Annotated in this window: 91 protein-coding genes and 2 pseudogenes (1 of these 93 cut by a window edge); 42 read left to right on the top strand and 51 right to left on the bottom strand. The window is 71.5% G+C overall.

Annotated elements, in window-relative coordinates; genetic code table 11:
* Positions 1-457: 457 nt before the first annotated feature.
* Entirely contained in the window at positions 458-3958 is a 3501-nt protein-coding gene (locus ACFYMM_RS20725) for an NACHT domain-containing protein (RefSeq protein ID WP_388388532.1), read from the bottom strand.
* A gap of 18 nt (positions 3959-3976) precedes the next feature.
* On the opposite strand from ACFYMM_RS20725, the gene ACFYMM_RS20720 reads away from it, so the two are divergent.
* The 10 genes from ACFYMM_RS20720 (at position 3977) to ACFYMM_RS20675 (ending at position 14277) form a co-directional block, all read left to right on the top strand.
* The gene (locus ACFYMM_RS20720) at positions 3977-4330 is read left to right on the top strand and encodes a hypothetical protein (RefSeq protein WP_388388531.1); all 354 of its coding nucleotides are present in this window, start codon (positions 3977-3979) and stop codon (positions 4328-4330) included.
* Positions 4331-5050: 720 nt separating this feature from the next.
* Positions 5051-5587 (top strand): hypothetical protein, encoded by a 537-nt coding sequence (locus ACFYMM_RS20715; RefSeq protein ID WP_388388529.1) that lies wholly within the window; start codon positions 5051-5053, stop codon positions 5585-5587.
* Between the two features lie 717 nt (positions 5588-6304).
* Positions 6305-7279, top strand: coding sequence for an STAS domain-containing protein (locus ACFYMM_RS20710; RefSeq protein WP_388388527.1), 975 nt, complete (start codon positions 6305-6307; stop codon positions 7277-7279).
* A gap of 160 nt (positions 7280-7439) precedes the next feature.
* On the top strand, positions 7440-7952 hold the full coding sequence (locus tag ACFYMM_RS20705) for a DUF5994 family protein (protein ID WP_388388525.1): 513 nt from the start codon (positions 7440-7442) through the stop codon (positions 7950-7952).
* Positions 7953-8081: 129 nt separating this feature from the next.
* Complete coding sequence (locus ACFYMM_RS20700) at positions 8082-9275, top strand: PP2C family protein-serine/threonine phosphatase (RefSeq protein WP_388388523.1); 1194 nt, start codon at positions 8082-8084, stop codon at positions 9273-9275.
* A gap of 203 nt (positions 9276-9478) precedes the next feature.
* Positions 9479-10075, top strand: a complete 597-nt coding sequence (locus tag ACFYMM_RS20695; RefSeq protein ID WP_388388520.1) for a DUF5994 family protein — start codon at positions 9479-9481, stop codon at positions 10073-10075.
* Between the two features lie 315 nt (positions 10076-10390).
* Positions 10391-10738, top strand: coding sequence for an STAS domain-containing protein (locus ACFYMM_RS20690; protein WP_388388518.1), 348 nt, complete (start codon positions 10391-10393; stop codon positions 10736-10738).
* Between the two features lie 689 nt (positions 10739-11427).
* Entirely contained in the window at positions 11428-11655 is a 228-nt protein-coding gene (locus tag ACFYMM_RS20685; protein WP_388388516.1) for a ferredoxin, read from the top strand.
* On the top strand, positions 11652-13043 hold the full coding sequence (locus ACFYMM_RS20680; RefSeq protein WP_388388514.1) for an NAD(P)/FAD-dependent oxidoreductase: 1392 nt from the start codon (positions 11652-11654) through the stop codon (positions 13041-13043). Before ACFYMM_RS20685 ends, ACFYMM_RS20680 begins: the two co-directional genes overlap by 4 nt.
* A gap of 13 nt (positions 13044-13056) precedes the next feature.
* Positions 13057-14277, top strand: coding sequence for a cytochrome P450 (locus ACFYMM_RS20675; protein ID WP_388388512.1), 1221 nt, complete (start codon positions 13057-13059; stop codon positions 14275-14277).
* A gap of 143 nt (positions 14278-14420) precedes the next feature.
* On the opposite strand, the pseudogene ACFYMM_RS20670 reads toward ACFYMM_RS20675, so the two are convergent.
* The 12 genes and pseudogenes from ACFYMM_RS20670 to ACFYMM_RS20615 form a co-directional block, all read right to left on the bottom strand.
* A pseudogene (locus tag ACFYMM_RS20670) lies at positions 14421-14768 on the bottom strand (GAP family protein); the annotation flags it as partial.
* A gap of 19 nt (positions 14769-14787) precedes the next feature.
* Positions 14788-14958 (bottom strand): annotated as a pseudogene (locus tag ACFYMM_RS20665) (GAP family protein); the annotation flags it as partial.
* Between the two features lie 238 nt (positions 14959-15196).
* Positions 15197-15346, bottom strand: coding sequence for a hypothetical protein (locus ACFYMM_RS20660; protein WP_388388510.1), 150 nt, complete (start codon positions 15344-15346; stop codon positions 15197-15199).
* A gap of 29 nt (positions 15347-15375) precedes the next feature.
* Positions 15376-15870, bottom strand: coding sequence for a hypothetical protein (locus tag ACFYMM_RS20655; protein ID WP_388388507.1), 495 nt, complete (start codon positions 15868-15870; stop codon positions 15376-15378).
* 216 nt (positions 15871-16086) lie between these two features.
* On the bottom strand, positions 16087-16587 hold the full coding sequence (locus ACFYMM_RS20650; protein WP_388388505.1) for a hypothetical protein: 501 nt from the start codon (positions 16585-16587) through the stop codon (positions 16087-16089).
* Between the two features lie 446 nt (positions 16588-17033).
* Entirely contained in the window at positions 17034-17819 is a 786-nt protein-coding gene (locus ACFYMM_RS20645) for a calcium-binding protein (RefSeq protein WP_388388503.1), read from the bottom strand.
* Positions 17820-17919: 100 nt separating this feature from the next.
* Positions 17920-18669, bottom strand: a complete 750-nt coding sequence (locus ACFYMM_RS20640; RefSeq protein ID WP_388388501.1) for an ABC transporter ATP-binding protein — start codon at positions 18667-18669, stop codon at positions 17920-17922.
* A 3-nt stretch (positions 18670-18672) separates the two neighbouring features.
* Positions 18673-20352 (bottom strand): benzoylformate decarboxylase, encoded by a 1680-nt coding sequence (mdlC, locus tag ACFYMM_RS20635; protein WP_388388499.1) that lies wholly within the window; start codon positions 20350-20352, stop codon positions 18673-18675.
* Positions 20349-21248, bottom strand: coding sequence for an ABC transporter permease (locus ACFYMM_RS20630; protein WP_388388496.1), 900 nt, complete (start codon positions 21246-21248; stop codon positions 20349-20351). Before ACFYMM_RS20630 ends, mdlC begins: the two co-directional genes overlap by 4 nt.
* A complete protein-coding gene (locus ACFYMM_RS20625; RefSeq protein WP_388388494.1) occupies positions 21245-22045 on the bottom strand; it encodes an ABC transporter permease in 801 nt (266 codons plus the stop codon). Before ACFYMM_RS20625 ends, ACFYMM_RS20630 begins: the two co-directional genes overlap by 4 nt.
* Entirely contained in the window at positions 22042-23007 is a 966-nt protein-coding gene (locus ACFYMM_RS20620) for an ABC transporter substrate-binding protein (protein WP_388388492.1), read from the bottom strand. The genes ACFYMM_RS20625 and ACFYMM_RS20620 overlap by 4 nt, the downstream gene beginning before the upstream one ends.
* A 58-nt stretch (positions 23008-23065) precedes the next feature.
* The gene (locus tag ACFYMM_RS20615) at positions 23066-25615 is read right to left on the bottom strand and encodes a GH32 C-terminal domain-containing protein (RefSeq protein WP_388388489.1); all 2550 of its coding nucleotides are present in this window, start codon (positions 25613-25615) and stop codon (positions 23066-23068) included.
* A 210-nt stretch (positions 25616-25825) separates the two neighbouring features.
* On the opposite strand from ACFYMM_RS20615, the gene ACFYMM_RS20610 reads away from it, so the two are divergent.
* The 4 genes from ACFYMM_RS20610 to ACFYMM_RS20595 all read left to right on the top strand — a co-directional run bounded on the left by ACFYMM_RS20610 (position 25826) and on the right by ACFYMM_RS20595 (position 29436).
* Positions 25826-26875: a LacI family DNA-binding transcriptional regulator gene (locus ACFYMM_RS20610; RefSeq protein ID WP_388388487.1), complete on the top strand. Its 1050-nt coding sequence runs from the start codon at positions 25826-25828 to the stop codon at positions 26873-26875.
* Positions 26876-27002: 127 nt separating this feature from the next.
* Positions 27003-27740, top strand: a complete 738-nt coding sequence (locus tag ACFYMM_RS20605) for a DUF4097 domain-containing protein (protein WP_388388485.1) — start codon at positions 27003-27005, stop codon at positions 27738-27740.
* 224 nt (positions 27741-27964) lie between these two features.
* Positions 27965-28471 (top strand): glutathione peroxidase, encoded by a 507-nt coding sequence (locus tag ACFYMM_RS20600; protein WP_388388483.1) that lies wholly within the window; start codon positions 27965-27967, stop codon positions 28469-28471.
* 80 nt (positions 28472-28551) lie between these two features.
* The gene (locus ACFYMM_RS20595; RefSeq protein ID WP_388388481.1) at positions 28552-29436 is read left to right on the top strand and encodes a MerR family transcriptional regulator; all 885 of its coding nucleotides are present in this window, start codon (positions 28552-28554) and stop codon (positions 29434-29436) included.
* 131 nt (positions 29437-29567) lie between these two features.
* Here ACFYMM_RS20595 and ACFYMM_RS20590 read toward each other — a convergent pair whose 3' ends face one another.
* The 3 genes from ACFYMM_RS20590 to ACFYMM_RS20580 form a co-directional block, all read right to left on the bottom strand.
* Complete coding sequence (locus tag ACFYMM_RS20590; protein WP_388388479.1) at positions 29568-29759, bottom strand: DUF397 domain-containing protein; 192 nt, start codon at positions 29757-29759, stop codon at positions 29568-29570.
* A gap of 189 nt (positions 29760-29948) precedes the next feature.
* On the bottom strand, positions 29949-30806 hold the full coding sequence (locus tag ACFYMM_RS20585; protein ID WP_388388478.1) for a helix-turn-helix domain-containing protein: 858 nt from the start codon (positions 30804-30806) through the stop codon (positions 29949-29951).
* 291 nt (positions 30807-31097) lie between these two features.
* On the bottom strand, positions 31098-31856 hold the full coding sequence (locus ACFYMM_RS20580) for a GPP34 family phosphoprotein (RefSeq protein ID WP_388388475.1): 759 nt from the start codon (positions 31854-31856) through the stop codon (positions 31098-31100).
* A gap of 228 nt (positions 31857-32084) precedes the next feature.
* Between ACFYMM_RS20580 and ACFYMM_RS20575 the strand changes: the two genes are divergently transcribed.
* On the top strand, positions 32085-34586 hold the full coding sequence (locus ACFYMM_RS20575) for a D-alanyl-D-alanine carboxypeptidase (RefSeq protein ID WP_388388473.1): 2502 nt from the start codon (positions 32085-32087) through the stop codon (positions 34584-34586).
* A gap of 209 nt (positions 34587-34795) precedes the next feature.
* The gene (locus tag ACFYMM_RS20570; RefSeq protein WP_388388471.1) at positions 34796-36661 is read left to right on the top strand and encodes an MFS transporter; all 1866 of its coding nucleotides are present in this window, start codon (positions 34796-34798) and stop codon (positions 36659-36661) included.
* A 16-nt stretch (positions 36662-36677) separates the two neighbouring features.
* Here ACFYMM_RS20570 and ACFYMM_RS20565 read toward each other — a convergent pair whose 3' ends face one another.
* Positions 36678-37514, bottom strand: a complete 837-nt coding sequence (locus ACFYMM_RS20565; RefSeq protein ID WP_388388469.1) for a hypothetical protein — start codon at positions 37512-37514, stop codon at positions 36678-36680.
* 80 nt (positions 37515-37594) lie between these two features.
* Here ACFYMM_RS20565 and ACFYMM_RS20560 point away from each other — a divergent pair, with 80 nt between their 5' ends.
* Together ACFYMM_RS20560 and ACFYMM_RS20555 are read left to right on the top strand one after the other, a co-directional pair.
* Positions 37595-38383 carry an SDR family oxidoreductase gene (locus ACFYMM_RS20560; protein WP_388388467.1) on the top strand — a complete coding sequence of 263 codons (789 nt, stop codon included), beginning with the start codon at positions 37595-37597 and terminating at the stop codon, positions 38381-38383.
* 125 nt (positions 38384-38508) lie between these two features.
* The gene (locus tag ACFYMM_RS20555; RefSeq protein WP_388388464.1) at positions 38509-40089 is read left to right on the top strand and encodes a sodium:solute symporter family protein; all 1581 of its coding nucleotides are present in this window, start codon (positions 38509-38511) and stop codon (positions 40087-40089) included.
* 19 nt (positions 40090-40108) lie between these two features.
* On the opposite strand, the gene ACFYMM_RS20550 is transcribed toward ACFYMM_RS20555, so the two are convergent.
* Both ACFYMM_RS20550 and ACFYMM_RS20545 read right to left on the bottom strand, forming a co-directional pair.
* Entirely contained in the window at positions 40109-41224 is a 1116-nt protein-coding gene (locus ACFYMM_RS20550; protein ID WP_388388461.1) for an ADP-ribosylglycohydrolase family protein, read from the bottom strand.
* A 127-nt stretch (positions 41225-41351) separates the two neighbouring features.
* Complete coding sequence (locus tag ACFYMM_RS20545; RefSeq protein WP_388388459.1) at positions 41352-43691, bottom strand: tetratricopeptide repeat protein; 2340 nt, start codon at positions 43689-43691, stop codon at positions 41352-41354.
* 87 nt (positions 43692-43778) lie between these two features.
* On the opposite strand from ACFYMM_RS20545, the gene ACFYMM_RS20540 reads away from it, so the two are divergent.
* On the top strand, positions 43779-44288 hold the full coding sequence (locus ACFYMM_RS20540) for a DUF2165 domain-containing protein (protein WP_388388457.1): 510 nt from the start codon (positions 43779-43781) through the stop codon (positions 44286-44288).
* A 6-nt stretch (positions 44289-44294) separates the two neighbouring features.
* On the opposite strand, the gene ACFYMM_RS20535 is transcribed toward ACFYMM_RS20540, so the two are convergent.
* The 3 genes from ACFYMM_RS20535 to ACFYMM_RS20525 all read right to left on the bottom strand — a co-directional run bounded on the left by ACFYMM_RS20535 (position 44295) and on the right by ACFYMM_RS20525 (position 48539).
* Positions 44295-44870, bottom strand: coding sequence for a hypothetical protein (locus ACFYMM_RS20535; RefSeq protein WP_388388454.1), 576 nt, complete (start codon positions 44868-44870; stop codon positions 44295-44297).
* A gap of 103 nt (positions 44871-44973) precedes the next feature.
* Positions 44974-47559, bottom strand: coding sequence for a bifunctional FO biosynthesis protein CofGH (locus ACFYMM_RS20530; protein WP_388388452.1), 2586 nt, complete (start codon positions 47557-47559; stop codon positions 44974-44976).
* A gap of 134 nt (positions 47560-47693) precedes the next feature.
* A complete protein-coding gene (locus ACFYMM_RS20525; RefSeq protein WP_388388450.1) occupies positions 47694-48539 on the bottom strand; it encodes an LLM class F420-dependent oxidoreductase in 846 nt (281 codons plus the stop codon).
* Positions 48540-48567: 28 nt separating this feature from the next.
* Between ACFYMM_RS20525 and ACFYMM_RS20520 the strand changes: the two genes are divergently transcribed.
* Positions 48568-50115 (top strand): CehA/McbA family metallohydrolase, encoded by a 1548-nt coding sequence (locus tag ACFYMM_RS20520; RefSeq protein ID WP_388388448.1) that lies wholly within the window; start codon positions 48568-48570, stop codon positions 50113-50115.
* 24 nt (positions 50116-50139) lie between these two features.
* On the opposite strand, the gene ACFYMM_RS20515 is transcribed toward ACFYMM_RS20520, so the two are convergent.
* Together ACFYMM_RS20515 and ACFYMM_RS20510 are read right to left on the bottom strand one after the other, a co-directional pair.
* Positions 50140-50334 carry a hypothetical protein gene (locus tag ACFYMM_RS20515; protein ID WP_388388446.1) on the bottom strand — a complete coding sequence of 65 codons (195 nt, stop codon included), beginning with the start codon at positions 50332-50334 and terminating at the stop codon, positions 50140-50142.
* A 50-nt stretch (positions 50335-50384) separates the two neighbouring features.
* Positions 50385-50825: an ATP-binding protein gene (locus ACFYMM_RS20510; protein WP_388388444.1), complete on the bottom strand. Its 441-nt coding sequence runs from the start codon at positions 50823-50825 to the stop codon at positions 50385-50387.
* A gap of 146 nt (positions 50826-50971) precedes the next feature.
* Here ACFYMM_RS20510 and ACFYMM_RS20505 point away from each other — a divergent pair, with 146 nt between their 5' ends.
* From ACFYMM_RS20505 to ACFYMM_RS20490, 4 genes are read left to right on the top strand one after another with little or no spacing between them, the layout of a single operon-like run.
* Complete coding sequence (locus tag ACFYMM_RS20505; protein ID WP_388388442.1) at positions 50972-51151, top strand: DUF397 domain-containing protein; 180 nt, start codon at positions 50972-50974, stop codon at positions 51149-51151.
* Positions 51148-51540: a nitroreductase/quinone reductase family protein gene (locus ACFYMM_RS20500; RefSeq protein WP_388388440.1), complete on the top strand. Its 393-nt coding sequence runs from the start codon at positions 51148-51150 to the stop codon at positions 51538-51540. Before ACFYMM_RS20505 ends, ACFYMM_RS20500 begins: the two co-directional genes overlap by 4 nt.
* Positions 51541-51584: 44 nt before the next feature.
* Positions 51585-51815 carry a hypothetical protein gene (locus tag ACFYMM_RS20495; RefSeq protein WP_388388438.1) on the top strand — a complete coding sequence of 77 codons (231 nt, stop codon included), beginning with the start codon at positions 51585-51587 and terminating at the stop codon, positions 51813-51815.
* Positions 51791-52111, top strand: coding sequence for a type II toxin-antitoxin system PemK/MazF family toxin (locus tag ACFYMM_RS20490; RefSeq protein ID WP_388388436.1), 321 nt, complete (start codon positions 51791-51793; stop codon positions 52109-52111). Before ACFYMM_RS20495 ends, ACFYMM_RS20490 begins: the two co-directional genes overlap by 25 nt.
* A gap of 15 nt (positions 52112-52126) precedes the next feature.
* Here the strand turns inward: ACFYMM_RS20490 and ACFYMM_RS20485 are convergent, their stop codons facing one another.
* The 6 genes from ACFYMM_RS20485 to ACFYMM_RS20460 all read right to left on the bottom strand — a co-directional run bounded on the left by ACFYMM_RS20485 (position 52127) and on the right by ACFYMM_RS20460 (position 59502).
* Entirely contained in the window at positions 52127-53587 is a 1461-nt protein-coding gene (locus ACFYMM_RS20485; RefSeq protein ID WP_388388433.1) for an aldehyde dehydrogenase family protein, read from the bottom strand.
* The gene (locus tag ACFYMM_RS20480) at positions 53584-55314 is read right to left on the bottom strand and encodes an amidohydrolase family protein (RefSeq protein WP_388388431.1); all 1731 of its coding nucleotides are present in this window, start codon (positions 55312-55314) and stop codon (positions 53584-53586) included. Before ACFYMM_RS20480 ends, ACFYMM_RS20485 begins: the two co-directional genes overlap by 4 nt.
* Positions 55315-55349: 35 nt before the next feature.
* Positions 55350-56468 carry an LLM class flavin-dependent oxidoreductase gene (locus ACFYMM_RS20475; protein WP_388388429.1) on the bottom strand — a complete coding sequence of 373 codons (1119 nt, stop codon included), beginning with the start codon at positions 56466-56468 and terminating at the stop codon, positions 55350-55352.
* Between the two features lie 113 nt (positions 56469-56581).
* A complete protein-coding gene (locus ACFYMM_RS20470) occupies positions 56582-57352 on the bottom strand; it encodes an SDR family NAD(P)-dependent oxidoreductase (RefSeq protein ID WP_388388427.1) in 771 nt (256 codons plus the stop codon).
* Positions 57353-57361: 9 nt separating this feature from the next.
* Complete coding sequence (locus tag ACFYMM_RS20465; RefSeq protein WP_388388425.1) at positions 57362-58279, bottom strand: LLM class F420-dependent oxidoreductase; 918 nt, start codon at positions 58277-58279, stop codon at positions 57362-57364.
* Positions 58276-59502: an amidohydrolase family protein gene (locus tag ACFYMM_RS20460; RefSeq protein ID WP_388388423.1), complete on the bottom strand. Its 1227-nt coding sequence runs from the start codon at positions 59500-59502 to the stop codon at positions 58276-58278. Before ACFYMM_RS20460 ends, ACFYMM_RS20465 begins: the two co-directional genes overlap by 4 nt.
* A gap of 213 nt (positions 59503-59715) precedes the next feature.
* Between ACFYMM_RS20460 and ACFYMM_RS20455 the strand changes: the two genes are divergently transcribed.
* Complete coding sequence (locus tag ACFYMM_RS20455) at positions 59716-62673, top strand: BTAD domain-containing putative transcriptional regulator (protein WP_388388421.1); 2958 nt, start codon at positions 59716-59718, stop codon at positions 62671-62673.
* Positions 62674-62880: 207 nt separating this feature from the next.
* Positions 62881-63078: a hypothetical protein gene (locus ACFYMM_RS20450; RefSeq protein WP_388388419.1), complete on the top strand. Its 198-nt coding sequence runs from the start codon at positions 62881-62883 to the stop codon at positions 63076-63078.
* Between the two features lie 140 nt (positions 63079-63218).
* Here the strand turns inward: ACFYMM_RS20450 and ACFYMM_RS20445 are convergent, their stop codons facing one another.
* Positions 63219-63674: an ATP-binding protein gene (locus ACFYMM_RS20445; protein WP_388388416.1), complete on the bottom strand. Its 456-nt coding sequence runs from the start codon at positions 63672-63674 to the stop codon at positions 63219-63221.
* 225 nt (positions 63675-63899) lie between these two features.
* Here ACFYMM_RS20445 and ACFYMM_RS20440 point away from each other — a divergent pair, with 225 nt between their 5' ends.
* Positions 63900-64640 (top strand): class I SAM-dependent methyltransferase, encoded by a 741-nt coding sequence (locus ACFYMM_RS20440; RefSeq protein WP_388388414.1) that lies wholly within the window; start codon positions 63900-63902, stop codon positions 64638-64640.
* 120 nt (positions 64641-64760) lie between these two features.
* On the opposite strand, the gene ACFYMM_RS20435 is transcribed toward ACFYMM_RS20440, so the two are convergent.
* Entirely contained in the window at positions 64761-66362 is a 1602-nt protein-coding gene (locus ACFYMM_RS20435) for a FadD3 family acyl-CoA ligase (protein WP_388388552.1), read from the bottom strand.
* Between the two features lie 102 nt (positions 66363-66464).
* Between ACFYMM_RS20435 and ACFYMM_RS20430 the strand changes: the two genes are divergently transcribed.
* Genes ACFYMM_RS20430 through ACFYMM_RS20420 form a run of 3 tightly spaced genes read left to right on the top strand, consistent with a single transcriptional unit; the run spans position 66465 to position 68813 of the window.
* Positions 66465-67613, top strand: a complete 1149-nt coding sequence (locus ACFYMM_RS20430) for a lipid-transfer protein (protein ID WP_388388412.1) — start codon at positions 66465-66467, stop codon at positions 67611-67613.
* Between the two features lie 13 nt (positions 67614-67626).
* A complete protein-coding gene (locus ACFYMM_RS20425; protein ID WP_388388550.1) occupies positions 67627-68040 on the top strand; it encodes a Zn-ribbon domain-containing OB-fold protein in 414 nt (137 codons plus the stop codon).
* Complete coding sequence (locus ACFYMM_RS20420; protein WP_388388409.1) at positions 68037-68813, top strand: enoyl-CoA hydratase/isomerase family protein; 777 nt, start codon at positions 68037-68039, stop codon at positions 68811-68813. Before ACFYMM_RS20425 ends, ACFYMM_RS20420 begins: the two co-directional genes overlap by 4 nt.
* A 51-nt stretch (positions 68814-68864) precedes the next feature.
* On the opposite strand, the gene ACFYMM_RS20415 is transcribed toward ACFYMM_RS20420, so the two are convergent.
* Positions 68865-71213, bottom strand: a complete 2349-nt coding sequence (locus ACFYMM_RS20415; protein ID WP_388388407.1) for a PQQ-binding-like beta-propeller repeat protein — start codon at positions 71211-71213, stop codon at positions 68865-68867.
* A gap of 243 nt (positions 71214-71456) precedes the next feature.
* Positions 71457-72200, bottom strand: coding sequence for a VOC family protein (locus tag ACFYMM_RS20410; protein ID WP_388388405.1), 744 nt, complete (start codon positions 72198-72200; stop codon positions 71457-71459).
* Between the two features lie 122 nt (positions 72201-72322).
* Between ACFYMM_RS20410 and ACFYMM_RS20405 the strand changes: the two genes are divergently transcribed.
* Complete coding sequence (locus ACFYMM_RS20405; protein WP_388388403.1) at positions 72323-72970, top strand: TetR family transcriptional regulator; 648 nt, start codon at positions 72323-72325, stop codon at positions 72968-72970.
* A gap of 86 nt (positions 72971-73056) precedes the next feature.
* Here the strand turns inward: ACFYMM_RS20405 and ACFYMM_RS20400 are convergent, their stop codons facing one another.
* Positions 73057-73509, bottom strand: coding sequence for an Lrp/AsnC family transcriptional regulator (locus ACFYMM_RS20400; RefSeq protein ID WP_388388401.1), 453 nt, complete (start codon positions 73507-73509; stop codon positions 73057-73059).
* 82 nt (positions 73510-73591) lie between these two features.
* Between ACFYMM_RS20400 and ACFYMM_RS20395 the strand changes: the two genes are divergently transcribed.
* Positions 73592-74212, top strand: a complete 621-nt coding sequence (locus ACFYMM_RS20395) for a LysE family translocator (protein WP_388388399.1) — start codon at positions 73592-73594, stop codon at positions 74210-74212.
* Positions 74213-74225: 13 nt separating this feature from the next.
* On the opposite strand, the gene ACFYMM_RS20390 is transcribed toward ACFYMM_RS20395, so the two are convergent.
* Together ACFYMM_RS20390 and ACFYMM_RS20385 are read right to left on the bottom strand one after the other, a co-directional pair.
* Positions 74226-74708 (bottom strand): nitroreductase family deazaflavin-dependent oxidoreductase, encoded by a 483-nt coding sequence (locus ACFYMM_RS20390; RefSeq protein WP_388388397.1) that lies wholly within the window; start codon positions 74706-74708, stop codon positions 74226-74228.
* 85 nt (positions 74709-74793) lie between these two features.
* On the bottom strand, positions 74794-76005 hold the full coding sequence (locus tag ACFYMM_RS20385; RefSeq protein WP_388388395.1) for an acyl-CoA dehydrogenase family protein: 1212 nt from the start codon (positions 76003-76005) through the stop codon (positions 74794-74796).
* 122 nt (positions 76006-76127) lie between these two features.
* Here ACFYMM_RS20385 and ACFYMM_RS20380 point away from each other — a divergent pair, with 122 nt between their 5' ends.
* On the top strand, positions 76128-77318 hold the full coding sequence (locus ACFYMM_RS20380; RefSeq protein WP_388388393.1) for an acetyl-CoA acetyltransferase: 1191 nt from the start codon (positions 76128-76130) through the stop codon (positions 77316-77318).
* Positions 77319-77351: 33 nt separating this feature from the next.
* Complete coding sequence (locus ACFYMM_RS20375; RefSeq protein ID WP_388388391.1) at positions 77352-78017, top strand: pyridoxal 5'-phosphate synthase; 666 nt, start codon at positions 77352-77354, stop codon at positions 78015-78017.
* Positions 78018-78093: 76 nt separating this feature from the next.
* Here ACFYMM_RS20375 and ACFYMM_RS20370 read toward each other — a convergent pair whose 3' ends face one another.
* From ACFYMM_RS20370 to ACFYMM_RS20355, 4 genes are all read right to left on the bottom strand, one after another.
* On the bottom strand, positions 78094-79011 hold the full coding sequence (locus tag ACFYMM_RS20370) for a GNAT family N-acetyltransferase (RefSeq protein WP_388388388.1): 918 nt from the start codon (positions 79009-79011) through the stop codon (positions 78094-78096).
* A 71-nt stretch (positions 79012-79082) separates the two neighbouring features.
* A complete protein-coding gene (locus ACFYMM_RS20365; RefSeq protein ID WP_388388386.1) occupies positions 79083-79724 on the bottom strand; it encodes a GNAT family N-acetyltransferase in 642 nt (213 codons plus the stop codon).
* A gap of 8 nt (positions 79725-79732) precedes the next feature.
* The gene (locus ACFYMM_RS20360) at positions 79733-80143 is read right to left on the bottom strand and encodes a Zn-ribbon domain-containing OB-fold protein (protein WP_388388384.1); all 411 of its coding nucleotides are present in this window, start codon (positions 80141-80143) and stop codon (positions 79733-79735) included.
* Entirely contained in the window at positions 80143-80592 is a 450-nt protein-coding gene (locus ACFYMM_RS20355; RefSeq protein ID WP_388388382.1) for a DoxX family membrane protein, read from the bottom strand. Before ACFYMM_RS20355 ends, ACFYMM_RS20360 begins: the two co-directional genes overlap by 1 nt.
* A 258-nt stretch (positions 80593-80850) precedes the next feature.
* Here ACFYMM_RS20355 and ACFYMM_RS20350 point away from each other — a divergent pair, with 258 nt between their 5' ends.
* From ACFYMM_RS20350 to ACFYMM_RS20335, 4 genes are all read left to right on the top strand, one after another.
* Complete coding sequence (locus ACFYMM_RS20350) at positions 80851-82044, top strand: flavin-containing monooxygenase (RefSeq protein WP_388388380.1); 1194 nt, start codon at positions 80851-80853, stop codon at positions 82042-82044.
* 140 nt (positions 82045-82184) lie between these two features.
* Positions 82185-84413, top strand: a complete 2229-nt coding sequence (locus ACFYMM_RS20345) for an acetate--CoA ligase family protein (RefSeq protein ID WP_388388378.1) — start codon at positions 82185-82187, stop codon at positions 84411-84413.
* On the top strand, positions 84410-85267 hold the full coding sequence (locus tag ACFYMM_RS20340) for an enoyl-CoA hydratase/isomerase family protein (RefSeq protein ID WP_388388376.1): 858 nt from the start codon (positions 84410-84412) through the stop codon (positions 85265-85267). The genes ACFYMM_RS20345 and ACFYMM_RS20340 overlap by 4 nt, the downstream gene beginning before the upstream one ends.
* Positions 85268-85309: 42 nt before the next feature.
* On the top strand, positions 85310-85924 hold the full coding sequence (locus ACFYMM_RS20335) for a flavin reductase family protein (protein ID WP_388388548.1): 615 nt from the start codon (positions 85310-85312) through the stop codon (positions 85922-85924).
* 15 nt (positions 85925-85939) lie between these two features.
* Here the strand turns inward: ACFYMM_RS20335 and ACFYMM_RS20330 are convergent, their stop codons facing one another.
* A complete protein-coding gene (locus tag ACFYMM_RS20330; protein ID WP_388388546.1) occupies positions 85940-87244 on the bottom strand; it encodes an MFS transporter in 1305 nt (434 codons plus the stop codon).
* 80 nt (positions 87245-87324) lie between these two features.
* On the opposite strand from ACFYMM_RS20330, the gene ACFYMM_RS20325 reads away from it, so the two are divergent.
* Positions 87325-88320, top strand: coding sequence for a GlxA family transcriptional regulator (locus ACFYMM_RS20325; RefSeq protein ID WP_388388374.1), 996 nt, complete (start codon positions 87325-87327; stop codon positions 88318-88320).
* A gap of 18 nt (positions 88321-88338) precedes the next feature.
* Here the strand turns inward: ACFYMM_RS20325 and ACFYMM_RS20320 are convergent, their stop codons facing one another.
* The 3 genes from ACFYMM_RS20320 to ACFYMM_RS20310 form a co-directional block, all read right to left on the bottom strand.
* A complete protein-coding gene (locus tag ACFYMM_RS20320) occupies positions 88339-89388 on the bottom strand; it encodes a Zn-dependent alcohol dehydrogenase (protein WP_388388372.1) in 1050 nt (349 codons plus the stop codon).
* Positions 89388-90536 carry an acyl-CoA dehydrogenase family protein gene (locus ACFYMM_RS20315; RefSeq protein ID WP_388388370.1) on the bottom strand — a complete coding sequence of 383 codons (1149 nt, stop codon included), beginning with the start codon at positions 90534-90536 and terminating at the stop codon, positions 89388-89390. Before ACFYMM_RS20315 ends, ACFYMM_RS20320 begins: the two co-directional genes overlap by 1 nt.
* Positions 90537-90792: 256 nt before the next feature.
* Positions 90793-91704 carry an SDR family NAD(P)-dependent oxidoreductase gene (locus ACFYMM_RS20310; protein ID WP_388388368.1) on the bottom strand — a complete coding sequence of 304 codons (912 nt, stop codon included), beginning with the start codon at positions 91702-91704 and terminating at the stop codon, positions 90793-90795.
* Positions 91705-91790: 86 nt separating this feature from the next.
* On the opposite strand from ACFYMM_RS20310, the gene ACFYMM_RS20305 reads away from it, so the two are divergent.
* Complete coding sequence (locus ACFYMM_RS20305; RefSeq protein WP_388388366.1) at positions 91791-92726, top strand: cyclase family protein; 936 nt, start codon at positions 91791-91793, stop codon at positions 92724-92726.
* Between the two features lie 274 nt (positions 92727-93000).
* On the opposite strand, the gene ACFYMM_RS20300 is transcribed toward ACFYMM_RS20305, so the two are convergent.
* From ACFYMM_RS20300 to ACFYMM_RS20285, 4 genes are all read right to left on the bottom strand, one after another.
* Positions 93001-93465: an ATP-binding protein gene (locus tag ACFYMM_RS20300; RefSeq protein WP_388388544.1), complete on the bottom strand. Its 465-nt coding sequence runs from the start codon at positions 93463-93465 to the stop codon at positions 93001-93003.
* Positions 93466-94019: 554 nt separating this feature from the next.
* Positions 94020-94901, bottom strand: coding sequence for an acyl-CoA dehydrogenase family protein (locus ACFYMM_RS20295; protein WP_388388364.1), 882 nt, complete (start codon positions 94899-94901; stop codon positions 94020-94022).
* Position 94902: 1 nt separating this feature from the next.
* A complete protein-coding gene (locus ACFYMM_RS20290) occupies positions 94903-96036 on the bottom strand; it encodes an acyl-CoA dehydrogenase family protein (RefSeq protein WP_388388362.1) in 1134 nt (377 codons plus the stop codon).
* Complete coding sequence (locus ACFYMM_RS20285) at positions 96036-97232, bottom strand: amidohydrolase family protein (protein ID WP_388388359.1); 1197 nt, start codon at positions 97230-97232, stop codon at positions 96036-96038. The genes ACFYMM_RS20290 and ACFYMM_RS20285 overlap by 1 nt, the downstream gene beginning before the upstream one ends.
* Positions 97233-97331: 99 nt before the next feature.
* Between ACFYMM_RS20285 and ACFYMM_RS20280 the strand changes: the two genes are divergently transcribed.
* Positions 97332-98861 carry a class I adenylate-forming enzyme family protein gene (locus tag ACFYMM_RS20280; protein WP_388388357.1) on the top strand — a complete coding sequence of 510 codons (1530 nt, stop codon included), beginning with the start codon at positions 97332-97334 and terminating at the stop codon, positions 98859-98861.
* Here ACFYMM_RS20280 and ACFYMM_RS20275 read toward each other — a convergent pair.
* Positions 98840-99352 carry an EF-hand domain-containing protein gene (locus ACFYMM_RS20275; RefSeq protein ID WP_388388355.1) on the bottom strand — a complete coding sequence of 171 codons (513 nt, stop codon included), beginning with the start codon at positions 99350-99352 and terminating at the stop codon, positions 98840-98842. The two genes, ACFYMM_RS20280 and ACFYMM_RS20275, sit on opposite strands and share 22 nt — an antisense overlap.
* A 102-nt stretch (positions 99353-99454) precedes the next feature.
* Positions 99455-99835, bottom strand: a complete 381-nt coding sequence (locus ACFYMM_RS20270) for an STAS domain-containing protein (protein ID WP_388388353.1) — start codon at positions 99833-99835, stop codon at positions 99455-99457.
* Between the two features lie 368 nt (positions 99836-100203).
* On the opposite strand from ACFYMM_RS20270, the gene ACFYMM_RS20265 reads away from it, so the two are divergent.
* Positions 100204-100266: the 5' portion of a sigma-70 family RNA polymerase sigma factor gene (locus tag ACFYMM_RS20265; protein WP_388388350.1), read on the top strand. Its footprint extends 534 nt past the window's final position; the window shows 63 of its 597 coding nt (coding positions 1-63); its start codon is at positions 100204-100206; its stop codon lies beyond the right edge, outside the window.

The following is a 100266-nucleotide window of genomic DNA, read 5'->3' as shown; positions in this document are numbered from 1 at the left end:
CCACACGCCGCAACGACGTGCACAGAAAAACCGATCACGGCCACTGTCAACCATCAGCTGGGACCGAACCGTCAAGCATCTACCGGGACCGGACAAGCCCCACCCGACCGACTGAGTTACAACTTTCTCTACTGGTTCAAGGCGGCTCGCTCCGCTCCCCGCGCGCGGCCCGGCCCCCGGCCGGGCCTGCGCTCCTGTCTCCGCCCCGCTCCAGCCCGGCCGGCGACCGTGCCGCGCACACAGCATGCAGCCGCCTGACGCTAAAGAGGGGATACGTCGTGGCTGGGGCGGCTGGCTCCACGGCTTTAGGCAGCCACTTTGGCGCGAGCCTCGAAGATCATGGCCCCAACGTCGTGCTTTACCGGGCAGGTCCACAGACTGCCCGACACGCCGGAAGCTTACGGGGCCATGATCACTCGCGCCAAAGCAGCTCCAGCCCAAAGCCGCTCCGCCAGCCTTATGGTTCTTCGAACCAACCGCCTTCTTGGGCCACCCTCGAGAGAGGCACAGTTTTTTCAGCAAGATCTCTTTTAACGCTGAGCTCCGCCATGCGCACCAAAAAGATCGGATACGCAACAGGATTGCTGGCAACTTTTCGGGCAACTTCAACCGGCATATCTGCTGCCGCGCGGAAATATCCGAGATGCGGAATTGCAGAATTCGCCGCCCGATAGGCTCTTTTGATTCGCTCGTTCTCCGTGACCCAATCAACAACATCGAATTGGATCCTCTGAATCGACGCAGAAAGGATGGCCTGACTTACCACTACGTCATTTCCGATGTAGGAGGACAGATACTTATCAATGATCGCCTGCCGCGCAGAATCATGCGCCCAAACAGTGAGGATTGCTGCAAGCCGCGGGCTCATTGACTCGGGAAACAGATCGACCCGAACGTCTCGAACCTTACCCAGCCAACCTCTAATTTGGTCAACGCCTTCAAATAGCCGCGTTGCGTCGCGCGCATCGAGGCTATCAACGACGTAATCCAACTCTCCGTAGATTTTGGAAAGAGTAGCAGGCCCGCAGAGGCAAAGCGAAACAAGCGCCCAGACTTGGCGTTGATTTGCGTCCGCTGACTCGAATTGCCCCCTCCACCAGGAGGCACTCCCGGCCTGGAGGCGAGCATATCTGACGCGCTCCATGACGCTGACTGATTCATCGAACAAATTGTTGCTGCAGACTTCGGTTCGCTTACCTCTTGGGGCTGCAAGCGCAATAGCACACGCTACCGCCCAAACCGACCATCGCTCTCCGATGGATGAAACCATCGCGTCAACATACGTGTTGAATACGCCGCTTACCCCTAGCGCGTCTTCCTCTGGGGGGCTGTTCAGCAGGACCTGGAACGATCCTACAACACCATCGATTTCGGCATCCCCAACCGGGATGGGCTCACCCTTCGGCCACTTTATGCCGAAGCGCCTGGACAGGCTTTCGCCGTAAGTACGTCGGCCGTCATGATAGTTCCTAAAGAGAACATACGGATTCAGGGCCGCACAGAGGAGATCCAGGGTGGATTCATTGGGTCGCGGAACTCGGAAACCGTTAATGTATCCGTCGCAGACCCGCTCTCTGTAATCGTCCAAAAGATCAGAGTGCTGAGCGAAAAAGGAAGCCCGCCCAGCCGAAACCAAAGCCGTCACGACTTCGTCGTCTAGCGGAACGCTGTACTCGTTGATCATCCCTAGCAACTCTTGATTGCTATAGGACTTGAGGACTCCCAAAAAATGACCCGACCAAATCCATGAGGTCTTTTCTTTCACGGATGACAGGTGAGGAAATCCGGCTGCCCAAAAGGTGCGCAACTCTTGGCGCGTTCCGTTCTTCTGTGCAAGCTCGGTGATTGAGATCTGAATATCGCGTGGTGGTGCCCCTCGAAGTACACCCATGCAACGCTCGAGAAGCTCAACGCGTCCGCAACCATCCGGGAGGGTTATCGGCTCTCCACCGCTACTACTGTAGTGGTCGTCCCCGAGAAGAGAGCGGTAACCGTCTCTATCCAGGATTAGCTCTACTACCTTCTTCAGACTCCTGTGATTCTGGCTAAACACCCAGTCCGCTACGAGAGTAGCTGCTAGAGAACGGGGGTGAGACGTCAGCCCTAGCTCGCTGTCAGCGCAGAGGACCTCAAGGCGATCAACGAGTGCCGGCAACTCACCCTTGCTGAAGCAACCGGCGTAGAAACGGGTCACATTTAGCCAGTGCGTATTACGGGCCACAGCATCGAAGCGCTCGTCTTTGGTGCCACTCCAGGGATTACCCACAGGACTATACGGCGCAGTCTCATACAGGAACCTACCGGCGAAGTACTCCCGCAGAGGCTGAACCTCGAATTCGAATAGACCTTCTACTGCACCAACGAGAAAGACAATCCGCTGAGCGAGGCCCGTGAATAGCTCTGTTGCCCATGCAGGGTCCCGCCCTTCGGCGATCAGATACTCCGTGATCACTTCACGGAGCCGATTGGCATCGATCTTGCCTAGCGCCCTGCCCGTTTCTGCCTCGCTATGAAGCATCCAAGCTAGATAGCGATGCAGGTCAATCAGAACTTCTTGGCGCTTTTTAACAATTTCACTCTTTTCGGCCTCACGCGCCAAGAATTGCTCGACGTAAAAGTCATACAGCGCTGTCCTCTTATCAGGAAGAGCCTCCCCTCGAGTGTGAATCACGGTAAGCAGGATAGCCAGTTGCATCGGATTGCGCGCCAAATCGCGCATGTGTGGCTGGTCCAGTTTTTCGGCCAGCGTCCGCCGGAGGTTAGCCTTCTCTTTTTCCTTTAGTCGACGCGATTTAGCCCACCGCTCTGAGTACTGTTCGATTAGAGGACGACCCAGCCTTGTCAGAGTCCACCGCTGAAACACCCTGGAAGGGAAATCTGAAACCTCTGCTAGTGCTGATGGCCTTGTCGTAACCAACATTTGCAACGCGGCTGAGGACTCCTTCAGTCTGCGGGCTGCTGAGCTGATCTCTTTAACCATCTCGTTTCGCAGGCGGACTTCTGCTACTTCATCCAAACCATCAAGCACAATAAGAAGTGAACTGGAACGTGCAACAGCGGACAGAGCGTCAACGGTGAACGTGCGGCCACCGGTTACTTCGCTAATCAGCGCACTAATGAAAGACTCGAGAGACTTGGATGACTGTGTCGGCCTAGTGGCACCCGCCTCCTGACTGAAGGGGTTATTACCGGCCAACCAACTGGCGTACTCTCGCAGGTCTACCTTGATTGGAAAGCGTGCTGATTTGGGGCGATGCTCCTCAGGTAGAGTGTCGAATTCTTCCTTCCCCAGGACACGCATTCTATGCACTTGACACACGTACTGCGCCAAGGTGGACTTGCCCTGACCGGGACCGCCCTCTAGGACTACCAGATCGGATAGCCGTGCTACTTCATCATGCAAAAGTAGAGTTGCGGCCCCGACGGGCTCATTTCGATCATTTCCCGATTCTCCGCGGTTGGCAATCTGGTTAACTACTTCACGGATCTCAAGTGCACGCTTTTCTTCCCTACGCCTTCCTTCCGTATGTGTCAATGAGATCACGGCAGGAACATCCACAAAGAGATTCAGGATCTCGTTACTGAGTTCGACTTGTTTGAATCGGACTTCATTATCCAATTCAAACTGCTCGACGGCAAAGCTGCGCAAAACGTCAAGGCGGCTACCCAGCAAATCCGGTCCGATTGATTCTGCCAGTGCTTGCAGTAGATCACTCCCCCGCAAGATATCCGGATAAGACCATTTCACATCGGCATGACCGTCACACCTGCGATCAAGGTCGTCTCGCCACCACACACGAATAGGAACAGGGGCGTCAGAGTTTAGGAGGTGATTCAGCTTGTCAATCGAACCTGCCTCCGGGAAGGCGGTACCCGGTACATTGGAAACCAGAATATATTCAATCGCCCCCTTCTTCCTTCTCAGGATGTTGTGAATCTTGGGTACTTCATCCTCCATTGTGTCAACGAACCACTTGTGAACATCCTCAACAACGAATGGATTCCTGACAAACTTAACCTGAAAGATGCGATAATCGCCTTGCCTATTAGCGAAGAGCTGGACCGCATCTCTACCGCCATCTCTTTGACCAACGGGAAAGCACTGTGTTCCAGGGTATTCGAGCGAGATGAGGGCCTGGCAGAGGTGTTGAAACCGTTCGGGGTCCAACTGCTCGTAGAGGTACGTCAACTCAGCCACCCTCAACTACTTTGGGCGCAAAGGGCCCTGACGGTACGTGAGGACGTACTCTATCGGCGGCAGGCCGCCCAGCGTGAGCGTCTGACCGAACTTCTTCCCTCGTCGCGCTACGAGGGTCCAGATCGAGGCTGACTACGCGGCCACGGCCGTCAGCAGCCCGGCAGGGCTATCAGCTCACTGGCAGCCTCGACCCTGCTGTGGCGAACAACGGGCGTTGCGCTGGCCGGCGGACTGCTGCTGTCGCTCGCGTTCATCGTGATGCCCCTGCGACTGATCCTCCTGGCGCTCTGTGGATGATCCGGATGACATCCATCGCTGACATCAACGGCTACGAACAGCCGCAGATGTCGGCGGCTGCTCGTGGCTCCAGTGCACGCAGGAAGGCCCCACCTTGCCGGGCACGGATCGAACTCCTAAAGCGGGTGTCGCAGGTTCGAATCCTGCCGGGGGCACAGAGAAACACCAGGTCAGAGCCTGGCGCAGCGTGACGAAGGCCCTCCGTGAAGATCACGGAGGGCCTTCTTACGCCAGATGGGAACGCACTGGGAACGTGCCGTCAGGGCCCGGCTTCGGTCGGGATCAACGGGTTGCCAGGAGGCCGCGGAACCAGATGATCGCTGCGCGGCTATGGAGTCCGGCGGGGTGACTCCGGGCATCAAAGGGCTGCCCTTGCACTCGCTCCACGCAGGGCGATGTGAAAATGCGATGTATTCCCTCACACGTGTCCATCTGGGGCATTTTTTTCAACCATTCACAGCTGCCATGACATCGTTGCCAGGCGAGCAACTCCGCCCTTTTTGTGGTGAGTCGCCGTGATTGCCGCAGGTAATCGACCACCCGGAGGGATGCAACATGACCTCGCTCCTGACGCGCTTCAAGCGCGCCGTCGTCTGCGCGGCCACCGCCACGGTGGCGCTGGGGACGGCGATGGCACCCGCTGTCAGCGCCGCACCCGCCTATGCGCCGCGCGCTGCGGCGGCAGGGCCGACGACGGTGTGCGGCAGCAAGTTCCCGCTGTACTCGGACGGCCGCTGGACCTACACCGAAGCCCGGTTCTGTCTGGGGACCGACGGCTCCCAGGTCCATCCTGTCCTCGAATTCTCCGAGTGCCAGTACTACTGGGGAGCGGCCTGGTACTACGCCAACGCCAAGTACCCGTGCGGGTTCGACCTCTCCTACACCCTGACGCGTAACGGCCAGGTCTTGCTGGACAGCAGCAGTTCCGGAAGTGGCGGCCCGTCCGGCGCGGTCGAAGGCAAGTCCGCCGGCTGCGAGGGCCCCGGCACCTACACGCTCAGGGCTCGGTACGTCATGTCCGGCCCGTACTGGACCGACACCCAGATCAACTCCGGCTACCGCACCTACAACCTCGACGTGCCCTGCCGCTGACTAGCGGAACTACGCAACCGGGAGCCCTCCCGGCACCTCGGTGCCGGGAGGGCTCCCGGTTGGGTCGCCGTCATGCAGGGAACTGGACGAGGGGCCTGGTTCTAGCCCAGACACCGGTCCGGGAAGCCCCTCCAGCTGCGTGGGCCGCCAGCACGGTCGTACCCGCTGACGGACGCCTCGCAAGGGCCAAATCCTTCTGGCGTGGGACGTTTCGCTCGGATGGGTTCGGAGACCCGGTGAGCGGAGGTCGCGTCGCGTGCGGGTTCGGAAGTGAGCTGGCATTCAATTCGTCCACCCGCACTGCCGTCCGGCTTCGATCGCGGGCGGCAGCGCTGTGCTGTGTTCAGGGCACTGCGCGGCGGCCGGTGCTGGTCCAGAGCCGGCGCGCATCCTGCGGCACCTGCCGCGCCAGGGCAGGGGCGGGTGGCGCTCCTGCCCTTACCCCGCCGGCCCTCGGCTGTGAGGTGCGCGTCCTTCGACGCAGTCTCTTCCGGTTGCGGCCGACGTACGGTTGAAGTACCGAGGGCATCACGCACTCCGGCCCCCACGCCGGGTCGTCCTCGGCGAGAGACGAGTGAATCCGGGCCGCTCCCGTGGTCGGCGCGGAGACGGGTCGGCACCATGTCCGCCGCGGCCGAAACAACTCAGCGAGCTCATCACGGCAGGAGCCGCGCGGAGCGCCCGCGCAGGTTCGCAACCCCGCCGAGGAGAGACGCGGTGGCCCTTTCCCCGCTGGACATCCATCGGCGGAACCGAGGAGAGCGAACGCTCGTCACGCTTGCCGGCGACATCGGGCCGGCCACCACGCCGCTGCTACGGGCCGCGGTGGAGCAGTGTCTGCTGGACGGCGTCACCGAGATCGACCTCGACCTGACCACCGTCGGTTCCTGCGACGCCAGGGGCTTGGCCGTCCTCCTGTCGGCAGCCCGGCGCGCCGGCCGGGTCCACGCTCGCCTGCGGCTGCACCATCCGTGCGCTCAGATCGCCCGGCTCCTCGATGCCACTGGGTCGACTTCGCTGCTCCTTACCGCCCCCGTGAGTCCCGTGCCGCCCACCGCATCCAGCGACCTCATGAGTACCGCGACGCGGGCGCCCGAGGACCCCGCTCGTCGGCCGGACCAGCCGGTCCTCAGGGACGGCATCCGCCTTCGCCGGCTGACCCGCCGGCAGGCAGAAGACATGCGCGAGGACATCGCCGACCTGGCTGCGGAGTCCGTCGCGGGCACCGTCGGAGAGGCATACCACGACCGCGGAGACTTCCTGCACCGCTTGGCGGTCACCGCCCACCGCCCCGGCTTCGCCCTGCTGGTCGCCGAGACGACGGTGCTGGTCGGTTGCGCCTTCGGTTTTCCGGCGGGCTCTGACGGCTCCGACGGCCGGCAGGGCGGCGGAACGCTCCAGGAGATCATCCAGCGGCTCACTTCCCGGGCACGGTTCGTCGTCCTCACCCAGGTCGTGGCCCATCCGCACGCACAGCACCGCGACATCGCCCGCCGGCTGCAACAGCGTCTGCTCACAGACCTGCACTCCTCCCTCGGGGTCACCCTGCTGCATCCTGCCGACCAGGCAGGACAAGCCTCCTTCTCGTCCTGGGGCTGGCAGAACATGGGTGAGGTCCTGGGGCTGCACGGCGCCGTCGCCCCCTGCGTGCTGACCTTGTCCGCGGAAGGACAGCCCTTGGCACGCCGGTGACGCGGCAGTGCGATGGCTGCGCGCCACACCGCCTGCCACAGCCGGGAGTAATCTGAGACATACCGAGAACTTCCGGGCGCACAGTGACGGCGGCGCCGTTCCCGGCGAGTGACACGACACGGGCAGCCGGAAACCGCACGGCCCGGAACGGGATCGCACGATGAACGCCATCACAAAGCCCGCCGAGGCTACGGCACCAGGTGACGGACACTCCTACCGCATGCCCTTGCCCCGGCTGCGCCTCACGCCGGACGTCAGTCATGGCCCGCTGGACGGCGCATGGTGGCCGCGCTGCGACGCACTGGAACTGGAGCTGCCCGTACTGGTCGGCTCCTTGGATCCGGGCATCGGCACCATCACCCGCGTGACCGTGGGGACGGCCGCTTGGCCCGATGCCCCGCAGGAGGTGATGGCACCCGGCCACGAGATCGAGGTGGTGCTGACCGATTCCGCCGCCGAGGCGCATGCCATCACCGTGGACTGCGGCACCGTGGGGCGCTGGGAACTGCTGGTGATCCCCCCGGACGAGCCGGTCCGAGTGGCCACCCGGCTGCTGACCGCTGCTGCCGACCCCGCGAACCCACTGTCGGCTCCGCGCCTGCTGGCACTCGCCGAGAGCGGCCTCGACGGACAGGACACATGGGAGTCGGAAGGAGGAGCCGGACCCAGATGAGCAGCCCGGCCGGCTCCGCCCGACCGGCGGACTGGGCATCCACGACCGCATGATAGAGCCATGGCACCGACAGATCCCTTGTCATCCGGGCCCACCCCCGCCCCAAGCGTGACCGCGGAAGGTGAGGGGATGGCGGCAGGACGGCGCCCGGACCGGTCCGAAAGCTTCGGGGAAGCGCTCCTCGGAAAGATCCTCGACAGCGCGCACGAACTCCCGCCCCATCTCATCGGGCCCCTGGTCGCCAACGTGGTGGACCGGCTAGGTGGCCGCCGTCCGCAGGTGCTGTTGCAGGACTACGGCCAGTTGGTGCTCGTACCGCTGCCCGGTGAGGACCTCACCGGCGGGGAACCCCAGGTGATCGACGCCTCCGAGGCGGGCCGCTGCTTTCTCGACGCCGTCCCTGTCGAGGTGCCCCAGGAGGACGGCGTCCGGGTCCATCTGCCCCTGCTGGACGGCGGTGACCAGGTGGGGGTCATGGCGGTGACGCTGGACAGCGTCGATGACGACGACCGCCGCCTGCTGCTCAGAATCTCCGGCCTGGTGGCCGACCTTCTGGTGACCAAACACGGCTATTCCGACCTGTTCTTCGACGTCCGACGCGATGAGGGGATGAGCGTCGCCGCGGAGATCCAGTGGTCCCTGCTGCCACCGCTGGCCATGATCATGCCCCGGGTCGCCGTCGCCGGGATCCTGGAACCCGCCTACGACGTGGGCGGCGACAGCTTCGACTACGCGCTGAACGGCGACGTCCTCCACGTGGTCATGATCGACGCGATGGGGCACGGACTGGACGCGGCCACGATGGCCACCGTGGCCATCGGCGCCTACCGCCACGCCCGCCGCGCCGGCATCGGACTGTCGGAGATCTACGCGTTCATGGACCGCGCCGTGGCCGAGCAGTTCGGTCCCGAGCAGTTCGTCACCGCGCAGATGCTGCAGCTGGACACGACGACGGGACGGGTGCAGTGGGTCAACGCCGGACACCCGCCGCCGATCCTCGTCCGCGACCACCGCGCCGCACAGCGTCTGGTCGCCCCGACGACCCTTCCCGTCGGCCTGGGCGGTTCGGAGCCTCGGGTGAGCGAACTGGGGCTGGTGCCCGGGGACCGAGTCCTCTGCTTCACCGACGGAGTGGTCGAGGAACACAAGAGCGGCGAGGAGGAGTTCGGGGAGGACCAGCTGATCGACTGTGTGAACCAGCTGGAGAGGACCGGCCGCGGCATCCGGGCGGTGACGCGCTCCCTGTCCCACACACTCAAACGGGCGCGGGGCGGACAGACCAGCGACGACGCGACGCTTCTCATGGTGGAGTGGCGCGGCTGACCTCTCGTCCCCGCCGTCCGTCACCGTTGCACGGCGGCAGGTACCGCACATCCGTGCGACCACTGCCCCTCGCCGCCGGTGAACGCGGAGTAGTGTGGGCAGTACCGAGGGCATCTCGCACACCGGCTTCCACGCCGGGTCGTCCCCGGTGAAGGACGACACCCGGGCCGTCGCACAGGTGGCCCCGGAGACGGGTCCGCACCATGTCGACGACCCTGTACCCCACCCTGCCGCACCGCGAGCCCGTCGCAGCCCCGGCCGCGCGTCTCGCGCTGAAGACCGACGGCGCCTCCCGCGGGCTGCTGGACGGAGCCTGGTGGCCACGTTCCCGGGACCTGCTGAGTGAACTGCCGGCGCTCACCGACGTGTTGGACCCCCTGTGGGGCCGCATCACCCGTATCGCCGTCAACCCGGAGCACTGGCCGGTCATCCCCCGCGAGATCCCCGTGAGCGGGCACACCGTCAAGGTCGGCTGGTTCACGTCGGAGATCGACCCGCACAAGCTGCTGCTGCTCTCCTACGGCACCGGGCGCTTCGATCTCCTCGTCATCCCGCCCGGGACCGGGGCGGAGTCGGCGGCCCGGCTGCTGGCAGCCGCGTCCGACCACGACGGCCCACCCCTGACCGCCGGCGCGCTGATCGCCGCGGAAGCGGCCCGGCACGCCGTCTCCCCCACCGACCAGGCACCGGACCCGGACGAGGCAGGGGAGTACGAGGGCGGCGCCCCGGCGGTGTCCGCGGCCGTCACCGGGCAGACCGGTCCGCCAGGGCCGGCCAGCCGGCTGATCATCGGTATGTGAGGTGGCCGCCATGAACGCCTTCCTGACGGCCATCGCTTTCCTGGTCCTCGTCGCGGTGGCGGCGTACGTGATCCACTGGCTCGGGCTCCAGCACGCCGACAGGATCGCGGCATACCGGTACAGCACCCCCCGGCCCGGTCGCCGTGGCCGTGGCGCGCCCCAGCCGCACCCCGCACCATGGGTCGGCATTCAGGCGTCCGACAGGCCACCCGGCCGCCCCGCCCCACCACCGACCCGGCCCGCGGCGACGCGAGCCCGGGGCGTGGACGCAGGCTCTGGAGCACCCGAGGATCCGAGCATCTGAACCGAGGCGTCATGACTCTTCCGCGGCTGAACATCTACCGGCACGACCGGGGCGCGCGGGCCCTGGTCACCCTGGCCGGTGTGATCGACCCCGTCACCGCGCCCCGGGTGCGCGCCGCTCTGGAGCAGTGTCTGCGGGACGGCATCACCCTCATCGACGTCGATCTGACCACCGTCGACCGCTGTCACGACAGCGGCCTGCGCGTCTTCCTCGACGTGTCCGAGCATGCCGCCGAGGCCCAGGCGTTCCTCCTGCTGCACCACCCCTCCCCGCAGACCGAACGACTGCTCATGGACACGGGCTGCGACGGTCTGCTCTATCCGATGAGGCCGGGAGGGGCGCGCCCTCAGCGGGCCTGACGCCGGCAGAAGCGCCCCAGGGAACGGGCCGCCGGACGGAGAGCGCCGGTGCGCCGGTCGAGCCGTACGCCGGTCGCGCCCCGCGCCGCCCCCTCAGCCCACAGGACCGCGCCCGCTCCCGGTGTCGATGAGGATCTGTTCCGCGTCGCTGACGTTGTCCGCCCGGACCGCCTGGGCCGTCGCGGCACGGGCGGCATCCGGTGCCGCGTCGGGCGGGACGACCAGCAGCGGTTCATGTCGCCCAGGTGATGGAACAGGGCTGGAACGAGAAGGAGCAGGCCCTCGTCCAGCCTCATGTGAGTCCGGTCGGCTCCTGTCGACACCGAACCATCCGAGAGCCAGGGCCACACACCGGGCACGGACAGATTGCGCCGATCGGTCGAACACGGCGGGCCTCGGCATGGGCTCCGCGACAACCGGCGGCGCAGCCCTTTCCCGGGGTGCGGGCCACATGTGTGCGGGATAGGCTGAACCGCAGGAAGGTCAAGACCCTGAGCGGTTTCACCCACCGGTCGCCTTGTACGCGATAGCCCATTCTTTCTGCGGCGACCTTACGAGCGCGGTGCGCCTCCTCGCAGTCTGCCGAGGTGGGCAACGGCCAAGTCCTTCTCTCCAGCCGTCTCGCGCCTTGCGCGCAGGAACAGCGCCGGCTTCCGGGCCCGCGGCTTGCAGTCCCCGTGGAGGTCGGGATGCGAGTTGTCGTTGATCTTTCCCGATGTGAAGGGTACGCGCAGTGCGCCTTCCTGGCTCCGGACGCGTTCCGGATGCACGGCGAGGAAGCGCTGATGTACGACCCGAACCCCGACGACGCCCGGCGCGACCAGGTGCTGCGCGCCGCGGCGGCCTGCCCGGTCCAGGCCATTCTCGTCGACCGGTTGGAGGGTCTGGACGTGTCGGCCGAGGTGGCGCCGTCATGACCAGCGCGGACAATCTGCAAGCGTTCAAGCGCGAGGGCCGCATCGTGGTCGTCGGGGCGTCACTGGCGGGACTGCGGGCCGCGGAGGCGCTGCGCGAGCAGGGCTTCACCGGTTCGTTGACCATGATCGGCGACGAGTTGGGCGAGCCCTACGACCGGCCTCCCCTGTCCAAGCAGGTACTGACCGGCTGGGTGCCGGCCGACGGGACCAAGCTGCCGCGACGCCGTGAGATCGACGCGGAGTGGCTGCTGGGCGTGCCCGCCAGTGGGCTGGACCTGGCGGCCAACCACGTGCGTCTGGCCGACGGGCGCGAGGTGCCCTTCGACCGGGTGCTGATCTCCACCGGTGTCCGGGCCCGGCCCTGGTTCGTCGAGAGCGAGGCGGCCCTGGACGGGGTGTTCGTCGTGCGGACCCGCGAGCACGCCGAGGGCCTGCAGCGGGCCCTCGCCGCCGGACCCTCCCGGGTACTGGTCATCGGCGCGGGATTCACCGGCTCCGAGATCGCGTCCGTCTGCCGCGAGCGGGACATCCCGGTCACCGTCGCCGAACTCGCGCCGGCCCCGCTGGTCGGGGCGCTCGGCGCCATGATCGGTGAGGTCGCGGCGGACATGCAGCGCGCACACGGTGTGGACCTGCGCTGCGGGGTCAAGGTGACCCGGCTGGAGGGCGACGCGCAGGGGCGGCTGCGCCGCGCTCACTTCGACGACGGCAGCACGATCGACGCCGACGTGGCGGTGGTGGCACTCGGTGGCATCCGCAACACCGAGTGGCTGCGAGGCTCCGGACTGGCGGCCGGCGTCTGGGGTATCGCCTGTGACACCGGCTGCCGCGCGATGGACCTCAACGGCCTGATCACCGACGACGTCTTCGTCGCCGGGGACGTGGCACGCTGCCCGAACCCGGTCTACGAGTACCGGCTCATCTCGCTGGAGCACTGGGCCAACGCCGTGGAGCAGGCCGAGGTCGCGGCGCACAACATGGTCAGCGGCCAGGCCGACCGCTGGCCCCACCTGTCCATCCCGCTGTTCTGGTCGATCCAGTTCGGCGTCAACATCAAGTCCGTCGGAGTGCCGACGTTCGCCGACGAACTGGTCGTCACCCAGGGATCGGTACCCGACCACCGCTTTGTCGCCGCCTACGGCTACCGGGGCCGGGTCACCGCCGCGGTGAGTTTCAACAACGCGAAGTGGCTGGACCACTACCGGCGTCTCATCGAGACGGCCGCGCCGTTCCCGCCGCCCTGCCCCACGCCGGACCAGCCCGTCGACATGAAACCGGTGCCTGTCGACTTCCCCGGCCCCACCCTGCTCGCGCAGGGCGCCACGGTGGTCGTCACCGGACACGACCCCGGCGAGCGGCGGGTCACGGCCGCTCAGTACCACCGGTAGGAGGGAGCGCGAGATGACCACGACCGAGACGCCCGACACGCTGCGCCGGATCCTCGACCACTCCTCCCGGGCCGACCCGTACACGCTGTACGCCGAGCTGCGCAGGACACCGGTGGCTCTGCAGGAGGACGGCAGCTATGTCATCAGCACCTATCGCGAGATCACGGACATCCTGCACAACCCGCACCTGAGTTCGGACGCCCGGAACCTCGCGCATCCGACGGTCGGAGCCGGGGAGCAGGCCACGCCCGCGTTCATCAACCTCGACCCGCCCGAGCACGATCGCCTGCGGCGTATGGCGATGCGCCATTTCGGCCCCCCGCACACCCCGGGGCTGGTGACGGGCATGGAACCAGCTCTGACCACCGCCGTCAGCGGTCTGATCGACGACTTCGAGGGCAAGGAGCAGATCGACATCGTCGACGACTTCGCCTATCCGTTCCCCGTCGCCGTGATCTGCCATCTGCTCGGTGTGCCGCGCGAGGACGAACCGAGGTTCCACATCTGGGTGAACGACCTCATCAACTCGATCGACTACGACCCCAGGACCGACCCGGAGGAAAAGCTGGACAAGGGTCTGCAGGCCCGCAGGGACCTGCGCCAGTACCTCGGCGGACTACTGGAGCAACGCCACAGCGGGCAGGGGGACGACCTGCTGTCCCGGCTGGCCAACGACGACGGGCCCGACGGGCGCATGACCGACGAGGAGATCATCTCCACCGCCAACCTGCTGCTGATCGCCGGCCATGAGACGACCGTCAACCTCATCACCAACGGCATGCTGACGCTCCTGCGCAACCCGCCCGTGCTGCGGCGACTGCGCGACGAACCCGACCTCGTCGTACCGCTGGTCGAGGAACTGCTGCGCTACGAACCCCCCGTGCACATCATCCCCTGGCGGGCGGCGTACAGCGATATCACCGTCGATGACATCGTCATCCCCAGGGGTTCACAGATCATGCTCATGCTGGCCTCGGGCAGCCGCGACCCGAAGCGCTTCCACGACCCGGACCGCTTCGACCCCGATCGGCGGGACAACCAGCACCTGGGGTTCGGCAGTGGCATCCACCTGTGCTTCGGCGGCCCGCTGGCCCGGCGGGAGACCCAGATCGCGCTGACCGAGCTGGTACGCCGTCTCGACCGGCCCAGGCTGGTCGCCGACCCGCCGCCGTACCGGCGTAGTCCCGTTCTACGTGGTCCGATCCATCTGCACATCGAGCAGGGCGCCGGATAGCGCGAGAGCCGAGGGCCCCCGGCATACGGGCCGGCGTGCCGGCTCCCCTCCGGTCGGCACGGCCTTCGCCAGGTGGCGAGGATGCTGATGCCGTCGCCCAGGAGCTTGGGGCCGAGCACGAAGAACAGGACGGCCAGGACAGCGACGTTGTGCTGCGCGGCCCGGTCTCGCCAGTCGCCGAGGATGCCTCTGGCGCGTTCGCCCATGACCAGGTAGACGACGACGGGTGCGAGCACTCCCAGGGAAGCGATGGCCACGAAGATCGCGAGCGTTGCGATCTGCTGGGGCACGGGGAGCCCGGAAGAGCTGATCGAGGCCCCCGCGGCGATGGTCAGGGGCGCGTTCTTGAGATTGCCCGCCGAGAACAGCAGCGCCAAGCCGAGGATCTTGGTGGGCGTGAAAGTGGTCGATCGCCGCCATCCACTTCGGGAGCTGGGCCTGGGAGGCGCCTTTGGGGCGGTGGCGCCATTGACGGGCGGCGAAGACGGCAAGGAGTGCGCCCAGAGCGAGTTTGAGGGCTCCGACCCAGGTGGCCGGGTGCATGTGGGTCGAGGCTCCGCCCGTGCCGCCCACGGCCAGCATGATCGCGCCGAGCGCCGCGAGCCCCAGCACCCAGCCGAGGGCGAACAGCAGACCGTTCAGGCGCCCCTGCGGGGTGGCCAGGATGAGGATGACCGCCACGGTCGGGAGTGGGCTGACCGCGACACCCGCGGCCAGGCCCAGCACATCACCGACAGCGTGCCCCACTGCGGCCTCCGGGGAGAGAGACGGATGATCCGGGGTGGACTGCCCGTGTCGGCCGGCTCGAGGCCGGCCTGCCCGGCCCTGGTACGGGCGCAGCCCTCTTCGCCATCGTGGGGGTCGCCGGGGCCGGCATCCATCGGCCGGTGGCGAACGGGGGACCCGGCCATGCTCGGCGTCATCGGACGGAGCGCACCCCCGCCGTGGACTTCGGCGCCTCGGCGAAGAGCCGGCCGTCCTGCAACTCGGCCTGGACCGGGCGCACGGTGACGGTCAGCGCCTCGAGGTCGATGACACCTTGCCAGGTGCTGCGACCGGAAAGGTTCACCGGCTCGGCAAACCTTTCCGGTCACAGCACTAGCCAACGCCCACCCCGGCGGAGCGATTACGGCGGGACGTCCACCAACCCCAGGCCGTGTGGCCCACCAGAGCGACCGCAACGGCGACGGCCGTGAGCCCGACGGTGGTCCAGGTGCCCAGGACGACCTGACTCGGCCCGCGCGACTCCGTCTCCAGACGCATGAACGTCTCGGAAAAAGCCATCAGGGGAATGAGCAGCCGGAAGAGCAGGCCGCCGATTCCCGGCATCTTCGCGAGGTTCCCCAGGACACCGAGGGGTACTCCGAAGACAAATGCCAGTACCCCCCAGAGGGCGATTCCGGATGATCCCGCGCCTGAGGAATCCATTCCTTCCAGCGCGGCCAGGCTTGTCTTGGCCAGGTAGTAGGCCACGACACCGACAGCCAGCCCCAGAGGCGCGAGGACAATCGATTCGATTGTGGACCGGCGGAAATAGCCCACCAGAAACGCGTAACACGCCCACGGCCAACCACCGGTGAGGACGGCGCCCACGGCCACACCTGGGCGGCCGCCCCCATGCTCAGCGGCAGGCCCCAGCAGGCCGAGCAGCAAGCCGAGCCCGAGTGGCATCGCGAACGACGCGGCCCGAGCACCCCAAGATTTCACCCTCTCCCCCGTACGACCCCGATACGGCATTGCTCCGGGCGCTTACGCGCCCGGAGCAATGGCCCACCCGAGGGAGGTCAACCCTCATCGCTGCGGGCAAATTCATGCATTGTCGTAGTATGCGTAGCAGGTGTACGCCGCACCTTGCGTGTGGTTGGCGTAGGAGGTCTCCCCCTTCGCCACCCAGCCACTTGAATGGTCGATGTTGATGACCCTGACCGTGGACTTGTGAGTCACGTCCGCGCTGTAGTTCGAGTAGCAGTACTTTCCGGTTCCGGCCGACACCACCTCGTACCCATAGCACCACTTGCCATGGGTCACCGTCTGGCAGGTGTTCCCATCCGGGTGAACGGTCGACTTCTTGATTTCCAGCTTCACCACGCCCCATTCGGAGGGGTTGCCCAGCTGCGCCGGCGGTTTGACGCCGTCACCCCTCTTATGAATGACGGGCTTGCCGGCTACGAGGCCGCTGGCCTCAACCGCGATATCTCCGGTACGCGCCCCGCTCTGCGGGCTATAGGCCGCCGCCGGTGCGACAAATCCGGCAACCGCGAGCGCGGCGCCCGAAATGCCGAAGAGTATCGACTTTGCAAACCTTTTCACTTTTCCCCCTTTTTCCAGCCCCGTTACCGGGGACCGAGAAAGATCTTCTACGAGGACGCCGCAACGGTCAAGGCCTGGCCGATTCACGCCGGGATTCCCCGGGCGAATACACCGGCCGCGACGGCCGCACCGCCGGCCGAGAACCCGCGGCCCACCGTAAGCAGGCGTCAGAGCCGGAGGCCGTCAGGGAGAGGATGCGTCCGTGTCGCGCGGTTCCGGAGCCCGAACCGGTCTCGCGCCGGATGCCCGCCCCGCGCGGGCCGTCTCCTGTGCGTCGGATCCTGTGCGTCGGACGACGCGTGGGAGACGGGCCGCGTCGGGCCTGGAAGGCTCGTGTCCGCGAAGCGGTGCTCCGGGAACGGGAACGGGAGCGCCGGATGGGCCGGATGGGCAGGAGCCGCTCCCCGTGGTGCTGTCCTACTCGTACAGCACGGACTGACGTCTCGTCAGCGGACGTGGACGAAGTCGCCGGCCGTGGTGACCGGTGCGATGGTCGGCGTGCCCGCGAAGCTGTAGCGGAAGTAGCCGTCGGTGGAGGCGGTGACGGTCGTCTTGAGGTTGCCCGCCGCGTCGGACCTGATCGTCTTCAGCGTGGTGTAGGTGTTGCTGCCCTTCTTGCGGAACTGCAGCTTCACCGACTGGTTCGCGTCGCCGTGGTACTTGTGGTCGTCCCAGTTCGCCAGGGAGAGCTTGCCGGTGACCGTGATGGCCTTGCCCTTCTTCACCGGCGTCGGCGAGGCGTTGACCGTCAGCGTCGAGTTGTGCTGCACCTGGAACGTGGTGGCCGCGTCCTTGTGGATGTAGTCGAAGTCGTTGGCGGAGACCAGCGTGCCGAGGTTCCAGGTTCCCGCCGCGCTGTTGCCGACGAAGCCGGTCGCCGCCTGCGGGTCGAACGTGAGCGTGCCCGAGCAGGTGGACGTGGTGGCGCTCGCCTTGACGCAGGTGATCTGGCCCTGGTCGTACCAGACCTGGGCGAAGTTCGGGTTCGGGCCGAAGGCGCTGATGTACGTGGTCTCGGCGATGCCCGAATCGTCCGACGCGGTCACCGAGACCTTGGCGGACACCACGTTGGTGGTACCGACGACGACCGGCTTGCCGCCGTTGACGACGACCTTGTCGATCGTGATGTCGCCCGCTCCGCCGTCCGCGGCCTGGGCGGCTGTGGCACCGATGGCGGTGGCGACCAGCGCGACGCTGGTGCCGAGCAGGGCAAGGCGCGTGGTTGCGCGCATGAATGTTCCCCCACGGAGTCTTTGAATGGTCAAAGGGAGCCTACGGCTTTGGCCAATGGATCACCACGTAGTTATGACAACCTCTTCACACATCGCGCCTTCACACATCGCGCACCGCCCGTCCCACCTCCGTGCGCAGCGCCACGAAACCGGGAGAGCTGCGCGTGGTGATCTGGTCCCGCTCGCCCTGCAGATCGACCGGCAGGTCCCGGACGACACGGGAGCCGGGGCCGGGAGAGAGGACGACGACGCGATCGCCCACGTACACGCTCTCGTCGATGTCGTGGGTGACGAACAGGATGGTCGTGTCGTCGGTGCGGTGGACTTCGAGGAGGAGGTCCTCCAGGTCCTCGCGGGTGCCCGCGTCCAGGGAGCCGAACGGCTCGTCCATGAGCAGCAGCGAGGGACGGCAGACGAGGGCGCGGGCGATGGCGACACGCTGCTGCATCCCGCCGGACAGCTCCCGGGGATGGCGCCGGGCGACCCCGTGCAGCCCGACCCGTTCGAGGATCGCCTCGGCCTGGTCCCGGCGGTCGGCGCGGCTCCGGCCCCGGCGGCGCAGCGGCAGGGCCACGTTGTCGCGGACGGTGAGCCAGGGCAGCAGCGAGCGGCCGTACTCCTGGAAGACCACCGCGAGCCGCTCCGGTACGCCGGTCACCGGTGCCCCGTCGACGGTGACCGTGCCCTCCTGCGCGGGCAGCAGCCCGGCGACGGTCCGCAGCAGTGTCGACTTTCCGCAGCCGGAGGGCCCGACCACGCTGAGGAGTTGGCCGTCGGGCACGGTCAGGCTGATGTCGTCCAGGACGTGCTGGTCGCCGTAGTGCCGGCTGACGGAGTCGAGGCGCAGCATCCCTCACCCGGCCCAGGGTTCGTACAGGGTGCCCGCGCTGCCGGTCACCGCGAGATGCAGGAGGAAGGGGCCGGTGTCGTCGCCGCGGCCCAGGGCGTGGTCCAGGGCGGCCGGCAGTTCCCGCGCGTGCTCGGCGCGGGCCGCCGGGCAGCCGAGGGACTCGGCGAGGGCCGCGAAGTCGATGCCCGTGATGTCCGTGCCGGGGACGGGCGCGACGCCGATCCGGCGGCCCAGCGCGCTGACGGCCGCGTAACCGCCGTTGTCGAGGAGGACGTAGGTGACCGGTGCCGTGTGACGGGCCGCGGTCCACAGGGCCTGCACCGAGTACAGCGCCGAGCCGTCCCCGACCACGCACACCACCCGGCGCCGGTCGGCGAGGGCCCGGCCCACCGCGAGCGGCAGGCCCCAGCCGAGTGCCCCGCTGCCCGTGGTGAGGAAGCCGCCGCCGGACGCGACGGGCACGCGCGCGTGGAGCGCGTCCCGGTGGCTCGGTGCCTCCTCGACGAGGACCCGGTCACGCGGCAGCCGGTCGCGCAGCAGGTCGAAGAACAGCTCCGGGGTGATGTGTCCCGCGTGTCCGTCGGCGGGCGCCGGGGCGGGGGCCGTGCGGGGCGGCGGCGGTTCGCGGTCGGGTCCGGGTTCCCCCAGGAGCGCGGTGAGCCGTTCCAGGGCGGGCCGCAGGGTGGTGACGATGCTGGTGCCGGTGGGCAGCCAGGCGGCCTGGCCGGGGTCGCAGTCCAGGTGGAACAGCTCGGTGCCGGGCGCGAGCGGCGGACCGCCGTCCGCCACGTGGTAGGTGAACACCGGTGCGCCGAGGGCGACCACCACGTCGTACGGCGCGAGACGCGCGGACAGCCGGCGGGCGATCGGCGGCAGGAAGCCCTGGAACAGCGGATGCGTCTCCGGGAAGCCGGAACGGCCGGAGAGCGGGCTGATCCACACCCCGGCCCGGATCCGCTCGGCCAGCGCCCGCACCCGGTCCAGCGCGTCCTCGTCGTCCACGCCGGGACCGACCACGAGCGCCGGGCGACGGCAGGTCTCCAGCCGGGCGGCGAGCGCGGCCAGGGCGTCCGGGTCGGCCGTGAACGCCGACCGCACCTCGCGGGGGGCGACGGGCTCGGCGGGCCGGTCCCAGTCGTCCTCGGGCACGGACACGAAGACGGGCCCGCGCGGCGGCGCCATCGCGACCCGGTACGCCTCGGCGAGCACGGCCGGCACGTCCTCGGCCCGTTCCGGCTGGCGCGCGAACTTGACGTACGGGCGCGGGAAGCCGGCCGGTTCGTCGGCGCCGAGGAACGGCCGCAGCTGGATCAGCGAGCGCGCCTGCTGACCGGCCACGATCACCAGCGGCACCCGGTCGCGGAAGGCGTTGAAGACCGCGCCGAGCGCGTGCCCCACCCCGCCGGCCGAGTGCAGGCTGACGAACGCGGCCCGCCGGGTGCCGAGCGCGTGCCCGGCCGCCATGCCGACGGCGACGGACTCCTGCAGCCCCAGCACATAGGTGAAGTCGTCCGGCCAGTCGCGGAACATCCGCAGTTCGGTGGAGCCCGGGTTGCCGAAGACCGTGGTCATGCCGGTGTCGCGCAGGAATCGTACGACCGCCTCCCGCACGGTCGTCGGCGTCGACACCGTCCCCGTGGCCGTCGTGGCCGTCGCGGCCGTGGCCGTCCTGGGCCTCGTCATGCTGTCCTCCTTGCGGACGCGGATGCGGACGAACCCGGGCCGACGAGCCGCTTCTCGACCGCCAGCAGTCCGGTGTTGAGGAGATACCCGAGTGCGCCGAGCAGCAGCAGTGCCGACCACACCGTGAGCAGGTCGGAACGGGTCTGGGCGTCGGTGAGGGTGAATCCGATGCCGTCGTCACTGCCCGGCAGCAGCTCGGAGAACACCATCAGGATCAGGCACAGCGACAGGCTGAGCCGGAGCCCGGCGAAGATCCGGGGCAGCGCCGAGGGCAGGATCAGGAACCAGAGCCGTTCGGCTGCCGTCAGCCGCAGCACGGCCGCCACCTGGAGCCGCAGCGGATCGGTGGCCCGGGCGCCCTCGGCCGAGTTGACCAGCACCGGCCATACGGCGCCGAACACGATCGACGCCACCTGCATGGGCGTACCGACGTCGAAGACGACGACGAACACCGGTACCAGCGCGGGCGGCGGCACGGCCCGTGCGAACTGGAGCACCGGGTTGCACAGCGCGTACGCCCGGCGTGAGCGGCCCACCGCGATCCCCAGGGTGATCCCGGCGACGGCGGCCAGGGCGAACCCGGCGGCCATCCGGCCCAGGCTCGGCAGGACGGTGCCGACGGCGTCCGGGGTGAGGAACAGATGGCCTGCGGGGCCCGAGAACCACAGTGCGCGGGCGTGCCGGACGATCCGCAGCGGCGGCGGGAAGTACACGCTGTGCCGCGCGCGGGCGGCCAGCTCCCAGCACAGGACGGCGCCGAGGAACACCGCCCAGCGCAGCAGGAAGGGAACGGCGGCGGCGGTAGCGGTGGTTGCGGCGCCGGTGGTGGTGCGGGGCGGGCCGGGTGTCGATCCTGGCCGTCGGTCGCCCCGCGGCTGCGGCTGTGCACGGCTCATGTGCGGCGCCGTTCCGGCTTGTCCGGAGCCGGCCGGGGTTCCTGGGCCCAGGCGAACAACCGCCGCTCCGCGCCGACCAGTACGCCGTTGATCAGCAGCCCGAGGCCGCCCGCCCACACCACACCGGCCAGCACGTCCCGTGTGCCGTCGGTCGCGGTCTGGGCCTGGGCGATGAAGATGCCGAGGCCCTGCCCGAAGCCGGCGAGGATCTCCGTGGCGACGGCGAGGATCAGGGCGACCGCGGCCGAGATCCGCACGCCGGCGGCGATGAAGGGGGCGGTGGCCGGCAGCTCCACCCGCAGCAGCACCGCGAGCCGGCCGAACCCGAAGGCCCGCAGGGTGTCCCTGGCCAGCGGGTCGGTCTCGCCGAGGCCGTAGACGGTGTTGAACAGCACCGGCCACACCGAGGCGTACGCGATCAGCGTCACCTCGGTCCGGGTGCCCGACCCGAGCAGCAGCGACACCAGCGGGATCAGCGCGACGGACGGCAGCGGCCGCAGGAACTCGATCACGGTGCGTACGGCGGCCTCCGCCACCGGCACCGCGCCCAGCAGCAGGCCCAGCGGCACGGCGAGCGCACAGGCGAGTCCGAGGCCGATCGCCCACGCCCGCAGGGTCACCCCGATCCCGTCGAGGAAGCCCGGATCACCCGCCAGCCGTGCGGCGCGGACGAGGACGTCGGACGCGGGCGGCAGATAGCCGCGCCGGACGATCCCGGCGCGGGCCACCGCCTCGCAGATCCCGACGGCCGCCGCCGCGCCGAGCAGGCCCAGCAGGAGTTCCTGACGCCGGGTCATCTCACCAGCAGGGGTGCCGGGTCGATGTCCTTGCCGAGCAGTCCCTGGGTGCGCATGAGCCGGACGAGCCGGCGCAGGACGGCCGGATCGGCGCTCGGCGGATAGGCCGGCAGGTGGATCGACGCGGCCTGGTCCGCGGTCACCTTGGTGTACCTGGGCAGTTCGGCGCGTACGGCGGCCGGGTCCCGGGCGGCCAGCTCGGACGCCGCCTCGACGGCCCGGCGGAAGCCGGCCGCCGCCTTCGGGTCCTTCTTCACGAAGGCGGCGGTGGTGACGTACCCGCTGGCGGGCAGGCCCCGCGCCGGTCCGGAACCGCCGTCGAGCAGCACCCTCGCGCCCAGCTCGCCCTGGATGGCGGTGTCGAAGGGCTCGACCGCGTGTACGGCGTCCGCCTGGCCCCGCTGGAGGGCGGGGCCCATCTGCGGGAACAGGATCTGCCGGTAGACGGGCCGGCCGGCGTGCCGGGCGTCGAGGATCGCGTTGAGGGTCAGGGACTGGATGTTGTTGAGGACGGCGACGGCGACCTTCTTGCCGGCGAGGTCCGCGGGCGACTTCAGGGCGGAGTCCCTGGGCACGAGGACATCCATCATGTGCGGGGCGATCCGCACCCCCTCGGCGAGGATGCGCAGGTCCAGGGTGCCTTTCTCGTACGCCTGGAAGTAGGTGACGTAGTTGGCGCTGGCGATGGCGTCCACCTGGCCCTTGAGCAGTGCGGGCAGTGCCTGGATGCTCTGCTGCACGGGCACGATGCGCACGTCCAGGCCCTCTTTGGCGAACAGCCCGCGGTCCCTGGCCAGATAGAGGGCGGCGGAGTCGGTGAGCGGCAGTGCCGCCACGGTCAGCTGCCGGCGGCCGTCACCGGAGTGCGGTGTGCCGCCGCTGTCGCAGCCGGCCAGGACGAGCGCCGCGGCGGCGGCGAGCGCGGCGAGGCGGCTGGTCCGGCGTAATCGAGGTGAGGACATGTGGGCATGCCTACCCCGGATTTGTCATGATCTCTACATACCTGTTCGTGGTGAGTGGTCACTTCCAGATGGACGCCAGTTGCCACGCCCGCAGACGGTTGAGGGTTGCGGTGCCGTTGTCGGCGAAGAGGTCGACGCCGGTGGCGGCGGGATCGGGGAAGATCTGGTCGGTGAGGACGACCTGCCGGCCGGCCGCGTTCTCGGCGTAGACCTCGACCGAGGACGCGTCGACGAGGATGTGCAGGCTCAGGGGCTTGCCGTCGAGGGCGAGCCGGGCGTGCTCGGTGCTGGAGAAGGACGGGTCGAAGTCGGTCGCGCCGGAGGCGGTGCGGTCCAGGTAGACCTCGCCGGTGGTGGTGTCGTAGCCGATCCGGGTGCGCCGGCCGCCGCCGGTGCGTACGTCGAGGCCGAAGCGGTCGGCGGTGCCCGCGGTGAGCCGGGCCTGGAGTTCCAGGACGCCGCCCCGGACGGCGAGCGGCGTGGTGCCGTCGGTGACGGTCGTGGCCGGGACATCGGCGCCGGCCCCCCGGAGCGTCTTCAGTTCGCCGACCGGCTGCTGGACCAGTTGGGTCGTGCCGTCGACGGTCCGCAGGGCGAGCTGCCGGGGGAAGGTGTCGGCGCTGCGCCAGGGGCTGGTGGGGATGGTCTGCCCGTAGTTCCAGCTGTTCATCCAGGCGATCATGACGCGTCGGCCGCCGGGGGCGTCGTTGAAGGTGTTGGCCGCGTAGAAGTCCTGGCCGTGGTCGAGCCAGTGCGCGCGCTGCGGGACGGACAGGGCCGGCTTGTCGGCGGCGGTGAAGTCGTCGGCGAGGACGTGTCCCCAGCCGCCGGTGTTGGCGTCGACGATCTGGAGCTGGGCCTTCTTGCCCTTGTAGGCGGTGGTGCCGAAGGAGGCCCAGTCGAGGTTCTCGGAGTCGGAGCCCGTGGCGCTCCGCACGATCTCGCCGTCGACGAGCAGGTTGACGCCGGTCTCGGCGGAGCGCGGCTGGGCCCGGGTGTCGGAGAGGACCACCTGGTCGAGGTCGATGTGACCCCACCCGCCGGTGTTGCCGTCGACGACCTCGATCCGGGCCTGTTTGCCCCGCAGGTCGGACAGGTCCCACGAAGTCCAGTCCAGCGCCTCGGAGTTGGCGCCGGTGGCGGAGCGCACGACCTTGCCGTCGACGACGAGTTCGACGGCCGTGGGGGCGTCGGAGCTGACGCCGTGGTAGCCGCCGCCGATGAGGAAGTCGAGGTACTTCTTGTCGATCGTGAAGGCCGGTGAGGTGAGGGTGCCGGTGGCGGCGTCGCCGTGCAGGTAGCTGTTGACCAGGCCGTGGCCGAGGTAGCCGGAGACCTGCTGCTGGTCGGGCAGGGTGCCCTGGGCCGGTCCGGTGCCGAAGGCGTCGCCGGTGGCGGTCCAGTCGCCCACGGGGCTGGAGTAGGTGCCGCCCTCGAAGTCGGCGAGGGTTTCGCCGGCCGGCGTGGGCTCGTCGCCCAGGACCGAGCCGGGCCGGTACGGGTGGTTGCCGCCGCCCACCCTGAAGTTGATGTAGTCGCTGTTCACCGTGAACGGGGGTGAGGTCAGCGTGCCGGTGGTGGCGTCGCCGCCGTGGAAGCTGTCGGCGAAGCCCTGGCCGCCGTAGCCGGTCACCGCGCTCTGGCCGTCCACGGCGCCGGTCGCCGGGGCGCCGCCGAACGCGCTGCCGGAGGCCGCCCAGTTGGCGTACGAACCGGACTCGAAGTCCTGCATGACGGTGCCGCTCGGGGCGGTGTACGTCCCGCTGTCGTCGGCGGTGAATTTCGTGCCGTCGAAGTCACCGACGAAGTACTGGGCGCCCGAGCCGCCGGCGACGGCACCGGGGTTGAGGTTGACCGCCAGCACCCACTTGGTCTTCTTCGCGTCGCCGTCCACGGGCAGCGGGAACAGGTCCGGGCACTCCCAGACGCCGCCCGTCGCGCCGGCCGGGCCGAAGTCGCTCAGGTGGCTCCAGTGTCTGAGGTCGGTGGAGCGGTAGAAGGAGATCCTGTGCTGGTCGGAGAGGGCTACGGCCATCAGCCAGCTGTGGGTGGGGGCGTACCAGAACACCTTGGGGTCGCGGAAGTTGGCCGAGCCGAGGTCGAGGACCGGGTTGCCGGAGTACTTGGTCCAGGTGGTGCCGCCGTCGGTGCTGTAGGCGAGCGACTGCCGCTGGACGCCGGTGGACTTCACCAGGCTGGTGTAGACGGCGACCAGGGCCGGGTCGGCCTTGGTCCCGAAGCCCGAGGTGTTGTTCCTGTCCAGGACCACGCTGCCGGAGAAGACCATCTCCTCGTCGTCCTGCGGGATGGCCACCGGGAGTTGCTTCCAGTGCACCAGGTCGGTACTGACCGCGTGGCCCCAGGACATGTTGCCCCAGGTGTTGCCGGACGGGTTGTACTGGAAGAACAGGTGGTACCGCCCCTTGTACCAGATCAGGCCGTTGGGGTCGTTCATCCAGTTCCGGTCCGGGGTGAAGTGGAACTGGGGCCGGTACGTCTCCTGGTAGAGGGTGCCGGCCGAGGCCGGGGAAGCGACGACCAGGCCGAGTCCGGTGAGGACTGCCAGCGCGGCGAGCAGCCGACGGCGCGGACGAACCGTTGGGGACATGGTGCTCCTTACAGGCCACAGGCGAGCCCGCCCGTCAGGGGAGCGCGGCAACGAGGGGTTCGAGCCGTCTGGAAACGTTTCGCCGCAACGTACGGCCGCCGTGCCGCACTGTCCAGACTCTGTGCAGCAAATCGCTCTCGTGGGAGGATGCGTACGACGACGAGGGATGCCGTCGGGTGCGGTCGACCGGGGGTGAAAACGTTGCCGGACATGTCACCGGAGCCCGCGAACGACGCCGGCCGGCGGTCGGTGACGATGCGCGATGTCGCGACCATGGCCGGGGTGGGCATCGCCACCGTCTCCCGGGTCGTCAACGGCAAGCCGGGGGTCACTCCTGACCTGGCGGAAAAGGTGACGCGTGCCGCCGAGTTGCTCGGCTACCGGCAGGACCTGACGGCCAGCAGCCTGCGCCGGGCCGACCGCCGCACCCACACCCTCGGGCTGATCCTGGAGGACGCCGCCAACCCGTTCTCCGCCGCGCTGCACCGCGCGGTGGTGGACACCGCCGCCGAGCGCGGGGTGCTGGTCCTGGCCGGGTCGACCGACGAGGACCCGGTCAGGGAACGCGGCCTGGTGAAGACCTTCACCGCGCGCCGGGTCGACGGTCTCGTCGTCGTTCCCACCGGACTCACCGACACGGATCTCGACGCGGCCCGCCACGGCGGCACACCCGTCGTGTGTGTGGACCGCCCCACGACCGCGCGGCAGACGGACACCGTGACGGTGGACAACCGGGCCGGCGTGCGCGCGGCGGTGCGCAGGCTGTACGCGGCGGGACACCGGCGTATCGCCTTCCTCGGGGACCTCCCCGCGATCTGGACGGCCGAGGAGCGCCACGCCGGATTCGTGGAGGGACTCGCGGAGACGGGCTGCGTCCTGCATCCCTCGCTGGTACGGCGCGGAGTGCACGGCGCCGGGGCCGCCCAGCGGGCCACCCGCGAACTCCTCGCCCTCGCCCAGCCGCCCACGGCGCTCGTCTCCGCCCAGAACCTCGTGACCGTGGGCGTGCGCAAGGCGTTGCAGGAACTCCGGCTGCAGCACCGGGTGGCACTGGTCGGCTTCGACGACCTGCCCTTCGCCGACCTGCTCGAACCCGGCATCTCGGTGATCGTCCAGGACCCGGTCGCCATCGGCCGGGAGGCCGCGGCCCTGCTGTTCGACCGCCTCGGCGGCGAGGGCGGCCCGGCCCGGCACCGCGTCCTGACCACTCGCTACCTGGCCCGCGGCTCCGGCGAACTCCCCGGGCCCGAGGGCAGGTGAACTCCCGGCGGCCGACACCGCCGAAGCCGGCATTGGGGGGTTTTCCCCATCGTGGGCGTCAGGGGCGGCTGCATAAGGTCGGGGTGACCGCTCGATGACGCAACTCGCTCCACACAGGGGGATTTCCATGCGACGCCTGCAGACCCACGCCCTTGCAGTGGCGGCTTCGGCCGCTCTCGCGGTCGGCGGGCTCTCCGCGTGCTCGGCCCTCGGCCAGAAGACCTTCGAGGACGACTCCGCGTTGTCCCAGAAGGTCACCTCCATCCATCTGGACAGCAAGGACGGCGGGGTGAAGGTGGAGGCTTCGGCGAACACCTCCAAGGTCTTGGTGCACCGCAAGGTCGACTACCGCGGTGACAAGCCGAGCGGCACGTCCTTCCACGTCGAGAACGGCGTCCTGACGCTCCTCGGCTGCGGCAAGGACTGCGGCATCGAGTACGACGTCAAGGTGCCCGCCGGTCTTCCGGTGACGGGAGGAACGTCCAACGGCGATCTCACGCTGGACGACGTCGGCACGGTCAACGTGCACACGACCAACGGCGAGATCGCGGTGAACGGCGCGAGCGGCCCGGTGAAGCTGCGCACGTCCAACGGCGAAGTCCGCGTCAAGGGCGTCAAGGGCGGCGGCATCGACACCCAGACGTCGAACGGCGCGGTGACGATCGAGACGGCCACCCCGCAGAACATCAAGGGCCGCACCACCAACGGCAGCCTCACGGTCACGGCGCCGGCCGCGAAGTACCAGATCACGGCCGACACCTCCAGCGGCAGCAAGAAGGTGGCGTTCGAGAACGACCCGTCCGGCACCTACCGCCTGGACCTGTCGACCACGAACGGTGACCTGACGGTGAAGTCCGCCGGCTAGTGCCGCGGCAGGCAACGTCTGCCCGTCAAGGAGCGGCGTCCGGTGCGTGCTCTGGGGGTCCCCCCGGCCGGAGGCTGGGGAGTGAAGGGGGTCCCCCGCCCGAGGCGGCGAAGCCGGTTCGAGGGTGGGGGCGCGTGCCGGGCGTCGCGACGGGGCGAAGGTTGCCTGTTGCGGCACTGGAGGCCCGGGACCGGATCGGTACTAAGCGGAGATAGCATCCGCTTATGACGACTACTGACCAGAACAACTCCGTGCTCGACGTCGAGATCGGTGCCCTGCGGGGTGGTTCCGCGGATCTGCCGCAGTACGCGGGCCAGGCCGTGCTCATCGTGAACGTGGCCTCCAAGTGCGGACTGACCCCCCAGTACTCCGGGCTGGAGCGGCTGCAGGAACGGTACGCCGGGCAGGGCTTCACCGTGCTCGGCGTGCCCTGCAACCAGTTCCTCGGGCAGGAGCCCGGCAGCGCCGAGGAGATCGCCGAGTTCTGCTCGGCGACGTACGGCGTGACCTTCCCGCTGACCGAGAAGGTCGAGGTGAACGGGGAGGGCCGGCACGCGCTGTACGAGCGGCTGGTGGGCTTCGCCGACGGCGAGGGGCACAGCGGTGACATCCGCTGGAACTTCGAGAAGTTCCTGATCGGGCGGGACGGCGAGGTCGTCGCCCGGTTCTCCCCGCAGACCGAGCCGGAGTCGGCGGAGGTCGTGGCGGCGGTGGAGGGCGCCCTCGCCTGACGGCGGCCGCCGGCAGGTGTTGACCTTGCCCCTGGGGCAGGGATGAGTCTCCTGGTCACCGGGCGGAAAGGAACCGCCCGGTGACGGAGGATGCTGGAGTGGACGACGAACTGCTCACCATCGGCGCGTTCGCGGCGCGGGCACGGCTGTCGGCGAAGGCGCTGCGGCTCTACGACCGCCTGGGCCTGCTGGCCCCCGCGCAGGTGGACGAGGCCACCGGCTACCGCTACTACCGGGCGGGCCAGGTCGGCCGGGCCCGGCTGGTGGCACTGCTGCGCCGGCTCGACATGCCGCTCGCGCGGATCGCCGAGGTGGTCGAGGCGGACGGGCCCGAGGCGGCCGACCGGCTCGCCGCCTACTGGGGCGGCGTCGAGGCACGGGTGGCCGGTCAGCGGACGCTCGTCGAGTACCTCCGTGGACTGCTGTCGGGGAGGAGCTCCGAGATGTACGGAAAGTTCGAGATCGAGACGGTGGACGTGCCCGAACAGGTGGTGATCACCGAGACGCGGCACACCCTGGCGGACGAGCTGCCGGCCTGGATCGGGGCGTCCCTGGGGCGCCTGGAGGAGGCGGCCCGGGCGTGCGGCGGTACGGCCGGGGCGCCGTTCGTCGTCTACCACTCCGAGGTCTCCATGGAGAGCGACGGGCCCGCCGAGTCCTGTGTGCCCGTGGCGGACGAGGCGGCGGCCCGGGCGTGGGTGGCCGCGCGGGGGCGGCCCTGGCAGACGACGGTCCGGGTGGAGCCGGCCCGGCGGCTGGCCTACACCCGGATCACCAAGGCCCAGGTGGCCCATCCGCAGATCCTGGCCGCGTTCGAGGCGGTGGAGCGGTGGATGGCCGGGCAGGGACGGGAGCCCGACGGCCCGTGCCGCGAGGTGTACTTCGCGGACTGGGACGCGGCGGGCGCGGACGACCCGGTGTGCGACGTGGCCTTTCCGCTGAAGGGACTTCCCGGAGCGGAGTGACCGGGGTGAACGGGGTAAGGGGCGAGCCCCCTCGGCAAGGACGGCGGGCTAGTCGAGAGGGCTCTGTGGGTGGTGCTTGTGCAGTTGTCGTCGTCGCGGGCGTGAGCGGGCGAGGGTCAGGGAAGCGCCCCCTACGCCTTGACCGATGCGACGAAGGCGTTCCACGCGTCGGCGGGGAAGGCCAGGGTGGGGCCTTCGGTGACCTTGGAGTCGCGTACGGCGAGTTCCTCGGTCGCGGGCGACTTCACCTCGACGCACGCCCCGTTCCCTGCGGAATAGGAGGACTTCGTCCACGTCTCCGTGGCGCCCTGAAGCAGTGCCATGTCCACTCCTGTAGCGAGTTGCTGTAGTGCGAATCACGCCAACCATGTCGAACGGTTGGCGTGATCGACGCTACTCGGCAACCGCCCTTTCTGGAGCGGTCGTTCACTCGACCGGATGGCATATTCCAGGTGAGCCTTCCGCCAGAGCGTGACACCGTTGTAAGATCCGGCGCTTCACTCAGAGAAGGCTCAACGGGCGTACTCTTTGGCCACATCCGAGATGAACTGCCGGGATTGCTCCACATTCAGCGACTGCGCCCGCAGATGTTCGTACATGACGGCGTACCTCTGGACGTCGTGCGCCTTCTCCAGGTACAGGTCGCTGGTGACGCCCTCCAGGTAGACCACGCTGGAGTCGGCCGCGTCGGCGAACTCCAGGATCGCGTACTGCCCGTTGAGCCCCGGGTGCGCGCCCACCTCGAACGGCAGCACCTGCACGGTGATGTGGGGCAGCTGGGACATCTCGATGAGGTACTCCAACTGCTCCCGCATCACCAGCTTGTTGCCCACCACCCGGCGCAGCGCGGCCTCGTCCAGCACCACCCACAGCCGGAGCGGGTTGTTCTCGGCGGTGATACGTTCCTGTCGCCGCAGCCGGACCTGGACCCGCTTCTCGATGTCGCCGGTCGAGGTCTCCGGCAACGCGCCCTGCACCAGCGCCTCGGCGTACGCCCGGGTCTGCAACAGGCCGGTGACCAGCTGGGGTTCGTACACGCGCAGCGACTCGGCGTCCGTCTCCAGCCCGATGTAGACGCTGTAGGGGATGTCCCCGAAGGCGTGCCACCAGCCCTGCTGCCGGGAGTCCCGGGCCATCTCCATCAGCGACTCGACGACCCGCTGGTCCTCGACCTCGTACACTCCGCACAGGTCGCGTACGTCGCGCTGGCTGATGGATCGTCGGCCGTTCTCCAGCCGGCTGATCTTCGACTGCGACACCAGCAGTCTCTCGGCTACTTCCTCTGCCGTCATGCCCTTGAGCTCGCGGAGCCTGCGCAGCTCCTGGCCCAGCCGGCGTCGCCTGACGGTGGGATTGACATTGGACGCCACGGGACGTGCACCTCCGGCTGCCTGCCTGTACCTGACACTTTGCGTATCTGCTGCTGAGCAGACTGCCACCAAGGTGCTCGTTGCCGCTGGCAAACGGTGGATATACGGCGCGTACGCGTCAGTTGGGGCAAGCGTGACCGAGCGGGGCGGCGAGACGGACGTCTCACCACCCCGCTCGGTCCAGCGGCTCCCGTACCGGGCTTCTGGGGCCTGCGGCACATGCGGTGCGTGGGTGCTGCGGTGCTCGTGGTGCGTGGGGTACTGCGGTGCTCGCGGTACGTGCGGTACGGCTCAGTGGGCCACGGCGCGCGCCATGGTGCCCGCGCGTCGGGGCTGCATCGGAACACCGCGCGCGGGTTCCGGTGCGGGCCTGGCTCCGGGGGCGACCTGACGGCCGGCCGGGGCCGGGGCGCGGCGCGGCTGGGCCGCCGCACCGTTCTGGACGTCCATCACGGCGTGCGCCACGAGGCCGCCCATGGGGTCGTGCCGGATCAGATCCCGCAGCCGGGACCGCGAGGACCGGCCCTCGTTCCCCGGATACAGGTGCTTGCCGAGTCCGACCGCGTGGGCCAGGGCGGCGAGCGCCGCGGTCCGCGGGTCCGGCGGTACGCCGGTGCGGATCGCGGAGTCCAGTCGGGCTCTGATCTCCCGGCTGATCTCGTTGTCCGTCGCCTGGTAGCGAGTCGTCGGCAACACCCCGCACATCTGGCCCGCCACGGCGGCGACCATGCCGCACCGCTCCAGATGCGTGAGGTAGACCTGACGGAGCCCCAGTCGTGGCCCGCCGATCCAGTTCACTGCCCGCACGGGAGCGCCACGCCTTCGCAGCAACTCCAACGCGCAGTCCAAAGTCGGATCTCCAGTCGGCCGTGGTGCCACCACGGCGATACGATCCCCGTCTGGGGCTATCCGTCCGGCCAGCGCCAGCTCCACTAGCTGCGCTCCGGCCAGACCGAGGTCGAGCGACTGCGGCTGCGCAGTGGTACCCGTGGCCGGGTCCAATGCCAGCAGCAGAAGCTCCTCCGGAAGTGTTCTGCGGCTCCTGCCCATCCATGCCTCCCCGCGTGGATGAAAGACAGGGTGACCCCTCTCACATTGGTCTGTCGAGGGTGCGTGACCTGTTTGTGAGGGAACCAGTAGGTATGTCGTTCTCGTCTACCGCAGGGGTCAAGCCCGCACACAGGACACTGGTACATGGTTCGGACAGCCGGGGGGAGGCGTGTCCGGGCGGGCGCTCGGTTGGTTCGGTTCGGTAGACGCACGCGGGGCGTGCGGCGCATGGAGGAGGCATCGGTGGCGGGCGAGTCCCCCGACAGGTCGAAGCAGCGCGAGTCGTCGGCAGAACCGACGTCGGGGAGCGCGGGTACGGTTCCCGAGGCACGCGATCCGCGTCGTCCCGCGGCCGGTGCGGAGGAATCCGCCGGCGGTGTGGACACGGCGACGAAGGTCTTCTCGGTACGGGCTGCGAAGCGGCCCGCCGACACCCCCGAGGACAAGTCCGACACCCGCCTCCGGGCGGCCGTGTCGGCGTGGGTCCGCAAGGGGGACGCGGAGGCCGAGGCCGAGGCCGAGGCCGATGACAAGGCCGAGGCCGATGACAAGGCCGAGGCCGGAACGGAAGCTGAGGCGGAGTCAGAGGCTGCGGCTGGGGATGCGGCTGCGGCTGCGGCTGCGGCCGATGCGGATCCGGCTGAGACCGGTGCGGAGGACGGCGAGGCATCCGAGGCGGAGGCCGACGACGAGGACCGGACGGACGCCGAGGCGGATGACGCCCCGGAGGCCGGCGCGGAGTCCGAGACCAAGGCCGGCGGCCGGGACGACGCCGAGCCCGCCGCCGCCGAGCCGATGGCCGACGAGGCCGACGAGGCCGACGAGGCCGACGAGGCCGACGAGGCCGACGAGGCCGACGAGGCCGACGAGGCCGACAGTGACGTAAAGCCCGACAGTGACGTGAAGCCCGACAGCGCGTCGCAGACGGAGACGAAGGCGGACGAGCAGGACCCGGCGGACGAGGAAGGTCCCGCGAAGGCCGAGGCCGAGGACGCCGACGACGCTCCCGAGGCCGCCGCCGAGGCGGACAGCGACGCGCCGGAAGCCGACTCCGAGGACGACCCGAAGGCCGACGTCGCGTCCGCGAAGGAAGTCTCTGACGTCGAGTCCGACGAGTCCGACGAGTCCGACGAGTCCGACGAGTCCGACGGCGGCGACGACACCGGCACCGCCGCGGAGGCCGGTTCCGGGGTCGATCAGCCCACCACCGTCTTCAAGGCCCCGCGCCCCGCCAAGCCGCAGGTCGATCAGCCGACCACCATGCTCAAGGCGCCGCAGGCACCCGCGCCCAAGGAGTCCGCGTCCGAGCGGACCAGCAAGTTCGTCGCGCTCAAGCCGCTCGACGGTCCCGCCGACCGCAAGCCCGCCGGCCGGGCGACCCCCGCCGACGCGACCACGCCCGTCCCGCAGGTCGGCCCCGAGCGCACCACGCAGCAGCCGCTGCCGCCCAAGCCGCCGATCGATCTGCTGGCCGAGCTGACCAACACGCCCCCGCCGCCGCAGACCCCCGTCCGGACGCTGGTCCGCCGGGTGAAGATCTGGACTCCGCTGGTCCTGCTGCTGGCGATCATATTTGCGGTCGTGCAGACCCTGCGCCCGCTGCCGTCCCCGACCCTCGACCTCACCGCGAAGGACACCTACACCTTCGACGGCAGCAGCACGGCCGTCCCGTGGCCTGCCCAGGGCCAGGCGGCGCTCGACGTCCAGGGCATCGGCAGCTTCGGTTCCTCCGGCGCCCAGAAGCCCGTGCCCATCGCGAGCGTCGCGAAGGTCATGACCGCGTACATCGTCCTGCACGACCACCCGCTGAAGAGCGGCGCCGACGGCCCCAGGATCAAGATAGACCAGGCCGCCGAGGCCCAGTCGAACGCGGGCCAGGAGTCCACCGTCCACGTCACCGCGGGCGACGAGATCACCCAGCGGGAGGCCCTGCAGGGCATCCTCATCGCCTCCGCGAACAACGTGGCCCGTCTGCTGGCGCGCTGGGACGCCGGCTCGGAGAAGGCGTTCGTGGCGAAGATGAACGCCACCGCCAAGGGCCTCGGCATGACCAACACCACCTACACCGACCCCTCGGGCCTGACGAACTCCACCGTCAGCACCGCCGTGGACCAGGTGAAGCTGGCCAAGGCCGCGATGACCGAGCCGGCCTTCCGTGAGGTCGCCGCGATGATGTCGTACAACGACTACAAGGGCGTGAACCACCCCAACTGGAACCGCCTGGTCGGCCACGACAACGTCGTCGGCATCAAGACCGGCACCACCACCTCCGCCCTCGGCAACCTCGTCTTCGCGGCGAAGCAGCAGGTCGGCGGGCAGACGCGGATCATCGTCGGGGCCGTGGTGCGCCAGCCGGCCGGCGGCTCGGACGACACCATCATCAGCGGGGCCCTGTACGCGGCCGACAAGCTGATCCGGTCGGCGCAGGGTGCCCTGAAGTCCGCGACGATCATCAAGAAGGGCGCCGTCGTCGGATACGCGGACGACGGGCTCGGCGGCCGTACCCCCGTGGTGGCCACCCAGGACGTCACCGCCGTCGGCTGGTCCGGCCTCAAGGTGAAGCTGTCCTTCGTCGCCGACAAGCTGCCGCACACCGCGAAGGCCGGCACCAAGGTGGGCACGCTCACCGTGGGCGACGGCGGCACGAGCGGCGCCGTCCAGGTTCCGGTGGCCCTGAGCGGGGACCTCACCGAGCCGGGCTTCGGCAGCAAGCTGACCCGCCTCGGCTGACCGGCCCCCGCCGGCCCGCCACCCCGGTTCGTCCCCCGCGCACCCCGCCGACGGAGTCCCTCGGCGGGGTGCGTGCTAGCGTCACGAATCGGGGCAGGACGCCGGTCGAGGGAACGCGGCCGCGAACCGCACAGGAACGGCCGGGAACATTGAGGAACGCCGAGCAGTACGGCCGAGGACGGAAGACGGGACACGGGGAGTGCCTTCAGGTGGCCACAGCGGAGCCGACACGCGCCGACGACGCCCAACCGGGTCAGGAGACCGGCCCGCGAATACGCCCGCCCGCGGCCGGGGCTGACCCGGGCCCGGCCGGCGGTACCGGCCGCCGCGCCCGTCTGCTCGCCCGCGCCGAACCCCTGCGGCAGCGGATGCTCGGCCATCCGGTCCTGTCCATGACCGCGCTCGCCGGGATCCTGCACATCGTCTGGTTCTTCACGTTCGCGAACAGCGGCGGCGACCTCGCGGCGCAGGACGCGTGGGCTGAGTTCGTCGGCCGGCACCCCGACTCGGCGTACAACCTCGCGTGGTACGGCGGTATGCACCCGGTGTCGTACAGCGTGGTGTCGCCGTACCTGATGTCGGTGCTCGGGGTCCGTACCACCATGATGATCGCCGGGACGGTCTCGGCCGGCCTGCTCACGATGATCCTCATCCGCAGTCGCTCGGTGCGCAACCCCCTGTGGTGCGCGCTGGCCGGTGTGTTCGCGCTGATCTGCAACGCCATCTCCGGCCGAGTGACCTTCGGTCTGGGCACGATGTTCGCGCTCGCGGCGGTCGCCGCCGTCTTCTGCTGGCCCTACCGCTGGCGTCACAAACGCTGGGCGAAGGCCCTGGTCGCGGCCTCCATGGCGGCCCTCGCGACCATGTCCTCGCCGGTCGCCGGCCTGTTCGTGGGGCTGGTCGCGGTCGCGCTGTTCCTGCAGAAGCGGCGTCCGGGCGCCTGGGCGCTGGGGCTCGCGCCGTCGGCGGTGGTCGCCGTCTCCGCCTGGCTGTTCCCTTTCTCCGGCACCCAGCCGATGACCATCGGCTCGGTGATCCTGCCGCTGGCGTACGGGCTGCTGTGCCTCTTCCTCGTGCCCAGGCAGTGGAAGACGCTCCGGCTGACCGCCGCCGTCTACAGCCTGGGTGTCGTCCTGGTGTGGCTGGTCAGCTCGCAGATCGGGTCGAACATCTCGCGGCTGCCGATGCTGTTCGCGGGCGTGACGCTGGTCGCGGCCCTGCCCTTCACGGTGCCGCGTTCGCGCAAGTGGTACCTGACCGTGCTGGGCTGTCTCGGCCTGGTCGGCTGGATCGGCTTCAAGTCGGTCGACGACATCATCCACACGACCCCGGCCGCCTCCTGGGCGCGCGAACTGGCCCCCCTGGTCAACGAGCTGCAGCACGTCGGCGCGGAGAAGGGCCGCGTCGAGGTGGTCCCGGCCCGCTCGCACCGCGAGGCCTCCGCGCTGGCGCCGTACGTCAACCTGGCCCGGGGCTGGAACCGCCAGGCCGACATGGAGCGCAACCCGCTCTTCTACGACGACACCCTCAACTCGGCGAACTACCACGAGTGGCTGCAACGCTGGTCCGTGCACTTCGTCGTGCTGCCCAAGGGCGAGCCGGACGGTGACGGCGGCCAGCGCGAGCGGGCACTCGTGCAGCGCGGGATGCCGTACCTCACGCAGATCTGGGGTGACGCGAACTGGCAGCTGTTCAAGGTCACCGACCCGACCCCGCTCGCCGAGCCCAACGCGGTCGTCGACCGGGCCGAGCAGGGCGAGATGACCCTGGAGGTCAGCAAGGCGGGCCGCATCCTCATCCGCATCCCCTACTCCCCGTGGCTGAGCATCGTCGACGCCCACGGCAAGAGCCTGAAGCCGCCGCAGGAGACGCAGGCCTCCAAGCACCGGGCCAAGGGCACGCCGAAGACGTACGACAACGTCAACGGCTGCCTGATGGAGACCCCGCAGGACGAGAAGGGGGACAAGTGGACGATGCTGCTGGCGCCGAGGGCGGGGACGTACCGGTTGGCGGCGCCGTACCAGCTTCCGCGCGGTACGCCCTGCCCGGACGAGCTGAAGCCGTCGTCCCGCTGAGTCCCGGGCGCCCGCCTCAGCGGAGGGCGTCGACGTAGCGGTCGGTGCCCGGCACCGTCGGGATGAACGGCGCCACCAGTTCGACCCGGCCCAGCCCCGACTCCTCCACCTCCGTGTCCAGCCCGTCGAAGCGCTCCCAGCACTCCCGTGGGTCCGCCTCCAGGAACCACAGCAGGGTCAGCCGGGTGTCGACGCCCTCGACCTGTTTGACGTAGGTCATGCGATCGCCGGGCAGCGGGGTGGGCCGGAAGACGGTGACCATCGCCGCCGGGGAACCCGCCAGCCGCCGGGGCAGCCGGCGGGCCCGCAGCCACTCCAGCAGTTCGGCCCGCCGCTCGGCGGACTCGGCGTCGACGACCTCGACGACCAGCCCGGCGTAGGGGTGGTCGAGGGCGTGGAAGTCGCGCGGGCCCGCCGCTCCGTCCCGGTACACCGTCGCCTGGTGGTCCTGGAAGGCGGTGAAGACGTGGGTGCGGTCCTGGTAGACGCGGGCGTCGCGGTTGAGGCGTTTGTTGATGGCGACGGTCCACCGCATGTGGTCGTCGTAGCGGCCGTCGGTGATCCAGTACGTCGAGAGGTAGCAGCCGGCGGTGACCGGCTGGGCGACGGCCGACTTCTCCGGGTAGCGCAGCAGCCGCAGGTCCCGCGTGGCGACCCAGCGGCGGCCGGCGTACATCCAGGGCATGGCCATGGCGCCGGCGTAGTAGTGGTCGTCCTCGTACCAGCGGTTGTAGGCGTACTCGTGGCCGGGGTGCGGCTCGACCATGGTGATCAGGGCGTGGCCGGGGTGGACGCCGTACGGGCCGACGGCGGCCAGTTCCGCGTACGTGTCGCTGCGGGTCTCCTCGGACATGGCGCTCCCCTTCCGTCCTCCTGCGGTCGCCCATACTCTGACGCTCCGTCAGATAAAGCGCCAGAGCCGGGAGGTTCTCCATGTCACTGCTCGCGGGCCGGACGGTCGTGGTGTCGGGGGTCGGGGCCGGTCTCGGCCACCAGGTGGCGGCGGCGGTCGTACGGGACGGCGGGAACGCGGTGCTCGGGGCGCGCACCGAGGCGAACCTCGCCAAGAGCGCGGCCGAGATCGATCCACGGGGGGAGCGCACGGCGTACCGGGCGACGGACGTCACCGACGAGGGGCAGTGCGCGGCGCTGGCGGAGCTGGCGCGGGAGCGGTTCGGCGGGATCGACGCGGTGGTGCACGTGGCGGCCTGGGACTCCTACTTCGGCGGGGTCGAGGACGCCGACTTCGCGACCTGGCGGTCGGTCATCGACGTGAACCTGCTGGGGACCCTGCGGATGACGCGGGTCTGCCTGCCGGCGCTGCGGGCGGGCGGGGGCGGCTCGGTGGTGTTCATCGGGACGCAGTCGGCGGTGGCGGCGCCCTCGCAGGTGAGGCAGGCCGCGTACGCCGCCTCGAAGGGGGCGCTGACCAGCGCGATGTACTCGTTGGCGCGGGAGCTGGGACCGGACCGGATCCGGGTCAACACCGTGCTGCCGGGCTGGATGTGGGGGCCGCCGGTGCAGGCGTACGTGCGGTTCACCGCGCAGGGCGAGGGGGTGCCGGAGGCGGAGGTGCTGGGGCGGCTGGCCGAGCGGATGGCGCTGCCGGAGCTGGCGACGGACGGGGATGTGGCGGACGCGGCGGTGTTCCTGGCGTCGGACCGGGCGCGGGCGATCACGGGACAGTCGCTGCTGGTCAACGCGGGGGAGCTGATGCGCTGAGTTCATATGCGTGAACAAAGGCCATCACGTCGAACATCTTTGCCATCCCTTGACGCGTCGATTACTTGTCGTGTTCACGCGGCAGCGCTGACGATGAGCGCCGGGCGAACCCAGGGAGGGCGCACATGAACGGTCTCGACTGGACCGTGCTCATCGGCTATTTCGGCGTCATGGTCGCGATCGGCTTCTGGTCGCACAAGCGGGTCGACACCGTCAGCGACTTCTTCACCGCCGGCGGCAAGATGCCCTGGTGGCTGTCCGGCATCTCGCACCACATGTCGGGCTACAGCGCCGTGATGTTCACCGGGTACGCCGGCATCGCCTACACCTACGGCGTCACCTCCTTCGTCACCTGGTCCTTCCCGATCGCGCTGGGCATCGCCATCGGCTCGAAACTGTTCGCGCCGCGCGTCAACCGGCTGCGCTCCCGGCTCCATGTGGCCTCCCCGCTGGAGTACCTGAAGAACCGTTACAACCTGCCCACCCAGCAGGCGCTCGTCTGGTCCGGCATGCTGCTGAAGATCGTGGACGTGGGCGCCAAGTGGGCGGCCATCGCCACCCTGCTGTCGGTCTTCACCGGCGTCTCCCTCAACCAGGGCATCCTCATCACCGGCGCGATCACCGCCGTGTACTGCACGATCGGCGGACTGTGGGCGGACGCGCTGACCGAACTCGGCCAGTTCGTCATCCAGTTGCTGGCCGGCCTGTCGATGTTCATCGCCGTCGTCGCGAAACTGCACGACAAGGACATCGGCTTCCTCGGCGCCTGGGACCAGCCGGCCCTGCACGGCCACGGCAGACCCCTGGTCGGCCCCTACGGCACGGTCTTCCTGCTGGCCTTCCTCTTCATCAAGCTCTTCGAGTACAACGGCGGCATGCTCAACCAGGCCCAGCGCTACATGGCCACACGCGACGCCCGGGAGGCGACCCGGTCCGCGCGCCTGTCGGCGGCCCTCTGGCTGGTCTGGCCGGTGGTCCTGTTCTTCCCCATGTGGATGTCCCCGCTGCTGGTCCACGCCAAGAAGCCGGACGGCTCCGACTCCTACGCCCTGATGACCGAACAACTCCTCCCGCACGGTCTGTTGGGCCTGGTCGTCGTCGGCTTCTTCTCGCACACCATGGCCATGTGCTCCTCCGACGCCAACGCGATCGCGGCCGTCTTCACCCGGGACGTGGCCCCGGTGCTGTCGCGTCGGGCCCGGGAGTGGGGCCGGCGCCCGGCCCTGGTCGCTGCCCGGGTGACCACGGTGGTCTTCCTCGGCCTGTCCATGTCCGTGGCCACGCAGGTCAACACCCCCGCGTTCAAGGACATCATCACCGTCGTCATCAAGTGGGTCGCCGGTCTGATGGGCCCGATCGCCATCCCGATGATGCTCGGCCTGCTGCGCCGGTTCCGCCGCTCCGGCCCGACGGCCGCGCTCACCAGCTGGGCGGCGGGCCTGCTGGCCTTCTGGCTGGTCAACTACCCGATCAACTGGAACGTCCACGGCGGCGTCCCGCTGCAGTACCAGGTCTCGGTCCCGCTGGCCGTCTCCCTGGTCCTGTACATCGTCGTCGGCTACCTGAGGCCGGAGGACACCCCGGAACGCCTGGCGGTCATCGAACGGATCAACACGGACGACGACGGCACCGAGGCCCTGGCCGTCCCCGTACCCGCCGGGGCCGGGGACGACGTGGTGGGCACCGGCACGCCGGACCGGACCTGACCCGGCCCCCGACCAGGGCTCAAGCCCTCGGGTACCTCGCCAGCCACCCCGGCGAGGACCCGGCGGGCCCGTGCAGGGCGGGGCCCTGGGTCATCTCCATCGCGAAGTCGTCCGCCAGCTCCAGGATCGTGGGACGGCCCTCCAGCTCGGCCAGCCAGGCCGGCGGGAGGGCCGTCTCGCCGTGCAGGGCGCCGAGCAGGCCGCCGGTGAGGATGCCGGCCGCGCCCGAGGGGCCGCCCTGGTTCACCGCGAGGCACAGCCCGTGCCGTACGTCCTCGCCGACCAGGGCGCAGTACACGGAGCAGGCCAGCAGGCCCTCGGCCGTCCCCTCCCCCACCAGGTCCTCGACCCGGGCCGGGTTGGGCATGCCCTGCCGTACCGCGCCCAGGGCGTGCTGGAGGGCGTCGGTGACCGGCTCGTGGCCCGGCCGGGGGGCGAGCAGGGACAGCGCCCGCTGCACGGCACCGTCCAGGCTCTCGCCCCGGGCCAGCCCGTGCACGATCACGGCGTACGCGCCCGCCGACAGACAGGCGACCGGATGCCCGTGGGTCTGGGCCGCGCACTCCACGGCCAGCTGCACCACCAGCTGCGGCTCCCAGCCGACCAGCAGCCCGAAGGGAGCGGAGCGGGCGACGGCCTCCGGGCCGCTCTCCCCGGGGTTCTTCGGCGAGTCGAGCGTGCCCATGGTCTCGTCCCCGAGCCCGAGCAGCAGCGCCCGGCTCGGATCCCGCCGGGCGTACAGCCACTCCTCCCGGGCCAGCCAGCCGTCGTCCTTGCGGCGCTCGTCCGGGCCCCAGTCCCGCTGGGTGGCCGCCCAGCGCAGATACGCCCGGTGCAGATCGGTCGGCGGATGCCAGGCACCGGTGTCGCGCCGCACCTGGGCGCGTATCAGACCGTCCACGCTGAAGAGCATGAGCTGGGTGTGATGGGTGACGGCACCGCGCCGCCCGTACCCGTAGGGGAGGTCGACGAGGCCCTCCGGGCCGTACGAGGTGCGGATCTCGTCCAGTCCGAGCGTGTCGACGGGCCCGCCCAGGGCGTCGCCGACGGCGGCCCCGAGCAGGGTGCCGCGCACCCGGCTGCGGAAGTCCTGCTGTTCGGCACGGCCCCAGACGGCACCGGATGTCGCACCCACGCAGACCTCCTCACGGCACCGTCCGTCCGTACGACGCTCAGCACTGTAATCGACCAGGAACGGTCCGTTGAGCGGGGCAAACCGACCCCGACGGGTCATTACCGCCCAGCTGTGAGCGCTTCGCCCGTCAAGAATCCGGTCGGGCCCCCTCGAGCGCGGCCCGGGCCAGCGCGGCGCGTGCCTCCTCGTGGCGGCCCAGGCCGGCCAGCGCCGCGCCACGGCCGGCGTGCGCGGAGGGGTAGCCGGGGTCGATGGCGAGCGCCTGGTCGTAGTCGGCCAGGGCCTCCTCGTGCCGGCCGGCCGCCCGCAGCGCGTGGCCGCGCTCACAGTGCCCCCAGCCCCAGTCGGGCCACAGGGCCAGGGCCCGGTCCAGGTCGGCCAGCTGCCGGGCGGGGTCGGCCAGCCCGCGCCACACCCGGGCCCGGCGGCCCAGCGCCCAGGCGTAGTCCGGCCTCAGCTCCAGCGCCCGGCTCAGGTCGGCCAGCGCCGCCTCGTACTCGCCGTTGCGCTCCCGTGCCGCGCCCCGGGACGCCCACGCGAAATCGCTCGCCGCGTCGAGCCGGATCGCCTCGTCCAGGTCACGGACCGCCTCCGCGTGATGGCGCAGCATGCGGTGGTATTCGCCCCGCAGCGCGTGGCCCAGCGCGTCGTCCGGCGCGAGGGCCACGGCCCGGTCCAGGTCATGGACGGCTCCCTCCCGGTCCCCGAGGCGCCAGCGCGTCTCGGCCCGGCCGCGGTGGGCCCGGACCAGCCCGGCGTCCAGGGCGAGGGCGCGGCCGTACTCGGCCAGCGCCTCCTCGTGCGCGCCGCCGTCGCGCAGCGCGTCCGCCCGTACGGCGTGCGCCAGCGCCCGGGTCCGCTCGTCCTCCGGCACGCCCCGGCGCAGCAGCAGCCCGAGCACGGCCGCCACCCCGCCGCCGTCGAAGGCCTCCGCCAGCTCCCGGCCCCAGCCGGCCACGGCCGCCGCCTCGGCGTCCTGCCCCGCGTCGGCCAGCGCGCGCACCCACCGCCCGGCCGTGGTGTCACCGGTACGGCAGGCATCGACCAGGTCCCGCAGCACGCCGGGCAGCGCCTGGTCCGGTCCGGCGCACAGCAGGTGGTACGACTCCGCCAGCCGCAGCTCCCGCCACTGCTCGTCCGCCCAGCGCGCGGGGCCGTCCCGCCCCTCCCCGGCCTCCGCCCGCCACCGCTCGAACACACCGGCCAGCCGCCGCTGCCGCTCCACCCATCCGCGCGGCGACCGGCTGCGCAGCAACCGCAGCATCGGCGCCCGTACGACGTCGTGGTACCGCACCCGCTCCCCGCGGGCGTCGACGAACGGCAGCTCCCTCAGCCAGCCGTAGAGCGGGTCGAGTTCGCTCTCCTCGCAGTCCACCACCGCCCGGAACACGTCCGCGTCCAGCCGCCGGGGCAGCGCGCAGGCCAGGGCGACCCCGCGCCGTACCGGGTCCGGCTCCCACCTCAGGAACCGCTCCACGGCGTCCGCGCTCGGGTCGTCGACCTCGTCCGGGCCGGCCGGCCGGGACTCGGCGAGGGTCGACACCAGCACAGGCAGGCCGCCGGTGAGCCGCAGCACCTCGGCGACGACCGGCTCGTCCCGCACACCCCGGTCCGCGAGCAGCCCGCGGGCCTCCGACTCCGTGAAGGGTCCGAGCGGCAGGTCGGCCATGAAGTCGGCGAAGCCGCCCCAGCGGGCGGTGTCGAAGGGGCGTTGGCCGGATGTCACCACGACGACGTTGGCGGGCAGGGCGCCGTGCCGGTCGGTGGTCATCAGGTCGCGCAGCCAGCCGTCGAGGAACGGGCCGGTGCGCTCGTAGGTGTCGAGGAACAGCACGAGCCAGGGGACGGTGGCCGCGGCGGCGGCCAGCCCGGTCACCAGGACCGGGGTCAGGACCCGCGCCGGGGACAGCACCAGCAGCGCGTCCTCCTGGGTGCGGAAGCGCGCCCGCAGCCGGTCGGCGCCCTGGGCGAGCCGGTCCGCGTCCAGGGCTGCGGCGAAGGCACCGGCCACCGGGACCATGCCGAGGCCGACCAGCCCCGCCCGGGCCGCCGCCAGGCTGCCCGCCGACGGGCCGTCCGGCTCCGGTACGGCGACGGTGGCCGACTCCGCCTCCCGGCGCCGTTCGGCGTGTGCGGCCAGCATCCGGTCGAGTTCCTTCAACCGGTGTCCTTGGGCGGCGAGTTGACGGCCGATCACCGCCATCGCCTCGGGCACGCTCCCGGCGCCCTCGTCGACGTACGCCGTCAACGCCCCGGCGTCCCGGGCGATCTGCTCGAACTCCCTGACGAGGAAGGTCTTCCCGACGCCCGCGTTGCCGTGGACGTGGAACAGGAAGCGGTGGCGTTCGTCCTCGGGCGGAAGGGCGAAGTTCGCCCGGAACGCGGCCCGTTCGGCACCGCGCCCCACGAACCCGGCCCGTCTGCGCCGGGCGATCAGCTCCTGCATCGACGGCCCTGCCTGCGCCATTCGTCCGCCCCTCCCCCGAAAGTCCGCCCGTTCATTCTGGCTCAATGCCGATGGGAGGAAGGGGTCCGGGCAGGGGAGAATCCAGCCATGACCACCACCCCCACCACCCCCACGGGCAACTCCGGCCTCAGACTGGCCGCCGGTGTGCTCACCGGCACCGTCGCCCTCTACATCGCCCTCGTCGCGCTGGGCAACATCACCGACTTCGGCACCAACCAGCAGTTCGTCCGGCATGTGCTGGCGATGGACACCACCTTCAAGGACGACAACCTGATGTGGCGGGCGATCACCAGCACCGCCCTCCAGGACACCGCGTACGTCCTCATCATCGTGTGGGAGACCGTGGCCGCCCTGGTGCTGATCTGGGGGACCTGGCTCTGGGCGCGGCGCAGGGACGACCTCGCCCGCCGCTTCTCCACCTACGGGCTGCTGATGCTGATGCTGCTGTTCGGCGCGGGGTTCATCGCCATCGGCGGGGAGTGGTTCGCGATGTGGCAGTCGAAGACCTGGAACGGGCTGGAGGCGGCGACCCGGGTCCTGGTGCTCACCGGGATCAGCCTGGTCGTCGTCCGGCTCCCCGACCGCCCGGCCGCCTGAGAACCGCTACCTGACGACCGTCACCCGGGTGTTCGGCTCCGTGCCGAAGGTCCACAGCGCCGCGCCGTCCGCCTTCGGCATCCGGATGCCACTGGTCCGCTTGCCGGCGGCGACGGGCGGCGGGGAGGAGCCGTCGACCGCGTTGGAGAAGGCGACCGACAGGCCCGACTTGTTGGCGAAGTACAGGATGTGCTCGATCGGCACGCCGTCGGAGCCGGTCGTGGACGCCAGGGTCCTGGAGATCGTGTAGGTGCCCGGGTCGGGGCTCACCGTACCCGGCCAGACCGGGAAGCTGCGGGTCGCCTTGTCGCTCGCGTCCACCAGCCACACCCGCTTCTGGCCCAGCGCGTAGACGACCCGGCGGCCGGTGCCGGAGGCCGCCGGGAGGGCCGGGGCCGGCGACGGCTTGGCCGAGGCGGCGGACGGGGAGTGCGCGCCCTTCGACGCCGAGGCGCTGGGGCGCGCCGCCGCGGCCTTGGGGTGCGGTCCGTGGTCCGCCTGTACGGCGAGGACGACGACGGCCGCCGTCGCCGCCGCCGTCAGGCCGGAGACCCAGGCCCACGAGGGCAGTAGGGCAGGCACGGGTACGCATCTCCTCAGCTAGCGGAGCCAGGGCCCCCTTCGAACAGGGGTCGGATCATCGTACTGTGACCGGCCCGTCCGGACCGGCTCGTCCGCCGGGGGCTCAGTCCAGCACCGGCAGCAGCTCCGGCAGGTGCCCGTCCGAGACCGCCGCCGCCCGCCGTCGCTCCTCCGGGACCTCGCCGTACAGGGTGGTGCGCGGCCTGGCCGGGCGGCCCGCCGCCTCCGCGACCGCGATCAGGTCCTTGACCGACTTGTAGGAGCCGTAGGAGGAGCCCGCCATGCGGGAGATCGTCTCCTCCATCAGGGTGCCGCCCAGGTCGTTGGCGCCGGAGCGGAGCATCTCCGCCGCACCCTCCGCGCCCAGTTTGACCCAGCTCGTCTGGATGTTGGGGATGTACGGGTGCAGCAGGAGCCTCGCCATCGCGGTGACCGCCCGGTTGTCGCGGACGGTCGGTCCGGGCCTGGAGATGCCCGCCAGGTAGACGGGCGCGTTGGTGTGGATGAAGGGCAGCGTCACGAACTCGGTGAAGCCGCCGGTCCGCTGCTGGATGCGGGCCAGGGTGCGCAGATGGCCGAGCCAGTGGCGGGGCTGGTCGACATGGCCGTACATCATCGTGGAGGAGGACCGGATGCCCACCTCGTGGGCGGTCGTGATCACCTCGATCCAGGTGGCCGTGGGCAGTTTGCCCTTGGTCAGCACCCAGCGGACCTCGTCGTCGAGGATCTCGGCGGCCGTGCCGGGAATCGTGTCCAGGCCCGCCTCCTTGGCCGCCGTCAGCCACTCGCGGATCGACAGCCCGGTGCGGGTCGCGCCGTTGACGACCTCCATCGGGGAGAAGGCGTGCACGTGCATGCCGGGCACCCGCTCCTTCACCGCCCTGGCGATGTCGAAGTACGCCGTCCCCGGCAGGTCGGGATGGATGCCGCCCTGCATGCACACCTCGACGGCGCCGACCTCCCAGGCCTGCTGGGCCCGGTCGGCCACCTGCTCCAGGGAGAGCGTGTAGGCGTCGGCGTCGGTGCGGCGCTGGGCGAAGGCGCAGAAACGGCAGCCGGTGTAGCAGACGTTGGTGAAGTTGATGTTGCGGGTGACGATGTACGTCACGTCGTCGCCGACCGCCGAGCGGCGCACGTCGTCGGCGATCCGGGTCAGCGCGTCCAGCGCCGGGCCGTCGGCGTGCAGCAGGGCGAGCGCCTCCGCGTCGGTCAGCCGCGTCGGGTCGTCGGCGGCGGTGCGCAGGGCCTCGCGGACGTCGGTGTCGATGCGCTCGGGGGCCATGCCGGGGGCGGCGGCCTCGCGCAGGGCGCCCCAGTCGCCGTACACCTCGTCGAAGTCGTCGCGCCGGTCGGACGTACGGCCCTCGGTGTCGATCGTGCTGTGCAGCTCGGTGCGGCCGGAGGCGACGAAGGCCTCCTCCGGCTCCTGCCAGGGGTGCCCCTCCACCACGGCGTCCGGCAGGGCCAGCCCGGTCTCCGGGTCGGCCAGCGCCCGCACGTGCGGCAGCAGCCGGGGGTCCAGCCAGGGTTCGCCGCGCCGGACGAACTCCGGGTAGACGCAGAGACGTTCCCGCAGGGTGAAGCCGGCCGCCGCGGACCTCTCGGCCAGCTCCTCGATCTGCGGCCAGGGCCGCTCGGGGTTGACGTGGTCGATGGTCAGGGGCGAGACCCCGCCCCAGTCGTCGACACCGGCGCCGATGAGGCGCTCGTACTCGGAGTCGACCAGGTTCGGCGGGGCCTGCAGACAGGCGCTCGGGCCCATGATGTGCCGGGCGACGGCCACCGTGGCCACCAGCTCGTCCAGTTCGGCGTCCGGCATGCCGCGCATCGCCGTGCCGGGCTTGGCGCGGAAGTTCTGGATGATCAGTTCCTGGATGCCGTGGTAGGCGCGGGAGACCTTGCGCAGGGCGAAGAGCGAGTCCGCGCGCTCCTCGTAGGTCTCGCCGATGCCGATCAGCAGGCCGGAGGTGAAGGGGACGGACGACCGGCCGGCGTCCTCCAGCACGCGCAGCCGTACGGCGGGTTCCTTGTCCGGGGAGCCGTGGTGCGGTCCGCCGGGCTCGGACCACAGCCGGGTCGCGGTCGTCTCCAGCATCATGCCCATGCTCGGCGCGACCGGCTTCAGACGCTGGAAGTCCGTCCAGCTCATGACACCCGGATTGAGGTGGGGCAGCAGTCCGGTCTCCTCCAGGATCCGGATGGAGATGGCGCGGACGTAGGCGATGGTGTCGTCGTAGCCGTGCGCGTCGAGCCACTCGCGCGCCTCGGGCCAGCGGTCCTCGGGCTTGTCGCCGAGGGTGATCAGGGCCTCTTTGCAGCCGAGCGCGGCACCGCGCCGGGCGATGTCCAGCACCTCGTCCGGGGACATGAACATGCCGTGGCCGGCCCGGCGCAGCTTGCCGGGGACGGTGACGAAGGTGCAGTAGTGGCACTTGTCCCGGCACAGCCGGGTGAGGGGGATGAAAACGCTCTTGGAGTAGGTGATGACGCCTGGCCGGCCGGCCGCCTCGAGGCCCGCGTCCCGCACCCGGGCGGCGGACGCGGCGAGGTCGGTGAGGGCCTCGCCGCGGGCCTGGAGGAGCACCGCCGCCTCGCTGACGTCGAGGGCGACGCCGTCCCGGGCGCGTTTGAGGGCGCGACGCATGGAGTTCTCGGTGGGGCCGGTTCCGGAGGTCGCGGAAGTCGTCATTCTCTGAGCATACGGAGGGGCTCCGCCGGTTCAGCGGGGCCGTGGGTGCGTACGGTGGAGGGAGCATGTGCCGGTACTCTGCGGCTGGTCGCGCAGTTCCCCGCGCCCCCAGGCGGTTCGCTCGCGCCCTTCGGCTACACGTACTCGGCGTACCCGTCCAGCAGGCCCAGCACCTCCGCCTCCCGCGCCGGCGGCAGCTGGAGTACGACCTCCTCGATGCCCAACTCCGTGTAGTGGGCGAGCTTGCCCGGCGTCGGGAGGACCGCGTACGGCACCACCTGGAGGGCGGCCGGGTCGCGGCCGGCGTCCGCCCACGCCGACCGCAGCACGGGCAGCGACTCGGACAGGCCACGGCCGCCGATCGGCAGCCACCCGTCGGCGTACTCGGCGATGTGCGCGAACAGCTTGGGCCCGGCCCCTCCGCCGATGAGGGTGCGGGGGCCGACGACCGGGCCGCGCGGCTCCTGGGCCGGCTTGGGGTGCGCGAAGCTGGCCCGTACGCTCCCGAACTCACCCTCGTAGGAAGTGGGTTCCTCCGCCCACAGGGCGCGCATCAGCGCCATGCGGTCCCGGGTCAGCTCACGCCGGGTGCGCCACTGGACGCCGTGGTCGGCGGCCTCCTCCACGTTCCAGCCGTAGCCGAGGCCGAGGGTGAAGCGGCCGCCGGAGAGGTGGTCGAGGGTGGCGATCTGCTTGGCCAGGTCGACCGGGTCGTGCTGGGCGACCAGCGTGATCCCGGTACCGAGGCCGAGCCGCTCGGTGACGGCGGCGGCCTGTCCGAGGGCGACGAAGGGGTCGAGGGTACGGCCGTACTCGCGCGGCAGCTCACCTCCCGCCGGGTACGGGGTGGTCCGCTCGACGGGGATGTGGGTGTGCTCGGGCAGATACAGCCCGGCGAACCCGCGTTCCTCCAGCTCGCGGGCGAGCCGGACGGGGGCGATGGTCTCGTCGGTGAGGAAGATGGTGACGGCGATACGCATGTCCCATCTGTACCGGCACGGAGGCCCCATGTCCATACCGACTGGTCGGCATCGCGGACGGCATGGTCCGGGCCGACGCGCGTTGTTCGTGACGGGGGCCGCCGCGGCGCTTACGTTGGGAGGCGTGAGCTTCGCAGCGGCGGACGGGCGGGGCGGCGGCGGACGGCCCGGTGGCGGCCAGGAGACCCGGACGGTACGCGGCACCCTGCCGCCCGGCTGCCCCGACTTCGTGTACGTACCGTTCGAAGTCCCGCCCGGCGTACGGGAGATCAGGGTCTCCTACAGCTACGACCGGCCCGTCGTCCCGGCCGGCACCCCGGGCAACGCGCTCGACATCGGCCTGTTCGACGAGCACGGCACCGACCTCGGCGGCCCGGGCTTCAGGGGCTGGTCGGGGGGCGCCCGAACCGAGTTCTTCGTCCGCGCGGACGACGCGACGCCGGGCTATGTTCCCGGCCCGGTCGGCGCGGGCACCTGGCAGGTCGCGCTGGGCCCGTACACGGTGGCACCCCAGGGCCTGACGTACGAGCTGACGATCACACTGACCTACGGCGAGCCGGGCACCGCGGTCCCGCCCGCCTACCCGCCCGAGCGGGCCCGCGGCCGGGGCCGGGCCTGGTACCGGGGCGACTGCCACCTGCACTCCGTGTACTCCGACGGCCGCCGCACCCCGGCCGAGATCGCGGCGCTCGCGCGGGCGGCGGGCCTGGACTTCATCAACACCTCGGAGCACAACACGCACTCCTCCCACCCGCACTGGGCGGACCTGGCCGGGGACGACCTGCTGATCATGCTGGGCGAGGAGGTGACCACCCGCAACGGCCATGTGCTGGCACTCGGCACCGACCCCGGCACCTTCGTGGACTGGCGCTACCGGGCCCGCGACAACCGCTTCGGCCGCTTCGCCCGCCACATCCGCCGGGCCGGTGGCCTGGTCGTCCCCGCCCACCCGCACGCCGGCTGCGTCGGCTGCGGCTGGAAGTTCGGCTTCGCGGAGGCGGACGCGGTGGAGGTGTGGAACGGCCCCTACACCCCGGACGACGAGGTCACGCTCGCCGAGTGGGACAACCTGCTGGTCGCCTCCGTGCGGGAGGGCCGCCCGTGGCTGCCGGCGATGGGCAACAGCGACGCCCACCGGCCTCCGGACGCGGTCGGCTGCCCCCAGACGGTCGTCCTCGCCGACGACCTGACCCGGGACGCCGTCCAGGCCGGCATCCGCGCCGGGCGGTCGTACGTGGCGGAGTCGAAGAACGTGACGCTGGACTTCTCGGTGACGGACGGCCGGGGGCGCCGGGCGGGCATCGGCGAGCGTCTGGAGGCCGACGCCGGCGCCCCGGTGGCGGTCCGCCTGGAGGTGTCGGGCGCACCGCGCTGCACGGTCCGCCTCGTCACCGACCAGGGAACCCTGCTGACCAGCGCCCCCCTGCCGGTGACGGGCAGCGGGACGGTGGAATGGCACACGACACCCGCGCACGCGGCCTACGTACGGGCCGAACTACGCCACGAGACGGCGGCGGGCGCGGTACCGGGGGCGCTGGCCGCTTTCACGAACCCGGTCTTCCTGGGCCGTCGGTAGCCGCGGCGTCGGCGAGCGGGTCAGTCAGACCCGCACGACGGCCGCGGCAGCCGCGAAGTCATCGGTGGGAGACGCCCCTATGGCGGCCGCCGGCTCCTCCTCGAACCGCTCCCGGCCGCCCGGGAAGCCGTAGCGGCTCAGCGCACCGCGCAGGTCGTCCACGGTCCGGATCTCGGGCAGCGGCATCGCTTCCCAGCCGTGCTCGGGCTGTGCGCTCATGATCTGCTCCGGACGAACGGGCATCGCTCCACCTGCCAGTACGGCGCCGCTCACCACGCCACCGCCGGACTTCCGCACTCGGCCCACAGCAGCTTGCCGCCCTTGGACGCGCCCAGCTCGCGCAGCACCGACGCGCCCCAGGCGTCCGCACAGGCCCGGACCAGGGGGAGGCCGCGACCATGCTCGGCGTCCGGCGGGGGTTCGGGCGCCGCGTCGTTCGTGAAGGCGGGCGGGACCCTGGGGTCCGTGTCCCATACGGCCACACGGAGGCGGCCGGGTTCCGGGGAGAGGAGGCGGAGGGCGTACGGGCCCCTGGTGTGGCAGTGCGAGTTGGTCAGCAACTCCGCTGCCAGGAGTTCCGCGGTGGGGGTCAGCTCCGGCATCCCGTGGGCGGCGAGAACCAGTCTCAGGGTGCCCCGTGCGATACCCGGTGCGCGGGGATCGTGCGGGAGGTGCAGGGTGTAGTTCCAGGACGGGGATACGGTGGCCATCGGAAACCTCCGGTCACTGAGGGGAGTTGGACAGGTGCCTGGTGTCTCCGCCGTGGCGTCCCACGGTGCGCTTCCAGGTGGGGCGCCTGGATATGACGATAGAGGCCCAGCAAATGTCATTTGACAGAATCTGTGAAGGAGCCGAGATGTCCTCGCACCGCTGGCAGAAGTCGTCCCACTGCCAGGAAGGCGACGCTTGCGTCCACATATCCATAACCCCCGCCGCCGTCCATCTCGCCGACACCGACCCGCCCCGAACCGTCGTCACCGTCAGCCCCGCCGCCTTCGGCGCCCTGATCGAGCTGTTGAGGAGGCGAGAGTCGTGAGCCGCCCCGCCGAGAGGAAGTACCGCGTCGCCACCGCGTTCCAGCGGCGCCTCAACCCGGTCATGCGCCGCCTGCCGCTCCAGACGTTGCTGGAGACGACCGGCCGCGTCTCGGGCCTGCCCCGCCGCACCCCGGTCGGGGGCCGGCGGGTCGGGGACTCGTTCTGGCTGGTGTCGGAGTTCGGGGAGCGCGCGCAGTACATCCGCAACATCAAGGCCGACCCGCGCGTGCGCGTCCGGCTTCGGGGCCGCTGGCACACCGGCACGGCACATCTCCTGCCGGACGACGATCCGACCGCCCGCCTGCGGACGTTGCGCTCGCTGAACAGCGTGGCGGTCCGGGCCATCGGGGCCGGGTTGCTCACGGTGCGGGTGGATCTGGACGGGTGAGGCAGAACCGCCCCAGCAGGACATGACGAGGCTATGATGGCGGCATGACGGTCAACATGACGATGAGCCTGCCGGACGAGGTGGCCGCCTTCGTGAAGGCGAAGGGCAATGCCTCGGCCTACACGGCTCGCATACTGCGCCGGCAGATGCTCGCCGAGGAACTGGAGCGGTCCGCACGACAGCGCGCCGAAGCCGGGATCGTGACGACGGTCGGCGAGCCGGACGAGAGTGAGGAGGACACCCTGAGGCGGTGGGGCCGGGTGGCGCGGCGGTGAAGCGCGGGCACGTCTACCAAGTGACCTTCGCCGGGGGGCCGGCGCATGTCCTGGTGATCTCGGCCGACGCGCTGAATGCGCAGAACAAGTGCGCCACCTGCGTACTTGTTTACCCCCAGCAACTACGCGAGGCCACGCTCGTCGATATTCCTGTCTCCTCGCCCTCGACCGGCACCATCGTGCTCGGTGAGTTCCGAACACTGTCCGAGCCGCGCCTCACCGAGGATCTGGGGCCGGTGGACGAGCGCGTCATGGAAGCCGTCGAGATCGGCCTCCGCGCCGTTTTCGACCTGTGAGCGGGGAGGCACCGCTCATCCCGCCCACACGATCGACTGCACCTCGCTGTAGGCGTGCAGGGCGTAGGAGCCGACGTCGCGGCCGACTCCGCTTTTCTTGAAGCCGCCGAACGGGGCCTCCATGTTGCGGCCGACCGTGTTGACGCCGACCCCGCCGGCCCGCAGGCGCCGCGCCACGCGGAAGGCGCGGGCCACGTCGCCCGACCAGACGTAGTCGATGAGCCCGTAGTCACTGTCGTTGGCCAGCGCGATGCCCTCGTCCTCCTCGTCGAAGGGGATGACGACGACCACCGGCCCGAAGATCTCCTCCCGTGCCACCCGCATGTCGTTCGTGCAGTCGGCGAGCAGGGTCGGCGCGACGTAGAAACCCCGCTCCGGCGGCGGGCGTTCGCCGCCGACGAGCACCGTGGCGCCCTCCTTGCGGCCCAGTTCGACGTACGACTCCACGCGCGCCCGGTGCTCCGCCGAGATCACCGGCCCGACCACCGTGCCCGGATCCGCCGGATCCCCGACCGCCAGCCGGCCCGCGTACCCGGCCAGTCGCTCCACGAGACGGTCGTACACCCCGCGCTGTGCCAGCACCCGCGTCGGCGCCGTGCAGATCTGCCCGCTGTAGAAGGAGAAGGTGGTGCCGATGCCGGCCACCGCCGAGTCCACGTCCGCGTCGTCGAAGACGACCGCCGCGCCCTTTCCGCCCAGCTCCATCAACTGCCGCTTCATGGACCGTCCGCAGACCTCGGCGATCCGCTGCCCGACCGCCGTGGACCCGGTGAAGCTGACCATGTCGACGTCGTCGCAGTCCACGGCCGCCTCGCCGACCTCCACCGACCGCCCGGAGACCACGTTCACCACCCCCGGCGGCACCCCGGCGGCCTCCAGCGCCTCCGCCATCCGGTACACGGACAGCGGGTCCTGCGGGGCCGGTTTCACCACCACCGTGTTGCCCATGGCCAGCGCCGGGGCGACCTTGCCCGCCGGGTTCGCCCACGGGTTGTTGTACGAGGTGACACAGGTGACGACGCCGACCGGCTGGCGCACCGCCAGCGCGCCGACCACCGCCGCCCGCCCCATCGGCCCGGCCTCGTTGACCTGCGGCGGGATCGCCCACTCGGCGCTCTCCACGCGCGCGTAGCGCCGGAACCGGGCCATGCCCACCCCGACCTGCATCGCCCGCGCCGTCCCCGTGGTCGCCCCGGTCTCCGCCCGGGCCAGCTCGGCGTACGGCCCGAACCGGCTCGCGATGACGTCCGCGGCCCGCCCGAGGATCGCCGCCCGCTCCCGCGGCGCCGTTCTCGACCACGGCCCGAAGGCCTCGCGGGCCGCGGCCGAGGCCGCGCGCACCTGATCCCGCGAGGCCTCCGGAGCCCACCCGACGGTCTCCTCGGTGGCCGGGTCGACGACGGCGTAGTGCCCGTGGTCCGGCTCGACCCACGCGCCCCCGACGAACAGCCGCTGCCCGTCGGCCGGCCGGCTCACCTGGTGCCCACCGTCCTCGTGTCCCGCCCCGAGCGCAGCACCTTCCCCGGCACCGCCCCGCTCACCACGTCGTCCCGGATCGTCTCGACCCCGTTGACCCAGACCGCCCGCACCCCGATCGCCTTGGCGTCCAGCCGTGGGCTGTCACCGGGCAGGTCGTGCACCAGGGTGGCGGAGGCCGCGTCGATCCGCTCCGGGTCGAAGAGCACCAGGTCGGCGTGGTACCCCTCCGCCACCCGGCCCCGCTCGCGCAGCCCGAACAGCCGCGCCGGATCGTCGGTCAGCATCTGCACCGCCCGCTCCAGAGCGACCAGCTTGCGGCCGCGCAGACAGTCCCCGAGGAAACGGGTCGTGTACGGCGCCCCGCACATCCGGTCCAGATGCGCTCCCGCGTCCGAGCCGCCGAGCAGCACGTCCTCGTGCTGCCAGGTCTCGGCCCTGAGCGCCCAGGAGGCGGGGTCGTTGTCGCGGGGCATGGGCCACAGGACCGTACGCAGCCCGTCGGCGGCGCAGATCTCCACCAGGCAGTGGAAGGGGTCCTGCCCCCGCTCCTCGGCGATGTCCCGCACGACCCGCCCGGCCAGCCCGCGGTTCGCCTCGCTGTAGGTGTCCCCGATGACGTACCGCCCGAAGTCCGCGAGCCGGCGGAAGACGCCCGCCTCCTTGGAGCCGGCGCGGCGGAGCATCTCGGCCCGTACGTCGGCGTCCCGCAGCCGGGCGATCCGCTCCGGGACGGGCAGGGAGAGGACCGGCCCCCACCCGGGGATGAGGTTCAGCGCGCAGAAGGTGCCCAGGGACATGTTCATCGGGGTGAGGATCGGCATGGTCAGGGCGACGACCCGGCCGCCCGCCTTGCGGGCCCGTTCGCTCGCCGACAGCTGGCGCGGCACCCGCTCGGGGACGGCCGCGTCTATGGTCAGCACGTTCCAGTTCAGGGGCCGCCCGGCGGTCGCGCTCAGCTCCGCGAGCAGGTCGATCTCGGCGTCGCTGAACTGGTCGAGGCAGCCCGCCACGATCGCCTCGATCTGCGTCCCCTCGTGCTCGCCGACGGCCTTGGCGAGGGCCAGCAGCTCGGCGGGCCCCGCGTGCCGGGAGGCGACCGGCCGGCCGTCGCCGTCGGAGTGGGTGGACGACTGGGTGGTGGAGAAGCCCCAGGCGCCGGCGTCCATGGCGTCGTGCAGCAGCCGTACGATCTCGGCGAGCTGCTCCTCGCTCGGCCGGCCGCCGACGGCGTCCGGTCCCATCACGTACCGGCGCAGCGCGCAATGCCCCACCATGAAGCCGGCGTTGACGGCGATACGTCCTTCGAGGGCGTCCAGGTACTCGCCGAAGCCGTGCCAGTTCCAGGGCGCCCCCTCCTCCAGCGCGACCAGCGACATGCCCTCGACCTTGGACATCATGCGACGGGTGTAGTCGGCGTCGCCGGGGCGGTCGGGGTGCAGCGGGGCGAGGGTGAAGCCGCAGTTGCCGGCCGCGACGGTGGTGACCCCGTGGTTGAGGGACGGGGTCGCGTAGGGGTCCCAGAAGAGCTGGGCGTCGTAGTGGGTGTGGGGGTCGACGAAGCCGGGGGCGAGGACGAGACCGTGCGCGTCCTCGGCCGTACGGGACTCCTCGGTGACGGTGCCGACGACGGCGATGCGGCCGTCCCGTACGCCGACGTCGGCGGTGCGGGCGGGGGCGCCGGTGCCGTCGACGACGGTGGCGCCCTTGATCAGGTGATCGAGCATGCGGTGACTCCTCGATGCGCGCTCCGCGTCGGCCCTTACACAGCGGCCCGGAACCGGGACGTCCGGTGAACGGGATCCGTGTCGATCTTCGGGACGACGTGCTCCCCGATCAGCCGGATCGTCTGCAGCGTCTCCTCCTTCGGCACCCCCACCGGCAACCCGAAGCTCAGCTGGTCCGCGCCCGCCTGCTCCCACCGCTTGCACTGGCGCAGCACCTCGTCCGGGTCGCCGCAGATCAGCAGCTCCTCCTCGACGAGCAGCTCCACGAACTCCGGTGTGTACTCGGGCAGCGTCTCCGGCCACACCGGGAAGCCCTCGGGCCGCGGGAACGTGTCGTGGTACCGGAACACCAGCGAGGGCAGGTAGTGCAGCCCGCCGCTCGCCGCGATCCGGATCGCCTCGTCGTGGGTCGGCGCGCAGATCGCCGTCGTCGTCACCATCACGTTGTCGTTGACGAAGTCACCGACGGGTTCCGCGTTCACGATCGCCGTCTTGTACTGCTCCAGCACCCACTCCATGTCGGACACCTTCTGGATGCTGAAGCCCAGCACGCCGAGGCCCTTCTTCGCGGCCATGGCGTACGACGGCGGCGACCCGGCCGCGTACCACATCGCCGGGTGGGACTTGCCGTACGGCTTCGGGAGCACTTTCCTCGGCGGGAGCTGCCAGTGCTTGCCCTGGAAGCCGGCGTACTCGTCCTGGAGCCACATCTTGGGGAACTCGGCGATGGTCTCCTCCCAGATCTCCTTGGTGTAGTTCATATCGGTCACGCCCGGTATGAACCCCAGGATCTCGTGCGATCCGGCGCCGCGTCCGCTGCCGAACTCGAAGCGCCCCTCGCTGAGGTGGTCCAGCATGGCGACCTTCTCGGCCACCTTCACCGGGTGGTTGACCTGGGCGAGGGGGTTGAAGATGCCCGAGCCGAGGTGGATCCGCTCGGTCGCGTGGGCCAGGTAGCCGAGGAAGACGTCGTTGGCGGACAGGTGCGAGTACTCGTCCAGGAAATGGTGCTCGGACGCCCAGGCGTACTTGAAGCCGGACCTGTCCGCCTGGATGACGTACTCGGTCTCCTCCATCAGCGCCTTGTGCTCGGCCAGCGGGTCGGTCTCGGCGCGTTTGCCCACGTATCCCTGTACAAAGAGCCCGAATTCCAAGGCGGTTCACCGTCCCTGCTCAGGTGGTTCGCTCAGGTGGTTCCTGCGAGTCATAAGACTTTCTGACGTACCGTCAGATTCGTCAAGAGATGACGAGCTGTCAGATGGGGCGGTCAGATGACACTGACCCCGGCCAGCCAGCCGCCGTCGATCACGAACGGCTGCCCGGTGATGTAGGAGGAGTCGTCACAGGTGAGGAAGAGCGCGAGGCGGGCCACCTCCTCGGGCCGTCCGATCCGGCCGAGCGGCACGAGCTTGTGGTACAGCTCGTCCAGCGCGCGGCTCGTCTCCCGCGGATCCGCCTGCGGATCGAGCCGGGCGGGGTTGGACATCGGGGTGTCGATGGCGCCCGGGCAGATGGCGTTGACCCGGATCCGCCGGCCGGCCAGCTCCAGCGCGGCGACCCGGGTGAGCCCGAGGACCGCGTGCTTGGTGGCCGCGTACGTACCGACGGCCGCCATGCCGGTCAGCGCGGTGTAGGAGGCGGTGTTGACGATCGTGCCGCCCTCGGTCATCGCGGGCGCCACGGTCTTCATACCGAGGAAGCACCCGACCTGGTTCACCTGCACGACCTGCATGAACTCCGCCAGCGGGGTGTCCACCAGGGCGTTGAAGCGCAGGATGCCCGCGTTGTTGACCAGCGCGTCGATCCGCCCGTACGCCTCCTCGACCGAGCCGACGGCCTGCCGCCAGTCGTCCTCCCGGCTCACGTCCAGATGGACGTACCGGGCACCCACCTCCTTCGCGAGGGCCTCCCCCTGCTCGTCGAGCACGTCCGCGACGACGACCTCGGCGCCCTCCTCGGCGAAGAGCCGCGCCTCCTGCTCGCCCTGTCCGCGCGCCGCCCCGGTGACGATGACGACGCGTCCGTCCAGCTTGCCCATGGGCTCTCCTCAGTTCAGGCGGGGCGCGACCTCCGCCCCGAACGCGGTGATCTGATCGATGAGTTCACTGCGGCCCCGGCTGCGGAACCGCACCTGGACCTGGTCCACGCCCATCGCGCGGTACGCCCGCAGCGACTCGGCGATCTCCTCGGGCGCCCCGGTGAGCGTGCGGCGCCCGACCTCCCACCCGGGCCGCCCGACGTACAGCGGCTCGGCGATGGCCCCGACGGTGAAGGGCCCCTCGACCCCGCCCTCCTCCCGCAGTCGCCGTATCCGGGCGATCTGCGCGGGCAGCCGGTCGCGCGGGTCGCCCTGCGGCAGCCAGCCGTCGCCCTTGAGCGCGGCCCGGCGTACGGCCGCGGGCGAGGAACCGCCGACCCACAGCGGGACCCTCGGCTGCGCCGGGCGGGGCCGCTGCCCGAGCCCGGCGAAGTCGTAGAGCTTGCCGTGGTGCTCGGGGAACTCCTCGGGCCCGAGCGCGGCCCTGAGCGCGTCGACCGTCTCGTCCAGTACGGCCCCCCGCCGCTCGAAGTCCGCCCCGAGCGCGTCGAACTCCTCGCGCACGTGCCCCGCCCCGACCCCGAGGACCAGCCGGCCGCCGGAGAGGTGGTCGAGGGTCGCGTACTGCTTGGCGGTCTCCAGCGGATGGCGCAGGCCCACGACGGCGACATGGCTGAGCAGCCGGGTGCGCGTGGTGACGGCGGCCAGGTGGGCGAGGGTGGCGACGGGGTCGTACCAGACGGTGCCCATCGCCGGGGCGAGCCGGCGCGGGATGGCGACGTGGTCGCAGCAGGCGACGTACGCGAAGCCGGCGCGGTCGGCGGCGCGGGCGGTCTCGACGAGGTCGGCGGGGGTGCCGTCGGTCTCCCAGGCTTCCGTGTAGAGGGTGCTCTGGGACTGGACGGGCAGCTGGATGCCGTACCTCATCCGACCCACAGGCCCTGTGGGCTCAGCCCCAGCAGGTCGATGGCGTTGCCCCGGACGATCCGCTCCACCACGTCCGCCGGCAGGTGCCCCATCTGGGCCTCGCCGACCTCGCGGGACTTCGGCCAGGTGGAGTCGGAGTGCGGGTAGTCGGTCTCGTAGAGGACGTTGCCGACCCCGATCGAGTCGAGGTTGCGCAGCCCGAAGGCGTCGTCGAAGAAGCAGCCGTAGACGTGCTCGGCGAACAGCTCCGACGGCGGCCGGTGCACCTTGTCGGCCACGCCGCCCCAGCCCCGGTTCTCCTCCCAGACGACGTCGGCGCGCTCCAGGATGTACGGGATCCAGCCGATCTGCCCCTCCGCGTACATCACCTTCAGGTTCGGGAAGCGCTCGAACTTCCCGCTCATCAGCCAGTCGACCATCGAGAAGCAGCAGTTGGCGAAGGTGATGGTGGAGCCGACGGCGGGCGGGGCGTCGGCGGAGGTGGACGGCATACGGCTGCTGGAGCCGATGTGCATGGCGACGACGGTGCCGGTCTCGTCGCAGGCGGCGAGGAACGGGTCCCAGTCGTCGGTGTGGACCGAGGGCAGGCCGAGGTGCGGGGGTATCTCGGAGAAGGCGACGGCACGGGCGCCGCGCGCGGCGTTGCGCCGGACCTCCTCGGCCGCCAGGGCGGCGTCCCACAGGGGGATGAGGGTGAGCGGTATGAGCCGGCCCCGCGCGGCCGGCCCGCACCACTCCTCCACCATCCAGTCGTTGTAGGCGCGCACGCACAGCAGGGCGAGGTCCCGGTCCGGCGCCTCGGTGAAGGTCTGGCCGCAGAAGCGGGGGAAGGTGGGGAAGCACAGGGCCGACTGGACGTGGTTGAGGTCCATGTCGGCGAGGCGCTGCGGGACGTCGTAGGAGCCGGGACGCATCTGCTCGTACGTGATGACCTCCAGCTTGATCTCGTCCCGGTCGTACCCGACGGCGGTGTCGAGGCGGGTCAGGGGCCGGCGCAGGTCGCCGTAGACCCACCAGTCGCCGAGCGGGCCGTCGTCGCCCGGTTCGCCCATGACCGGCCTGAACCGGCCGCCCAGGAAGGTCATTTCCTTCAGTGGCGCACGGACGATGCGCGGACCTGCGTCCCGGTGCTTCCGCGGGAGCCGGTCCTGCCAGACGTTCGCGGGCTCCACGGTGTGGTCGTCGACGGAGATGATCGCGGGGAGGGGTGCCTGGGTGTCCATGGCGCTGACGGTAGCGCCGATCTGACGATCCGTCAGCTATCGGGTCGCTGGTGATTGATGACGGGCTCTGCGCGGAACTGTGCGGAGAAGGTGTGAGGAGGTTGTGGACTACCGTGTGGCGCCCTGTGATCGGCGTCTCGCACGGCTGACGCAACCGCCCTGAACAAGGCAAACTGACGTAGTTGTTCGGGATGGCCCTAGGGGGACGAACGCATGGACGGTGGACCGCGGGTACCGGAGCAGCGGCGTTCCGGATCCTCCTCGCCGGAGGACCCGGAGACGCTGCGCTTCGGCGTGCTCGGTCCGGTGCGCGCGTGGCGTGGGGAGAAAGCGCTCAACACCGGCTCCCCCCAGCAGCGCGCCCTGCTCGCCGCACTGCTGCTGCGCGAGGGCCGTACGGCCACGGCCCACGAACTGATCGACGCGCTCTGGGGCCCCGAGCCGCCCTCCCAGGCGCTGGCGGCGGTCCGGACGTACGCCTCACGGCTGCGCAAGGTGCTGGACTCCGGCGTCCTGGTCAGCGAGTCCGGCGGCTACGCGGTGCGCGGCCTCGGCGACGGCGCCCTCGACCTGGCGCTGGCCCAGGACCTGGCGGCGGAGGCGGAGAAGGCACGCGGCGCCGGGGACCTGTGCCACGCCCGGGACGTGCTGAACCGGGTACTGGGCCTGTGGGACGGCGAACCGCTCGCCGGAGTACCGGGCCCGTACGCGGACGCCCAGCGGACCCGCCTGGAGGAATGGCGTCTCCAACTGCTCGAATCCCGCCTGGACATGGACCTGGAGCAGGGCTGCCACGCCGAGGCGGTCTCGGAACTGACGGCCCTGACGGCCGCCCACCCCCTGCGCGAACGCCTGCGCGAGCTGCTGATGCTGGCCCTCTACCGCAGCGGCCGCCAGGCCGAGGCGCTGGCGGTGTACGCGGACACCCGGCGCCTGCTCGCCGAGGAGCTGGGCGTCGACCCGCGCCCGGGGCTCAGGGAACTCCAGCAGCGCATCCTGCAGGCGGACCCCGCGCTGGCGGAGCCGTCCGCGCCGGTCGCCGAACCGGCCGGGGTCCCGGTCCGCCCCGCCCAGCTCCCGGCCACCGTCCCCGACTTCACCGGCCGCGCCGCCTTCGTGAGCGAACTCAGCGAGGTGCTGGCCTCCGCCGAGGGCCGGGTGATGGCCGTGTCGGCGCTGGCCGGCATCGGCGGCGTCGGAAAGACGACACTCGCCGTCCACGTGGCCCACCAGGCGCGCTCCGCTTTCCCCGACGGGCAGCTGTACGTCGACCTCCAGGGCGCCGGCGCGCGGGCGGCGGAACCGGAGACCGTCCTCGGCTCCTTCCTGCGCGCCCTCGGCACCGCCGACTCCGCGATACCGGACTCGCTGGAGGAACGGGCGGCGCTGTACCGCTCGGTCCTCGACGGCCGGCGGGTCCTGGTCCTGCTGGACAACGCGAAGGACGCGGCCCAGGTACGGCCCCTGCTGCCGGGCACCGAGGGCTGCGCGGCCCTCGTGACCTCCCGGGTGCGGATGGTGGACCTGGCCGGCGCCCATCTGGTGGACCTCGACGTCATGTCCCCCGACGAGGCTCTGGCCCTGTTCACGAAGATCGTGGGCGAGGAGCGGGTGGCGTCGGAGCGGAAGGCTGCACTGGACGTGGTGGCGGCCTGCGGCTTCCTGCCCCTGGCGATCCGCATCGCCGCCTCCCGCCTGGCGGCGCGCCGGACCTGGACCGTGTCCGTGCTGGCGGCGAAGCTCGCGGACGAACGCCGCCGCCTCGACGAACTCCAGGCCGGCGACCTGGCGGTCAAGGCCACCTTCGAACTGGGCTACGGCCAGCTGGAACCGGCCCAGGCCCGGGCGTTCCGGCTGCTCGGGCTGGCGGACGGCCCCGACATCTCGCTGGCGGCGGCAGCGGCGGTGCTCGACCTCGACGCCGAGGACACCGAGGACCTGCTGGAGGCCCTGGTGGACACCTCACTGCTGGAATCGGCGGCACCGGGCCGGTACCGCTTCCACGACCTGGTCCGGCTCTACGCGCGCGCTTGCGCGGAGAGGGACGAGGTGGTGGCCGGTGAGCGCGGCGCCGCCATGTCGCGGTTGCTGGACTTCTACCTGGCGACGGCGGCGGGGGTGTACGCCATCGAGCGGCCCGGGGACCGCACGGTGGTGCACCTGACACCGACCCATTACCCGGGGCTCTCCTTCGAGGACCACAAGGACGCCCTGGACTGGCTGTACCGCGAGGCGGACTGCCTGCTGGCCTGCGTTCGCCAGTCCGTCTCCCCCACCACCCTGCACCGGGCCGTGGACCTGCTCCTCGCCTCGAAGGACCTCGCCGAATCCGGCGCCAACGCCCACCAGTTCGGCGCCGCGGCGACCGTCGTCCGTGATGCCGCCCACGCCGCCGGTGACGCCCGCGCCGAAGGCCGCGCCCGGACCACCCTGGCCCAGGTCCACATCACCGCCGGCCGGTTCGACGAGGCCGAGGAGGAGACCCGGCACGCCGTGGAACTCGCCCCCGACGCCCACGACCCGTGGATCGACTGCAACGCGCCCAGTGAGCGCGGAATCGTGGCCGCGTACCGGAACAAGCACGACGAGGCCGAGGTCTATCTCCAGCGGACCCTCGCCGCCTACCGCGCCGACGGCAACCTCCCGGGCGAGGCGAGCGCCCTGTGCAACCTCTCCCGGGTGCACCTGGCGATGGGCAGGGTCGACAGCGCCGTGGAGCTGGCGGAGGCGGGAGTCGACATCTACCGCCACATGGGTCTCACCGTCCGGGTGGCGAACGGCAGTTACGCCCTCGGGCTCGCGCTCATGCAGTCCGGGCGCTCCGAAGAGGCCCACACACAGCTCTCCGAGGCCCTGACGATCTTCAGGGACAGCCGCCAGCGCCTGTGGGAGGGGATGACGCTCTTCCGGCTGGCCGAGGTCCAGCTCGCCTCGGACCGCCCGGCTGCCGCCGCCGCCCAGGCGGAGCAGTCCCTGTCGGTGCTCCTGCACGTCGGAGGGGACTGGCGGCGCGCCAACGTCCTCACGGTGCTCGGCACATCGCTGAACGTCCTGGGCGAGTCGGACCGGGCCCGCGCCTGCTGGCTGGACGCGCTGGCGGTCTTCGAGCGGTTGGGCGCCTCGGAGGCCGAAGGCCTGCGGCGCCTGCTGTCCCCGGCCACGGCGGGGTAGGCCCGACGGGGCGTTCATCATTCGTTTATCGTTCCGGAGCATCCTCTAAGCAGTCGATTCGTCGCGTCGGGGGGCAGGCGAATCGGCCGCGTGGCCGAGCGCCGCCGGCGTGATCGGCTGTGGATGGCCCGTCCGGAAGCCGCTCGGGGGAGCGTCCGGACGGGCCCTGCCGACCCAGCACACCACTTCGCAACGGAGTCCACGACGATGAGTGACAACAAGCAGTCCCACGACATCACCCCGCAGGAGAGCCACATCACCGGCGGCGAGACCGTCGAGGCCTCCACGGGCACGGGCACGGTCAGCCCGCAGGAAAGCCACATCACCGGCGCGGAGACGCTCACGGCCGGCGACGACAAGGTCACCACCCTGGAGAGCCACATCACGGGCGGCGACCCCCGCTAGTCCTGGTCGACGGGGGGGAAACGGGGGGCCCGGGGGAAATCGGGGGAATCCAGGGGGCGACGGGGGAACCCCCGCGGGGGATCGACGGGGGCAACGGGGGAACAGCTCGGGGGAATCCACGGGGGACAACCACGGGGGAATCAACGGGGGATCGGCCGCGGCGGCGCGGAGGGGGAGCCGTCGCGGCCGAGGTGTGTCCGGGAGAGGGAGGGAGCGGGGGCGGGCGGGCAAATGGGGCCCGGGGATGGCTTTGAGGTTGGGGCTTCCGGCAGCTCGCACCAGACCGTCTTGCCGGTCGCCCTCTGCTCCACGCCCCACCGCAACGCCACCGCGTCCAGCAGTGCGAGACCACGGCCGTTCTCGTCGGCGGCGGTGGCGTGCAGGAGGGTGGGGAGGGCACGGGCGTCGGGGTCGGTCACCCCGACGCGGACACGGGCGCCCGCCGTGCGGCTCACCCGGACGCGGACCGGCGTGCCCTCCCCCACGTGCCGGATCACGTCGGCGACGAGTTCCGTGACGCAGAGTTGGACGTCGGGGCAGGGGGCGCCGAAGTGCCGGCGGAGGGTCCGGCGCAGGCCGGGGACCGCGTCGGGCACGGCGAGGAGGTCGAGGTCCAGCTTCGGGGCGGGGATCGAAAGCGGGGCACACCTTCCAGCGCTCGTGAAGCAGTACCGTCATCGCGCCTCACCTGCACGCCGGGTTCGCTTGGCGGCTTGCGGCCGGTGGGTGGGGACCGCCGAGCCAAGGGCGGACCGAGGCGAGGGCCGGCCAGTGCCCCAATCGTGTTGACCGCCCCCGGCAGGCGGTGCTGGAGTCGGCACGTGGACAGCATCCCCGCCAACCGGCGGCTCTGGAATCAGATCAGCAGCGCCTACCAGCACGAGCACGACCCGCAAATCGGCGCCGCACCCCGGCTGTGGGGCATGTACTCCATTCCCGACGCGCACCTGCACGCCCTGGGCGACGTCACCGGCAAGCGCGTCCTCGAACTCGGCTGCGGCGCCGGCCAGTGGTCCAGGGCACTCGCCGCCGAGGGCGCCACCGTGGTCGGGCTCGACCTGTCCGAAGCCCAACTCGCCGCAGCGACCCGCGCGATGGGAGCGGCCCGCTACCCGCTGGTACAAGGCGCCGCCGAACAACTCCCCTTCGCCGACGCCGGCTTCGACCTGGTGTTCTGCGACTTCGGCGGGCTCAGCTGGGCGCCCCCGCACCTGGCCGTACCGCAGGCCGCACGCGTCTTGAGGCGAGGCGGGCGACTGGTGTTCAACGTCGCCAGCCCATGGTTCGAAGCTTGCTACGACGAAGCCGCCAGCCGCGTGACCACGACGCTGCAGCAGGACTACTTCGGGCTGAACACCATCGCCGAAGGCGACGGGGCGACCAGCTTTCAGCTCACCTACGGCGACTGGGTCAGGGTCCTGCGCGGCGCGGGTCTCGTCATCGACGACCTCATCGAGCCGCGGCCCGAACTCGGAACACCCAACGGCTACAACGAAACCGACCCACCCGACTGGGCACACCGCTGGCCGGCGGAACTGCTCTGGGTGACCCACAAACCGTAAGTCCCACCGCGCCGAGACGAGAAGACATCCCCTCGCCGAGCAGGCGTTGCGGCCCCACGGCAACCTTCACCAACACCGGCCCACTCCGGCCGACCCCAATCCACCCCAACCCACCCCACCTCACCCCAGCAACCCCAGCTCCCCCTTGAGCACCTTCCCGCTTGCGTTTCGTGGTAGTTCGGGGACGAAGCGGACCGTCCTCGGTACCTTGTAGTTGGCCATCTCGCGGCGTGCCCAGGCGATCAGGTCGTCGGCGGTCAGGGCCGTGCCGGGGCGGCGGACCACGTAGGCCTTGCCGACCTCGCCGAGCCGGGCGTCCGGTACACCGATGACGGCCACGTCCGCCACGTCCGGGTGCAGGCCGAGCGACTGCTCTATCTCCGCCGGGTACGCGTTGAAGCCGCCGACGATGAACATGTCCTTCAGCCGGTCGGTGATGCGGAGGTTGCCGGCCTCGTCCAGGACGCCCACGTCACCCGTCCTCAGCCAGCCCTCCGCCGACACCGCCTCCCGGGTCGCCGCCTCGTCCTCGAAGTAGCCCCGCATGACGGTGAAGCCCCGGACCCGTATCTCCCCCGGGGTGCCGGGGGGCAACGGTTCGCCCTCGGGGCCGGTCACCCTCACCTCCGTGCCGGGGATCGCCCGGCCCGACGTCGAGGCGATCACCGTGGGGTCGTCGCCCCGGCGGCACATCGTCACGATGCCGCTCGCCTCCGAGAGGCCGTACGCCGTCAGGACCGTCTGCACGCCGAGTTCGTCCCGCAGCCGTTCCACCAGCCGCAGGGGGACCACCGCCGCGCCCGTGACCACGAGCCGCAGCGCCGACAGGTCGTGCGCGTTCCTCGCCGGGTGGTCGAGGAGGGACTGGTGGAGGGTGGGCGGGCCCGGCAGCACCGAGACCCGTTCCGACGCGATGTTCGCCAGCGCCGTGTCCACGTTGAACACCGGCTGCGGGATCATCGTCGCGCCCCGCATCAGGCAGGCGATGATCCCGGCCTTGTAGCCGAAGGTGTGGAAGAACGGGTTCACGATCAGATACCTGTCGTCCCGCCTCAGCCCCGCGAGGTCGGCCCACACCTCGTACGCCCTCAGCGTCTGCGCGTGCGTGATCAGCGCGCCCTTGGGGCGGCCCGTCGTACCCGAGGTGAACACGATGTCCGAAGCGCAGCCGCCGTCCAGCCGGGCCGCCCTGTCCCGCGTGGTCGCCTCCCCCACCGCGTCCCCGGTCGCCAGGAACTCCTTCCAGGTCCGGAAGTCCGCCGGCGCGTCGTCGGAGAGGACCACCACCTGGTCGAGGGACGGAAGGCCGGGCAGCGGGCCGCGCCCCGTTCCCTCGCCCGCCGCCCGGCGCAGTGACGCCACGTACGACGTGCCGAGGAACGTCCCCGTCACGAACAGCAGCCTCGCCCCGCTGCGGCGCAGCACGTCCGCCGCCTCCGCGCCCTTGAAGCGCGTGTTCAGGGGGACCAGCACGGCCCCCGCGGACACCGCCCCGAGCGCCGCGGCCATCCAGTCCAGCGTGTTGGGGGCCCACACGGCCACCCGGTCGCCCGGTTCGACGCCGCTCGCGATGCAGGCCGCCGCCGCCCGCTCCACGCGCGCGCCCAGTTCCGCGTACGTGATCCTCGTACGGCCCTCGACCACCGCCTCGGCGTCCGCGTACCGTTCGGCCGCCGACCGCACCAGGACGGGGATGGTGCCCCACTCCACGTCGCCTCGCACGACAACCACCAGCCTCCCGAGCACCGTTACTGACTGTCCGTCAGGTTAGCTGTAATCTGACGGCCTGTCAGCTGATCGGACCGCGTGCGGAGGTGCACCAGCATGGCCGGAATCAAGGACGCCACCGCGATCGTCGGCATAGGACAGACACCGTTCGCCAAGCACCTGCCCGAGGACGAGAAGACCCTCGCCTGCCGTGCCGTGCTCGCCGCCCTCGACGACGCCGGGATCGCGCCCGGCGAGGTCGACGCCGTCGCCTCCTTCACCATGGAGGAGACCGACGAGGTGGAGCTGGCGAAGGCCGTCGGGTTCGGGGACCTCACCTTCTTCAGCAAGGTGGGCTACGGGGGCGGCGGTTCGTGCGCCACCGTCGCCCATCTCGCCGCCGCCATCGCCGCCGGGCAGGCGACGGTCGGGGTGGCCTGGCGGTCCCGCAAGAGGGGGAGCGGCCCCCGGCCCTGGACCAACACCGCCGTCCAGCTGCCCACCCCCGCCCAGTGGACGCGGCCCTTCGGCCTGCTCCGGCCGGCGGACGAGATAGCCATGCTCACCCGCCGGTACCTGCACGAGTACGGCGCCACCCGGGACCATCTGTTCAACGTCGCCCTCGCCTGCCGCAACCGGGCCAACCAGAACCCCGCCGCCGTGATGTACGAGCGGCCCCTCACCCGCGAGATGTACATGACCTCCCGCTGGATCAGCGAGCCGCTGTGCCTCTACGACAACTGCCTGGAGACCGACGGGGCCCTGGCCTGCGTGGTCGTGTCGAAGGAGCGGGCCCGGGACTGTGCCAGGAAGCCTGTCTACGTCCACTCCGCCGCCCAGGGGCTGCCCGCCCAGCACCACGGCATGGTCAACTACTGGAACGACGATCCGCTGACCGGGCCCGCCTGGACGGCCGCCCGGCACCTGTGGAAGCACGCCGACCTCACCCCCGAGGACGTCGACGTGGCGCAGATCTACGACGCGTTCACCGCGCTCATCCCGCTCTCCCTGGAGGGCTACGGCTTCTGCGGGCGCGGGGAGGGCGGCGCCTTCACCGAGGGCGGGGCGCTGGAGATCGGCGGGCGGCTGCCCCTCAACACCAGCGGCGGCGGTCTCAGCGAGGCCTACGTCCACGGCTTCAACCTCGTCACCGAGGGTGTGAAGCAGCTGCGCGGGACCAGCACCGCCCAGGTCCCGGGCGCCGCCACCTGCCTCGTCACCGCCGGCGAGGGCGTCCCCACCTCCGCCCTTCTGCTGAGGAGCTGATCCCCCGATGGCCCTGCTGACCCCCGTCACCGACGCCGACGGCGCCCCCTTCTGGCAGTACGCCGCCCGGGGCGAACTGCGCGTGCAGACCTGCGCCGACTGCGCGGAACCCCGCTTCCCGCCCCGCCCCTGCTGCCCGCACTGCCAGTCCTTCGCGAGCGAGTGGCGGCTGATGTCGGGGCGGGCGCGCGTGTGGTCGTACGTCGTGCCGCATCCCCCGCTGCTGCCCGACTACGCGGCGCGGGCGCCGTACAACGTCGTGGTGGTCGAGCTGGCGGACGCGCCCCGGATACGGCTCGTCGGGAACGTGGTCAGCCATGCCGGGGCGGCGCTCGACTCGGTCGCACCGGAGCGGATCCGGATCGGCGCCCGGGTGCAGGCGGTGTTCGCCGACGGGATGCCCCAGTGGGTCCTGGAGCGGGCGTGAGAACGCTGCGCATCGCCTCCGACAAGGACACCGGAGTCGCCGTCGTCACCCTGGACCGGCCGGAGCGGCTGAACGCGATCGACCTCGCCATGGCCCGTGAACTCACGGAGGCGTGGCGGGCGTTCCGGTACGACGACGGTGTGCGGGCGGTCGTCCTCACCGGTGCCGGGGGGCGGGCCTTCAGCACGGGGCTCGACCGGGACGCCGTCGTGCCGCAGCCCTCGTCGCCGTACATGCAGGACGATCCGCTGCTCGGCGTCGGGCCGAAGGCGAACGACCTGTGGAAGCCGGTCGTCGCCGCCGTCGCCGGGATGGCCTGTGGGGGTGCCTTCTATCTGCTGGGCGAGAGCGACTTCGTCGTCGCCGACACCACCGCCTCCTTCTTCGACCCGCACACCACGTACGGCATGGTCAGCGCCTACGAGTCCGTGCTGATGGGGCAGCGGATGCCGTACGGGGAGGTCGCGCGGATGGTGCTCATGGGGGGCGCCGAGCGGATCGGGGCGCGACGGGCGTACGACATCGGGCTGGTCTCCGAACTCACCGAGGAGGGGGGTGCGGTGGAGGCCGCCGTCCGGTGTGCGGCGGTCATCGCCCGGCAGCCGGCGGCGGCCGTGGAAGGCACCGTGCGCGCCCTGTGGGCGGGCCGGGAGGCGGCCCGTGCGCACGCCTACGCGCAGGCCCCGCATCTCATCGCCCTGGGCAACCTGCCCGCCGACCGGCAGGCGGAGCTGTTCGGCGGGCGGGACCGCGAGGCGCCCCGGGTCCGCTGAGGACGCCTGAGAGGGGCCTGCGGTCACCGCCTGAGCCCGGGACCGGCTGGGCTACGCCGTCCGGGCCGTGCCCGTTCCCTTCTCCGCGTCCAGCGCGTACACGCACCGGTCCTTGCTGCACGCGTACACCACGCCGTCCCGCACCACGGGCGAGCCGGTGATCTCGCCGCCGGTGGCGAGTTTCCAGCGCAGGCGGCCGTCGTCGGCCTTCAGGGTGTAGAGCAGGTGGTCGGTGGAGCCGAAGTGGATGCGGCCCTCGGCCACGGCGGGGGCGCCGACGACGTCGCCGCCCGCCTGGAAGCGCCACTTGGGGGTGCCGGTGACGGCGTCCAGCGTGTAGAGGCCCTTGCCGCTGCCGACGTGGACATGGCCGGCCGCGACCAGGACCGGCTCGATGGAGGAGCGGGCCTCGGTGGCGATGCGCCAGCGGTCGCGGCCGTCGGTCGCGTCGAGGGCGTAGACGGTGCCGAGGTAGTCGGCGAGGTAGAGGCCGCCGCCGGTGACGGCGGGGCCGGGGGCGAAGGTGGGCGGGGAGAGGAAGACGGCGGGGGCCTCGAAGTGCCAGCGGACCATGCCGCTCGCCACGTCGACGGCGAGGACCCGGGTGCCGGCGGAGACGTACACGTAGCCGTCGGGGGCGTGGGTGAGGCGGATCGGGACACCGCCGCAGGAGGCGGCGTCGCCGACGGGGTAGGACCAGCGCTCCTCGCCGGTGCGGGCGTCCAGGGCGCGCAGTCGGCCGTCCTGCCAGACGAAGACGGTGCCGTCGTGGACGGCCGGGCCCGCCTCGGGGGACTCGAACTCGGTCTGGCAGCCGCTGATCTCCCACAGCTTCTGGCCGTTGGAGGCCTCCCAGGCCTGGACTCCGCCGCCCCGGGTGCCGGTGACGACGGTGCCCCGGTCGGCCTTCAGCGAGTACACCCAGGCGTCCGTGGACAGCCGCCACAGGTCGGCTCCCTCGCGGGCCTCCAGGGCGAACAGGGTGGGGCCGTCGGAGGCGTGGATACGGCCGTCCGCGACCGCCATGGACCAGGCCACGTCGCGGGTCTTGAAGCGGCGGCGGCCGGTGCCCACGTCGAGGGCGTGCACCTCGAAGGAGGTGACGTAGACGAGGTCGCCGGCGACGGAGGGGGTGCCCCAGACGTCGTTGGACATGCGGAAGCGCCAGGGGCGCCAGCCGGCCGCCGTCTCCGGGGGTACGGGCGGGGCGGTGGGTACGGCGGGGTCGGTGCCGTTCAGGCCGGGGCGCGGGCGGGACCAGTTGGCGACCAGTCCGGCCTCCGGCGGGGGCGCCTTGACGGCGGCGGCGCGGGCGTCGGCGACGCGCGGGCCGGGGCCGATGGGCACCTGGGCGCCGGCCAGCCGGACCGGTCCGGTGTCGGGGGCGCCGACCGGGGCCGCGACGGGACCCGGGACGACGGGGTCGTAGGACGGCGGCGGCGGTACCGCGAGACGGCCGCCGCTGCGGGCGCCGGACGGTGACACGGACGGTTTGACGGCGGGCCGGCCGCCACGGCGGGACTCGATGAGGCCGACGGCCTTCTCGGGCAGCCAGGCCGAGGCCGTACCGCTGTCGTCGGAGCCGGAGCCGAAGAGATGGGGGGCCAGCTGGGCCTGGAGGTCGGCCGGGTTGGGGCGGCCGGTCGCCTCCATCTGCATGCAGGACTCGATCAGCGGGCGCAGTTCGTCCGGCAGGCCCTCCAGGTCCGGGCCCTCGCGCAGCAGCATGAAGACCGTCTCGACCGGGTTGGCGCCGTGGAAGGGCGGGTGGCCGGTGGCGGCGAAGACGAGCATGGAGCCGAGCGAGAAGACGTCGCTCGCGCCGGTCACGCTGCGGGAGTCCTTCGCCTGCTCCGGGGACATGTAGGCGGGGGTGCCGACCGCCACGTTCGTCATCGTCAAACGTGTGTTCGAGACACCGGAGGCGATACCGAAGTCGATGACCCGGGGGCCGTCCTCGACGACGAGGACGTTCGAGGGCTTGAGGTCCCGGTGGACGAGACCCGCGCCGTGGATCGACTGCAGCGCCTCCGCGACGCCCGCCGCGAGCCAGCGCACCGCCTGGGCCGGGAGCGGCCCGCACTCGTTCACTATCTCTTCGAGCGAGGGCGCGGGCACGTAGGCCGTGGCCAGCCACGGCACGGCGGCGCGCGGGTCGGCGTCGACCACGGCCGCCGTGTAGAAGCCGGAGACCGCGCGGGCCGCCTCCACCTCGCGGGTGAAGCGGACCCGGAACAGCTGGTCCTCGGCCAGTTCCGTGCGGACCGTCTTGATCGCCACCCGTCGGCCGGACGCCGAGCGCGCGAGATAGACCAGCCCCATGCCGCCGGCCCCCAGCCGTCCCAGCACCTCGAACGGCCCGATCCGCCGCGGATCGTGCTGCGTCAGCTGATCCACCACTTGCCTGCCACCTCCCCGTACAAGCCGCGCCACCTCATATGTGTACGCGACCCCGTGCAGCGTCTCACCACCGCACCGCCATGGCGGCACGCACCCCGATTCTTCCTGGCCGGAGGGCCGGTTGCGAACCAGGGGGCAATCGGGGTGTCACCGGCGATACCGGGACGAATTGGCAGGGACGGGGCGCCGAGGGACCTCGAGGAGCGTCGCCGGAAGGGGACGGCCGGCGGGGATTCGGGTCGGTCAGCGCTCCAGGAGGGCGAAGGAGGCCCCCTGGCCGTCGCTCACCACCGCCACGGTGCCGTAGGAGGCCTCGAAGGGGCCCGCCTGGATCCGGCCACCGAGACGGCTGACGGCACCGAGGGCGGCGGCGGTGTCCGCGACCCGGAAGTGGACGAGGAAGTGCGGGGGCATCGGCGCCGCGAAGACGTCGGAGACCGGCGCCCGGCCGAAGTCGGGCGCGGCACCGGAGCCGAAGAGGGCGTCGTGGAAGAGGCCGCCGTAGAAGTCGTTGGCCCGGTCGATGTCACGGGTGTACAGCTGGGCCCAGCCGAAGGTGCCGGGCTCGTGCCGCCGCCCGAACCCGGGGTGGGCGCCCGCCTGCCACAGGCCGAACACCGCGCCGTCGGGGTCGGCGACGAGGGCGGCCGTCCCCAGGCCGTCGGCCGGCAGCGGGGCCGTCACCAGCTGCCCGCCGGCCGCGGTGACCCGCCGGGCCAGCCCCTCGGCGTCCGGCGTCGCGAAGTACACGGTCCACACGGTGGGCATACGGCCGTCCGTCTTGGGCGTGAGCGCGGCGACCGGCGAGCCGTCCAGCAGGGCCCACACCGAGGAGCCGTACGCCGCCGGCGGCCGCGCGAAGCTCCACCCGAAGAGCTCCCCGTAGAACCGCTTGCCCGCCTCCACGTCCGGGAGCTGTGCGTCCACCCAGCACGGGACGCCCTCCCCGTACCCCTCTTCGTTCATGGATGCCCTGTTTTCGGCCATGCCGTCAAAGTAACCGCGCCGCGTGCGACCCGCAGACCAGGCACACCACCCCCAGCGCTCCCGTGCACCCCATTTGCAGTCGGCCGAATCGCGCTCCCATCACCCCTCGGTAAGCTGACGACATGACAGGACAAGTGCGTACCGTCGACGGCCGCGTGGCCGGCCGGCGTGGGCAGGCGACCCGGCAGAAGCTGCTCGACTGCCTCAGCGAGATGCTCAGCTCCTCCCCCTACCGGGACGTCAAGGTCATCGATGTCGCCCGCAAGGCGGGTACTTCGCCCGCGACCTTCTACCAGTACTTCCCGGACGTCGAGGGCGCCGTCCTGGAGATCGCCGAGCAAATGGCCGCCGAGGGCGCCGGGTTGACCCAGCTGGTCGCCGGGCGGTCCTGGGCCGGCAAGGCCGGCTGGCAGGCGGCCCAGGAACTCGTGGACGGGTTCCTGGAGTTCTGGCGCAAGAACGACGCGATCCTGCGCGTCGTCGATCTCGGCGCCGCCGAAGGGGACAAACGGTTCTACAAGATCCGTATGAAGATCCTCAACTCGGTGAACAACTCCCTGGCCGAGTCCATCACCGAGTTGCAGTCCAAGGGCCGGATCGACAAGGACGTGAACCCGGCGGCGATCGCCGGTTCGCTGGTCGCGATGCTCGCGGCGGTGGCCGCGCACCAGAAGGGCTTCTCCTCCTGGGGCGTCAAGCAGGCCGAACTGAAGCCCAACCTGGCGCTGTTGGTGCACCTGGGCGTGACCGGCAGGAAGCCGACCAGGTAGTACGGCGCCCTGTTCGCCGGGTCTTCCCGATTGCCAAGTCCTGTCTCGCAGGCGGTGGTTCCCCGAGCGGACCACCGCCTGCGCCGCTATGCGGGCAGCGGCCGGTCCCGTACGACGTGCTTCATCACCAGCGTCGACGTCAGCCGCTGCACGCCCGGCAGCGTCGCCAGCCGCTCGTCGTACAGCCGCTGGAAGGCGGCCAGGTCGGCGGTGGCCACCCGGAGCAGGTAGTCCGGCTCGCCGAACAGTCGCTGCGCGTCGAGCACGTGCTCCACCTCGCTGACCGCCCGCTCGAAGTCGGCGACCGTGTCCCGGTCCTCCTGCCGCATGGACACGAAGACCAGCGCCTCGAAGGTCAGCCCGACCGCCGCCGGGTCGACCACCGCCCGGTAGCCCTGGATGGCGCCGGAGCGCTCCAGCTCGCGCAGCCGCCGGTGGCACGGCGAGACGCTCAGCCGCACACGGCCGGCCAGCTCGGTCACCGTCTGCCGCCCGTCCTTCTGCAGCTCGGCAAGGATTTTCTGATCCACGTCGTCCATGAAGAAGATATTTGCTCAGAGTAGGCGATCATGGGCAAACTTCGGGAACACTTTCGGGCCAATCGCGCCTAATGTCCCCGGCATGGACTCGGGACTCCTTCTCTCCTTCCTCGCCGTCGACCTGCTGCTGGTGTGCGTGCCGGGCGCCGACTGGGCGTACGTGATCGCGGCCGGTCTGCGCGGCCGCTCGGTGACGGTCGCCGTGGCCGGTCTGCTCACCGGGTACGCCCTGCACACGGCCCTGGCGACGGCGGGCCTGGCGGTCCTGGTCGCCGGCTCGCCCCGGCTGCTCACGGCGCTGACGGTGGTGGGGGCCGGGTATCTGGTGTGGCTGGGGTGGGGCGTACTGCGCCGGCCGGCGGCCCCCGGGGCGGCCGGGGATCTGGCGGCCGGCCCGGGCCGGGTCTTCGCGCGGGGCGCCACGATCAGCGGGCTCAACCCCAAGGGGCTGCTGCTCTACCTCTCCGTGCTGCCGCAGTTCCTCACCCTCCGCGGCGCCCACCTTCCGGTGCCGGCCCAGACGGCCGCCCTGGGCGTGCTGCACATGGCCTGCTGCGGCACCGTCTACCTGGCCGTCGGCACCCTCTCGCGCACCCTGCTGTCGACCCGCCCGTCGGCGGCCCGCGCGGTCACCCGGACCTCGGGGGCGGCGATGCTGGGCATCGGGGCGTTCCTGCTGGTGGAGCGGCTGGCGACACTGTGAGCGGGGAACGCCCTCACGGAGTCCGGCGGACGATCCGGAAGACCCGGATCTCCCGCTCCACCCGCGCCTGGTAGGTGGCGTACGGCGGCCAGAACGCCAGCAGCGCCTGCCAGGCGGCGGCGCGTTCGGCACCCTCCAGCAACCGGGCCGTGACCGGGATGTCCACGCCCTTCCAGCTGACCGAGGCGTCCGGGTGGGCGAGCAGGTTGTGGCTCCAGGCGGGATGGCCGGTCCGCCCGAAGTTGGACCCGATCAGCAGCCAGCTCCGGCCGCCCTCCTCCGGCATGCAGCCGAGCGGCGTACGACGGGGCAGCCCGCTGCGGGCGCCGGTGGAGGTGAGGACGACCCCCGGCAGCAGCTGGGCGCTGAGCAGCACCCTGCCCCGGGTGACCCGGTGGACGGCCCGGTCCATGGCCGGAACCACATGCGGGGCGACCTTCGCGAACCCCCGGGTGGACGACACCTTCTGCACCAGCCGCACTCCGACGCCTGCCATCAGACCGCCACCTCCACGCACTCACCGGACCACCGGGATCCGACCGTCACCGACCCCACCGACCCCACCCTCTCCCCCAGCCGCATCAGACCGCTACCCCCACGTCCACCCCCGCGTCCGCGAACAGCCGCGCCCGCTCGGCCGCGTACCCGCGCAAGCGGTGTGCCGGGCCGAACAGCAGGTCGTCCCCGGCGGCGCGCTTGAAGTACAGGTGGGCCTCGTGTTCCCAGGTGAATCCGATGCCGCCGTGCAGCTGGACGGCCTCGGCCGCCGCCAGCCGCAGCGCCTCCAGCGCCTGGGCGAGCGCCAGGGCGCCGACCCGCTCGTGAGGCGCCCGCGCGGTGGCCCAGGCGGCGTAACAGGCGGCGGAGCGGGCCGCCTGCACCTGCACGTACACGTCCGCCAGCCGGTGCTTCACCGCCTGGAAGGATCCGATGGGCCGCCCGAACTGCTCGCGCTGCCCGGCGTACTCCACGGTCCGCTCCAGCGCCCGGCCGGCCGCGCCGACCGCCTCGGCGGCGAGCACAGCGGCTGCGGTGTCTCCCAGGGCGGACAGCGCGGGGAGGACGGCTGGCGCCCCGGCGTCGTCCGCGCCCAGCGACTCGGCCCGTACGTCACGGAGTTGGACCCGCCCCTGCGGCCGGGTGGCGTCCAGGGCGGTCTGCCGCACCCGCGCCACCCCGTCCGCGTCCCCCGGCACCAGGAAGAACAGGGTCCGCGACCGGGCGAAGCCGCCGGTGTGGGCGGCGACCAGGAGCAGGTCGGCGCTGTGTCCGTCCAGCACCTGGTCGACCTGCCCGTACAGCCGCCACCCGTCGGCGGTGTGCCGGGCCTGCACCCCGCCGGCCCGTCCCCCACCGGCCCAGTCCCCGCCGTTGTCGCCGGTGAGGGCGAGGGCGGCGGCCAGGGCCGGTCCGGGGACGGCGAGGGCCGCGGTGAGGGTGCCGGCGGCGAGGCGGGGCAGCAGGTCGGCCCGCTGGGCCTCGGTGCCGAGGGCCAGGACCAGCGGGGCGGCCAGGACGGTGGTGGCGAGGAGGGGGGAGGGGGCGAGGGCGCGCCCGGTCTCCTCGCAGGCGAGGGCGAGTTCGGTGACCGAGCAGCCGACCCCGCCGTACTCCTCGGGGAGGGCGAGCCCCGGCAGGCCGAGCCGGTCGGCGAGGGCGGCCCACAGGGCGGGGTCGTGTCCGGCGGGGCTGTCGACGGCGGCCCGCACCTCCCGTGCCCCGCAGCGTTTGCCGAGCAGCTCGCGCAGGGTGCGGCGGATCTCGTCCTGTTCGGCGGTGAGGCGTGTGTCCATGGCTGGTCCCTCAGTCCCTCCCGACCGGATCTGACGGTTCGTCATATTAGGGCGGGGGCACTCCGATGCCCAGGGGTACGACGACTGCCCCGGACCCGCACATCTGATGTACCGTCAGATTCATGACCGCTGTGACCGCCAGGACCGCTGCCGGGAAACGGGGAGTAGCCGTGGTGGGCGTCGCCCTCTCCGACTGCGGGCGGGTGGACGACGCGACGCCGTACACCCTGCACGCCCAGGCGGCCCGTCGGGCCCTGGCCGACGCGGGCCTGGACCGCTCCCTGGTGGACGGCTTCGCCTCGGCGGGCCTCGGGACGCTGGCGCCGGTGGAGGTCGCGGAGTACCTCGGACTGCGCCCCACCTGGGTGGACTCCACCTCCGTGGGCGGCTCGACCTGGGAGGTGATGGCGGCCCACGCGGCGGACGCGATCGCCGCGGGCCACGCCAACGCCGTCCTGCTCGCCTACGGCTCGACCGCCAGGGCGGACGTCAGAGCCGGCCGGCGCACCGGGAACCTGTCCTTCGGCGCGCGCGGCCCGCTGCAGTTCGAGGTGCCCTACGGCCACACGCTGATCGCCAAGTACGCGATGGCGGCCCGCCGCCACATGATCGAACACGGTACGACCGTCGAGCAGCTGGCGTCCGTCGCGGTGCAGGCGCGGGCGAACGCGGCCCTGAACCCGGACGCGATGTTCCGCACGCCGGTGACGGTCGACGAGGTGCTCTCCGGCCCGATGATCGCCGACCCCTTCACCAAGCTGCACTGCTGCGTCCGCTCGGACGGCGGCGCGGCGGTACTGCTGGCGGCCGAGGAGTACGTCCGTGACTGCCGTACCGCTCCCGTCTGGGTCCTCGGCACCGGGGAGCACGTCTCGCACGCCGCCATGTCCGAGTGGCCGGACTTCACGGTGTCCCCGGCCGCGGTGAGCGGACGGCTGGCGTTCGAGCGGGCGGGGGTCGGGCCCTCGGAGATGGACTTCGCGCAGATCTACGACGCCTTCACCTACATGACGCTGGTGACGCTGGAGGACCTCGGGTTCTGCGGCAAGGGCGAGGGCGGGGCCTTCGTGGACGAGGGCCGGCTGCTGGTGCGGGGCGGGGAGCTGCCGGTGAACACGGACGGCGGCGGCCTGTCGGCCCAGCACCCCGGGATGCGCGGCCTGTTCCTGCTGGTGGAGGCGGTACGGCAGCTGCGCGGGGAGGGCGGTGAGCGGCAGGTCCGCAAGGCGGGCGGACGGCTGCCCCGGCTGGCCGTGGCCTCGGGCACGGGCGGCTGGTTCTGCTCCTCCGCGACGGTGGTCCTGGGCAGCTGACGCGCGCCCCCGGGCGGGAGTGATACTCGGGTCATGCACACCGATCTTCACGAGCTGCTGCGGTCACTGCGGGTGTGGGATCCGCGGGTCACCGAGCTGCCGCCGTTCGACCCCGCCGCCGCGCCCGACACCCCGCTGCCGCTGTTCGAGGGGTGGTTCGCGCAGGCGGTGGCGGCCGGGGAGAGGGAGCCCCACACCATGTCGCTGGCCACCACCGACGAGGACGGCGACCCGGACGTACGGATCGTGATGCTGCACGGCGCCGACGCGGAGGGCTGGTCCTTCGCGACCCATGCCACCAGCCGCAAGGGCCGCGCGCTCGACGCCCACCCGTACGCGGCCCTGGCCTTCTACTGGCCGGTGCTGGGCCGCCAGGTGCGGGTACGGGGGCCGGTGACGTCGGCGCCCGCGCCGGAGAGCCAGGCGGACCTGCACGCCCGGTCGACGGGGGCGCTGGCGGCGGCGCTGACCGGCAGGCAGAGCGAGGCGCTGGGCTCGCTGGAGGAGCTGAGGCAGGCCTCGGAGGCCGCGTGGGTCCAGGCCCGGGAGAACCCCGCGGCCCCCTCCCCGACCTGGACGCTCTACCGGCTGCGGCCGGAGCAGGTGGAGTTCTTCCAGGGCGACCCACAGCGGCGGCACGTCCGCCTGGAGTACCGGCGGACGGGCCAGGCGTGGAGCAGGGGACTGCTGTGGCCGTGAGGGCGGACTAGGGTGCGGCTCCGGGGCGTCGCCCGTCAGGACGCCCGGTCAGGACGCCCGGTCAGGACGTCCTCCGTCAGGACGTCCCGTCGGCGGTGTCCGTTCCGAAGCCGTACATGTCGAAGTCGGCCACGGGCCGGTATCCGATCCGCTGGTAGAGGCCGTTGCTCGTCGGGTTCGCGAGGTCGGTGAAGAGGAGCACCTCCGCAGCCCCCGCCCGCAGCGCCGCCCGGCTCACGGCGACCGTGACCGCGCCCGCGTAGCCACGGCCGCGCAGGTGGGCCGGGGTGTACACCGGGCCCACCCGGACGCCGTGCCCGGCGCGGGGTGGTGCGGTGAGGCCGGCCATGGCGACGGGGGTGCCGGCCGGTGTCTCCCAGAGGGTGATGCCGCCGTAGTCGATGCGGGCGTCGGCCCAGGCGCCCGCGTCCTGGACGCCCGTCCGGCCCACCGCCTCCGCGAACTCCCCGTGCCAGCTCATCAGCAGTTCCCGGTCCGGTGCTCCGGCGACCCTCGCCCGCCCCTCGGGGACCGGTTCCGGCGCGGTCAGCTCGCCGAGGCGGTAGAGGCGTTCGTGTTCGCGGAGGAGTCCCGGCACTCCGGTCCGGCGCTGCCAGGCCTCGGCGAACGCCGCCGCCGCGGCCCGCTCCCCGAAGACGCCGGGGACCTCGTGGCCGGCGGCGAGCAGGCGGGCCGCCAGCGCGTCGGCGTCCTCGGCGGCCAGGGCCGTGACGTGCGGCGGGTGCGGGGGCGTGTGGATCAGCGCGGCCCGTACGGTGCCCGCCCGGTCATCCGCTTCCCCTTCCACGCCCCCTTCCAGCCATCCGAAGAGCGGCGCCCGGTCGCCGTACGCCCGGGGTCCGCGTCTGCGCAGGGTGTCCGTCACCGTCAGGGGGATGGTGTGCAGGGCGGGGGCCGAACGCAGGAAGTCACCCGCGCGGGACAGGAAGCCGTCGAGGTCCTCGGTGAGTTGCCAGTGGGCTGCGGGGCTCATGCCCCATGGTCCCGTCAACGGCCGGACCACGCCTTCGAATTACGGCACCTTCGCATTACGGCGGTTTCGAATCACGGCGTCCGGGGGAGCGGTGAGCGCAGGTCCGGTTCGGGGTCCGTCGCTATCCGCGCGTGCAGATGGACGTCCCGGAACGCGTCCTTTCGCCCCGCCTCGAACATCGCGCCCCGCAGCGTCCCCTCGTAGGCGAACCCGCACCTGCGCGCGATCCGGCAGGACCCCTCGTGACCGAGGGCGTGCCCCAACTCCAGTCGGTGCAGCGCCAGTTCCGCGAAGGCCCAGCGGGAGGCGAGCGCGAGTGCGCGGGTGGCGACGGCGCGTCCCCGCGCTTCCGGCAGGACCCAGTAGCCGACCCGCGCGACCCGGAGGACCCGGTCGATCGCGTTGACGCCGACATGCCCGAGGATCGCCCCGGTCTCCGCGTCCGTGACGCAGAACGGCGCGCAACCGCCGGAGTCGGCGCCGGCCGCCTGCTCGCGCAGGGACTCCCGGGCGCCCGCCAGGTCGGTGACCTGCTTCATCGGCGTGTTCCAGCGCCGGAACTCCGGGTCCGAGCGTCCGCGCAGCCAGGCGGCCACGTCCGCCTCGCGCTCCCCGTCCCAGCGGCGCAGCCGCAGACCCTGACCGACCGGCTCGAGGCGGGGGCGGTCACCGGAGAGATCACCGGCACGGGGCTGCTGAGGTGTCGAGGCCATGCGTCCATTCAAGCCGACGGCCCCGGCGGTGCCGCGCGGAACACCGCCACCCCGTCCCGGAACACCACCTCCACCGCCATCCCGGCCCGCAGCTCCCCCGCCGCGCCGCCGACCACCTCGGTCATCATCCGCGGTCCCTCCGCCAGATCGACCACGGCGGCGACGTACGGGGTCCGCTCCCCGAAGGGCGGCAGGTCGTTGCGGTGGACGACGGACCAGGTGTAGAGCGTGGCCCGGCCGCTCGCCTGCTCCCAGCGCACGTCCTCGCTCCAGCAGTGCGGGCAGAACTCGCGCGGGTAGTGGTGCGCCCGGCCGCAGGCCGCGCAGCGGCGGATCAGCAGCCGTCCCTCGGCGGCCGCGTCCCAGTAGGCGCGCGTGAAGGCGTCGACGTCGGGGAGGTCGTACCGGGCGCCGTCCATCAGAACAGGCCCAGCGCGCTGTCCAGCGACCAGGCCTGCCACGCCATGCCGAAGAAGGCGACCAGGGAGATCAGCGCCATCATCGAGTTCTGACCCTGCTCCGCCCAGTCGTGGATCATGAGGACGAAGTAGAGGGCGTTGAGGACCAGGCCGCCGAGCAGGGCCACCGGGGTCAGGAAGCCGAGGACCAGGCCGAGTCCCAGGGCGAGTTCGGCGTAGGCCACGACGTACGCCATCAGCTTCGGCCTCGGTTTCACCACGGTCTCGAAGCCGTTGCGCACCACCGCCCAGCGATGCCTGCCCGCGATGTCCGCCGCCCACGCGATGCCGCTGCCGCGCTCGAACCAGGCCTTCTTGTCCTTGTGCCGCCAGCTCTCCAGCCACCACAGGCCGAGACCTATCCGCAGCACCGCCAGCCACTCCGGGCCGTCGAGCCAGATCGTCCGCATGTATCTGACGGTACGTCAGATCGGGCGGCTTGCCGAGGGGTCCGTCGGCGGTTTCGCCGTAGCTGCGGCGCGAGGGCGCGCACCGGCGCCGGGCCGCGCGTCCCCGGCCGCGGTGATCACGAATGTGGTCGGTTCCCGCACAACCCGGCCGTCCACCACACGCGCCCCACCCACTCCGCCCACACCCGTGATCAATCCGCAACCAATTCCGGTCTTGACTGAGACCCATCAACCCGGTGCGTGATTACGCTCGCGCTCATGGCCGACTCCCCCCAGCCCGCGAACGACTCCGCGCACGTCTCCGCGACAGCGACCCCCGCCGAGCGACCCGTCTACGTCATCGGCGCCGGCCCCGGCGGTCTCGCCGTCGCGTACGCGCTGCGCGCCCGGGGCCTGCGCGCGGTCGTCCTGGAGAAGTCCGGCCAGGTCGGCGCGTCCTGGCGGCGCCACTACGACCGGCTGCACCTGCACACCACCCGCCGGCTCTCCGCCCTGCCGGGGCTGCCGATGCCGCGCCGGTTCGGGCGGTGGGTGTCCCGGGACAACGTGGTGCGCTACCTGGAGAAGTACGCCGAGCACCACGCGCTGGAGATCGTCACCGGTGTGGAGGTGTTCCGCATCGAGCGGTCGGCCGACGGCGCCGGCTGGCTGCTGCACGCCTCCGGCGGCCGGGAGCTGACCGGCAGCGCCGTGGTCGTCGCCACCGGCCACAACCACACCCCGCGGGTGCCGGACTGGCCGGGCCTCGACGGGTACGCCGGGGAGTTCCGGCACGCCGCGGAGTACCGCGACGCCCAGCCCTACGCCGGGCGGGACGTCCTCGTCGTGGGTGTCGGCAACACCGGTGCCGAGATCGCCGTGGACCTGGTGGAGGGCGGCGCCGCGCGGGTACGGCTGTCCGTGCGCACCGCCCCGCACATCGTGCGCCGCTCCACCGCCGGCTGGGCCTCCCAGTACACGGGCGTGCTGGTACGGCGGCTGCCGGTCGGGCTCGTCGACCGGCTGGCCCGGCCGCTGGCCCGGATCAGCGTGCCGGACCTGTCGGCGCACGGCCTGCCCCGGCCGGACACCGGGCTGTACAGCAGGGTGGGCGCGGGGGCGATCCCGGTCCAGGACGTCGGGCTGATCGACGCCGTGCGGAAGGGGAAGGTGGAGGTGGTGGCCGCGGTCGAGGGGTTCGAGGACGGCAAGGTGCTGCTCGCCGACGGCACCCGCCTCTCGCCCGACGCCGTCGTGGCCGCCACCGGATACCTCCGGGCGCTGGAGGGGCTGGTCGGGCACCTCGACGTGCTGGACGGGCGGGGCAGACCGGTCGTGCACGGCCCGCGCAGCCCGAAGAACGCCCCCGGCCTGTACTTCACCGGCTTCACCAACCCGATCAGCGGCATGTTCCGGGAGCTGGCGATCGACGCCGTGAGGATCGCCAAGGCGGTGGCCCGCCGGGCGTCCTGAACCACCGCGCCTCGCGCGACACCGATTCGCCGGTCAACTTTGCCGGTCCGACCAGTTCCTGACGTTGCGTCAGTTCAGTAATCTGACACTGCGTCAGTTGAATGTGCTGGTTGTGCTGTCACACAGGGACGGGCGGACCGATGCTTGGATCAACCCACGGCACCCTCACCACCGACTCCCGCCGGGCCCGGGTCATCGCCTGCGGTGAGCAGCGTCCCGGTCCAGCCGTTCACGGCCGGGCGGCGGACGTGGACGACCTCGACGTCAGCGGGCGTCCGCTGTACGCGGACGTACCCGATCTGGACCGGTTCTTCCGGCCCGAGTCCGTCGCCGTGATCGGCGCCTCGGACACCGAGGGGCGCCCGAACACCGGGATCACCCGCCAGCTGCTCGACTGGGCGCAGCGGGTGGGGGCGCGGGTGCATCCGGTGCATCCCACCCGTGCGGCGGTCTTCGGCCTCCCCTGCGTCGCCTCCGTCGCCGATCTGCCCGGGCAGGTAGACCTCGCCGTCCTGCTGGTCGCCGACCCGCTGCCGGTGATCGAGGAACTCGCCGAGGCCAAGGTGCGGTTCGCGGTCGCCTTCGCCTCCGGGTTCGCCGAGACCGGCGAGGAGGGCGCCCGCGCGCAGGCCCGGCTCGCGGCGGCCGTACGGCGCTCCGGGCTGCGGCTGCTGGGTCCGAACACCAACCTCAACGCCTTCGAGCGGTTCCGGGACGACCTGGACGGCCCGGCGATCGCGCTGATCACCCAGTCCGGACACCAGGGCCGGCCGGTCTTCGCCCTCCAGGAGCTGGGCATCCGGCTCTCCCACTGGGCGCCCACCGGCAACGAGGCCGACCTGGAGAGCGCCGACTTCATCTCCTACTTCGCCGAGCGGCCCGAGGTCGGCGCCATCGCCGCCTACGTCGAGGGCCTCAAGGACGGCCGCGCCTTTCTGCTGGCCGCCGACCGCGCGGCCCGCCGCGGGGTGCCGGTGGTGGCCGTGAAGGTGGGCCGCACCGAGGCCGGCGCCCGCACCGCCGCCTCGCACACCGGCAAGCTGACCGGCGCCGACGACGTGGTGGACGCGGCGATGCGGCAGTACGGGGTGATCCGCGTCGACGGACTCGACGAACTCCAGGACACCGCGGCGCTGCTGGCCCGCGCCCGGGCGCCGCGCGCCGAAGGGGTCGTCGTCTACTCCATCTCGGGCGGCACCGGGGCGCACGTCGCCGATCTGGCCGCCGGGGCGGGCCTCAGGCTGCCCACGCTGTCCGAGGCCAGGCAGGCCGAGCTGCACCAGTGGATACCCGAGTACCTGAGCGTGGCCAACCCGGTGGACAACGGCGGCCACCCGGTCGGCGACCACCGCGGCCGGAAGATCATCGACGCGATCCTCGCCGACCCCGAGGTGGGCGTGCTGGTCTGCCCCGTCACCGGGCCCTTCCCGCCCCTGAGCGACAGGCTGGTCAAGGACCTGGTGGAGGCGGCGGAGGCGAGCGACAAGCTGGTGTGCGTGGTGTGGGGGTCGCCGGTCGGCACCGAGCCGGCGTACCGCGAGGTGCTGCTCGGCTCCTCCCGCGTGGCCACCTTCCGGACCGTCGGCAACTGCCTCACCGCCGTCCGCGCCTACCTCGACCACCACCGCTTCGTCCGCTCCTACCGCTCCCCCTTCGACGAGGCCCCGCGCACCCCCTCCCCCTCCTTCCGCAAGGCCCGCATGCTGATGCGGCCCGGACAGCAGCTGAGCGAGCACGCGGCCAAGCAGCTGCTGCGCGCGTACGGCATCCGGGTGCCGCGCGAGCAGCTGGTGACCAGCGCGGCGGCGGCGGTGCGGGCGGCGGGGCAGGTCGGCTACCCGGTGGTGATGAAGGCGTCCGGCGCGCAGATCGCCCACAAGACCGAGCTGGGCCTGGTGAAGATCGGCCTGACCTCGGCGAGCCAGGTCCGCGACGCCTACCGGGAACTGACCGACATCGCCCGCTACGAGGGCGTCGGCCTGGACGGCGTCCTGGTCTGCCAGATGGTGGAGCGGGGCGTGGAGATGGTGGTCGGGGTCACCCACGACGACCTCTTCGGGCCGACGGTGACGGTCGGCCTCGGCGGGGTCCTCGTCGAGGTGCTGCACGACAGCGCCGTACGTGTGCCGCCGTTCGGTGAGGAGCAGGCCCGGGACATGCTCGCCGAACTGCGCGGGCGGGCGCTGCTGGACGGGGTGCGGGGGCGGCCCCCGGCCGATCTGGACGCCCTCGTCGAGGTCGTCCTGCGTGTGCAGCGGATGGCGCTGGAACTCGGCGACGACCTCGCCGAGCTGGACATCAACCCGCTGATGGTGCTGCCCCAGGGGCAGGGCGCGGTGGCGCTGGACGCGCTGGCGGTGTGCCGGTGACGGAGATCGGGCAGGAGAAGGAGACCGGGCAGGGCGAGGAGACCGGGCAGGGCGAGGAGACCGGGCGGGGCGAGGACGTCAGGCACGAGGTCCGGGAGCAGGTCTCGTACCTCACCCTCGACCGGCCCGAGTCCCTGAACGCGCTCACGCCGGCGTCGCGGGACCGGCTGATCGGGCTGCTGGAGCAGGCCTCCGCCGATCCCGGCGTACGGGCCGTGGTGCTCACCGGTACGGGCCGCGGCTTCTGCGCCGGGGCGGACCTGCGCGGGGCCTCCGCGGCCTCCGAGCCGCTCCCCGGTGACGTCGCCCGCACCCTGCGCCTGGGCGCCCAGCGGCTCGTCTCCGCCGTCCTGGACTGCGAGAAGCCGGTGATCGCGGCGGTGAACGGCACGGCGGCCGGCCTCGGCGCGCACCTGGCGTTCGCCTGCGATCTGGTACTGGCCGCCGGCTCGGCCCGTTTCATCGAGGTGTTCGTACGGCGCGGGCTGGTACCGGACGGCGGCGGCGCGTACCTCCTGCCCCGGCTGATCGGTCCGCAGCGCGCGAAGGAGCTGATGTTCTTCGGGGACGCGCTCTCGGCACCGGACGCGGAGCGGCTCGGCCTCGTCAACCGCGTCGTGCCGGACGCGGACCTGGACAGGACGGCCCGCGAGTGGGCGGCCCGCCTGGCCACCGGCCCGACCCGGGCCCTGGCCCTGGCCAAGCAGCTGGTGAACGCCTCCCTCGACGCCGACCGGGCCTCGGCCTTCGCGGCGGAGGCGGCGGCGCAGGAGATCAACATGACGACGACGGACGCGCGGGAGGGGGTGCGCGGCTTCAAGGAGCGCCGAACCCCCGAATACAGGGGCCGATGACCCTTCCCATCTGACGCGCCGTCAGCTTCACTGGGGAGCGTGATGGGACACGCAGGGGCGGCGGCCGCCGCCGTCCGTTACCTCGGGGCGGCACCGGGCCCCGGGCCCGTTGAGGCGCATCCGCGCCCGGAGTTGCGGTGCGTCCGGGAGGACGAGCGGGCACCGCTGGACCAGGCGGAGTTCCGGCGCGTGCTGGGGAACTTCGCGTCCGGGGTGACCGTGATCACGGCGCCCCCCGCCGAAGGCTCGGCGTCCCCCGCCGGTTTCGCCTGCCAGTCGTTCTCCTCCCTCTCCCTCGACCCGCCCCTGGTCTGCTTCCTGGTGGGCCGTACGTCGACGACCTGGCCGCGCATCGCCCGGGCCGGCGTCTTCTGCGTCAACGTCCTCGGCGCCGGGCAGGGCGAGCTGTGCCGGTCCTTCGCGGTGAGCGGGGCGGACAAGTTCGCGGGGGTGTCGTACGACGCGGCCCCCGTCTCCGGCGCGCCCCGGCTGGCCGGCACCGTGGCCTGGATCGACTGCGCGGTCCACGCGGTGCACACCGGCGGGGACCACCTCATCGTCGTGGGGCGGGTGGACGCGCTGGGGACGGCCGAGGGCGCCCCCGGGAGCCCGCTGCTGTTCCACCGGGGCCGGTTCGCCGGCCTCGGGGACGGCTGACACCCGAGCGCCCCCTCAGGCCGTCGCCGGCACGGTGACTCCCGCCGGCCGGGTGCGGCGGATCACCAGGGCCATCAGGGCCGCCGCCGCGCACAGCGCCCCGGAGGCGTACCAGACGACGTCGTACGACCCGAAGACGTCCCGCGCCACGCCGCCGAGGTAGGCGACGAGGGCCGCGCCGACCTGGTGGGAGGCGAGGACCCAGCCGAAGACGATGGCGCTGTCGTCGCCGTACCGCTCACGGCACAGGGCGAGCGTGGGCGGGACGGTGGCGACCCAGTCGAGGCCGTAGAAGACGATGAAGAAGACCATCGGCGGGTGCACGGACGGTGCCAGCAGCATGGGCAGGAAGAGCAGGGACATGCCCCGCAGCGCGTAGTACACCGCCAGCAGCCGGCGCGGTTCGAAGCGGTCCGTGAACCAGCCGGAGGCGATCGTGCCGACGACGTCGAACACGCCGACGACCGCGAGCAGCGAGGCCGCCGCCGTGACCGGCATGCCGTGGTCGTGGGCGGCCGGTACGAAGTGGGTCTGGACGAGGCCGTTGGTGGTGGCGCCGCAGATCGCGAAGGTGCCGGCCAGCAGCCAGAAGGGTCCGGTGCGGACCGCCGACAGCAGGACCGTCACGGCACGCCGGGCGGCGCCCCGGGCGGCAGGCGGCTTCGGTACGAAGTCGGTCGCGCCGTACGGCTTCAGTCCCACGTCCGCCGGGTGGTCGCGCAGCAGCAGCCAGACGAAGGGGACGACGGCCAGCGCCGCGAGCGCCACCGTCACCGCCGCCGGGCGCCAGTCGTAGCGGGTGATCATCCAGGACAGCAGCGGCAGGAAGACCAGCTGGCCGGAGGCGGAGGCGGCGGTGAGGATGCCGCTGACCAGGCCTCGGCGCTCGGTGAACCAGCGGTTGGTGACCGTGGCGGCGAAGGCCAGCGCCATCGAGCCGGAGCCGAGGCCGACCAGCAGTCCCCAGCAGAGCATGAGCTGCCAGGGTGCCGTCATCCACACGGTGAGGCCCGAGCCGACCGCGATCACGGTGAGCGCCACGGCGACCACCCGGCGGATGCCGAAGCGGTCCATCAGCGCGGCGGCGAACGGCGCGGTGAGGCCGTAGAGCGCGAGGTTGACGGAGACGGCCGCGCCGATCGTGCCGCGCGACCAGCCGAATTCATGGTTCAACGGGTCGATGAGCAGACCGGGCAGGGAACGGAAGGCGGCGGCGCCGATGATCGTGACGAAGGTGACGACGGCGACGAACCAGGCTCGGTGGACGCGGGGGCCGTCGGTGGGCTTCGCCCCGCGTACCGGCGCTTCGGCTTCTCTCATCTGGGTCACGTCCTAGAGCCTGCGGTGTCCGGCCCCGGCCATCGAGTGGCCTGAAGGACAGCGTTCGCTAGGATCGGGCCATGACCGCTCGCCCCGGCTTCCGTCCGCACCGCGTCGTCGTGCTCGCCCTGGACGGCCTGCTCCCCTTCGAACTGGGCATCCCGCACCGGATCTTCGGGCGCCCCAAGGACGGCGCGGGACGGCATCTGTACGAGGTGGTGACCTGCTCGGCGCGCCCGCCGGGACCGGTGGAGACCGACGCCGACTTCGCCGTGCAGATCGCGCACGGTCCCGAGGCCCTGGCCACGGCCGACACGGTGGTGGTCCCGGCGTCCTACGAACTCGGCCCCGTCTTCGAGGAGGGCCGGCTGACGGACGAGCTGGCCGCCGCCCTCGCGCACATCCGCCCCGGCACCCGGCTCGCCTCCATCTGCACCGGCGTGTACGTCCTCGCCGCCGCCGGATACCTCGACGGCCGCCCCGCGACCACGCACTGGGCCGAGGCCGAGCACTTCCAGCGCCTGTTCCCGAGGATCAGGGTGGACGCGGACGTGCTGTTCATCGACGACGGCGACGTGCTGACCTCGGCCGGGGTGGCCGCCGGGATCGACCTGTGCCTGCACATGGTGCGCCGCGACCACGGCACGGCCGTCGCCAACGAGGTGGCCCGCCGCACGGTCGTACCGCCGCATCGCGACGGCGGCCAGGCCCAGTACGTCGACCGCCCGGTGCCGGACCCGCAGCTGGCCACCACGACCGCCGCCCGCGCCTGGGCCCTGGGCCGGCTGCACGAGCCGATCCAGCTGCGGGACATGGCCGAACAGGAGGCCATGTCGGTGCGTACGTTCACCCGCCGCTTCCGCGAGGAGGCGGGGGTGAGCCCCGGCCAGTGGCTGACCCGGCAGCGCGTCGAACGCGCCCGCCACCTGCTGGAGTCCACCGACCTGTCGATCGACCAGGTGGCCCGGGACGCCGGCTTCGGGACGGCCCAGTCGATGCGCCAGCACCTGCAGCAGGCGCTCGGGGTCACGCCCACCGCCTACCGGCGCACCTTCCGTGCGGGAGCGACGCCGTGAACGCCCGGTAGAGGAGGGTCAGAAGGTGAGGACCCCTCGGGCCACCCGGCCCGCCTCCGCGTCGGCGCGCGCCTTCTCGAAGTCCTCCACCGGGTAGGTCGCGGTCACCAACTCGTCCAGCATCAGGCGTCCTTGGCGGTACAGCTCGGCGTACAGGGCGATGTCCCGCTGGGGGCGCGAGGAGCCGTACCGGCAGCCGAGGATCGCCTTGTCCAGGTACATGGAGGACACCGGGAAGGACGCCTCCGCCCCGGCCGGCGGCACCCCGAGCAGGATCGCCTGCCCGTGCCGGTCGAGGAGGTCGATCGCCTGCCGGATCAGCTCGACGCGGCCCACGCACTCGAAGGCGTGGTCCACCCCGGTCGGCAGCAGGTCCCGTACGCCCTCCGTGGAGGTGAGGAAGTCCGTCGCGCCGAACTGCCGGGCCACCTCCTCCTTCGCCGGGTTCGCGTCCACGGCCACGATCCGCAGCGCGCCCGCGAGCCGCGCGCCCTGCAGGACGTTCAGCCCGATCCCGCCCGTGCCGATGACCAGCACCCGCTCGCCCCGGTCGACCCGCGCCCGGTTCAGCACGGCCCCGACCCCGGTCAGCACCCCGCAGCCGATCAGCGCGGCGGAGGTCAGCGGGATGTCCTTCGGGATCCGCACCGCCTGTACGGCCTTGACGACCGTGCGGTCGGCGAAGGCGGAGTTGGCGGCGAACTGGTGGACCGGCGAGGCGCCCCGGGTGAAGGGCTTGCCCGGCCGCCCGATCGCCTGTCGGCACATGGTCGGCCGGCCCCGGTCGCAGTCCGCGCAGGTCCCGCAGTTGGCCAGGGTGGACAGGGCCACATGGTCCCCGGGCGCGACGTGCGAGACGCCCGCGCCGACCGCCTCCACCACCCCGGCACCCTCGTGGCCGAGCACCACGGGCACCGGGAAGGGGATGGTCCCGTCCACCACGGACAGGTCGCTGTGGCACAGCCCGGCCGCCGAGATCGACACCAGCACCTCACCCGGCCCCGGATCCCGTACCGCGAGGTCGTCCACGACCTCGACCCGCTTCCCGTCGAACACCACACCGCGCATCAGACGACCCCCTTGGGCTCCCTCGGCAGGCCGAGCACGCGCTCGGCGATGATCGTGCGCTGGACCTGGTCCGAGCCGCCGTAGATGGTGTCGGCCCGGGAGAAGAGGAACAGGTGCTGGGCGGCGTCCAGTTCGTACGGCCGTCCGGGCGACCAGTCCGCCGGGCCGACGGCCGCGGCGGCGCCCCGCACCCGCACGGCCAGTTCCCCGAGCCGCTGGTGCCAGCCCGCCCACAGCAGCTTGGCGACGCTGGGCGCGCCCGCGTCGCCCGAACCGCCGAGGGTGCGCAGGGCGTTCCAGCGCATGGTGCGCAACTCGGCCCACTGGCGCACCAGCCCGTCACGCACGACCGGGTCCCGGACCGCCCCGGTCTCCACGGCGGTCCGCACGACCCGCCGCAGTTCCTCGGCGAAGCCGATCTGCTGGGCCAGGGTGGAGACCCCCCGCTCGAAGCCGAGCAGGCTCATCGCCACCTGCCAGCCGCGCCCCTCCCCGCCGACGACATGCTCGACGTGCGCGCGCGCCCCGTCGAAGAAGACCTCGTTGAAGTCGCTGGTGCCGGTCAGCTGCCGGATGGGACGCACCTCGATGTGGCCCGGCTGGTCCATGGGGACGAGCAGGAAGCTCAGCCCGTGGTGCCGGCGGGAGCCGGGAGCGGTCCGGGCGAGCACGAAGCACCAGTCGGCCTCGTGCGCGAGGGAGGTCCAGATCTTCTGGCCGCTGACCCGGTAGTACGACCCCTCGCGGACGGCGCCGGTACGCACCCCGGCCAGATCCGAGCCGGCCCCCGGCTCGCTGTACCCCTGGCACCACAGTTCCTCACCGGCGGCGACCGGCGGCAGGAAGCGGGCCTTCTGGTCGTCGCTGCCGTGCGCGATGAGGGTGGGTGCGAGGAGGTTCTCCCCGATGTGCCCGGAACGGGCGGGGGCGACCGACCGGGCGTATTCCTCGGCCCAGACGACCTGCTGGGTGAGGGTCGCCGTGCGGTTCCCGTAACCCGCCTCCGGCCAGCCGAGCCCGATCCAGCCGGCCGCGCCCAGGGTTCGCTCCCAGGTGCGTCGATCGGTGGCGGCGTCGGCACGCGCGTCGAGCCATGCCCGGGCCTCGGCCCGGAACTCCTCGTCTTCCTCGGTGAACCCGAACTCCACAGGAGTCTCCTTCTGACACCGCTCAGGTCGATCCGTCCACCCCACGAGCCCCTGGGGCGTGTTACGAAAGTCCCGTCCGGCTCGCGACGCCTGGCACGGCACTCCCCCAGCCTTCGGCCGGGGGTACCCCCACGCCGCGTTGCCGGGATCGCCCGAGTAGGCCCAGTACGCGGGCGACCCTCCGCCTTGCGATGCACCGCACCAGACGCCGCGCCCTCCGGGCGGACGACGCTACGTTCGAAGCACGCCCTGGCCGTCAGGCGTTCGGCCGACGGCCGTCCTGCGCCGCCCGTTCCATCCGCTCCAGCTGGGCCAGCATCGGCATCGGATCCACGCCCACGGTCCCGGGCAGGAAGTCCGCGATCGTCTCCGGAGTCCAGCCGCCGGAGGCGTAGGCGGCACGCAGTTCCCTGGGCTGCGCCCACACCGCGAGCTTCGGCCCGGCGATCGTGTAGACCTGCCCGGTGATGCCCTGCTCCCGGGCCCGCTCGGAGAGGAGGTAGACCACCAGGGCGGCCACGTCCTCCGGCTCCCCGATCTCCGCCAGTTCCATGGGCACGCCCGCCGACATCCGGGTGCGTGCGACCGGCGCCACCGCGTTGGCGGTCACCCCGTACTTGTGCAGCCCGAGGGCGGCGCTGCGGACGAGCGAGATGATCCCGCCCTTGGCGGCGCTGTAGTTGGCCTGCGAGACCGATCCCTGGTGATTGCCGCTGGTGAAGCCGATCAGCGTGCCCGTCCGCCGCTGCCGCATCACCGCCGAGGCCGCCCGGAACACCGTGAACGTGCCCTTGAGGTGGGTGGCGAGGACCGGGTCCCACTCGTCCTCGGACATGTTGAACAGCATCCGCTCGCGCAGGATCCCGGCCACGCACACGACGCCGTCGAGCCGCCCGTACGCCTCCAGCGCGGTCTCCACGACCCGCCGGCCGCCCGCCATGGTGGAGATGTCGTCGGCGACCGCGACGGCCTGACCGCCCGCCGCCTCGATCTCCTTGACGACGCCCTCGGCGATCTCGCTCGTCGGGGACGCGCCGTCGACCGAGACCCCGTAGTCGTTGACGACGACCCGGGCACCCTCGGCCGCCGCCGCGAGGGCCACGGCCCGGCCGATACCGCGCCCGGCACCCGTCACGGCGACGGCCTTGCCTGCCAAGAAGTTCCCCACGCCCGGCCCCTTCCCGGAGTTTCTGACGGACCGTTAGATTTTATGGCGCGTCGGATGCGCGGACACAAGCCCCGGGGAGGCGCCGAATGCCATTGCCCTCGCTCCATCCCGAGTTCCTCGACCTCGCCGAGCGGGTGAACAACTGGGGCCGCTGGGGGGCCGACGACGAGATCGGCACCCTGAACCTGATCACCGACGAGGTGGCCAGGGAGGCCGCGGCCACCGTCCGTACCGGCCGCCGGGTCCCTCTCGCCCTGCCGCTGAAGGAGGACGGCGTGCAGACCGGGATGATCCCCGGCCGGGTCAACCCGCTGCACGCGATGGTGCAGATCAACCAGGAGCTGTTCGGTCCGGGCACGGTGGCGTGCAGCGACGACGCGGTGACCATGGGGCTGCAGGCGGGCACCCACTGGGACGCGCTCACCCACGTCTCGCACTCGGGGAAGCTGTACAACGGCCGCCCCGCCGGCACCGTCACCGCGCACGCCGGTGCCGAGTTCGGCGGGATCGACAAGGCGCGGCACATCGTCTCGCGCGGGGTGCTCCTGGACGTGGCACGCGCGCGTGGCGTGCACCGGCTGGCGGGCGGGTACGCGGTGACGCCGGAGGACCTGGAGGCGGCCGAGGAGTTCGGCGGCGTCCGGGTCCGGGCCGGTGACATCGTGCTCGTCCGCACCGGGCAGGTGCAGGTGTACCTGGCCGGGGACAAGCACGGGTACGGCTATCCGTCGCCGGGCCTGTCGGTGCGCTGCCCCGAGTGGTTCCGCGCGCGCGATGTGGCGGCGGTGGCGAACGACACGCTCACCTTCGAGATCTTTCCGCCGGAGATCGAGGACCTCTGGCTGCCCGTGCACGCCCTGGACCTGGTGGAGATGGGAATGCTCCAGGGCCAGAACTGGAATCTCGAGGAGTTGTCCACAGCCTGTGGAGAAGAGCGGCGGTACGCGTTCTGGCTCTCCGCGACACCCGAGCCGTTCGTCGGGGCGACCGGCGCTCCGGTGGCGCCGGTGGCCGTGCTGTGAGGGGAGACGGCCCCGCTGTGAGGGGAGATCCGGTCGGCGGCGCGCGGCGGCCCGCCCCGAGCACGGTTCCGCACGCCGCCGTCCGGTCCGACCCACACTCGACGAGGGCCCTCGTCACCCTGAGCCCTCGTCGTCCCCTCGCGGCGAATCGCTGCCTTCAAGCGTGATCAAACGGTCACAAGCCGTCAACACCCATGCGGGGATTTAGCACTTACGCACCATTTGCCATGGGAGCGCACGGAGGCACCCCCGGCGCACCGCGGGCACGGAGGTGCTACACCGCCTCGAAGGCCAGACCCTCGTACGCGGACAGACCGCCTCCGTACGCCACCGCCGCGCTCTCGCGGGGCCGTCCGCACCGGTCGAGTTCGCACCAGATGCGCTTGCCGGCACCCTCGCGGGTCCAGCCCCAGCGGTCGGCGAGTCCGTCGACGAGCGCCAGGCCCCGGCCGCCGGTCGCGTCGTCGTCGGCGCACCTCGGCACCGGCGCGCGCGTGCTGGTGTCGGCCACCTCCAGGCGGACGGTGGCCGACTCGACCGCCGCACCGGGCAGGGAGAGGCGCAGCACGGCCGGGCAGCCGGTGTGCACCACGGCGTTGGTGACCAGCTCGGAGACGAGCAGGATCAGGGTCTCGGCCAACGACTCGTCGGCCGCTATCCCGGACCCGGCGAGCCGCGAGCGCGCCCACCTTCTGGCCCGCCCCACCTCCGCGGGGTCGGGCCGGATCTCCAGCTGCACTTGAAGCACCTGCACCGCTCACACCATCCGAACCGGCGGACACATGACCCCACGCCACACGCACGCCGCGAGGAGACCCGCGACGGGCAACATGGCGAGGGCCACGATCGTAGCCATTTCCTGCATGGCCAGAACAACGGCCACAGCAAGGGTCACGGAACGTGATTCCCTTACGAGACAGCATGGTTGACGTACAGTCACCCCAACAAGCGCTTCGGGCATATTCCAGCGCGAAGGAGTACGCGTGCGGCATACTGTGCGACGCTCGCTGCGGGGAGTCGAACAGGCGGGGGCACAAGCCCTTACCGCCCTGCGAGCAGCGGCGCGCACCGCCGGATGCGGAGCTGCCCCTGGGGCACCACCGGCATGGCTCTGGCTCGGAACCACTCGCATCCCACACAAGGTACCGGAGGGGCCGCCCAACTCCGGGCCGTGACGAGTCATGCCGAGGACACAACCCGATATCGACGCTGAGTAATTCCGGCATGCCACGATCCGCGACACCCCCGCCGCCCCGATCGCCGATTGCGCAGACCAGGGCGCCGACCGGCCGTTCAGGCGAGCAGATCGGCGGCGAGCAGCTCCTCACGCTCCGTAGCGGCACCGCCACGCTGGGCTCGCACCCACGTTCGCTTCAGATGCAGATGCACCTCTGCCTCCCAGGTGAAGCCCATCCCGCCGTGCACCTGGAGGCAGTCGCGGGCGCCGCGCACGGCGGCCTCGTCGGCGAGCAGCCGGGCCGCCGCGATGTCCACCGCGTCGGCGGTCACGGCCGCCGCGTAGACCGCGGCCCGCGCCGCCTCCGTCCGTACCAGCATCTGAGCGCACAGGTGCTTGACCGCCTGGAAGGCCCCGATCGGCTGCCCGAACTGCTCGCGGGTCCGGGCGTGTTGCACCGCCAGTTCGCAGGTGCGTGCGGCCGTGCCCAGTTGTTCGGCGGCCGTCAGGAGCACGGCGACGGGATCGGCACCCGCTCCCGTTCCCGCCCCGGCCGCCGGTGCCCGGTGCAGCGGCGTCAGCGGGTCCACCGACCGCAGCGGCAGGGCCCCGGAGGCGTCCCCGACGACGACGTCCGCCTCCATGAGCCACTCCACGAGTCCGCCGCCGTCGACGCCGGTCACGACCGTCTCCCCGGTGGCCGCGCCGGGCACGGTCGCCGCCGCGAGATGCGTGGCCGCCAGCGGTCCGGGCAGCAGCGCCCGGCCGGCCTCCTCGAAGGCCAACACCGTCTCCGGCAGCCCGAGTCCGACCCCGCCGTCCGCCTCGGGCAGCCGCAGCGCGAAGAACCCCGCCTCCCCCAGTTCCCGCCACAGCGCCCGGTCGAGACCGGGCGCGGCCACGGCTGCCCGCAGCGCCCCGCCGTCGAAACGGCGCGCCAGCAGCCCCCGGACGCCGTCGCGCAACGCGAGCTGGTCCTCGGTCGGTTGGAAACGCACGTCACCGCCCCTTCGGGAGGCCGAGGATCCGCTCGGCCACGATGTTCCGCTGGATCTGCGAGGTGCCGGCGGCGATGGTGTACGACAGCGACGACAGCCGGTCGGACATCCACGGACGGCCGAGGTCCAGGGAGTCGGGGCCGAGGACGTCGGCCGCCGCGTCGTACAGCTCCTGACGCGCGTGCGAATACCTCAGTTTGAAAACCGAACCCCCTACGCCGGGCACCCCTCCGGCCGTCTCCGCCGCGCTCACGTTCCACTGCGTCAGCCGCCACAGCGCGCGGAACTCGGCGTTCAGACGGCCGAGGCGCCGGCGCACCTCCGGCTCGTCCCAGCGGCCGTTGTCCCGGGCCGTGCGGGCGACCTCGCCGAGCACCCGGCGGCAGGCGACGACCTCTCCGACGAAGGCGGTGCCGCGCTCGAAGGACAGCGTCACCATGGTCACGCGCCAGCCGTCGTTCTCCGCCCCGACCCGGTTCGCGACCGGCACCCGCACCTCGTCCAGGAACACCTCGGCGAACTCGGCCGATCCGGCGAGGGTCCGCAGCGGCCGTACGGTCACCCCCGGGGCGTCCATCGGCAGGGCGAGCCAGCTGATGCCCCGGTGTTTCGGCGCCGAGGAGTCGGTGCGGACCAACAGCTCGCACCAGTCGGCGACTTCGGCATGCGAGGTCCAGATCTTGGACCCGCTCACCACATAGTGGTCGCCGTCCCGCCACGCGCGCGTGCGCAGCGCCGCGAGGTCCGAGCCGGCGTCCGGCTCGCTGAACCCCTGGCACCAGACCTCCTCCCCGCGCAGGATCGGCGGCAGCCAGCGCGCCCGCTGTCCCTCCGTCCCCTCGGCGGCGACGGTCGGCCCGGCGTGCAGCAGCCCGACGAAGTTCGCGCCCACATAGGGGGCGCCCGCCTTCTCGGTCTCCTCCAGGAAGATCAGCCGGACGGTCGGGGAGGCGTCCCAGTGGACGTCGGCGTACCCGGCGTCGTAGAGCATCCGCTGCCAGCCGAGGTCGTACGCCCGGCGCGCGGGCCAGTCGTCCGGCGACGGCTTCGGCGGCAGTGTCGGCAGCACCTCGGCCAGCCACTCGCGCAGCCGGGCCCGGAACTCCTCCTCCTCCGGTGTGCAGGAGAGGTCCATCAGCGGTCGAGGTCCAGGCCGAGCATGCGGATCGCGTTGCCGCGCATCAGCTTGTGGACCGTCTCGTCGTCGAGGCCCTTCACATGGTCGAGGGCGACCTCCTTGGTGTGCGGGAAGGTCGAGTCGACGTGCGGGTAGTCGGTCTCGAAGGTGGCGTTGTCCCGGCCCACGGCGTCCAGCGAGGCGACCCCGTGCTTGTCGCGGAAGAAGCAGCAGAAGATCTGCCGGTAGTAGTACGTCGACGGCGGCTCGGGGACCAGGTCCCTGACCCCGCCCCAGGCGCGGTGCTCCGCCCACACGTCGTCGGCGCGCTCCAGGGCGTACGGCACCCAGCCCATCTGCCCCTCGGAGTAGGCCAGTTTGAGGGTCGGGAACTTCACCAGGACCCCGCTGAAGAGGAAGTCCATCATCGAGGCCATGGCGTTGTTGAAGCTCAGCGAGGCCTGTACGGCGGGAGGCGCGTCGGGCGAGGCGGCCGGCATCTGGGACGACGACCCGATGTGCATGTTGACGACCGTCCCGGTCTCCTGGCAGACGGCGAAGAAGGGGTCCCAGTAGCCGGAGTGGATCGAGGGCAGGCCGAGGTGGGTGGGGATCTCGGAGAAGGTCACCGCGCGGACCCCGCGCGCGGCGTTGCGCCGGATCTCCGCGACCGCAAGTCCGACGTCCCACAGCGGGATCAGGCACAGCGGGATCAGCCGGCCGCCGCTGTCGCCGCACCACTCCTCCACCATCCAGTCGTTGTAGGCGCGCACACAGGCCAGCGCGACCTCCTTGTCATGCGCCTCGGCGAAGGTCTGACCGCAAAAGCGCGGGAAGGAGGGGAAGCACAGGGACGCCTCGACGTGGTTGAGGTCCATGTCCTCCAGGCGCGCCTTGGGGTCCCAGCACCCCCGGCGCATCTGCTCCCGGGTGATCCCCTCCAGGGTCATCTCGTCGCGGTCGAAGCCGACGGCGGCGATGTTGCGCTTGTACGGGAACTTCAGGTCCTCGTAGATCCACCAGTCCGTCGGCGGGCCGTCCGGGTCCATCGTGATCCGGTACTTGCCGCCGATGTAGGCGAGTTCGCCGATGCCCGCGGTGAGGGCCTGGGGGCCGCGGTCGCGGTACTTCTCGGGCAGCCAGGTGTCGAAGAGGTGCGCGGGCTCGATCACGTGGTCGTCGACGCTGATGATGCGGGGCAGTTCGGTCGCCATGGTCCCCTCCGCCGGACGGCGTTCATCTGACAGGCTCAATCTGATGGATCGTCAGATAGCATGTTACCTGACGAGTCGTCAGCCAAGCAGGGGGCACCCGTGAACGAGACCGCGCACTCCCTGAGCCGCTCCCGCACCCTGTGGGACCTGGTCGCCCGCCGCGCCGACCTCACCCCCGACCGCCCCGTCCTCCTCCAGGACGACCGCTCCCTGAGCTTCGGCGCCCTGCGCGCGCGTGCCGAGCGGGTGGCGGCCGGCCTGTACGACATGGGCGTACGGCCCGGCACGGTCGTCGCCTGGCAGCTGCCCACCCGGATCGAGACCGCCCTGCTCTCCTTCGCGCTGGCCCGGCTGGGCGCCGTACAGTCCCCGGTCATCCCCTTCTACCGGGACCGTGAGGTCGGTTTCGCGCTGCGGGAGTCGAAGGCGGAGTTCTTCGCGGTGCCCGGGACCTGGCGGGGCTTCGACCACACCCGGATGGCCCGGCGGCTCCACGCGAAGGGGATCTTCGAGGCGTACGACGACCTGCCCGACGGCGACCCCGCGGTGCTCCCCGCCCCGCCCGCCGAGGGCACCTCGGTGCGCTGGATCTACTGGACCTCGGGCACCACCTCCGACCCCAAGGGCGTCCTGCACACGGACCGTTCCCTGATCGCGGGCGGCTCCTGCCTCGCCCACGCCCTGAAGCTCACCGAGGACGACGTGGGCTCGATGGCCTTCCCGTACGCGCACATAGCCGGGCCCGACTACACGGTGATGCTGCTGCTCTACGGCTTCCCCGCGGTGATGTTCGAGCAGTTCGCGCTGCCGGACGCGCTGGCGGGGTACCGCGCGCACGGTGTGACGGTGGCCGGCGGGTCCACGGCGTTCTACGCGATGTTCCTGGCCGAGCAGCGCAGACAGCCGGGGGTCCCGGTCATCCCCTCGCTCCGGCTGCTGGCGGGCGGCGGGGCGCCGAAGCCGCCGGAGGTCTACCACGCCGTCGTGCGCGAGATGGGCGTGCAGCTCACCCACGGGTACGGCATGACCGAGGTGCCGATGATCACCATGGGGTGTCCGGACGACACGGCCGAGAACCTGGCGACCACCGAGGGACGGCCGCCCGAGGGCATGGAGATACGGATCGTGGACGGGGAGGTGCGGCTGCGCGGGGAGGCCGTCTGCCAGGGCTATCTCGACCCGGCGCAGACGGCGGCGGCCTTCGACGCGGAGGGGTTCCTGCGCACCGGGGACCTCGGGCGGCTGACCGGTTCGGGGCATCTGGTGCTCACCGGGCGGCTCAAGGACGTGATCATCCGCAAGGGCGAGAACATCTCGGCGAAGGAGATCGAGGACCTGCTCGCCGCCCACCCGGCCGTCGGGGACGTGGCGGTGATCGGCCTGCCGGACGCGGCGCGCGGGGAACTGGTGTGCGCGGTGGTGGAACGGCCGCCGGACGGCGGGGAGTTGACCCTGGAGGCGATGACCTCGTACCTGCGCGGACAGGGGCTGTCCGTGCACAAGCTGCCGGAACGGCTGGAAGTCGTGGACGCGCTGCCGCGCAACGACACCCTGCGCAAGGTCCTCAAGTACCGACTGCGCGAACGCTACTCGGGGACACCCGGGGACTACTCGGGGACGGTGAAGTAGCGGGCCAGCGCCGGGACGATCTCCGCCTCGCCGATCCGGTCGTCGCCGTCGGTGTCGAGCGCGGCGGCGGCCGTGCGGGCGACCTCCTCGGGCACGTGGAACACCCTGAGCACGCGCGCGGTGTCGGCCACCGTCGCCCGCCCGTCCGCGTCGGCGTCCGCCACGGCCAGCGCCGCGTGCAGGAAGGGCCGGGCGATCTCCGCGAACCGTTCCGGGTTGTCCCGCAGCCGCTTGACCGCGCCGTTGACGAACTCCTCACGGGTGATGCGCTGGTCGCCGTCCCGGTCCGCCATCCCCGCCATGCCCTGCCAGAACGCCTCCGCTCCGGCGTACAGGGCCTGCCCCTTGTCGGAGCGGGCGGGAACGCCGAACTCGGCGAGCACCGCCTTGGCCGCCGCGCTGAAGTCCTCGCGGTCGATGCAACCGCTGCCGTCCTGGTCGAAGCTGGCGAACCGGGCCGCGATCCTGCGTTCGTACTCGCTGCTGACCATGTCTTCTCGGACCGCCTTCCGTGACGTCGGAATCCTCCGGAAAGGAGCGTACGACGCGGGTGGCCGCCGAGTGGCGCGGGAAACGGCACCCGTGCCGAGGAGTCAGGCCGACAGCGGGGGCGACTCCTCGGACACGGCGGAGGCGAGGTCGTCGTGTATGTCGAACAGCCGTCGTACGCCGAGGGCGCCGAGCACCCGGTTGACGTGCGAACCGTCCTGCGCGCCCTGCTGCGGGAGGATCAGCCGCAGACTGCCCTGACAGGAGCGGATCAGCCGGCGCGCGGCGATCAGGACGCCGACGCCGCTGGAGTCGCAGAAGAAGACGTCGGACAGGTCCAGGACCAGACCGTGATGCCCCTCGGCCACCACGTCGTGCACCCGCTGGCGCAGCACCGGGGAGGTCACGAGATCGAGTTCCCCGGACACGCTGAGCACGGCCCACTGGCCCTCTTCGACGCCGGTCACCTTGAATGCCACGGCCATGCCCTCCGCTCGCCGGATCTCCCGGAACCACCCGAGCCCCGCTGGAAGCGGAAGCAGTTCCTACGCTTCTTTCCGCGCGGCTGCCCAGCGGCGGTTCCCTGAAACACGGGGCGACAAACGACGGCCGATCGACAAAGGGCTTGTTTCAGTCACTCCCGATCCTGTTCGATCAGACCGTGACGTGACATCGGCGCAGGGCAGGGAGGCGAGACACCGGGACAGGCCCCCTACCACCTGCGGCCCGCCAGGGGGCGCACATTGCCACAAAGGGGCGTGCGCCTGCCGACGTGCCGACTACATTCGAGGAGACGGTGGATACACGCTGGACACGGGCACGGGCATGGATACGGACACGGGGAGGGGGCCGCATGGCGAAGAAGGACGTACCGCCCCGCTGGGACCGCAGGATGCAGCAGCGACTCGCGCGTGGC

The sequence above is a fragment of the Streptomyces sp. NPDC006739 genome, assembly GCF_042869815.1.
In the GTDB taxonomy this organism is placed as follows: domain Bacteria; phylum Actinomycetota; class Actinomycetes; order Streptomycetales; family Streptomycetaceae; genus Streptomyces.
This window is presented reverse-complemented; position numbering and strand designations above follow the sequence as displayed.

What these genes read in the sequence shown, in the direction of transcription:
- ACFYMM_RS20555 (WP_388388464.1), top strand. Translation starts at nt 38,509, where the DNA reads ATGAACGGTCTCGACTGGACCGTGCTCATCGGCTATTTCGGCGTCATG.
- ACFYMM_RS20525 (WP_388388450.1), bottom strand. Translation starts at nt 48,539, where the DNA reads ATGCGTATCGCCGTCACCATCTTCCTCACCGACGAGACCATCGCCCCC.
- ACFYMM_RS20565 (WP_388388469.1), bottom strand. Translation starts at nt 37,514, where the DNA reads ATGTCCGAGGAGACCCGCAGCGACACGTACGCGGAACTGGCCGCCGTC.
- ACFYMM_RS20520 (WP_388388448.1), top strand. Translation starts at nt 48,568, where the DNA reads ATGTCCATACCGACTGGTCGGCATCGCGGACGGCATGGTCCGGGCCGA.
- ACFYMM_RS20700 (WP_388388523.1), top strand. Translation starts at nt 8,082, where the DNA reads ATGGCGGCAGGACGGCGCCCGGACCGGTCCGAAAGCTTCGGGGAAGCG.
- ACFYMM_RS20390 (WP_388388397.1), bottom strand. Translation starts at nt 74,708, where the DNA reads ATGGCAGGCGTCGGAGTGCGGCTGGTGCAGAAGGTGTCGTCCACCCGG.
- ACFYMM_RS20335 (WP_388388548.1), top strand. Translation starts at nt 85,310, where the DNA reads ATGGGACACGCAGGGGCGGCGGCCGCCGCCGTCCGTTACCTCGGGGCG.
- ACFYMM_RS20695 (WP_388388520.1), top strand. Translation starts at nt 9,479, where the DNA reads ATGTCGACGACCCTGTACCCCACCCTGCCGCACCGCGAGCCCGTCGCA.
- ACFYMM_RS20630 (WP_388388496.1), bottom strand. Translation starts at nt 21,248, where the DNA reads ATGAGCCGTGCACAGCCGCAGCCGCGGGGCGACCGACGGCCAGGATCG.
- ACFYMM_RS20685 (WP_388388516.1), top strand. Translation starts at nt 11,428, where the DNA reads ATGCGAGTTGTCGTTGATCTTTCCCGATGTGAAGGGTACGCGCAGTGC.
- ACFYMM_RS20715 (WP_388388529.1), top strand. Translation starts at nt 5,051, where the DNA reads ATGACCTCGCTCCTGACGCGCTTCAAGCGCGCCGTCGTCTGCGCGGCC.
- ACFYMM_RS20515 (WP_388388446.1), bottom strand. Translation starts at nt 50,334, where the DNA reads ATGAGCGCACAGCCCGAGCACGGCTGGGAAGCGATGCCGCTGCCCGAG.
- ACFYMM_RS20615 (WP_388388489.1), bottom strand. Translation starts at nt 25,615, where the DNA reads ATGTCCCCAACGGTTCGTCCGCGCCGTCGGCTGCTCGCCGCGCTGGCA.
- ACFYMM_RS20575 (WP_388388473.1), top strand. Translation starts at nt 32,085, where the DNA reads ATGGAGGAGGCATCGGTGGCGGGCGAGTCCCCCGACAGGTCGAAGCAG.
- ACFYMM_RS20365 (WP_388388386.1), bottom strand. Translation starts at nt 79,724, where the DNA reads ATGGCCTCGACACCTCAGCAGCCCCGTGCCGGTGATCTCTCCGGTGAC.
- ACFYMM_RS20510 (WP_388388444.1), bottom strand. Translation starts at nt 50,825, where the DNA reads ATGGCCACCGTATCCCCGTCCTGGAACTACACCCTGCACCTCCCGCAC.
- ACFYMM_RS20350 (WP_388388380.1), top strand. Translation starts at nt 80,851, where the DNA reads ATGGCCGACTCCCCCCAGCCCGCGAACGACTCCGCGCACGTCTCCGCG.
- ACFYMM_RS20375 (WP_388388391.1), top strand. Translation starts at nt 77,352, where the DNA reads ATGCACACCGATCTTCACGAGCTGCTGCGGTCACTGCGGGTGTGGGAT.
- ACFYMM_RS20330 (WP_388388546.1), bottom strand. Translation starts at nt 87,244, where the DNA reads ATGAGAGAAGCCGAAGCGCCGGTACGCGGGGCGAAGCCCACCGACGGC.
- ACFYMM_RS20400 (WP_388388401.1), bottom strand. Translation starts at nt 73,509, where the DNA reads ATGGACGACGTGGATCAGAAAATCCTTGCCGAGCTGCAGAAGGACGGG.
- ACFYMM_RS20285 (WP_388388359.1), bottom strand. Translation starts at nt 97,232, where the DNA reads ATGGCGACCGAACTGCCCCGCATCATCAGCGTCGACGACCACGTGATC.
- ACFYMM_RS20600 (WP_388388483.1), top strand. Translation starts at nt 27,965, where the DNA reads ATGACGACTACTGACCAGAACAACTCCGTGCTCGACGTCGAGATCGGT.
- ACFYMM_RS20385 (WP_388388395.1), bottom strand. Translation starts at nt 76,005, where the DNA reads ATGGACACACGCCTCACCGCCGAACAGGACGAGATCCGCCGCACCCTG.
- ACFYMM_RS20610 (WP_388388487.1), top strand. Translation starts at nt 25,826, where the DNA reads ATGTCACCGGAGCCCGCGAACGACGCCGGCCGGCGGTCGGTGACGATG.
- ACFYMM_RS20725 (WP_388388532.1), bottom strand. Translation starts at nt 3,958, where the DNA reads ATGGAGGATGAAGTACCCAAGATTCACAACATCCTGAGAAGGAAGAAG.
- mdlC (WP_388388499.1), bottom strand. Translation starts at nt 20,352, where the DNA reads ATGACGAGGCCCAGGACGGCCACGGCCGCGACGGCCACGACGGCCACG.
- ACFYMM_RS20270 (WP_388388353.1), bottom strand. Translation starts at nt 99,835, where the DNA reads ATGGCCGTGGCATTCAAGGTGACCGGCGTCGAAGAGGGCCAGTGGGCC.
- ACFYMM_RS20690 (WP_388388518.1), top strand. Translation starts at nt 10,391, where the DNA reads ATGACTCTTCCGCGGCTGAACATCTACCGGCACGACCGGGGCGCGCGG.
- ACFYMM_RS20645 (WP_388388503.1), bottom strand. Translation starts at nt 17,819, where the DNA reads ATGCGCGCAACCACGCGCCTTGCCCTGCTCGGCACCAGCGTCGCGCTG.
- ACFYMM_RS20325 (WP_388388374.1), top strand. Translation starts at nt 87,325, where the DNA reads ATGACCGCTCGCCCCGGCTTCCGTCCGCACCGCGTCGTCGTGCTCGCC.
- ACFYMM_RS20465 (WP_388388425.1), bottom strand. Translation starts at nt 58,279, where the DNA reads ATGAGGTACGGCATCCAGCTGCCCGTCCAGTCCCAGAGCACCCTCTAC.
- ACFYMM_RS20495 (WP_388388438.1), top strand. Translation starts at nt 51,585, where the DNA reads ATGACGGTCAACATGACGATGAGCCTGCCGGACGAGGTGGCCGCCTTC.
- ACFYMM_RS20410 (WP_388388405.1), bottom strand. Translation starts at nt 72,200, where the DNA reads ATGGCCGAAAACAGGGCATCCATGAACGAAGAGGGGTACGGGGAGGGC.
- ACFYMM_RS20705 (WP_388388525.1), top strand. Translation starts at nt 7,440, where the DNA reads ATGAACGCCATCACAAAGCCCGCCGAGGCTACGGCACCAGGTGACGGA.
- ACFYMM_RS20625 (WP_388388494.1), bottom strand. Translation starts at nt 22,045, where the DNA reads ATGACCCGGCGTCAGGAACTCCTGCTGGGCCTGCTCGGCGCGGCGGCG.
- ACFYMM_RS20380 (WP_388388393.1), top strand. Translation starts at nt 76,128, where the DNA reads ATGACCGCTGTGACCGCCAGGACCGCTGCCGGGAAACGGGGAGTAGCC.
- ACFYMM_RS20430 (WP_388388412.1), top strand. Translation starts at nt 66,465, where the DNA reads ATGGCCGGAATCAAGGACGCCACCGCGATCGTCGGCATAGGACAGACA.
- ACFYMM_RS20395 (WP_388388399.1), top strand. Translation starts at nt 73,592, where the DNA reads ATGGACTCGGGACTCCTTCTCTCCTTCCTCGCCGTCGACCTGCTGCTG.
- ACFYMM_RS20590 (WP_388388479.1), bottom strand. Translation starts at nt 29,759, where the DNA reads ATGGCACTGCTTCAGGGCGCCACGGAGACGTGGACGAAGTCCTCCTAT.
- ACFYMM_RS20470 (WP_388388427.1), bottom strand. Translation starts at nt 57,352, where the DNA reads ATGGGCAAGCTGGACGGACGCGTCGTCATCGTCACCGGGGCGGCGCGC.
- ACFYMM_RS20620 (WP_388388492.1), bottom strand. Translation starts at nt 23,007, where the DNA reads ATGTCCTCACCTCGATTACGCCGGACCAGCCGCCTCGCCGCGCTCGCC.
- ACFYMM_RS20290 (WP_388388362.1), bottom strand. Translation starts at nt 96,036, where the DNA reads ATGGACCTCTCCTGCACACCGGAGGAGGAGGAGTTCCGGGCCCGGCTG.
- ACFYMM_RS20605 (WP_388388485.1), top strand. Translation starts at nt 27,003, where the DNA reads ATGCGACGCCTGCAGACCCACGCCCTTGCAGTGGCGGCTTCGGCCGCT.
- ACFYMM_RS20370 (WP_388388388.1), bottom strand. Translation starts at nt 79,011, where the DNA reads ATGAGCCCCGCAGCCCACTGGCAACTCACCGAGGACCTCGACGGCTTC.
- ACFYMM_RS20480 (WP_388388431.1), bottom strand. Translation starts at nt 55,314, where the DNA reads ATGCTCGATCACCTGATCAAGGGCGCCACCGTCGTCGACGGCACCGGC.
- ACFYMM_RS20580 (WP_388388475.1), bottom strand. Translation starts at nt 31,856, where the DNA reads ATGGGCAGGAGCCGCAGAACACTTCCGGAGGAGCTTCTGCTGCTGGCA.
- ACFYMM_RS20345 (WP_388388378.1), top strand. Translation starts at nt 82,185, where the DNA reads ATGCTTGGATCAACCCACGGCACCCTCACCACCGACTCCCGCCGGGCC.
- ACFYMM_RS20640 (WP_388388501.1), bottom strand. Translation starts at nt 18,669, where the DNA reads ATGCTGCGCCTCGACTCCGTCAGCCGGCACTACGGCGACCAGCACGTC.
- ACFYMM_RS20275 (WP_388388355.1), bottom strand. Translation starts at nt 99,352, where the DNA reads ATGGTCAGCAGCGAGTACGAACGCAGGATCGCGGCCCGGTTCGCCAGC.
- ACFYMM_RS20545 (WP_388388459.1), bottom strand. Translation starts at nt 43,691, where the DNA reads ATGGCGCAGGCAGGGCCGTCGATGCAGGAGCTGATCGCCCGGCGCAGA.
- ACFYMM_RS20405 (WP_388388403.1), top strand. Translation starts at nt 72,323, where the DNA reads ATGACAGGACAAGTGCGTACCGTCGACGGCCGCGTGGCCGGCCGGCGT.
- ACFYMM_RS20530 (WP_388388452.1), bottom strand. Translation starts at nt 47,559, where the DNA reads ATGACGACTTCCGCGACCTCCGGAACCGGCCCCACCGAGAACTCCATG.
- ACFYMM_RS20505 (WP_388388442.1), top strand. Translation starts at nt 50,972, where the DNA reads ATGTCCTCGCACCGCTGGCAGAAGTCGTCCCACTGCCAGGAAGGCGAC.
- ACFYMM_RS20455 (WP_388388421.1), top strand. Translation starts at nt 59,716, where the DNA reads ATGGACGGTGGACCGCGGGTACCGGAGCAGCGGCGTTCCGGATCCTCC.
- ACFYMM_RS20675 (WP_388388512.1), top strand. Translation starts at nt 13,057, where the DNA reads ATGACCACGACCGAGACGCCCGACACGCTGCGCCGGATCCTCGACCAC.
- ACFYMM_RS20320 (WP_388388372.1), bottom strand. Translation starts at nt 89,388, where the DNA reads ATGCGCGGTGTGGTGTTCGACGGGAAGCGGGTCGAGGTCGTGGACGAC.
- ACFYMM_RS20450 (WP_388388419.1), top strand. Translation starts at nt 62,881, where the DNA reads ATGAGTGACAACAAGCAGTCCCACGACATCACCCCGCAGGAGAGCCAC.
- ACFYMM_RS20460 (WP_388388423.1), bottom strand. Translation starts at nt 59,502, where the DNA reads ATGGACACCCAGGCACCCCTCCCCGCGATCATCTCCGTCGACGACCAC.
- ACFYMM_RS20360 (WP_388388384.1), bottom strand. Translation starts at nt 80,143, where the DNA reads ATGGACGGCGCCCGGTACGACCTCCCCGACGTCGACGCCTTCACGCGC.
- ACFYMM_RS20540 (WP_388388457.1), top strand. Translation starts at nt 43,779, where the DNA reads ATGACCACCACCCCCACCACCCCCACGGGCAACTCCGGCCTCAGACTG.
- ACFYMM_RS20560 (WP_388388467.1), top strand. Translation starts at nt 37,595, where the DNA reads ATGTCACTGCTCGCGGGCCGGACGGTCGTGGTGTCGGGGGTCGGGGCC.
- ACFYMM_RS20355 (WP_388388382.1), bottom strand. Translation starts at nt 80,592, where the DNA reads ATGCGGACGATCTGGCTCGACGGCCCGGAGTGGCTGGCGGTGCTGCGG.
- ACFYMM_RS20305 (WP_388388366.1), top strand. Translation starts at nt 91,791, where the DNA reads ATGCCATTGCCCTCGCTCCATCCCGAGTTCCTCGACCTCGCCGAGCGG.
- ACFYMM_RS20680 (WP_388388514.1), top strand. Translation starts at nt 11,652, where the DNA reads ATGACCAGCGCGGACAATCTGCAAGCGTTCAAGCGCGAGGGCCGCATC.